Origin of the sequence: Fictibacillus sp. NPDC058756, from assembly GCF_042746035.1 — a bacterium.
Classification (GTDB): Bacteria; Bacillota; Bacilli; order Bacillales; family Fictibacillaceae; genus Fictibacillus.
In genome coordinates this window covers 749,731-865,073 of sequence record NZ_JBHYPU010000001.1, presented here as the reverse complement: position 1 = coordinate 865,073, position 115,343 = coordinate 749,731, and the positions used below count along the sequence as shown (strand labels likewise).

Sequence of the window (115,343 nt, the reverse complement as noted above, 5' to 3'; positions counted from 1 at the left end):
TTCCAATCAATACTCTACCATACGACAGCCAAAACTCCAAACATGAGTTTTTTCCAGCATTTTTCCTTCATGTTTTTTTGTAAGTTCAACAAACTAATGGTAAATGAAAGAAAGGAGTGGTTTGGGACGTATGAGGAAATTCACAGTCCTGTTCCTCACTCTGGCAGCCCTTCTAATGACCTTTCTTCCGGAAAGAAGCAGCGAGGCCGCCGAGCGATTTACTAAAGAAGATGTTGACAGGCTGAGCCTTTATAAAAAAATGGAGTCTGTAACACTTATTCCATGGCATTATTTTGCCGGTGTCGATCAGTATGAAAGAAGCGTCCGAAAAGCGAGAAGAGACCTTCCCGCAAGAAAAGGACTAGTCGGCATATACTTTTCTCCTATTCAATGGTCAGGACCTATCAATCCAATAATGGACGATACAAACCCTGAGCGAATTGCTATGTTTGGCGGAATCGGAAAAGATGGCAACAATGATGGAATTGCTGATCGACATAACGATGAAGATATTCTGATTTCATTCGCTGATATCATTCAAAAACATGGTCACGATATTGAAAATTTCAGAATCGGGCTTTGGAGTTATTATCAAAGAGACAAAGCCGTTGATATCATTATGGAAAACGCAAAGATTTATGAGGCATATGGTACTGTTTCTTTAGATAAACATAGCTTTATTGTACCGTTAAGATCCAACTACAGCTATCGTAGCACATGGGGTGACCGCCGCGGATTTGGCGGGCTTCGTATCCATGAAGGAACTGATATTTTTGCTGATTATGGTGTTCCAGTAAAAGCTGTCTCGTATGGCGTTGTAGAAGTTAAAGGATGGAACCGCTTTGGCGGATGGAGAATCGGGGTTCGTGATATCAATAACGTGTATCATTATTACGCTCATTTAGGGAGTTTTAATAAAAGCATTGAAAAAGGCTCGATCGTAGAACCGGGTACAGTGCTTGGCTATGTCGGCAGTACGGGTTACGGACCTCCTGGAACGTCCGGAAAGTTTCCGCCGCATCTTCATTTTGGTATGTACCGGGATAACGGAATTACAGAGTGGGCATTTGATCCTTATCCATACTTAAAAGCGTGGGAACGCCAGGAAAGAATTGATAGCAGGAGAAGATAAAAAGAAGCTGGAGCAACTTCTTTTTTGTTCAGATGAACGGGTATTCCGTATGGCGATCATAAATCTCGAGCTGCGCTCTGATTTATGATCTTAACATGTAAAAAAGCTGATTCCTCAAACGAGAAATCAGCTTTCTTCTTATTTTTTTCTAGAAACTCGTACCACATTTGCTATACTAGCCAGCAAGCCACCCCAAAGGATCACCATGCCGATAACCATCATTGCAATTGCACAGCCTGTCATATTAGCTGACCTCCCTTTTCTCTTGTACAGCATTTGTTTTCCATTTCACTAAGCTTAGTAAGAATCCAAGAACGATAACTCCAACAGCAACTGCTAAACCATAAGTAACTACTAATCCAGTGGGATATCCTCCATAATTTTCAGCAAGGTAATTTTGTCGTAATATAGCGAAAGAAGTCGTATAAATATAAGAAGAAGTGCCCGGTTTAAAACCGGACACTTCCAAATTAAGCTCTTATTGTATTTTCTTTAACACTATCTTTACCGGACCATTTTATTATTAGGACTATTGAAACAGCGATTAAGGAAATCTTCTTATTCAGCTGATTCTTCTGCAACCTCATCTGCAGAACTTTCCTCTAATACTTCAGCATTTTCTTCCTTCTTCTTTTTAGCATCTTCTTTATTTTTTATATTGGGGTCAATCGGAAGTGCTGGCTGAATCGGATCTCCTGATTGATTATAATAAATAGGTACTTCTCCAGGGATAAACTGCCCCATGATTTGAATCGGTCTCGTAACTGTAGCCGTTTCAGTAGCAAAAGGAATAACTACCTTCGCCTTTACGGTTACAATGATATTAATAGATATCCACGTATTATTGATACCAACCGTTTCAATTTTCTCTTCGATGTCTGTGTTTACATCTCCAACTATTGTAAACTTGATCGGAATTTTTGGTCCTAAGTTTGCGAGTAAAGAGTTTTCTGTTGCTTGCCCTAATGGTATTTCCATGATTACTCCTGGCTCATTGGAATGACTGGTTTTTAAATTAAGCCCTTCTGAGGCTGCAATGCTCTCTGGAATGCGCCCTTTTTCGATTTCTTTTAAAAACTCTTGGACAACGATTGCCGATTGGTTTTGAACGTTGTTAACTATTTTTTGGTTTACTCCTGCATATACAATATTGCCATCATTGTCTTCTTTAGATATTAGAATGTCCTGCATATCAATAGAATCAAACAATTTATTAATAATGGCTTCATTAATCGCCAAGGATGCAATCTCTTCTGTTTTTCTTTGAGCTACATGCATTAAAGTAGGTTCAATTCCCCGGTCCACCAGCCACAATCCTTGAAGTGTGATAAATACAAAAAGAGTAAAGGAAATCAGCACAACATATCGAAACGGAAGCGGCCCTTTTCGCAGTCTCATTTTTTTTCGTTTAAACAAAAGGTAACCCCCCTTTCCTACAATGTATGCAGACAAGAGGGGGGCTCATTCGAGTTTTAGGACTTAATTTTTTCGTATACTACAAATTCATGAGGATATTTGTTTTTCTCATCAACGATTCCTTCTGTTCGGGATAACTCTTTCCACTCGTTATTATTTAGTTCAGGAAAATAAGTATCGGCATCAAACGTATGATGGATCTCAGTAATATATAGACGGTCTGCAACGGGCAGGAACATTTTAAATATCTCAGTTCCTCCAATAACACAAATTTCATCAGCATTCATTTGCAGTACTTCATCTACAGAATGAACAATAGTTGTCACTTCTGCCTTATAGCTTTTATCTCTGGTAACTACGATATTTTCCCGTCCAGGGAGGGGTTTACCAATCGATTCGTATGTTTTTCTGCCCATAACGATTGGCTTACCCATCGTTGTTTTCTTGAAATGCTTTAAATCATTAGGAAGGTACCAAGGCAAATCATTATCTTTCCCAATAGCCCGGTTCTCATCCATCGCTACGACAAAAGAAATCATACACTCACCTCACCTTTAATATGAGGATGTGCTTCATAATCTACGAGTTCAAAATCATCAAAGGTAAAATCAAAAATATTTTTGACAGCTGGATTCAATTTCATCTTAGGCAATGGCTTAGGCTCGCGTGTCAGTTGCAGCTCAACTTGCTCAAGATGGTTCAGATAGATATGAGCATCACCTACTGTATGAACGAATTCTCCAGGCTTTAAACCTGTCACCTGAGCCACCATCATCGTTAACAAGGCATATGAAGCGATGTTAAAAGGAACACCCAGGAAGCTGTCCGCAGAACGCTGATATAACTGACATGAAAGCTTTCCATCTGCAACGTAAAACTGAAACAGCAAATGACATGGAGGCAAAGCCATATTTGGTACATCTGCAGGATTCCATGCTGAAACAATCAATCTTCTGGAATCCGGATTATTTTTTATATCTTCAATGACGTTTGAGATCTGATCGATTGTATCACCGTTTGGAGCGGACCATGAACGCCACTGATGGCCGTAAACAGGTCCTAAATTCCCTTCTTCATCTGCCCATTCATCCCAGATTCGAACTTTGTTTTCTTTTAGATAGGCGATATTTGTATCACCTTTTAGGAACCATAAAAGTTCATGAATGATTGATTTTAGATGAAGCTTTTTTGTTGTCACGAGAGGAAAACCTTCCTCTAAATCAAATCTCATTTGACGTCCAAATACAGAGACCGTTCCAGTGCCTGTCCGATCTTCTTTTTTCGTACCATTATGTAAAATATCTTGAAGAAAATCCAAGTATTGTTTCATCTATTATCGCCTCCTCTTTTTTTCTTTAGCTGTTTTCGTAAGCTTTGCTGCTATTGTAAGTGGTTGATTTCCGCTCCAGGATGCTCGCTTTCCGCGGGGCGTGCTGTGAGTCCCCTAGGCTAATCAAGCCTGCCGGGATCTCATATCCAAGGAGGTAAACTCGTAGCATGCCTTGCTGAGAAGTATACTCAGGTGGTTGGCACGCTGATCCCGCAGGAGTCTCGCACCTTGCGCTCCAATCAACTAGTCAACGAAGAGTCTTTAAAAATACAAGACAAAAGCAACAATCTTTTAGAAAAAGTCTTTTCTTTTTATCGTATCACAGTCAGCAGTCCTGTCCAATCTTCAGATTAAACATCTTTTTTATTCATTATTTCGCCTTAAAATTAGCGTCAACACCTAACACTTTTTCCTTTTTTACACATAAAAATAGTAAGGAGAAAGGAGTGGAAGCATGTTAGAGATGAACCCGATTTTGATAGAAGGACATCCGTTTACCGCTGTCACCCTTCGTTTGCCAAAAACAAATTTTATGGCTGTTTTTAACGAGAATGGATATATTATGTGCGGAGCTTTAGATGTAGCCTTATTGAATGAAAAGTTAGCAGACCGTAAAATTATTGCAGGGCGTGCTGTAGGAGTAAGAACGATCGATCAGCTGCTGGATGCACCTTTAGAATCTATTACACTTGAAGCAAGGGAAAAAGGTATTGAGGTTGGTATGCAAGGGAGAAAAGCACTTTTAAAGATGCTTTAAAAATAAAAAACTGCGCAGCATCGCGCAGTTTTCTTTATGCTTTAAAACGGTCTCTGGTGACTTTTAATGAGATTAAATTGATACATAACACCAGTGTCAGAAATTGAATCCGTTCAGAGTTGTTTGTAAATATGTAGATAAACAGCAAATAAACGCCACTGACGACAAAGGCAACTTGCAAGTAGTACATCATCTGAATCATTTTTTTGAAATCCAAGGTGATCCCCACTTTCTTCATCCAGCTCACGTTATTTAATTCACCTTAATAGTATATCAGGCTATTTACTAAAGTGAATCATTTATTACCTTTTGAAACTAATTTGTAATATAAGGAAATGAATACTAAAATAAATCGAGCTGACGCGGTGCCAGAAAATCGTATTCTATTTCTAATAGATCAATTATTTCTTTTGCGTTATCTGCTGCATCGCCGCCTGAATTGTTGTTAAACAAGATTGTAAGATTCTTAGTTTCGGAAGCTAACGTCTGGATACGTTCTTTCCACTCCAGCAGCTCTGCTTGATTATAACGGTATAAATAACGTACTTCTCTCCAATTTGGCTGCCCTGAACTGTTCCATCCGTATACGTTTCTGCCATGCAATCGGATCAGTGTTTTTTCTTCTGTTGTATGCATGACAACCGGTATAGATCCGCTACCAGCCTGCGGCTCATCGCAAACCGTGTGTATCCATCCTTCTTCATCTATGAACCGGAGTGTTTTCTCTTTCATTTCTTCACTAAACCATGTCTGATTCCGAAACTCTAAAGCTACTGGAATATTACCCAACATCTCTTTTGCATATCGAAGAACCTGAACATTCTCTTTTTTGCAGTCAAACCATGGCGGATACTGAAAAAGGACCATCTCCAGTTTTCCTGAAGAGATCACCGGCTGTATAGATTGTATGAACGCTTCGAACATTTGTTGAACAGAATCAAATGGTCCCTTTCCTCTGGAATGACCGGTCATTCCTTGATACGCCTTTACAACAAATGAGAAGTCTTTCGGAGTTGCAGCAACCCACTTTTCATAGTTTTTTACAGGCTGAACCGCATAAAAAGAAGAATCCACTTCTACAACAGGGAAATGACCGCTGTAAACAGCCAGTTTATCTCTTGCAGGAGTACCGTCCGGATAAAGTGAATCGTGATCTCCCCATCCCGTTACACCTATTTTAATCATTCTTTAAACTCACCTGCCTGTAAGTTTTTACGTTTTATTTAATCCCTTTTTACGAACAAATTCTTTCATATAAGCCCGCTTCGGAGACGACATTGAAGTGGTAATTTGTGTCACCCATCCTTCCGTGCGTTTCCCGCCAGTGCGCTTCGTATAATATTCAGCTGTTTCCTTTTCATATTGCTTTAAAAGGTTTTCCGTTTCCTCATTCTTCTTATACCCGTTCTTATGAAAAACAGCCGGAATAGGCAAACGAGGTTTCTTGCCTGGTTCAGCGTCTGGATATCCTATAGCCATGCCAAACAGAGGCAGCACATGTTCAGGGCAATCGAGCAATTCGGAGACTTCTTTAAGATTGTTTCGGATTCCGCCTATGTATACGATTCCCAGTCCTAGGGATTCAGCTGCAACCGCCACATTTTGTGCAGCAAGGGAAGCATCAACTGTACCTACGATGAAAGCTTCTGTTGATTGAATGGTGTCGTTAATATTCTTGTCCAGCATTTCAGCAGCTACTTTATGACGGTTATAATCTATACAAAAAACAAAGAAATAGCCGTTGTCAGCAACATAAGACTGATTGCCTGCAAGCTCTCCAAGTTTTTGTTTCTTTTCTTGATCTTCAACTCCGATAATGGTGCATACCTGCTGATAGCTTGATGTTGAGGCAGCCTGTGCACATTCAACAAGTGTCGTGATCATTTCTTCACTTATCGATTTGTCTTTAAATTTACGAATTGATTTGTGAGCTAATATGGTCTCTATCACTTCATTCATGAGGGTGGATGCTCCTTTATCTAATAGTGATTGATGATTGCATTATATACTTTTTCAAAGCAAAAAAGCGAACCCAAGGAATTGGATTATCTTTGAAATTACATATAGAATTCAAGGATGATTCAGGAACTGCTTAACATTCGTTTGTCTAGATGTTCGAGCACTAATGGCCAGGCATCTTCATGCTTGCCTCTCGATTCTCCATTTAAAAATCCTGAATGCGTAAGGCGGATTTTTGTTCCACTCTGAACCGCTTCCATTTCAACGGTTACAACCGTTTCAGCTCCCTCTGTTCCCCCAGAACCTGTTACCCATGTTATTTCAACAAGTCGGTCTTGTTCAAGCCTTAGAAATCGTCCGTAATGAGGATGACGCTGTTCCAAATTGGCAGCTTCCATTTCAGCAAAGCTTCGACTTGGCCAAACAGGTAGCAAAAAGGATAGTCTCCATCATCTTCAAATAGTAATAAGTCGCCATTCTCTCCGTGTAGTAACCACATCTGTTCATCCGTTGCACGGGAAGAGATGGGTTGATCAGTTTTTGGTATCTGTTAGTGGTTGGATTTTAAGGTCATAATCGACTTTGACCTCCATCCGCTCCCATCTGTTTGACCATTCTCTCCCATTAAGAGGTTTTGAGAAAGGTCTCATGGTATACTTTCTTAATTGTAAAGGGTCAACCTTATTCTCCTGAAGCTTTTTTAAAAACTTGGTAGTCTGTTTTTCTAAATACAATTCAATTTCCGACTCGAATCTTGAAAGTTCATCCCGGGTGAGCAATTGATGTTCCCGGGCAATCTCGTCAAGCTGTCCGTTCAATTGAACGTTGAGCTTCAGTTCAGAATATGTGTTATCCATATTCAATTGGACATTGGCTTTCACATGGCCTAGAACAATAGATAAGTCACGGATCGGAAAATATTTTAAAAAGTGATCGTTGTCGATAAGCTGGAATATTTGCTCTTCCATTTTGTTCGTGGTTTCGATCAATTTGTCATTTTTAAATATGCCAGTACCTAGGTATTGGAAATTTTCATCACTCGCTTCAAATACAGGCACTACGGGAGAATGCGCTGGTGAATGAAGTGTCTTCATGAATTGATGCAAATTAATAATTGTCAACTTCCCCTGATTATCGTAATGCTTGAACATCCGATAGAGATAATAATCTAGGTCTTCTTGCATTTTCAGTTGATTATTGATGTACTCATCGAAATTCCCTCTGACAACAGCTAGATACAAACGTTTAGAAATATCAGGATCTGTCAAAATCGTATCAATCAATGGACTGATCCCTTCTTTTGCAATTTCTTCACTGATCAGCAGCATCCGGAGTTGACCAACTTTCAATTCTCTATAATACTTTAAATTGAAACCCTTCATACCTTCTTTTAACAAGTCGACTTGAACAGTCAAAAGGCGTTTCTTTTCTTTTACAAGGGGAGGTATCAAAGTGCTCATTCGGAAGTTCTCATCCTCCCCTTTTTGAATCGACCAAAAAGTCACAGGTGCAATTTCTTCAATCAGATTTTTTTCTGCAATAGGTGAACAGCCAGATAAAACGATCATATTAACAAAAATGACGAAAAGTATTTTGGTATGTTTATGTTTCATACTAGGAACGGCCCTTTCGCTTTAAAGAGATGAAAAGAAGTAATGGTACGAATAAGTAAGTGAGTGCTCCTGCCCATATCTCTAGCTCTAACAAAATATTTTGATTAGTTGCCTTTTCCCACAACAATTCATTACTCATCATTATACAAATGAAAAATATAGCACAACATAGCAAAAACCCTAATCGAGTCGTTTGATCTTTCGATTTCTTCAAAGTGATACGAGTTGCACCATAAAAAAGTAACAGGAAGATTGATATGGCGAATACAAAGTGAAATAAATATACAGAGATTAAAATTATATCGATTCGCTCAAACGCTGGAGACTGCAAGTAACGTATCATTTCAATCACCGGTAATTTGTTTTCTCCAAGATAATGTGATCCGAAAAAAAACAAAGATGCAATAAATATAAACACATATTCAAAAATGGTAAATGCATTTCCGATTGTCATGTATTTCAGGATTTTTTCTCTCTTATTGAACCAAGGCGCAAGTAGAACCAAATATTCCGGGCCAGAAAAGGCTGACCAGATGAATAGCACACCTTTCCATGATTTCATCGTCCATTCATATGGTATTAAAGGAAATAGATCATGTATAGTAGCAAAAGGCTGAAAAGGGAATTTCAATAATAAGCATAGCATCCAAGCTGTACATAAAAAAGCGATGACGATGAAACGGATCGTATTGGCCATCCCTAGTGAAGTAACATACCAGCAAATAAGCAAAATGAACAGAAGCATCCAATTCGTATTCACTGAAGGGAAGATGAATTGTTGTGCTACTTCTATATATCCGAGTATAATTACAATTACTTTTAATAATATGAAACCGATTCCGATGAAAGCTAGTAACCGTACCATACGTTCACCGAAAAGTTCTACAAAACCTTCGTAGCCTTTAGATGCATACATGGAGTTAAACCATTTCGATAACATGAATATACTGATTTGCGATAATATTCCTACAATGATAATCATCCAAATCATATAGGGATATATAAGAAAAACGGGCATGATGATCGCAAAATATAACATTTGTATCCTATTGACCATTAAAGTCATATAAATACCCTGATACGAAGAGGTTTTCTCGAACAATGAAAAATCAGTCAAGGTATCATCTCCTACGGCTATAACGCCATTTCTGTAAAGGATGAAGAGCCTCTGGCCTTGTTTTCATCCATTGCAATGGTCCACGGATAAATAGATCAAGCCAATCTTTCCCATAAAAAGGCGAAACAGGGGTAAAATATGGTTGTTTCAAGGAAGTAAGTGCATTCAAATGGACAAAAAGTAAAATGATGCCCATAAAGATGCCCATTACTCCAAGAAATGAAGCAAGGATCAATAGCATAAACTGTATCAATGTGGTCGCTTTGGTCATCAAGTAATTCGGCACAAGAAACGAAGCAATAGCAGAAATACCAACCAAAACAATCAGAACTTGACTAGCGAATCCTGCTTCTACAGCAGCTTGTCCAACGACAATACCACCGATTACGCCTAACGTTTGGCCAGATTTCGTAGGCATTCTTAGACTTGCTTCTTTAATGACCTCAAGTGTTACCAACATAATGAGCGATTCCCAAAACGGAGTTAGTGGCAATTGACTTCTCGTTTCCACAAGGACGAATAGAATTTGCAAGGGAATCATCTGATAATGATGTGTCGTTAAAGCAACATATAGTGGAATCATCAGCAAGGAGAGCATGAAACTTAAATATCTTATGATCCGCAAGAAGCTTGCAACGATCCAGCGATTAATATAATCCTCGGGTGATTGGAATAAATGGAAAAAGTTGATTGGAGCATTCAGGGCAAACGGTGTATTATCCACTAGAATGGTAAGTTTGCCTACGCCTAGTGCGTATGCACACACATCGGGACGGTCAGTATGTTGAAATTGTGGAAATACACTATGATTATGATCTTCCATAAACGCTGCTAATTGGGATGAGTCAAGAATCAGATCAAAGTCGATACTCTTGATTTTTTCCCTAGCAATTGAAATGAAATCAGGATTCGTTAAACCCTCAATATACATTAAAACAATCTTTGTTTCAGTTAGTGATCCTACCGTGAATTTCTCTGATTTTAAGGCTGTTAGTGGTAGCCTTCTACGGATCAATGTAATATTTTGTTCTAAGTTTTCACTGAAACTGTCTTTTGCGCCATAAAGGATTGTTTCTGTTTCAGAAGTTTCTATCCCACGTCCCGTTGGATCTTTAAGATCAACGGAACACCATTGATTTTCAATGGTGTCAAAAAGAAGGATTGCTCCCAGCATCAATTTCTTTTCAGCCTCTTCCAACGTTGTAATATCAGTAATTTTAGAGACAGAGATGCAAGCTGAAATATTTTCATAATTGCAGAGCCGTAAAGGTTCAATTACAGCTTCATTTAATCTTGCTTTATCAATCAATGTTCCTATAAATATCAATACAAATATCTTATTGTTTTGGGTTTGATATTCGATTACTTCAGCGTCTTCCATATTGTCTATGCGTTCACGGAGAACCTCTAGGGTGACAGGAGTATTTGGGGCTTCCCCTGTGCTATTTTCCATTCGATTTTCTACCCCTATACTCTTCCTCTTCCTAAACATAAACATCAATCTCCTAATAAGATAATGTATATAGATCTTTGTTATTATGTTCAGATTCAGACAATTTAAACATCAGAAAATGACATAAGAACCAAAAAAACCGCCAAGTGATCTTAGCGGTATATCGTCCCTTTTTCTTTTTTAACCTAAACCTTTATCTTTAGGTTGGATGTACCCGAATACCAACCTTGGTCAGTCCTGAAGAGGTTTATTTATTCATAACGTTCTGTTGTACATTCGTAATTAAGCTGTTTTAACAATTATTGAAAAACACTCCCTTAGCTTTTGCAATCAATTGGTCCTCCTCATCATAAATTAAACAATCAGCATGCATAAGGTTTCTCCCTTCCTTGACTACATGTGCATGCGCGAGTAAACAATCCCCTTTTGCGCCTTTTAAAAAGGTTACATTAAGGTCTACTGTCACTACTTTTTGTATATTGTTTTCATCAGCATCAATTGTATTGCACATCGCGACATCAGCGAGTGATGATATGATACCCCCATGTACCACCCCTAAACTATTTAAATATAGTCGTTTAATAGGTAAAACCACTCTAACGCTTTTTTCGTCAATTCTTTCATATTGAAGACCTAAGAATTCATCAAATGGTTGTTGTATAAACACTGTCCTCACTCCAAACAATTAGGCGTTTATTTTTTGATATCCTCATATAACATAGCATAAAGTCATTTAATATGGATTCAACGTTTTGCAAGGAAAGAAGATAAACTTTTTAAGTCTTAAAGAAATGCTTCCGCCAGTAAGGAGTAAGATTGAATCTTGTCTTGAAAATCATAGACATTAGTCAGGATCATGAATTCGTCGGTTTGATAAAATTCACTTAATCTAAGGAGTTCCTCTCTTACCTTCTCAGGAGTTCCGATTACCATTCGATTCCGATTTTCGATTACTTTTGCCTGGTCTTCTTTTGATAATGATATACTCTTTGACTCACGCATAGAGGGAATATGGGTATCCCTCCCCTTCTCAACTGCTAACAGCCACAGGTCCTGGCTCAGCGCCATTTCTTCTGCTTGTTCTTGTGTTGGAGCACATACCACAAATATACACACGATTGTTTTTGGTTTAGCTAAAGATCTAGACGGTTGGAAGTTATTCCTATAGGTTTCCATCGTTCTTATCCCATTAATTGGATTGATAAAATGACCATAGGTAAAAGCTGTTCCCTTCTCAGCAGCTAATCTTGCCCCTCGATGTGTGACACCTAAAAGCCATAATTGCGGTTTTGTTTCAACAGAAGGATAAGCAATCACATCATGATAAGGGTGTGAATCGGGTAATTGATCATAAATAAAGCCTTGTAGGTCAGTTACTTGTCTTGGGAATTCATTCATACTTTTTCGCAATCCGTCTGTGAGGGCTAACCGAGTCGATGAAGAACCTCCGGGTGAACGCCCGATTCCCAAGTCAATTCTATTTGGATACAATGCATCTAGAACCTTGAAATTTTCTGCTACTTTAAAAGGACTATATTGTGGAAGCAAAACCCCACCTGAACCTACACGTATCTTATTTGTATGTGAAGCAATACTTGAGATCAGCACCTCTGGTGATGTACCCGCGATTCCATTTGAATTATGATGCTCAGCTACCCAAAATCGAGTGTATCCCAATTCCTCTGTAATTTTTGCCAATCGTACTGTATTTTGTAGGGCAATATTTGCATTTTGTGCATTACTTATGACAGATTGATCGAGTACACTCAGTTTCATTAAAATGACCTTCTTTCATAACAATTCTCATAAATAAAATTTTGCCGGCTATAGGGACTATTTCCGCATTCCTGGATTGAGTGTTCCTTTTGTAAAAAGGCTTAACACCCTATAATTATGAGCGGTTTTCCATAAGAATCAGGCGATTGATCTAAAATACTTAATCTCATATGGGATCTCTCTTTCGATACCAGTCTTTATTACAATCATCATATCTTATTATACATAACCATATTAAAGCAAAATATAAGTAAAAACAGATCACTTGAATGGACCTGAATCCAACTGTGATCTGTTTTTCGTAAAAATCATCAAGTTTGTAGAGCTTGTTTTACCACCTCTTCTAATGAAGTTGGTGTACCAATCAGTTTTTGCAAATCTCCAGAAGTTCTGGAGGTCTCCCCTTCAGAAACTGCTTGATAAATACCGGCTGACATTTCAACCACTGGTTTTGGCAAACCTACAATGATAAGATAATCTTTCATTTCATCATAGGAAACAGGGCGGTGAACAATCTTTTTACCCGAGACTTCAGTAAGAACTTGTGCAAGCTTATCGAAGCTCCAAGGCTCTGGGTTTACAAGATTATAGGTTTTATTTACATGGCCACCCTCCGTCAGAGCTGTTGCAGCTGCAAAAGCAAGGTCATTCCGAGTCACAGCATTAAGGACTCCTGTTCCAGCATTTGTTACAAGTTCTCCACTCTCTACGGCGCCACCAAGTCCTGGGTTGACGAATACCTCTGTGTAGAGAGCATTACGCAGGAAAGTAAAGGGTATGCCTGTTGTACGGATGGCAAATTCTGTAGCCATATGGACAAGTGCTAGCGGTATCTTAGACTCTTCACCAAAAGCATATCCCGTGTAAGCTATATGTTTTACACCTGCATCTCTTGCTGCTTGGACAACATTGGCATGCTGTCGTACACGAAGAGTATCATCCATGTCTGGGCTAGAGATGAATAATACCTTCGATGCTCCGTCAAAGGATTTTTTCATCGATTCAAAATCCATATAATCTCCATGACGAACTTCAACTCCAAGCTTTTCTAAATCGGAAGCTTTTTCTACATTTCGAACACTTGCCACTATCTGATTGGCAGGCACTTTTTTTAGTAAGTGTTGAATAACAAGATTTCCTAATAATCCAGTTGCACCAGTTACAACGATTGACATTCGTAAATCCTTCCCTTCTTTTTAAAAAATGGTTTCAAGAGATGGTAGTATAACCAAAATGGTTACAACGAACTCAAAAAAATTTCACTATAACCAAAGTGGTTACAACACATATGAAAAAATTAGCTCTCTAATGAGCTAGTTTTTTTGCTTATTTCCGTTACCATTTGACCAAGAGTAACGTTAGCTAGTTCCCTTTCTAAGACCATTTGGGCTTGAAGCATCTTGGATCGAAATACAGATTCGATATTAGCACCTACTGGACATTCAGGATTGGGATTCTCATGAAAATGAAAGAGTTCATCCTCCTCGACAACTTCGACTGCCCGATACACATCAAGCAACGTTATTTCATCCTTCTCTTTCGTTAAGTATGCCCCTCCAGCTCCAGGTCGTACATTGACTAATCCAGCTTTTTTCAGCTTCCCGATAATCCTACGAATGATAACTGGATTTGTCTTGACGCTTTCTGCAATAAACTCGGATGTACATGGAGATGGGCTTAATGCGAGAAGAGATAGAATGTGAACAGCGACGGAAAAACGACTGCTAATTTTTTTCATATCTTTCACCCTCTCGATGTAACCATTTTAGTTTCACCAAAAACGGATGTCAAGGCATTGAGTTTCTAGGATGAGCGTAAAGTGTTTGAAAAAATTACAATGGCATAGTTATTAAGTATACAGATGCCTATAGTGAACTTAGAAAAAATATTAACCGTAGAGCAAAAGCTTTACGGTTAAAGTATGAAGTCTGTTGGGGTCAGGAAACCCATTACGTCCATTAATTAGTTCTCCATATTCAATTGATATGAACACCTATTTCAGTAAACTAAGAAATTCCCGCATAAATCCTGGTAGATCCGGCCAAGCTTGACCCGATACAAGGTTTTGATGTATATGTATCTGTTCGTCGATGTACTTTGCTCCACAGGCCAACACATCAGGTCTACAAGAAGGGTAGGCTGTATATTCTCGCCCTTGCATCAATTCAGGAATAACAGTCAATAACTGAGCCGCATGACAAATTGCTCCAACAGGCTTATTTTCCCGAAAAAAGTGACTGATAATAGGTGTCACAGCTTCATTCATACGGATATATTCAGGTGCGCGACCTCCTGGAATAATCAGGCCATCAAATTCCTCTGGGCTAATATCAGTAAATGCGGCATGAGATTTAAGATCGTAAGCTGGTTTTTCCACAAACGTCTCCATGCCCTCTATAAAATCATGGACAACCGTATGCAGCTTCTTGACTGCAGGAGAAGCAATCGTTACATCATACCCCTCCTCTAAACAACGGTAATAAGGATAAAAAACCTCGAGTGCTTCTACCGCATCTCCTGTAACAATGAGTATTTTTTTGCTCACGAAAATAGCCTCCTGTTTAATGAAATAATAGTTAGATCTATAAGTTACAACCCAACAAGTTTATATTGCTTAAATGCTCAAAACATATACATAAATATGGAATGGACATTAAGGCATTTTTCGCAAATATGGATCGACACTACTTCAATTGATGTTTCTGAGGCTTTATACCGAAATCTCTTCAAGCATGATACCAATCGATTATTTTATTTTTATGTATAATGGTATGTTGAAGCGACCATTGAAGGAAAGAAAACACTATTGAAATCCTTTTTTTAGGTGTGATGATTACTATATCTTCAGGTTAAATTGTATTTTGGATGGGTATTCTAGGAACTGAACTTGCTTCAACGATCACACAAAAAACAGTCTTCCAATTCTTTATTATTTTTATCGATTGGATTTAGTGTTTACTTTGGATATGAAGCCAGGAAGCCTTAGGGGTATGAACGATCTACATGTAAAAAGGGTCATAGCATGGAATCAATTCCCATATACAACCCTTTTTACTTTTTACTATTTTAATACGATACAGGAATATCTCCCTCGAATGGTTGTGGAACATTTCTAAATGTTTTATATAACCTAGTCAAATATGGGCTAAGCATGACAATATCTTCTTTTGAAAATACATAGCCTTCTTTAGAAAGTTCCCACAAAATAAGTGTTATGTCACATACATTTTGGAATATTACTGCGTTGGCAACTAAATCATTATATTTAATTCGCTTTTCTTGTTATTCTGGATCATTTTCGAAAATGATGCCATCTAAACCAAAAAAGAACTCCTTGGAGCAGATCGTGCCAGAGTTTACACTTTTTCGAATCCCTAAGAGAAACTCTTTTTTTTACTGGATAGACGATTATTTTTCTGTTTCTTTTTCCAATACATTCTCAATATAATCTTTACCCCAGTCATACATAGCATCCAGAATAGGCATCAGACTTCTTCCATACTCAGTGAGTGAATATTCAACTTTTGGCGGAACGACAGGATAGACTTCACGATGAACAATCAAATGGTCTTCAAGTTCACGCAATTGATTAACAAGCATTCTTTGAGTGATACCAGGCATGAGGGCCTTTAGTTCACCAAAACGTTTGGTTCCTTCTTTTCCTAGATGCCACAATACCAGCATTTTCCACTTTCCGCCAATAATCGAAAGAGTCAATTCTTTTTCACAATTAAACACTTTATCTCCAAGATTCGGCATTTATTTCACCTCCAATTCTTATTATGTCCCATAGTATACTTTTTGTTACTATATGATAAAAAAGTGCATACTTTTAATTTAGCAACATACCCAGTATAGTGAGTTTCGTACCGTTAGTAAATAGCTATCAATTGGATACAATAACACCGTGCAAAAGAAAACTATACGGCACAATTAAATATTATATAAGGAGAGAGTAATAAATGAAATTACAATTAGCATTAGATCTTGTAGATATTCCAGGAGCCATTGAATTGGTGAAAGAAGTGGAAAACCATATAGATGTTGTAGAAATAGGCACGCCGGTTGTGATTAATGAAGGCCTTAAAGCAGTAAAGGAAGTGAAAGCTGCCTTCCCTAACTTAACTGTATTAGCTGATCTTAAAATCATGGATGCAGCTGGATATGAAGTTAGCCAAGCATCTGCAGCAGGCGCTGACATCATCACCATTCTTGGTACAGCTGAAGACGAGTCCATTAAAGGTGCTGTAGAAGAAGCAAAAAAACAAGGTAAACAAATCCTTGCTGATATGATCGCAGTTAAAGACATTAAAAGTCGTGCGAAAGAACTGGATGAACTTGGAGTAGATTATATCTGCGTTCACACAGGTTATGACCTTCAAGCTGTAGGAAAAAATTCTTTCGAAGACCTTGCAACCATTAAGAGCGTTGTAAAAAATGCGAAAACGGCTATTGCAGGCGGAATCAAATTAGAAACACTTCCAGATGTGATTAAAGTACAACCAGATCTTATCATCGTAGGTGGCGGTATCACAAGCAAAGACGATAAAAAAGCAGTTGCAGCTAAAATGCAAGAATTGATTAAAAAAGGTTAATTATAACTATGAAAACTACTCAATATTTAGCTGAAGTCGTTCAAGAATTAAGTCGGACAGTCGACTTAATCTCTGACGAAGAAGCAGAGAAGTTGGTTAATAAGATTCTGGAATCTAAAAAAATCTTTGTTGCAGGTGCGGGCAGATCTGGATTTATGGGCAAATCTTTCGTGATGAGAATGATGCACATGGGGATCGATGCTTATGTAGTCGGTGAAACTGTAACAGCAAATTTAGAAAAAGATGATTTGTTGATCATCGGTTCAGGTTCAGGTGAAACGAAAACCTTGGTTTCAATCGCTGAAAAAGCAAAAAGTTTAGGTGGGACAGTCGCAGCTGTAACGATTTTCCCTGACTCCACGATTGGAAAATTAGCTGATATTATCATTAAATTGCCTGGATCACCGAAAGATCAATCTGAAAGTGAATATAAGACCATACAACCAATGGGGTCACTTTTTGAGCAAACGATGTTATTATTTTATGATGCATTGATCTTGCGTTTCATGGAAAAAAAAGGCTTAGACTCTACTAAAATGTACGGCAAACATGCCAATCTCGAATAGTACACTTTATAAAATATGGAAACATCGTAAAGACCGCATTCATTTCTTTTATGAATTGCGGTCTTTAATGCATATTACAAATAACACAGTCCCATACAGGAAAGAAAAATAGCCTCTAATTCAGTCCCTTCTTTGGCCGGATTGAGATCAATATTGGTGGAGCACAGCCAATAATTTAGCCATCACTCACATTATGAGCTTTATTTGGGTTATCACCAATATTACTGGTAGGACCCATGTCTATATTAGTTTCTGTTATACTTTTAAAATGTTTAGATTTGGTTATATGAGTAGGATAAGTGGCATATGGCAATACTTCCGAAGATTTATCTCCTAATTTAGAAGCTTCATCTATGATCAATGACATCTGTTTGAAATCAAAACGTGTTTTTGGATGACACCGAAAAACATAACCTCTAAGCTAATTTGTGTAGTTCCTTTAAAGCCGTTTCCTAGCCATGTCTAAAGCATAAAATTTGATTTTGGGTATAAAGGAAAATAATATAGAGATATCGCAAATTATCAATATCCTTTTGTTCGATTAGTTTATACGCATTCCAAGCAAAATAGCCTTTTAATAAGTTCAGAAAGGGGCGGGTACCGTTGAATCGGGAATCAAATATGATAAATGACGAACAGGCAGTTGAAATTTTCAAGGCTCTGTCAAATCAAATAAGAGTAAATATTCTGCAAATGTTGAAAGAACCAGATAATAATTTTTCCCCGCAGGCCCATGTCATCAAAGGTAAAGGCTTTGATGGCGGGGTTTGTGTTAGTGATATTTGCAGCAAAGCAGGACTATCACAGTCCACTACCTCCCAGTATTTGTCTATCCTATTGCAAAGCGGGCTGGTGGAAATGAAACGAATCGGACAATGGACTTATTATCGACGCAATGAGGAAACCATTAAACAGTTTGAAAAGTATATAGGCTTAAAAATATAACCTTTTAAGGAGGACCAACAGTGAGTTTTCAAAATCATCGTGCTTATAGCAGCATGTACAAGAAAGACAAAATGACACTCGGATTTGTCCTCCCGACTGCCAGGATGTCTAAAAATCCGATTATGGAGAATCAGCTGGAGCTTGCCCGTAAAATTGAGGAATATGGCTTTGCTTCATTATGGCTCCGTGATATTACGATGCAAAATTTGAATATTGATGATAACGGCCAAAAGTACGATTTATGGATTTATTTGACGTATCTTGCTGCCTATACGAAGCACATTGCGTTAGTGACAGGAAGTGTAGTTCTCCCTTTGCGCCACCCCGTCAGGGTAGCCAAGGAAGCTGCATCAATCGATCAATTGTTTCCAGGTCGATTGATTATGGGAGTGGGATCCGGGGACAGGGAAAAAGACTTTACAGCTATGGGGATATCCAAGCAAGAAAGCGGTCTGTTATTTAAAGAAAATTTCGAAATTCTCGACCGGCTTTTAAAAGAGGATCAGCCGACAATCCACAGCCACACCGGGCTGATCGATGGTACAGATATGAGGTTAATCCCAAAGCCCGTATCTTCCATTCCGACCATGATGACTGGATTTGGCAATCAGTCTATCAATTGGATAGCCAGGAATGGGGATGGGTGGATTCAATACCCAAGAAGCATTATTCAACAGGAGCAGATTATCCAGGATTATCGTGCTTTAACTGAAGTTCATGCTCCAGGAGATTTTAAACCCTTCTCTCAAAGCTTGTTCATCGATTTATCGGAAAAGCCCGATGAAATGCCTGTCCCCATACCTTTAGGTTATTCCGTGGGAAGAAACCGTTTAGTTGACCTACTTCATCAATTTCAAGCGATTGGTGTCAACCATTTGGCGTTTGTTCTGTATTTTTCCAAGCGCCCTCCAGAGGAAGTAATCCAGGAACTTGGAGAATTTGTTTTACCCTGCTTTCCAACCCATAAAGGTACGGGCCAGCTTTAAAAATTCAATTGACAAAGAAAATAGATCTTTCCCTTCAAAACATGCTTGATCTACGCAAAGAAATCAGAGCATGGAGATAAAAATGTTTTGGCTTGCTGAACATCATATTTGGGCAGGAATGGCGAGTTTAGTCACCCCGATTCTAGTTGGACGAGCAGCCTCTGTCATGGAAAAAATGCGTATTGAATGGCGCAATGCTGCTTACTCATTATTCTCATCTTTTCGCGGCTTTTATGAAATTTTGGCTCAGGCTGCAGTAAATTAAACAGTGTCTAGTCTAATAAAGGATGTATTTTCTGCAGATATTAAACCAGTTACAATAATGTGATTTAGATTAAAGCAGTAAAAGAAGACAAAGAAAACAACCTGTAAATTCGTTAATAGGATTTAAATGAAATTTTTAAAGAAAGAAGATGAGCATATGCCTGAAAATGATACAAAACAAATTACGGATATTCCATTCTCGGTCCTGGACCTCTCTCCAATTGCAGAGGGAAGTACGCCGGCAGATTCTTTTGGCAATACTTTGGAGCTGGCCCGGCTTGCTGAAAAGCTGGGGTACAACCGATATTGGCTCGCTGAGCATCATAATATGCCATTTATCGCCAGCTCTGCAACATCGGTAGTCATTTCCCATGTTGCAGCAGGCACATCAAAAATCCGGGTAGGTTCAGGCGGCATTATGCTGCCGAATCATGCACCTCTTGTTATTGCTGAGCAATTCGGTACTTTGGAATCATTATATCCAGGACGTATTGATCTTGGCTTGGGCCGTGCACCAGGCACTGATCAGCTTACAGCACGTGCATTAAGACGTGACTTGAGAAGTTCAGGAGAAGATTTCCCTGAGCAGCTGGCTGAGCTCCGGAATTACTTTGACCCTTCCCTGGCACAAGGATATAGTCATGTTAAAGCAATTCCGGGTGAGGGATTAAACATACCTATTTGGCTGTTAGGTTCAAGCGGATACAGTGCCCAGCTGGCAGGAGAGCTTGGACTGCCGTTTGCATTTGCGAGCCATTTCTCGCCACATAACACACTGCCGGCTATCCAGCTGTATCGCCGTTCGTTTAAGCCTTCTAAAGTACTGGACAAGCCGCATGCAATGGTAGGGCTAAACATCATTGCGGCCGACACAGATCAAGAAGCTGAGCGGCTCGCTACAACATTGCAGCAGCAGTTCTTGAATTTGATGCGCGGGAAGGAAATCCCATTGCAGCCGCCAGTGGATAATATTAATGATATAGCGAGCGACTATGAAATAGCTGCCCTTGAGAATCAATTAGGAACTTCGATTGTCGGCAGTCCTCAAACCGTAAAAGAAAAGCTGGAAAAGTTTCAGGATGAAAGTCAAGCCGATGAAATCATGGCAATCGCCCAGGTTTACGATCATAAGGCCCGCCTCCGTTCCTTTGAAATATTGGCAGAAATTACTAAGCTAAAATAGGTCAAAACTATGAATTTCGAAGTGAACTAATCTTCCCATGTCGGTTCTACTTCAAGCTTCTTTTGAAATATTTTTTAATAAAATTCGACTAAGACTAATTCATGTTTAATTTTTTAGCTTCAGGAAATAATAAAAAAATAGTTTGAAGCAAGGAGGGTTCATATTTGTTAAAGAACTTAAATGAAAAAGATTTTGATACAACAGTTAAAAATTCAGAAAAACCCGTTGTCTTAAAATTCACAGCAGATTGGTGACCAGGCTGTAAACAACTGGGTCCAGTTGTAAGCAGTGTTTCAGAGGATTTAAATCAAATTGATTTTTACAGCGTGGATGTTGATGAATCACCTAATCTTCCGAAACAATTTGGAGTAATGAGTATTCCCACGATGATTTTATTTAAAGATGGCAACGAAGTAGACCGAGTAATAGGAGCGATTCCTGAGGAAGCTGTAAGGGAGTTTGCATTACAATAGAGTTAGAAAAGCAGACGGATTGTTTCGTCTGCTTTCTGTTATTCATCTATTCACTTTTATCGTTCAATGTTCCTGTTCCATTTTCGTAATTTTTGTACGAGCTGGAGAACTACTTCTTTTTCAACTCCTTTTCGATCTCCAAATATTTTTTTAAAGTTGATTTTCCTGTCTTAAATAGTAAGCCTCCAAATAAATTTTCTATCATTTTAATGGTTATTTCGGAAACTAGTGAGAGCTCTCAACACGAGCACTTAAAATGTCTTCTGTTGAGATTTCAAGTAATTTCTCCAGGAACCTTATTGTTCCTATTATATTTTCCTCCGTTTTAACGTTTTCCATTTTCTTGTCAGCTATCAAATCATTAAGAACTTTTCTGAAAGCATGGCTTTTTATTAGCCACTCTCCAATCAGTTCCATTGTTGCAGATCTTTCAAATTCATTTTTCACAGCAAATAAACTTTCTCTTTTTGTTTCGATTATAGTAATAGCATTTAAATCCGAATTCATACGCATCTTAAAATATCTCTTTTCACTATTATAATAATTTTCATTTCTTAACCGAAAATACTCTACACCTATAGTGATTTCATAAAAAGAAGCTGTCTCTGTAACATATTGAATGTCTTTCACTTCAACATTTTTCAATAGATCTAGATAAGTTTCTATACCATACTGTGTATTTATCATTTTTGCATCCAATACATTCATGAACTTCACATCCTTTTCTACCATCATATTCATTGTTTTCATTACCATTTCACAAATAATGAGCTATTTTTCTTCACCTATTTTTATTGACTCTTTTTCTATTAAATGTGACAGATGTAATTCTGTTAGTTTTTTTCAACAACATGTCCACCAAATTCGTTTCTTAATGCAGCTACCACTTTACCTGTAAAAGTATCGCTGTCTAATGAACGGTAACGCATCAAAAGAGACATTGCGATAACAGGAGTGGCTGCTTGTAAATCTAAAGCTGTTTCAACTGTCCATTTCCCTTCACCAGAAGAGTGCATAATTCCTTTAATTTCATCTAGCTTTGCATCTTTTGAAAATGCACGTTCAGTCAACTCCATGAGCCATGAACGAATAACTGAGCCGTTATTCCACACTCTAGCCACTTTTTCGTAGTCAAAATCGAATTTGCTTTTTTCTAATACCTCGAATCCTTCACCAATCGCTGCCATCATACCGTATTCAATTCCATTGTGAACCATTTTTAAGAAATGACCGCTCCCTGCTTTACCAGCATAGATAAATCCGTTTTCGACAGCTGTATCCTTGAAAATAGGTTCCACGATGCTCCAGGCTTCTGGGTCTCCACCAATCATATAACATGCTCCATTACGAGCACCTTCCATTCCACCAGAAGTACCGGCATCCATAAAGTGAATTCCTACTTCCTTTAGCTGGTTATATCGGCGAATGGATTCCTTATAGTGAGAATTTCCAGCTTCAATTACGATATCTCCAGTGGCTAATAATGGTGTCATTTCATCAATTACTGAATCTACCACAGCATGCGGAACCATAATCCATACAACTCTTGGTTTCTCTAATGATTCAACAAGTTCTTTTAAATAAGATGTACCTTGAGCACCGTATTTCTTCATTTCTTCAACGGCACTTCCATTTACATCGAAAGCTACTACTTCGTGCTTGTTATCAATTAAATTTTGACCTAAGTTTAATCCCATTTTTCCTAAACCAATTAATCCAACTTTCATGTTCATTTCCTCCTTAATAATCTAAAAATGTTCATCATCTTTTATTACTACCACCATTTATAGCCTTCCTCTGCCAATAATTGATGGGAATCATCTGGTCCCATTGACCCGGATGGATATAATTGAAGGGGAATTGTATTTTCCTCAAAAGCCTCTAAGATAGGCTGTACCCATTTCCAAGACAACTCCACTTCTTTCCAATGCGCAAAGAATGTTGAGTCGCCACGCATTGCATCGTAAATTAAAAGCTCATACGCTTCAGGAACATCTGCTTGCTTAGCAGAAAAATCAACATTGACTGGTTCGATTTTTCCATTGTTTAATGGGTTTTTACTATTTAATTGTAATGAAACACTTTCGTTTGGATTGATTTCAATCACTAAAAGATTTGGCGCAGTTTCTTCTTCTTGAGTCCTATACAAATCCTTTAAAGTATTTTTGAATTCAATCACAATTCGGGTGGATTTCTCTGTCATTCTTTTTCCTGTACGGATATAGAAAGGAACCCCTCTCCAAAAATCATCGTCCACACATAGACGGACAGCCACAAATGTGTTATTTAAAGAAGAAGGAGCAACTTCAGGTTCTCCTGTATACCCAACAACTGGTTTACCTTGGATTTCACCAGGACCATATTGACCTCGAATCACATGATTCACCACATCCTCTTTCTTTAATGGACGAAGTGATTCTATTACTTTTCTCTTTTCATTGCGGATCTCTTCTGCACTAATTTGTTTTGGCAGCTGCATTGCTGTCATCATCAACATTTGCAGCATATGATTTTGAAACATGTCGCGAATAGCCCCGGCTTGATCATAATAACCAGCTCTCTCTTCAACCCCAACAGTTTCGCTTGCAGTAATTTGCACATTTGCAATGTATTGGTTGTTCCATAATGCTTGAAGCACTGGATTTGCAAATCCTAACGCTTCCAGGTTTTGTACCATCGGCTTTCCAAGATAGTGGTCGATGCGAAAAATTTCTTCTTCATCAAAAGCATTACTTAGTTTATCGTTTAATTCTTGAGCTGATTTTAAGTTATGTCCAAACGGTTTTTCGATCATTAGACGTTTCCAACCTTTAGTAGAACCTAGACCACTCTCTTTAATGTTGAAAGCAATTACATTAAAAAACTCTGGAGCAACAGATAGGTAGAACATACGATTTTCTGGAATATTCAATTCTTCTTCACGTTGTTTAACGAGTTCAAGTAATCCTTTATATCCTTCAGCCTTGATAGCATCTACATGGCTATACCGAAAGGCACGGATAAACACTTCAAAGTTTGAATCGTAATTTAGTGATCGTCTAGAAAATGTTTTTAAGGAATCTTCCACCTGGTTTTGGAAATCAGTATCTGATAAATCTTCTCTGCCCACCCCAATAATTGAGATGGGCAGAGGTAATTTTTGATCCAAAAATAAATTATATAGAGCCGGGAAGATTTTTCTTTTTGCTAAGTCCCCTGTCGCCCCAAATAAGACAAATGTCATTGCCTCCATTTTACATACCTCCATAATTAAAAATTTCACTTATGCCTATCTTAAAAAACTACTATAACTCTTAATAGCCAATCCCTGGCTTAGCCATATTTTTATTTGAACCTGCTTGGACCGTAATAATGATGTCCCTAAAATGCGAATAACCACATTTTGGGCAATAACCATTATTCGATGTGAAGGTTAGGCATCTTGAACAAACTTTGTGATGCTTTGCATATAACCCGAACATACTATTCACCCTTTCAATGTAGTAGACTGAATACGGAAGATCAGATGACTGATCAAAAACCAAAGTATTTCGTGAATCCAATGTTGCAACAAGATGTAAGTATAATACCTACATTTTTCAAATGGAAGTACGCACTTTTTATTTAAATAGTGATAAAAAAATAACATAGTAACAAAATGTATACTGTAGGAAATAAACTTATCTATTTTTGTGTAAATAAATTAAAAAGCCAGGGTGAGCATCCTCTCCCTGGCCACAAAAATATATGTGATATAAATTTGTTGAGAACAATATTCATTATGTGTTGATCTTTTGGCGTAATAAGCGAGCTATCTAAACCGGATGTCTCGCAAACATAAGAAGCTTCCATAATTGCATAAGGATCAACTGACAATATAATCCTTTTTAATTTCGAATAAATAAATGGATTGGTTTATACAATAGATTATTTTCTTCTTTTTACTTAAAAATCCACCTTCACCATATAAATAGGTAATACTCATATTCAATTCTTTGACTATCCTTACACAAATTTCGTCCGGTTTTTCTGTAATGATCATGACAGATTCCCCATGATTAAATCCATCCAAATCATAATTAATCATTTTTGCAACAATATAGTACACAGCAAGTGACAGCATGGCTTTTTCTAGTGAAAAGTCAAAAGCGGCAATATTAATAATTACAACATTAACAGCTAATAAAAATGTGCCAATCGATATTCGATGATGCCGGTTATACCATATAGCCAGCATTTCAATTCCATCGATTGCATTGTTTCTTTTAAAGTTAATAGTAAGACTATATAGCGGTTTGTCTTATAGTATACTTTTTAACACTATGTAAAATAAAAGTGCGTACTTTTAATGTTGAATCATACGTTGTATACTTGCAATTGTTCAGCGAGAGGACATGATATTCCTTATTGCTCGCAGGTACAGATAAAGCTATAAGAATTTATATTACTGTAAAGTATTATTACACTTTGGAGACTTTATCACTGTACAACAATAAAAAAATTATAGGAGTGAATATAGATGGAATTACAATTAGCATTAGATTTAGTAAATATCCCAGAAGCAATTGAGTTAGTTAAAGAAGTGGAGGAGCACATTGATATCGTTGAAATCGGTACACCGGTTGTAATCAATGAAGGTCTTCATGCTGTAAAAGCAGTTAAAAAAGCATTCCCTAACTTAAAGGTATTAGCAGACCTGAAAATCATGGATGCAGCTGGTTATGAAGTAATGAAAGCTTCTGAAGCAGGTGCAGATATCGTCACAATTCTTGGAACTGCTGAAGATATGTCAATCAAAGGTGCTGTTGAAGAAGCGAAAAAACAAGGTAAAAAAATCCTTGTTGATATGATTGCTGTAAAAGACCTTGCTGGACGTGCAAAAGAAGTGGACGCTATGGGCGTTGATTATATTTGTGTTCATACTGGCTACGATCTTCAAGCAGTTGGAAAGAACTCTTTTGAAGATTTACAAACCATCAAAGGTGTTGTAAAAAATGCTAAAACTGCAATCGCAGGTGGTATTAAATTAGACACACTTCCAGAAGTCATCAAAGTACAACCAGACCTTGTCATTGTAGGTGGCGGGATTACTGGACAAGCTGATAAAAAAGCTGTTGCTGCCAAAATGCAACAAATGATTAATCAAGGGTAATTCAGATCATGAATACCACTCAATACTAGCTGAAATCATAAAAGAGTTAAATCGCTCCGTAGATTTAATTTCGAAACTCCTAACTTTGAAAAAGATGACATCTTAATCATTGGATCAGGTTCAGGAGAAAAAGGTTTGGACATCAATAAAATGTACGGCAGACACGCAAACTTAGAATAAATATATTATTCCTCGAGTTCTAAATATGAAAGACCGCAAGCTGTTTCCATGCAAGATTGTGGTCTTTCTGTTAGAATGAACTACTTCAATTTGTAATAATTTTAGGAGTGATAAAATGATTTCTTTAAATGGAAAAACTGCAATAGTTACTGGCGCAGGAAGAGGCATTGGACGTGCTACTGCTATCGCCTTAGCAAAAGAAGGCGTTCATTTAGGCCTAATCGGCTTAAATATGTCCAATCTAGAAAAGGTAACTGCTGAACTAGCACAATTTGATGTAAAGGTTTCTGCAGCAACAGCAGATGTGACCGACCTTGAATCCGTTACCCATGCTGTTGAACATATCAAATCAGACTTAGGCCCAATTGATATCCTAATCAACAATGCTGGTGTTGCTAAATTTGGTGGGTTCCTTGATCTAACACCAGAAGAATGGGAAAAAATCATCCAAGTCAATTTAATGGGTGTGTATAATGTAACAAGAGCTGTATTACCAGGAATGATCGAAAGAAAATCAGGAGATATTATCAATATCTCTTCATCTGCTGGTCAAAAAGGTGCTCCTGTTACAAGTGCTTACAGTGCTTCTAAATTCGCTGTTTTAGGGCTAACAGAATCACTTATGCTAGAAGTAAGAAAACATAATGTCCGTGTTACTGCTTTAACACCAAGTACGGTCGTTACAGATTTAGCCATTGATACAAATCTTGTTAAAGGCAATGAAGAAAACGTGATGCACCCAGAAGACCTTGCAGAATTAGTTGTGGCTAGTTTAAAATTTAATCCAAGAGTATTCGTTAAAACAGCTGGATTATGGTCAACAAATCCATCATAAAACGAAGCAGATCCAGTGGGGTCTGCTTTTTTAGTTCATACAAAATACTCTTATATGTATCAGTGATACAAGGACATTACTTTCTCTAAATCAACAATTAACTGGTTAACTTCATTCTGTGCTAAGCGTACAAGCATTTGATCGTATAAAGTAATAATTTGCCCATCCTCTTCATGCTGATGTTTTATTAAATAATGATAGATATTATTTAACTGGTTTTCATTAAGGACCGACTCTGTTTCGAAATTCTTAACTTTCTGTAAGGAAAATTCATTGATAGTCGAATCAAATTCACCTGCAATAATGTTCCCTTTCACGAACATCCTCTCACTCCTCAAAGTCAGTATAGGATAGTTTTCCCACATAATATATTAAATAAATCTTTACTCCTCAAATTTAAAGAACATGAGGGCTTTTCAAAAGTTCGATTTATACCTTAGCATCAAAGATTATTCAAATAATATCCAATGGCATTTTCCTAGTAGGTTTAGGAAATACTTGATCAATTCTACTGAGATCTTCTTCAGTAAACTCAATTGTTGCTGCTTCAGCATTTGCTAAAACATGTTCTTCTTGAACCGCTTTTGGAATAGCGATTACGTTATTCGAACGGATAGTCCAAGCAAGAGCGATTTGTAATGGTTGGACATTGTATTTGTCAGCAATATCATGAATAACTGAATCGTTTAAAAGCTGTCTTCTTAAAGAGCCACCTTGAGCAAGGGGACTGTAGGCCATTATTGGCATGTTATGTTCACGCTGCCATGGTAAGAGATCGAAGTCGATTCCTCTTGAACCTAAATGGTATAGCACTTGGTTCGTCACACAATTTTTTCCATTCGTAGTGTTACATAGCTCTTCCATATCAGCCGTGTCAAAGTTAGACACGCCCCATCTTAAAATTTTCCCTTCTTCACGTAGTTTTTCCATTCCTTCAATTGTTTCCTCTAAAGGAACACGTCCTCTCCAGTGGAGAAGATATAAGTCCAAGTGGTCTGTTCCGAGTCGTTTTAAGCTATTTTCACATGCTTTTGAAATCTTATCTAAACCTGCATGATGGGGATACACTTTTGAGACTAAAAAGACTTCATTTCTGCGTCCTTTAATGGCTTCGCCAACTAAGCGTTCAGAGTCGCCATTTCCGTACATTTCAGCAGTGTCAATAAGTTTCATACCCAATTCTAAGCCGAGCTGCAAAGCTTTTATTTCTTTGTCTCTCACTTGGGGATTTTCCCCCATGTACCATGTTCCTTGTCCTAAACTAGGTAAAGAAGTGCCGTCAGGTAGGGTTACCACGTGTTTGGCTAATGCATTTTTAATTTCCGCTCTTTTCTTTTCATCCATTAGGCTCGACCCTTTCTTTTATGTATTTGGGTATCATCGAAGTAGAATGTTAGCGTCTCTTCGTATAAAGTACGCATATATTTAGAATTTCCGCAACCAGCAAAATCCTTCTTTGTTGCATGATATGGCCATTTCTGCTTCCATCTGTGCAAAAAATCAAAGAAGTGAGGATGGCTTATAAGTGTCTGACACTTTGAGTCATCCTCATCACTTCTATTCTAAACCAATTTATCAATCGACTTTGATATCAAATGGATTAGATCAGATGAGCTCCTCCATCGATAAGAACTGATGTGCCAGTTGTAAACCCATTTTTCACTAGGTAAACATAGGTTTCAGCAATATCTTTAGGTTGAGCAACACGTCCGACAGGTAATTGCTTAGCAATCCCATGGTACATATCTTGTCTTTGATCTTCTGGCATTCCGCCGTAAAGAGGAGTGTCAACGATACCAGGTGATACCACGTTTACTCTGATAGGTGCCAGGTCTACTGAAAGTCCTCGTACTAATCCATCGATTGCTGAATTAATGGAAGCTAGCGTAGTTGCACCTTGAGGAGGACGCACACCATATACACCAGAAGTTAATGTAATAGAACTTTCATTATTCAAGTATGGAAGAGCAGCACGAACCGAAATATACTGGCCCCAGAACTTACTATCAAAAGCCTCTCTTACGGTTGCAACAGGCAGTTCGCTAAAGTGACCCATAGCGCCTTCACCTGCAGTAACCACCAGGTGATCAAATTTCCCAACCTTCTTGAAAAAGTCTGCAACCTTTTCCTCGCTGCGAAAGTCGATTTCATAGCCCTCTACGTTACCACCAAGCTTCACTTTTGCGTCAGATAATTTTGAAGCAGAACGGCTAGCAATAATGACTTGAGCGGATTCATCGAGAAACGCCTTAGCAGCCGCTAAACCAATACCAGACGTACCTCCTAAAACAACCACTCTTTTTCCTTTTAATGACAACGTCATAACCTCCTTTATTCATATATAATATACAAATTTTCTATTCTCTAGTATCAAACAGGATGCTAACTAATGTAAGCAAATATTACGATTTATTATTAGAAGGGTTGGCTTTCGGTAATATAAGCGACCTATCTATACCAGATGTTTCACAAACATAGGATGCCTCCATAATAGCTGATGGATCTGCTGCTAAAACGACACTTTGTAATTTGGAAAAAATAAACCTGTTCGTTATACAATAAATAACCTTCTTTCTTTCCCCTAAAAAACCGCCTTCTCCATATAAAAATGTGATGCTGATATTTAAATGATTGATAATACTATCTCCAACTTCATCCGGTTTTTCTGAAATGATCATGACAGATTTCCCACGATTTAATCCATCTAAAACATAATTAATCATTTTCGTCACTATATAAAAAACCGCCAGAGAAAGCATGGCCTGTTCCAATGAATAGACAAGCGCTGCAATCGTAAATATGAAAGCATTCACGACTAATAAAAATGAGGCAATCGGAAATCGATAGTGTTGGTTAAACCAAATCGCCAGCATTTCAGTGCCATCTATTGCACCGCCAAACTTTACAACGATTCCTATCCCAACTCCTAAGATTACCCCACCGTATAAAACAATTAATACTTCAGATTGAGTAATAGGAGGAATTGATTTAAATAGTACTAAACCAACGGTAGTAATGATATTTGCATATAGAGTTCTAATGACAAAGGTTTTACCCACTTCTTTAGCTGTAAAAATTAAGATAGGAATATTTAAGCCCAAAAATACAACATAAATTGGGATTCCCCATAAAGCATTGGCCATAATTGATAACGCTGTTACACCACCATCTACTAGCCCGTTTGGTGCTAACATCGTTTCTAATCCCATAGCAACGATTGACGCCCCCAAAGTTAAAAAAACATACTCAACAAATTTTTTCATCATCTCACCTTTAAATAGGTATTATTCTTGATTCCTTACTATAAAACAGTTCAGCTAAAATCCTTTACAACACAGGAATATTATTCACCTTTTTCCAGATTGTACTCCTTTATTTTCTTTATGCACTGGATCATTGCAAAAAAAAAGACCACAACTTGTGGTTTTTAATCCCCATTTTTTAGAACGATTGCAATGAGTTGCTGGACAAATAAAGCTGTATCAGATGGGCGATCATCTATTATATCGTTTACACAAGTTACAATCCATCCTAATAATTCAAAAGTTTTTATGGATTCCATAGTAGGATGTGATTCTCCAATGTTATTTCTCATATATAAAATACGCTTTAACTTTTCATGAAGTAAATCAGAAATTATCTCAAGTTTCCTACAGGTATCAATTAGCGTGAAAATGTTGACAAACTATTAGCTGGTTTTGTTGAAGAAAGTTATATTTTGTTAACTTTTGTACTATCTATTACATAGTCCACCTTTGGCATTTTATCGTAATTCGGTAGGTGGTTTTGTTTTTGGTACCATTGATATGCTTTTAATATTCCAACCTTTAGGTTAATTTTAGGTGAATACAACCCTGAATTTTTAAGTTTTTCCGTTGACATCAAAAACGTATTATCACGAAATGGGAAAAACTCCCTTGGCACAACTCCTATTTCATTCATTTTGGTCGTTGAAATTTGCACCTTAGGGACCTCTTGTTCTAATACCGATATAGCTGTTTTGATTAATTGTCCCCAAGATACCTCTTCAGAGTTTGCCAAATTATATACCTGTCCAATTGAATTCTCGTTAAAAATCGTACTTGAAAATACGTTAACAAGGTCATCAATGTGTATAAACTGTACTAAGGTGTTACCATCACCTGGATAAGGTATAGGTAGTTTATATTGAATACGTTCAAACAGAAATGCTTCACTATACAGGTTGTTCCCTTCCCCATAAATATATGGAGGACGAAAAATGATTATAAATCCTGCACGTCTGCTTAATACCAACACTTAATAAATCATTCCATAAAAAGGTACTTTCCTTTTTGCGTAAAATATATCAGAATGTTGAAATATTAATTTGCTGTTCTGCCTCGATAAACAATCAAAGTAATGACATTTAATACGATGGTGACAATGAGAAGAGCTGTTGAAACGAACGTAATGGTATACATCGTGTCCAAAAGTGCACCCCAATCCTCAACCGTTACTTTATGATAGGTATAAAAAATCTGAAAACACAGCGAAATACTACACGCACTGATGCTTATAGTGGATAGAGTTACCCAATTTTTATTTTCTTGTTTTTTATCTCGCGTTAGATTAACAATAGGAAGTATCCAAGCAATTAGTCCAAGCAAGAGGCTTCCAATATTAAGTAAACCAAACATTTTTCTAATCCTCCAATGTATTTCGTTGTTTATTTTAATTCAACAATCCTGCTACTTTTCTTGAGTAACGATAACTGCCTTATGCAGTAATCGCACCCGATATTGTATCTCTTTAAAGGAAAGTGCCTAAAATAAGTAACTGATGAAAAAAACATCAATTTTCACTATCCTATAAGTACCTCACAAGTTGATAATCTTTTTTTACGAACGAACCGTTTTTATTTAACTAAGGATGGATTGATTCAAAAAAAGAGTACTTCTCCTTCTTGAAGAAATGCAATCGTTTGTGGAAGAAAGGATTCATCACCGTATAAAAACACCCCTTATAGCAAATAATTTTGTTAGATTTCTTAATGTTGAGGGGCTATTTCATGAGAAATGTTATAAATGAGATTAAATCCGAGTTTTCCAAACATGACGACTTTTTCTTCGAAGAAGAGTTCTTAGATGAATCAGCTTTCTTTCTCCTGGGATTTAATACACTAATAGATACAACTAGGTCTAAACTATATGTTCAACAAATAGCCGTTTCGTCCCCTTCGGTAAAAGTACTTTTCAAAAACCTTAGTGACCAGATTAACGTTAATAAAGAAAAAATTATTGAAGCCGTATTAGATGGAAAATTGGTGCTCATTTCTGAAAATGGAGAACAAAATGCCATTGTTGACCCCATTTCTCAAAATCTGAAGAGGAGCATTGAAGAACCTAAGAATGAAAGTCCTATTCAAGCCTCAATGGACGCATTTGGAGATGATATAAATATTAATGTTGGAATGATTAGAAAAAGGTTGAATACTGAACGACTGTGCCATTATTCCTATCATGTTGGAGACCTTGAGAAGAGAAAGATGTCAATGCTCTTTATTAAAGGGAGTGCTCCTAATGTTCTTGTTGAAAAAGTCAATCAGCAGTTAAGACAAATTAAATCAGATATAGAATCCATCGATGACCTAAATCAACATTTTGGTAAACGTAGGTTCAGTCCTGTCAGTCATCTATTCACAACTGAACTTCCGATTTCAACCATCCATGCCTTAAAAAAGAACAGAATCGTTCTTTTTATTGATAATTGCCCCTTCGCCCTTGTTTTTCCTCATTTACTCTGGGACATGTTTAGTAGTATTAACGATAGAAATTTTACCTTTCCATTGTCAGTTATGCTTAGAGTCTTTAGAATTATTGGAGCAGTTGCAACGCTAATACTACCCGCTCTTTATGTAGCTTTGGTTTCAGTGAATCCTGAAGTTTTTAAAACTGACCTTGCGCTGTTTGTTATAAAAAGCAGGGAAGGTATTCCTTTATCTGCGTTTCTTGAAACAATTGTCATGGTCGTTCTCGTGGATTTGATTCTAGAGGCGATTGTAAGACTTCCTAAGAGCGTTGGTCCCTCTATTACCATGGTGGGAGGAATCATTTTGGGACAGGCGATGGTTGAAGCTAAGCTGGTCAGTAATTTACTAGTAATCGTTATTACCGCTGTTGTTATTGCTAGTTCGGCCGTAATCGGAATGCAAAACTCTTTATACATTCGTTTACTAAAGTATCCCATATTAATCTTAGCCTCAATTTTTGGGATTCTAGGTGTCTGTATAGGTTTAATTTTCACAATTATATATTTAGCAAGTTTAACATCGAACGACATTCCATATACAACGTTTCGTATTGATGAAAAGGAGACCTAAAGTGACTCGACGACTTCAAATAGGAATAACCTTCATTATCATACAAATGAGTTTTGGTTATTTAATTTATCCTGATCTCATATATGAGTTAACCAATACAGCCCATTGGGAGTTGGTTATGTCCCATGGGATTGTCCAATTATTTTTAATTTGGGTTTATATTAAGGGTTTAAGTTATTATCCTCAAAATGATATCGTTGATATTTTTTTAAAAATAGGTAGATGGGCGGCATTCCTTTTCTTCATCCCGTTTGTCATCAACTTGATTGTTCTTGTTGCGTTTAATACTCGCCTGCATGCCGAGGTCATTATTTCAATATTTTTGCCTCGTACCCCGTATTGGTCAATCATGATACTGTTATTTTTTATTTCGGTATATACGGCTACAAAAGGAATCGGAACCATTTTGCGCTGCTCGGTCTTTATTTGCTTCATAGTTATTCCCTTAGTGATATTTAACTTTTTTTCTTCTTTAGTAAATTTTGATTTACATAATGTTACACAAGCTTGGGATTTACCTATCCAGTCCTGGATAGATATAAAATTTTTCTATCTTCTGGGTTTGTCACCGTTTTTATTTTTGGGATTTATGACTTCTGAAACAATTCTTTCATTCCGCCAACTTTTTCTAACGTGGATATGTGTAATACTATTCATTCTTTCAGTAGTATATATACCGGTGTTTATCTTTGGACAAGAAACCGTTGTTAGGCTTACCAATCCTTTTGTGGAAGCGATGGATTCAGTTGACATTAGCTGGTTTTCGTTTAACCGACAAGCAGTGTTCTTTGGTGTATCGTTGGTCGGATTAGTGATATTTGCAAATGCAGTAATACTTTGGATGATCGGTCACGTCGCGCAAAAAATGTTTAAATGCCGTAAAGCGAAAACATCTCATTGGATCATTAGCATCGCTGTACTCTCTTTTATTTTAGCATTGGTTGTTCCGAGCAAGACGTTGAATGAAAAATACTTTTTATGGAGTATAGGGGCACAAGCCTTTTTTATGGTTATGACTCCGTTTATCATTTTTATCTATGGTTTTGTTTCGGAAAGAAGCGTGTTGGAATATGAAAAGTAAAGGATTCAAACTTTTGATCATATTCATGTCATTAAACTTACTATGTGGCTGTTGGGATATTAAAGATATTGATAAACGAGCATTTCCTTTAGTTATGGGGATTTCAAAAGAAAACGAAGAAGATTATAAAGTAACCTTGCAGATACCTATTCCTCAAGAAGATAACAAATTATCGAGAACCGTTACAGGAAGTGGTAAAACCGTTGCAAATATTCTTGGTAAATTAAGCACAAACTTCGAAGATGCCATTGATTATTCACAAATACGATTAATTGTCATTCAAAGCGATTTGGCAAAAAACCACCAAGAGTTAAAGAAACTTATAAAATTCCTGATGGCTTCAGAAGAAATTCCGTCAAGAGCGTTGGTATCCATTACAGATGATAAGGTCGAGACTGTTTTATCCAATATAAATAAAAAATTAGGTGTACACGCTTCCTCTATATACGACTTTTTTAATAAAGGAGCTGGCTGGGCACCAGAAATATTTAGTATCCCTATCTGGGAAGTATATAGAAGCCTGTTTTCGTATACTAGGGATGTAGTAGTCCCTGTTGTTCGATCGGGAAAAGATACTGTATTAACCTTTGAGGGTGCGGCTATTTTTAAGAAAGGAAAATTTATTGAAACAATCAGCCCGGATGAAAGTCAATTAGTAAATTTGTTTCGAAACAATAGTCTAAAAGGAAGAATAGAGAGTCTCGGTTTTGCCAGTATCATTGTAACAAGCAGTTCAATTCAAAATGAAACATCACTGAAGGATAATATACCATTGGTGTCAAGCAACCTGCGTTTAAAAATGTACATCCTAGAAAGAAAAGAAGGAATCACAAATACTAAGATAAAAAAAGAGATTGAAAAACTTACTGAAAAACGATTTTATCATCTTTTAAAGAGTACGCAAGAAAACCGTACTGATATTTTGGGGTTCGGCCAACAATTTCAGCAGCAGATCTCATACCAAGAATTAAAAGACTGGAGAAATGAATATTATCCTAAAATGAAAGTAGATTTTAAGGTCCAGGCTAATATGGAGTAATGGTCGTTTACTCTCCAATTCAATTCGTTCTAAATTTACCTTAAACATAACCGTAGCTTAGAAACTTTTTAATGAATAATTGAACATTGGGTTATTCCACAATCTGGCCCGTTTCTGGAATAAAACATAAAAAGTTTCATATTTAAATCTGAATCGGCACGAAATCGGCATGCGGCTAATTTAGACATAAAAAAGCCTCGGTATAATCCTTATATACCAAGGCTTTTGGTCATTTATCCAATTGAACCTTCCATCTCGAACTTGATCAGGCGGTTCATTTCTACTGCATATTCCATTGGAAGCTCTTTTGTAAATGGCTCGATGAAGCCCATTACGATCATTTCTGTTGCTTCCTGTTCAGAAACACCACGGCTCATGAGGTAGAATAACTGATCTTCTGAAACCTTAGATACAGTTGCTTCGTGCTCAAGCGTAATGTTGTTGTTTAGAATCTCGTTGTACGGAATTGTATCTGATGTGGATTGGTTATCCATGATAAGCGTGTCACACTTAATGTTGGATTTAGATCCGTCAGATTTACGTCCGAAGTGAGCAATACCACGGTAAGTTACTTTACCGCCATGCTTAGAGATCGACTTGGATACGATTGTAGACGAACAATCCGGTGCAAGGTGCAATACTTTTGCTCCTGCATCCTGATGCTGTCCTTTACCAGCGATTGCGATAGATAGAATTGTACCTTTCGCACCGCGGCCTTTCATGATAACAGCAGGATATTTCATCGTTAGACGAGACCCGATGTTTCCATCTACCCATTCCATCGTTGCGTTCTCTTCAGCTACAGCACGCTTTGTAACAAGGTTGTAAATGTTGTTCGCCCAGTTTTGAATCGTTGTGTAACGGCAATAAGCGTTCTTTTTAACGATGATTTCAACAACCGCACTATGAAGTGAGTTTGTTGAATAAACAGGCGCAGTACAACCTTCTACGTAGTGTACTGAGCTGTCTTCATCCGCAATGATAAGCGTACGCTCGAACTGCCCCATGTTCTCAGAGTTGATTCGGAAGTATGCTTGAAGCGGAGTATCACATTTTACGCCTTTTGGTACGTAAATGAATGATCCACCAGACCATACTGCTGAGTTTAGAGCTGAGAATTTATTATCTGAAGGTGGAATGATTGTTCCGAAATGCTCACGGAAGATCTCTTCATGCTCTTTTAATGCTGTATCTGTATCTGTGAAAAGAATCCCTAAATCAGAAAGGTCTTCTTTCATGTTGTGATAAACAACCTCAGATTCATATTGTGCAGATACACCTGCAAGGTATTTTTGTTCAGCTTCTGGAATTCCAAGCTTGTCAAAAGTAGCCTTGATTTCCGCAGGTACTTCATCCCAAGATTTCTCGGATTTTTCAGATGGCTTAACATAATACGTAATATCATCAAAGTTTAAGTCCTTCATGTCTCCGCCCCATTGCGGCATCGGCATTTTGTAGAACTGCTCTAATGACTTCAATCGGAATTCAAGCATCCACTCAGGTTCACTCTTCATGCGTGAAATTTCTTCAACGATCTCTTTTGTCAAACCACGCTTAGATCTGAAAATGGATACGTCTTTATCTCTAAAACCATATTTATATTCGCCGATATCCGGCATCTTCTTAGCCATTGCAGAATCCCTCCTTACTGGATTGGCACTCTAATTCTTAAACTCAAGAGGAACTTATTCTTCCTCTTGTTTGCCTACTCCCTGTTCCATAGCCTTCCACGCAAGAGTGGCACACTTAATGCGGGCAGGGAATTTTGATACTCCTTGCAGAGCTTCGATGTCACCTAAATCGTAGGATCCATCATCATAATCGTTCCCTAACATCATATCATAAAAAATCTTAGCAAGCTTAAGTGCATCTTCAACAGGAAGTCCTTTTACTGCTTGCGTCATCATTGATGCTGATGCCAGACTGATGGAACATCCTTCACCGTCAAATTTAGCAGACTCGATCTTTCCATCTTCTACTTTTAAAGTAAGCTGGATACGGTCGCCGCATGTCGGGTTATTCATATTAATATTTAAGGCACCATCTTCCAAAATCCCTTTATTGCGGGGATTTTTATAATGGTCCATAATAACTTGCCGGTAAAGCTGATCTAAATTAGAAGACATGACCGAAATACTCCTTTGCTGTTGTGAGTCCTTTTATGAAAGCATCGACGTCATCTTCAGTGTTATACAGATAAAAACTGGCTCTGGCCGTTGCCGTTACATCAAGCCATTTCATGAGCGGCTGTGCACAATGGTGGCCGGCACGAACTGCTATTCCTTCTGAATCAAGGACTGTAGCTACATCATGTGGATGTACATCATCCAGGTTAAAGGTCACAAGTCCGGCGCGATGCTTAGGTCCAAAAATCGTAACTCCATCAAGTTCAGATAATCGTTCCATCGCATAATCAGCAAGTTCATGCTCTAATTTTAAAATGTTATCTAGCCCGATGTCTTCGAGAAAATCGATTGCTGCACCTAACCCGATCGCTCCTGCGATAATAGGAGTACCGCCTTCAAACTTCCATGGAAGCTCTTTCCACGTTGATTCCTGCAAACCAACGAAATCGATCATTTCCCCGCCGAATTCTACAGGCTCCATTTTATTAAGAAGTGCTTTCTTCCCGTATAGAACACCAATGCCTGTCGGTCCACACATTTTATGAGCAGAGAAGGCAAAGAAATCACAGTCAAGATCTTCGACATCCACTTTCATATGCGGAGCACTTTGGGCACCGTCAACCACCATCACAGCACCGTTCTTATGAGCGATCGCTGCGATTTCTTTAATAGGATTAATTGTTCCCAAAACATTAGAAACCTGCATAACTGAGACAATTTTAGTATGCTCTGTTACCGTTTTTTCAACATCTTGAAGATCAATCGTCCCGTCAGGCTGTAAAGGGATGTATTTTAGCGTTGCTCCAGTCACTTTCGCAACTTGCTGCCATGGAATGATGTTGCTGTGATGCTCCATGGGAGTGATCACAATTTCATCACCTTCAGAAAGGTTTGCCATTCCATAGCTTCTTGCAACCGTATTTATTGCGGTAGTTGTTCCACGTGTGAAAATAATCTCTTGCGTTGATTTAGCACCGATAAAACGGCGAACTTTTTCACGTGCTCCTTCGTATCCATCAGTTGCACGAGTTCCAAGAGTATGCACACCGCGGTGAACATTCGAATTATATTCCTTATAGTACTTATCTAAAGCTTCTATAACTTGTATCGGTTTTTGTGAAGTGGCCGCACTGTCAAGGTAGACAAGAGGTTTGCCGTTAACTTCCTGATCGAGGATAGGAAACAGCTTTCTCCATTCCTTTGTACTCATGTTAGCGCACTTTCCTTTCAATAACCTCTACTAGACGATTTTTAACAGATTCTAAAGGCATTTGGCTAACAACTGGTGCCAAGAATCCATGAATGATAAGACGCTCTGCTTCCGCTTTCGAAATTCCGCGGCTCATTAGATAGAACATTTGCAGCGGATCGATTCGGCCTACAGATGCAGCATGCCCTGCTGTAACGTCATCTTCATCAATTAAAAGAATCGGGTTAGCGTCACCACGTGCTTTTTCACTTAACATAAGAACACGTTCTGTTTGCTCACCATGAGATTTTGTAGCGCCGTGCTCAATCTTTGTAATACCGTTAAAAATAGAGCTGGCACTATCTTTCATTACCCCGTGAGTCAGGATGTAACCTTCAGAATGTTTTCCGTGGTTAAAGATTTGTGCAACAAAGTTTTGCTTTTGATCACCGCGTCCGATCGTAACAGTCTTCGTGTCAGTAAATGATCCATCTCCAATAAGGTGGGTCGTGTTATCAGAAACTGTATTTCCGTCATTGAACTGGCCCAGAGCCCACTCGATTCGAGCATCTTTTTCAGCACGGCCTCTGCGGTTCACGTATGTTGTCATTCCTTTTGCAAGGTTATCAACAGCACCGTAAACTACTTTCGCACCGCTGCCTGCATATACTTCAGACACGATGTTTGCTACTGATTCTGTGTTTTCGTTTGTAGAAAGGTAGTTTTCTACATACGTCACTGAGCTGTTGTCTTCTGCTGCAAGGATTACATGGTTAAACAGCGCTGCTTCATCATCTTGATAATAAACAGCTTGAATCGGTGCAGACACTTCAACATTTTTAGGAACAAAAAGGAACGCACCATTCATAAATAGTGATGCATGCAATGCTGTTAAGCGGTTTTCATCCGTTGCAACAGCTTTCATGATGTACTTTTTAGCTAAGTCTTCATGTTCTTTTGCAGCTGTTAAGAGATCCGTGTAGATAACTCCCTGGTCTTTAACTTCTTGCTCCAATGCGAAATACACTGGTGTACCGTTATGGATAACAAGAACGTTTTTTGCATTTTCTTCTGAACCAATCAATGCTTTAACGTCTTCTGGAAGTTCATTGAAAGCTACTGCTTTACCCGTTGCTTCATGTTTGAAATCTGTAAAGTTCCATTTATCAATCTTTGTTTTATCCGGTTTAGGCATTGGAAGATTTTGAGCCAATTCCAATGCTTGCAAACGAAGCTCCAGCAGCCAAGCGGGTTCCTGTCTGCTGCTTGAAAAACCGTTTACGTAGTCCTTATCAAATCTTAGGCTCGTATCAACTGACATGTATAGTCCCCCTTATTGCTTACGCTTCTTGACCGACAGTTTCGTCTTTAATACCTAACTCTTCTTTAATCCAGTCATAACCTTCTGCTTCAAGGCGCTGAGCGAGTTCCGGTCCTCCAGATTTCACAATACGGCCTTGCATCATTACGTGTACTTTGTCTGGTGTGATGTAGTTCAATAAACGCTGGTAGTGAGTAATGATTAAGCATCCGAAATCAGGGCTGCGCATTTCATTAACACCTTTTGCTACTACTTTAAGAGCATCGATATCAAGTCCTGAGTCGATTTCATCAAGGATTGCTAATTTCGGCTCAAGCATCATCATTTGCAGAATTTCGTTACGCTTCTTTTCTCCGCCAGAGAATCCTTCGTTTAAGTAACGGTGAGCGAAAGCGTTATCCATTTCAAGGTGATCCATCTTCTTGTCTAACTCACGGATGAACTTCATTAGTGAAATTTCATCGCCTTCTTCACGCTTTGCATTAATTGCAGATCGAAGGAAGTCTGCGTTCGTAATACCGCTTACTTCTGATGGATATTGCATAGCTAGGAATAGACCAGCTTGTGCACGCTCATCAACTTCCATTTCTAAAAGGTCTTCACCATTGAATGTAACCTTCCCTGATGTTACTTCGTATTTCGGGTGCCCCATTAACGCTGCAGAAAGAGTAGACTTACCTGTTCCGTTCGGCCCCATGATTGCATGGATTTCTCCACCATTTATTTCGAGATCTAAACCTTTAATAATCTCTTTATCTTCAATCGATACACGAAGATCTTCAATCTTTAAATTAGGTGCTGACATAATACAACCTCCATTAAGAAATCATTCTTAAGATTTTTGAAATAAGGCATTAAATAGCCATTCTCAATTTATTCTCATTCTAATCTTATAACAAATGAAAAGTATGTTCAAGGGAACGAGCCATGAACTTTACCATTGTGTTCATATAATTCATTGTTTATTTGAGAAATTCGAAAAAAGGCTAACTCATCAGGCATTATATCACCTTTTGAGTCAGCCTTTTGTTTTTATTTCCTATCTTTACGGCGTGTGATTCCTAGTTGCATCAGCCGCTACTTCTAAACCTTTTTTATATTCCTTTTCACGGTCTTTCTCAACATCTAACCGCTTCTCCAAGTCCCTTTCATACTCTGCAAAACCGCAACCATGTGATTGGTGCATTGCTTTTTCCATTTCAGATGTATGCTTTACTTTTATGGGGTGGATAATGAATCAATCCTTTCGAGTTTAGATAGTTATAGCTTATCAGCAGCTCTTCAGATCTACAACTTGCATATGATACAATGCCAAGTTTTGTGAGAGGTTACTGCGTGCTTTCATCTATAGAAGATGAACATCCCTTTATAATCCTGCTAAATCCGCTACATTACTTCCATTACCTTTTCTAACATGAATAAAACATGTAAATGTATGGAAAAGTTAATGGCGTGGTTTATTTAACTCTTTAATACATTCTTGAACAAGGGTTACTCCCTGGCTCATAGCTGCTCCACCGCCGAATGCGGCAGACACGCCTACAGCTTCCAGGATTTCATTTTCAGAACATCCTTGATCCAGACATCCCTTTGTATGATAAATGATGCAATATTCATCTTGTGAATAGATACTGATCCCCAGCGCGATTAGCTGTTTATATTTTTCGGAAATTTCGCCTTCCTTGAAACAGTGGCGTGTAAATTCATTATATGCATGTGTTAATTCAGGCATATTTTCGTTATATTTTCCTAAACCTTCTTTATACCGGATAAGATGATATTGTGCAGAATTTGATCCTGGCATTTGTTGATCCTCTTGTTTCATGTTGTCGTTACACTCCTGTCACTTTTTAGTAAACAGGATTAGTATGGGTTATTTTTGTGGGCGATATGTAAGGAGAAAGGATTCTTTAAAGAAATACAACATCATATAAAAAGTCTGCATAATTACATAAAAAATGACTATCATCACAAAATGACTTACTATCACATAAAAATACGTTCTCATCACATATTTTTTCAATTCCATCCATTTATTGTCCACCTTAAATTAAACATAAAGGGTGCCTCATCAAGTGGAGACACCCTTCATTCATTTATTCAGTTACAGGCACTACTGCACCTTCGTATTTCTTTTCAATGAAATCTTGAATTTCTTTTGAACGCAATACTTCAACTAGAGCTTTAACAGATTTCTTATCTTTATCTCCTTCTCGTACAGTAATAATGTTTACGAATGGAGAATCTGAGCCTTCAATTGCAATAGCGTCTTTTTGAGGATTAAGACCTGCATCAATCGCATAGTTAGTGTTGATCAGTACTGCATCGCCTTCACCGTTTTTATATGCTTTTGGAAGCATTCCTGCATCAACATCTGCTTTGAACTTTAGTTTCTTTGGATTTTCTACAATATCTTTAACTTGCGCTTCAGTACCAGCGCCTTCTTTAACTTTGATTAGACCTTCTTTTTCTAAAAGACCAAGCATACGCCCGTGGTCAGCTACAGAGTTGGACATGATAATCGTAGCACCTTGTGGCAATTCATCTAGAGACTTGTATTTTTTAGAATAAACACCGATCGGCTCAATGTGAATGCCGCCTGCATTTTCAAATTTATAACCGTGGTCTTTCATTTGTGATTCTAAATAAGGAACATGCTGAAAGTAGTTTGCTCCGATTTCTTTTTCATCCAAAGATTTATTTGGAAGTACATAATCTTGGAACGTTTTGATCTCAAGCTCTACACCTTTTTCTTTTAGAAGTGGTTTTGCTTCTTCAAGAATTTCAGCATGAGGTACGTTTGATGCCCCGACGATCAGCTTTTCGTCGCTGATGCCCCCTTCTGTTTTATTGCCGCAAGCTGCAAGTGCTGCAGCAACTACAGCAAGTAAAATAATTGAAAATACTTTTTTCATGTGATTTCCTCCTTGTTGTTTGAGCTTATCTTTTATCTAAAGCTGTTGTGAATCGATCCCCTATCCATTGAATAACAAATACGATGACCAAGATCAGAACAGTTGAAACTAAAGTTACATCTGCATTATCCCGCTGGTAACCTTCCATATACGCGAGGTTACCAAGACCTCCTGCTCCAACTACACCGGCCATTGCTGTGTAGCTTACAAGAGCAATCGCAGTAACGGTAATACCAGAAACAAGTGCTGGAGTGCTTTCAGGAATAAGTACTTTGAAAATAATTTGAGTGTTTGTGGCACCCATTGATTTCGCTGCTTCGATTACTCCTTTATTAATTTCTCGCAAAGCAATCTCAACCATACGCGCATAAAATGGAGCTGCTCCAACAATCAATGCCGGCAATGCTGCTTCTGCCCCAAGCATTGTTCCTACAATAAAGCGCGTAAATGGAATCAGCAAAATAATTAATATAATAAACGGAATAGACCGGAACACGTTCACAATAATAGCAATGATACTGTTTAAGACTTTGTTTTCCCAAAGATTTCCTGGGGCAGTTAAATATAATGCAAGCCCCAAAGCTAGACCTAAAACGAATGTTACAAGAACCGATATGGCTGACATATATAACGTTTCTTTTGTTGCTTCTAAAACAACATCCCATTGAACGTTGGGGAACCAAGTACTAAGCATTATGAATCACCTCAACTTCTACCTGAACACTATTTAAAAATTCCATAGCGTTAGAAAGTGCCGCTTCAGAACCTTTTATTTGGATAAACAACGTACCGTATGGACCATTTTGCGTCTGAGTAATTTTACCTTGCAGGATATTAACATCCACTTCAAAATTCCGGATCAGCTCTGTAATTAAAGGCTGACCAGCACGGCCTCCTACAAAAGTAAGCTGAACAATTCTGCCTTCAGGAAACTCCTCTATAAATTGCTTAATGGTATCCACTGTTTCTTCTGGTTCTGTAACTTGTTTTACAAAATCCTTTGTAATGGATTCTTTAGGATTTTTAAAGACGTTCAGCACATCGCCTTCTTCTACAACTTTTCCTCTTTCCATTACCGCAACACGGTGACAGATTTTTCGTATAACATGCATTTCATGAGTGATCAACACAATCGTTAAACCTAACTTCTGGTTAATTTCTACTAGAAGATCTAAAATACTGTCGGTTGTTTTTGGATCAAGTGCTGAAGTGGCTTCATCACATAATAAAACTTTCGGTTCATTGGCAAGTGCTCTCGCAATACCGACCCGCTGTTTTTGGCCCCCGCTTAGCTGTGAAGGGTATGAACCGCCTCTGCCTTCTAGTCCGACAAGATCAATCAGCTCGTCCACACGCTGCTTGATTTTCTCTTTCGGAAACCCAGCGATTTCTAGCGGGAAAGCAATGTTCTCTCTAACGGTTCTTGACCATAAAAGGTTGAAGTGCTGGAAGATCATACTTATTTCCTGTCTAGCTTCTCTTAGTTTTTTTGAAGAGAGCTCAGACATATTTTTCCCGCCGATTGTAACCGTACCGCTTGTTGGTCTTTCCAACATGTTGAGAATCCGGATAAGAGTACTTTTCCCTGCTCCACTGTATCCAATAATGCCGTAAATTTCACCTTGTTTTATGTTTAAATCTACCGCATCTACAGCCTTTACTTCACCATCTTTGGTTTGAAAGACTTTACGGACTGAATGTAAATTAATCAATAGAACTAACCTCATTTCCATCTGTAATACTTTAAATTGCAATTAGAAGCTGTTGATTTCCGCTCCAGGATGCGGTGAGCCTCCTTTGCGCTTTGCGCCGTGAGGAGTCTCACCTGTCCCGCTAATACCGCTGGAGTCTCGCACCTTGCGCTCCAATCAACAAACCAATGATGCAACTTCATAATTCAAATAAAAAAATGCCCTCTGCTTCAATATGAGCAGAAAGGCATATAATATTCTATGCACGTTCTCCTCATCTCCCAAGACATTTGAATGCCTTGCAGGAATTGGCACCTTTCTAGTCAGTATGGATTACATACAGCTAGCGGTTGCCGGGTTTCATAGGGCCAGTCCCTCCACCTCTCGTGATAAGTTAAAGCGTTTCGTTATTAAGTTAAAGCGATGCATTTTTTGAATTACTGTGATGAATAATATCACCACTGTCGATTCGTGTCAAACATTTTTAACACTTTTAATCAAGACGCCTGCAGATATTTGTTCCCAATGGGAGCTTAAGTAGAATATGGCTTCCCATTTCAGCCGCTGTCTTAACGTCCCGTGAAACTCGATCATCTCTTGGCGAAGGAGTGTTGTAAGCTTCATTTTCCCATCTAGCATCATAGATAGATACTTTGGATTTCCTCTGAAAACAACGATACGATTACGTTCTCCTTCTCTGTAATCAATCCTCAATGTAGTTTCATCATTGAGACTAAATCTAGGTTTAACCGGAATGTTATACAATGGCAAGTATGGACTTTTTCCAATCTGTCTTTCAAAAAAGGTGACATCCAGCATATAAAATCCCCCCCGAATTGGTTGTTATTTCACCTTTTCGAGAGGAACGGAGTGTTTACCTTTATAAAGCGTTCGACAGTCAGTGAAAATCGTTTTTGTAATTACGACAGTATTAACATATTTAGTGCTAATGTTTGTTACGATATTTGTCGTGATCTTGTTTATTGCGATCCTGCTGATTTTTCTTATGATGATTATTAGCGTTTTTGTTTTGGTGTTCATTATTCTTTTGCTTATTGCTGTTAAACACACGATTTTGATGCTTATTATCGCTATTATTTAACTTTTTCTCTTTAGGCTTCACCAATTTTTCTTGTTTCTTGTTATGGTAATTATGGTGATTGTGATGATTTTCTCTGTGCTTTTTAACTTCTTTTGGTTGGCTATCTGCTTTTTTAGGCACTGCTATCTTTAAGTCATTCTTTTGTTCATTGTCGTCTGTTTTAATTTTCATCGGATGCGGTAAGCTTTTTATGTCACTAGAGGATAAAGTATTCACTTTTAGCTCTTGAAAATTAACCTCTTTTATCTTTTCTTCTTTTAAAGTCTTGTCGTTTATGTATGCAGTTTGAAATGCTTTGTATTTTCCTGAAGACACTCCAAGCTGTTTTGCTTTTTCACGAGTGTCATGATTAGACTCTGAAACAGTGATGCGGACAGGGTATTTTACAACAGTCTTTTTAACAATTGAATTTACTGCTTGATCTAGAGCTGATTCAGTCTTATCATTGCCTTCTTCACTGGAAATTGTTGTGATGAGCATAGAATGGTCTGATTCCATATACCCTTCTTCCTCATAAGCCTTAATAAGCTGATCAGCAAAGTCCTCAAACGAAAATTGATTTTCAACGTTCAGATTATATTTATTTATGATTTCTTTTGCTTCGTCATTAAATGCATCTATTTGTATAACCTGCATTTCCTCATCTACGCCTACTTCTAAGCTTGGATTGATATCAAAGCTTACATAAGCCGCTGCTGCTGACTGGCTTCCAGTTGGGATCAATTCTGATAAAAGAACAACGGCAAGTATTGCTGCTACAGATGGCAGCACAAAAAGACTTCTTTTCTTTTCCGAAAAATAAGAAGCCTGATACTCTCTGCCCACTGATGGATTTTTGCCTGCTGGTACTCTTACCGTTACAAATGTTCCATCTTTCATAAGCAAAGTAGCTTTTCTGTTGTTAACCTCTATTACAATGCCGCTGCCGCTTTTCAATTGTATCCCTCCCGCAAGTTGCAGGATCAGTAGTAATTACAGGCAAGAGGAAGTGATCCCCCTTACCATGTAATCAAATATACCTCACCTTAAGGCTGAATGTATGATTTCAGCGCTTGGAAATCGCCTAAATATATTAATGATACCGCTATTATATACTTTCGATTTCTCTCTATGGTTTTACGACTACAGGAGACCATATTTAATAAATCTTTTATCGGCAATTGCTTTTTTTCCTTTAAAAATGCGGCAAGTTCTTCATTTTCTGATAAAAGACGAGCAATTTCTTTGGCATTTTCACGTGCATCCACGTGTTTTGGACAATGTTTGCTTAAAACTTTAAAGTTTAGTCCAAATGTTTTTAAAAGCTTTTGATACTCTTCTATTTCATAAACACGGTTTTCTACTTGAATCTGATCTTCAAAATGATCCATAGCTGCTTTTTGTTCAGCATAGCTTTCTTCTAAACGGCCTTCTTCATCTTCTTCATCCGGCTGAAGAAAAATCAATCTGTTTTGACGAACTTCTTTACGGATATAGTCAATGACACGGCGTCTGATTACCATATCTGCGAACGATAAAAAACGGCTGCCTTGTCCTTCTTGATATTGATCGATCGCTTCATTAAAGGCAAAAAGACCTACACTAAACTCATCCATTGTTCGATCTATATATTGACTGCACACTTTTGATGTAACTTTTTTAATGAATGGCTGGTAATCACCAATTAGTTCATTTCTTAATTTTTCATCGTTTCTTTCCTGGATCGTTAACACTTTGTCTTCTATGCTTGTCATTTTGTTCTTTGCTATAGGAAATACTGCATTTAAATTTAATGATGCCATGATTATCAATCACCCCTGCTAAAAAAATTACTTCTGTTTTATTCGATCCTCGTTTGTTTTTGTTTTTCATAAAATCATTCTTATTTACCACTAATCGTCCGGGAGCAAACATGTAACAAGCTCTCCTATTCATTTATACCACGACTTTTGACATTTGTAGGATACAGTTCTATAACAATATTACAGACCTCGTAACAATTGTGACTTTCTTGTTAAATAACTGAATAGACGCAAATAACTGATAATTAACTCTCTAACTTAAAAACCCCTTATTCCGACAAGGATTGACTAATTTTTGCATTTTAAAAAACACACTATCTTATATTACAGATAAGTGTGCAGAAGACATTAATTTACCATATTTTTCTTAAGGAAAAACCCCCTAAAAAATAATTTTTCAAAAGAATTAGGAGGACCATAAGTAAATATGGGGCTTTTCCCACATTTTATTACAAATTATTTTTCCTTATTTAAGACATCTATCATTGTTTGATAAATATTTCCTGCAGATTGAAGGGCATAGATCTTTTTTACCGCCATCCCCCTCGATAAAACCATTAAACAAGGGACACTCGTAATTCCATATTGATCTGCAAGTTCCGGCATCTCATTAATATTGCATACTCCAGTCTGCAGATTGTTTTCCCTTTGAGTTCGAACCGTCTCTACTGCTACTTCCATCATTTTTTTCCCCATTTTACATGTACCGCATAATGGTGTTTCCAAGTAGAGAAAGAAAGGCTTATGTATGGATTGTTCGATAACATGTTTCCAATTCGTTCTTGTGATTTCTTTCATATATTACTCCGTTATTTTTCTAATGGAAGATGAAGCAGCCTGTCTTATTCATCAGAAGGCTGTTCTTTTCCATAAGTTATTTATGATTTTTATTTTGATCTCTTGTATAAGAATATCACGAATTCTTATATGATGGTTAACTGCTTTATTTTTATTGTCTTTTTCAAGAATGACTTCGCCTTTTTAGCAACGCTGATCCAGTAAAATGAGCTGTTTTCCAAGAATTTGTTGCTTCCTCGTCATTTAGTGAATCCTCTACTTTGACAAGTTGATAGGAGTGTAAGATGCGAGACTCCTGCGGGAGTAGCGGGTCAGGTGAGACACAGAAGGTGCAAAGCGACAAGGTGGCTCACCACACGCCCCGCGGAAAGCGAGTATCTGAAACGGAAATCAACCTCTTTCAAGAGCAATAATGATTGCGAAAACAGCCTAAAAAAACAAGAAAACCTCTTTTTCCTTCATCAGAAAGCACCGATGAAACGCAGCGGAATAAGAGGTTTTCTTACGACCTATTGAAACAAGCCCCCCATCTTCTCATTTATCCGAATTTCTTTTTGGGAGCAATTAACATGCAAAGGTATATTTAATTCATGTTAAGCTAGGCTAGCATCATTTTATCCTAAACAGTTTTTGTGAATATTAAAGTGAGCACCTACTAATACTTTTGCCAAGTACATAAGAGGTGTCGTCGCAACTTCTCTGTACATCTTATTAATATATAAATGCTCTGCATTCGGGAGCTCCCGCTGAAGCTGTTTTCGTAGTTTATGACCAGCTTCATCAGCATCCACCAGTATATAAACATCTCTATCTTCAATTGCTAATGCAAGCTCTTCTAATTTATCCAAACCTAATGTGCCATTCGTACAAATAATTTCAACCGGTTCATTTATGATTGCTGATAGTTTATCTTTATCGGATTTCCCTTCGACAATGATTACTTTATTCATGCTTCCATTCATTACTCATCTCTCCTATACATTGAAGAACTATTAAATGAATGCATCGCTTAAATATATATTTGCTTTATATTATTAAAATCCTGCAAGAGATGTTCTTTATTACTATTCCCCTTTTTACTATATTACTACCCCAAATTTAAAGCAGTATGCTAATTGGCCTAATTGCTTTAAATCGCGTTTTACTCTCTTCAATAAAGGTTATTCAAGGAATACATCCAGAAATTTAATATGTTAAAAAGGAGGAGATTATCAATGGCTATGACTGAAAAAATGACGAGGGAAGAAGCAGGACGACTTGGAGGAAAAAAGACTTCGAAATCACATGGCAAGGAATTTTACCAGCAGATCGGAAAAAAAGGGGGCACATCTACTGCAGAATCTCACCAGGCAGCATTTTATCAGGAGATTGGCAGAAAAGGCGGGAAATCAACTTCCCTTTCACATAACAAAGATTTTTATAAAAGAATAGGCCAAAAAGGCGGACAAGCCACTTCAAAAACCCATGACAAGAGCTTTTATCAAAACATCGGTGCCAAAGGCGGAAGTGTAGGCAAATAAATGGCTTTAAAACCTGTGTGATTTCTCAGTTGTTTAAGTTAATTTGAAAACTTTTAATGAAATATTGACGACTTTGTTTAATAATTTGACGGACTTTCCAATTAATTTCACCAATTTGTTCATTAATTTCACCAAGCCGAAATTACATTAAAAAAGATAGAGGATGATACAGTGTATCATCCTCTTTTGCTAGCACCAGCCTTTGTCACATTCATCTACATATTTTGTAGGGTTCGGAATCTCGACTGGCTTTTCACGTTTATAGATTTTGTCTGCATCAAATTCAAAACCCTCAGCCATTTCATACATATTTCCTTGATTCGTAAATCGAATCTGACCGATCTCATCTTGATCAAGGTAAAGTGACATTGAGCCGCCTTTCATTTTGCCAAATACCCTTGAAGTCACATCTCGTCTATCTTCGTTCATAAAAAAATCCCTCCAAAAAAGAAATGAGCAATATGCCTATTCTTTCCTGAAGAGATTCTTTTCATTAATCTTCTTTAATTAATTCCTCATATTGTTCAGCTGTCATTAATTTTTCAAGCTCCGAGGAATCTGAAAGTTCTACTACTACCATCCATGCTTTCTCATATGGAGATTCGTTAACTAGTTCTGGGCTGTCATCAAGGTCTGCGTTTACTTCTACAACTTTTCCAGATACAGGAGCATAAAGCTCAGAAACTGTTTTTACAGATTCTACACTGCCGAAAGGCTCGTCCGCTGTAAGCTCATCTCCAACTTCAGGAAGCTCAACAAACACGATATCTCCAAGCTCGTCTTGTGCAAATGCCGTAATACCGATACGAACTTTATTGCCGTCTTCTGTTTTAGTCCACTCGTGTTCTTCTGAATAGCGTAACTCTTTTGGAAATTCCATGTGTAATCCCTCCAGCTTTTCTTTGTTTTTATAGTAACTACAATAAATTTTTTTATCATAGTCAGCAACAATTTTACTTTTTCCAAGTGTTTTCGTACTGTTCTTCTTTAAAGCCCACTGTTACGTTTTGCCCATCTGTTGCGATTGGCCTTTTGATCAGCATGCCATCAGATGCTAATAGTTCAAGAAGTTCGTTATCTGAAGCCGTTTTCATTTTCTCTTTCATACCTAATTCACGATACTTCATGCCGCTTGTATTAAAGAATTTTTTAATCTCCAACCCGCTTTTTTGAACTAAATCTTTAAGTTCTTCCTTTGAAGGAGGGTTGTCCACGATATGTACAGGCTGAAAGGCTACTTCATTTTCTTTAAGCCATTTTTTTGCTTTTTGGCATGTTGAGCATTTTGGATATTCGTATACTGTCAGTAGCATTATATCACCCCTTTTCATAGTACCACAAACAAGTGTCACCAATAAAACAAGAAATTTTACACAGTTTTAAAATGACTCTTTTATAAGCCTTTCCCCTACCAAAAGCTAGTTGCCTTCTTAATGGTTTTTAATATATGAGGCGAGAGTATATGCAGGCACAGGATTTGTCGAGGATTGTAAACTCATGAATAAACAGCTTAAATTTTTGATTGAGGTCTAAATCTCATGGATAAACTGGACGAAATTCTCGATTTATGGTGATTTTTGGAATCGCCTCTCAGATTTACTTTAATACCCTAATAGGTATCATCTAAAAGTAGTTTCGGCAACCGAATCTGTACCGAATTTTAAGCTCTTAACGCTATGTTCAACCTGACTTGCTTAGTTTTTTGTAGAATCACCTCATTCCCATTAAAGCTTGAAGCGGAAATCAAGCACTTCTTTACCTAAAAAGCCTTAAATAAAAGGCTCTTTTCTAAAAGATTTTTGCTTTTAAGTAATTTTGTTCTTTTTCATCATTGAAAAATTGATTGAAGTGGAAGGTGCAAGACTCCTGCGGGACGAGCGGTCAGGTGAGACCCTTAAAAGCGCAAAGCGGCAAGGGGCTCACCGCACGCCCCGCGGAAAGCGAAGCAACCTGGAGCGGAAATCAACTACTTACAAGAGCAACAAAGTTTGCGAAAGCAGCCAAATAAAAAAGTCCCTCCTGCAAAGCAAGAGGGCAAAGTTTTTTTTGAAGGTTGGCGTAAATAAAAATTAATTAAACAACGTAGCGTTCTTCTTCAAGAAGCAATACAGCTATTTCCCGCTTCTTCTTGATAACATTCACAGGCGTATGGCGTGTCAGCTTCTTTAATGCAGAAAGCATCATGCGCAGCATATCCCCTTCTTCAACAGCAATAATGGATTCCTTCGCATGTGCTTCAATGCGGCTGAATGCTTCCTGGCAATACACTTCTGTGTAAAGAAGCTTTTGTTTTGCCTTTTCTGCTCCAGACTTACTGATGGCTTTTTCCGTACGTAATAGTACAGATTCCATGCTGTAGATCTCGCTGATGATATCCGCAAGATTAGCTAATACTTCTTGCTCCTGCTCAAGCTTTGGACCAAATTTTTGAACAGCAAGACCAGCAGTCATCAAGAAAATTTTCTTCGCCATAGAAACTAAGTACTTTTCTTGATCCAGTGGTTCAGTACCGACTTCTACAGGCATAAGCATCATCAGTTCTTGCTGGAGAGCTGTTGCTTTTTGAATCAATGGCAGTTCATTCTTCATCGCTTTTTTAACGAGTGTTCCTGGAACAAGCAAGCGATTGATCTCATTCGTTCCTTCAAAAATACGGTTAATACGTGAATCACGGTATGCTCCCTCGATCTCGTATTCTGACATGAAGCCGTATCCGCCATGGATTTGAACGCCTTCATCTACTACATAATCAAGTGTTTCAGAAGCAAATACTTTGTTTAAAGAACATTCAATCGCATATTCTGCAATCGCTTTTGCAAGTTCACGTCCGTCCTTTTGCTTTTCATCCGAAAGTGCCCCTAACCGGTTTTCGAATAACCCTACTGTTCTGTAAACAGAGCTTTCAGATGCGAATGTCGAAATCGCCATGTTCGCAAGCTTTTCTTGAATCAAGCTGAAAGAACTGATTTTGCGCTTAAATTGCTGGCGTTCGTTTGCATATTTTACAGAAACCTCAAATGCTCGTTTCGCAGCTCCCACACATCCTAAAGCTAGCTTGTATCGGCCGATATTCAGAATGTTAAATGCGATCAAGTGGCCTTTTCCAGCTTCCCATAAAAGATTTTCCTTTGGTACAGCTACATCTTCCAAAATCAATGTACGTGTAGATGAACTCTTGATACCCATCTTCTTTTCTTCAGGTCCAGTAGAGACACCTTGGAACCCTCTTTCAACGATAAAAGCTGAAAATTGTTCACCGTCGATTTTTGCATATACAACGAAAACATCAGCAAATGCAGAGTTGGTGATCCATTGCTTTTCACCATTTAAAATATAATGAGTACCTTCAGCATTAAGCTTCGCCGTTGTTCTCGCTCCAAGTGCATCTGATCCTGAACCTGGCTCTGTTAAGGCATAAGCAGCAATTTTTTCACCAGTTGCTAACTCTGGCAGATACTTTTTCTTCTGTTCTTCGTTTCCAAATAGGACAATTGGAAGAGACCCGATACCTACATGAGCTCCATAACTGATTGAAAAACCGCGTCCGCGCGCAAATTTTTCGGTGATCAATGATGACGAAATCTTATCTAGACCAAGTCCGCCATATTCTTCTGGAACATCTGCGCCTAAAAGACCAAGCTCACCTGCTTTTGTAAGCAATTTGCGTGATACCTCAAAATCATGGTTTTCCATCTTTTCAAGCTGCGGCACCACTTCTTTTGCAACAAAGTCTTCTGTAGTCTTTGCGATCATCAAGTGTTCTTCTGAAAAATCTTCTGGTGTGTAAATATCTGCTGCAGCGATGTCTTCAATTAAGAAACTACCGCCGATGATCTCTTTTTCCGCTGTGTTTGACATACTTATTCTCCTCCTTTTTTATCCAACAAGTTCAAATACACCTGCTGCACCCATTCCACCGCCGATACACATTGTCACAATACCGAACTGTTCGTTTCGGCGCTTCATTTCGTGAAGCAATGTAAGCGTAAGTTTCGTTCCGGAGCATCCAAGCGGATGTCCAAGCGCAATTGCTCCGCCATTCACGTTTACTTTGCTTTCATCCAGATTTAGTTCACGGATAACCTGAACTGCCTGCGAGGCAAAAGCTTCATTTAGTTCAAATAATCCGATATCTGAAAGTTCCAGACCTGCCATTTTCAATGCTTTTGGAATTGCAGCAACAGGACCGACTCCCATAATATCCGGCGCCACACCAGCCACCGCAAAGGAACGGTATTTCAACAGAGGTGTTAATCCTTCAGCGATCGCTTTTTCTCTGTTCATGACTAACACAGAGGCTGCTCCGTCGCTTGTCTGTGAAGAGTTCCCTGCTGTTACAGAACCTGTCGGAGTAAATGCCGGGCGCAGTCTGCCTAACACTTCTAAAGAAGTATCAGGGCGAACACCTTCGTCGACAGAAACCGCGATTTCTTTTTCGACAAGCTTCGATTGTTCATCAAACCAGCGCTTCATAACGGAAACCGGAACGATCTCATCATTAAACTTTCCTTCTTTAATAGCCGCTGCAGCTTTTTGGTGGCTTCTTACTGCAAATTCATCCTGATCCTGACGCGAAACGCCGAATCTTCTAGCCACTTCTTCAGCGGTGTGCCCCATTCCCATATAATATTGAGGAACCGTTTCTACCAAATATGGATTTGGTTTTACGACGTGCCCCACAACAGGTACCAGACTCATAGATTCTGCTCCGCCTGCAATGATAGCGTCAGCAGCGCCAAGCATAATCTTTTCTGCACCATAAGCAATACTTTGCAGACCAGAAGAACAGAACCGGTTGATCGTAATAGCCGGTACCGTTTCAGGCAGACCAGCACGTGCTCCAATCAAACGAGCCATGTTCATTCCTTGTTCTGCTTCAGGAACAGCGCATCCAATGATCAGGTCATCAATCGGACCATCGTAATTTCCAGCACGCTGCAGTGTTTCTTTTATCGTTACTGCCGCTAATTCATCCGGTCTCATATGTGCAAAAGATCCTTTTTTTGCTTTCCCGACAGCTGTTCGAGCACCTGCAACTATGACTGCATCTTTTAACATTCGTTTCTTCCCCCCTTAGTTTCTCAGCGGCTTGCCTTTTACAAGCATGTGCTGCATTCTTGCCTGGCTTTTTGGTTCTCCTGCAAGGCTTAGAAATGCTTCTCTTTCAAGATCTAGTAAATATTGTTCATCAACATATGTTCCTTCAGGTACTCTTCCTCCTGCTAAAACAAATGCTAGTTTCTTAGCAATTTTTAAATCATGTTCGGAAATGTATTGGCTGAAATGCATCGTTTGTGCACCTAGTGCGAGCGTTGCATATCCGGCTTCGCCAACCACTGGAATCTTCTTTTTAACAGGCGCTTTGTAACCAAGGTCTGAAAGTGCAAGAACCTGGCTTTTCGCATCATGTAAAAGATGGTCGCCATTTACTGAGATGTTGTCTTCGTTTCTTAAGAATCCTAGTTTTCGAGCTTCTTGGGCCGATGTTGAAACTTTCGCCATCGCGATCGTTTCAAATGCCTGATTCGCTACCTTTTGCAGATCGCCTTTCGCACCTTCAGGAAGCTGTTCTAATAGACGGATATAGAGCTCCTTGTTTCCGCCTCCCCCAGGAATGAGTCCTACTCCAGTTTCTACGAGACCCATGTAAGTTTCAGAAGACATCTGCAATCTTGCAGCCGGCAATGAAACTTCAACTCCGCCGCCGAGCGTCATTCCGAAGTTAGCAGCTACAACTGGCTTTGAACTGTATCTCACTCTTGCCATAGCTTGCTGGAACTGGCGGACCATCATATCGAGTTCAAAGTAGTTATCATCTTGTGCTTCCATTAAAATGAGCATGAGATTTGCTCCAACACAGAAGTTCTTACCCTGGTTTCCGATGACAAGCCCTTTGTAGTTTTTCTCTACTTCGTCGATCGCCTGATGAAGCATCATTATGATTTCAGGTCCGATCGCATTATTCGGTGATGTAAATTCAAGGCCCGCTACATCATCACCTAAATCAATCAGCGTAGCTCCGCCATTTTTCGTGATCACATTGCCTTTTTCTTTAAGACGGCTTAAGTGAATCACTTTCTTATTTTCTTCTACAGGCAAATAGGTTCCATTGTGGTAGTACGACACTTCACCTTCAGCTTTTGAATAGAATGATGTTTTCTCTGAAAGGAGCAATTCTTCCACCCATTGTGGAATCGTCTCTCCTTCAGATTTCATTCTTTCTACTGATTCGGGCAGCCCGATCGCATCCCAAATCTCAAAAGGTCCGTGTTCCCAGCCAAATCCCCACTTCATCGCTTGGTCGATCGCGACAAGATCGTCTGCGATTTCATAGCATTTCTCTGCAGAGTACAGAAGTACCGGTTTAATAATGTCCCACAGAAGCTTGCCTGCACGGTCTTCACTATATAAAAGCGCTTTCACTTTCTGGTTTGTTGTTTTCATTTGTTTAGCAGCTTCGAGTGTTGCTGTTTTCATCTTTGAACGCGGCTTGTATTCGAGTGTTTTAGGATCAAGCTCTAAAATTTCGCTGCCTGTTTTGCTTCTTTGCTTTAAATAGAAGCCCTGGCCATTTTTGCTTCCTGTCCACCCTTTATCAACCATTTCATTTAGAAAATCAGGAATTTCAAAGACTTCTTTTTCTTTCCCGTCTACTTGTTCGTACACGTTTCGGGCTACATGAAGGAATGTATCAAGGCCAACGACATCCAGCGTTCTGAACGTTGCAGATTTTGGACGGCCGATCAGAGGTCCAGTTACAGAATCCACTTCCCCGACAGTGTAGCCTTGTTTCATCATTTCCTGCATCGTTACCATAAGTCCATATGTGCCGATGCGGTTCGCGATAAAGTTCGGTGTATCTTTTGCTTCGACTACACCTTTTCCAAGAACATTCTCACCAAAATTTCTAATGAATTGTACGATCTCAGGTTTCGTGTCTTCAGTAGGAATGATCTCCAAAAGCTTTAAGTATCTTGGAGGATTAAAAAAATGCGTTCCTAGAAAGTGAGATTTAAAATCTTCTGATCTGCCTTCAGCCATCGCATGAATGGAGATCCCAGACGTATTAGAGGTAACAATGCTTCCTGGCTTACGGTATTGATCAACCTTTTCAAAAAGCTTTTGTTTTACATCGAGACGTTCTACAACAACCTCAATGATCCAGTCTACTTCTTTCAGCTTCTCTAGATCGTCCGTTAAGTTTCCAATTGTAATTAAATCAAGGTTTTCTTTCACCGCCAGCGGCGCTGGTTTTTGTTTAAGTAATTTTTGCGTTGCTGTTAAGGTAAATTTGTTTCGGAATGACGGGTGATCTTCCGTAATCCCCTTTGCTTTTTCTTCTTCACTTAAAGAAGGCGGGACAATATCCAATAACAAGGTTGGAATTCCGACGTTGGCTAGATGAGCAGCAATGCCCGATCCCATTACACCAGAACCCAGTACTGCGGCTTTTCGGATTTGACGAGACAAAATAGACTTCCCCCTTTATTGAATGAATGCTCATTCATTTTTTATCCATAAAAAATTAATAAGCCTATACTCAATATAAAATATATTCAGAATTTTAGCAATAGTTCAGAACTATTTCTTTAAATTGTTTCTAAATTGACTGGGGTCTGTCCCGGGACAGACCCCAGTCAATTGTAGTCAATTCAGTTTTTTAAATTTTCTTTTAACAAAAAAAAGAACTCCCATTGGAGAGTTCTTTTGCAATACTAAATTACTTTCCGAATACACCTTTTAGTACGAACATAACGTTCGCTGGTCTTTCAGCAAGTCTTCTCATGAAGTAGCCATACCAGTCGTTGCCGTATGGTACGTAAATACGCATCTTGTAGCCTTCTTGCATCAGCTGATCCTGGCGTTCTACACGAATGCCGTAGAGCATCTGGAATTCGAATTGATCATAAGGAATGTTGTGCTTATCAACAAGTTCCTTAGTATATTGAATGATCTCATCATCATGAGTAGCAATTGCCGTATAATTGCCATTTAACAGGTGAGTTTCAATCAATTTTTTGAAGTTGTTATCCACGTCACTTTTTTCAGGATAAGCCACTTTAGGAGATTCTTTATAGGCACCTTTAACAAGACGCAGGTTAGGCTGATATTCATTAAGATTCTGTACATCCTCTAATGAACGGTACAGATATGCCTGGATAACAGTCGAGATATTATCGTATTCTTTTTTCAGCTGTTTAAAGATCTGCAATGTTTTTTCACAGCGAGAATAATCTTCCATATCAATCGTGATAAACACATTATGCTTTACAGCTGCATCCATGATTTTTTTCATGTTGCTTAGAACTAGTTCATCGCTGATGTCTAATCCCATCGAAGTCATCTTTAATGAAAGCTGTGAATCAAGCTTTTCTTTTGCGATCGCTTTGATCGCTTGAATGCAGTGTTCTGTCATCTCAGCTGCTTCACGTTCACTATCTACAAACTCACCTAAATGATCGATCGTAACAGGCATACCTTTTTCATTTAGTTTTTTTATTGCTGAAATCGAGCTCTCAAGTGTTGCTCCTGCTACAAAACGTGCTGCGCCAAAACGCAAACCATACTTTTTAGCCAAGCTCGTCATAGACTTGTTTTTAGCTAAAAATAAGAAAAAATTACGCATTGCTTGTTCCAATCTAATTGCCCCCTATTACGCTTTCTTATATATATAAAATTTGGTTAATTCCATATTCGATGTAACCGCTTTAAATATATCATTCTTTTTGCAAAGTTTGTCGATTTTGCAAAATTCAATTTTTTTAAAAGAGAAAAGAAAAAGCAGACTAAATGACTGCTGTTTTCCTCTTATTTAATTTTTCGTTTCACGATGCTCTTCGTTCAACTTTTTAATTTCGCTGATCAGATCCTTCATCGCTTCCTTTGCATCCGGATAACTCTCGTTCCAATGCTTGGCAAGCGGCGGCATACTTTTAGCGATACTAGAATACAAAACATATGCCTTTACCATTTCAACATGTTCAGGTTCTGTCTTGCCGATCAAGAGTTCAGCATATTTTTCAAACAGCCCGTCAAGCTGAGATTGCAGTTTTTTATCCACGAATAACTCCTCACTTTCTCTTTATAGGAATAGTGATGACATCACTGCTAAATAGAGTGAGCATGCTGCCAAAATAGAACCGCCGAACACGGGCAGAAATCCTATATTTTTTTTAATACCAAAGAACACTCCTGTTAAAAGAATCATACATGCAAACAGCCATCCAAGGCTCATAAGCGATATTTCGATACTCAACATTGGATTGTCCCCTGGATTCAACCCCGTTATAAACGAAAATAATGGAGAAGGTTTCTCCATTTTCAGTGTTTCCTCTACATCATGAGGAGGAGTCTGCTGGCTCAACACAGCTGTCGCAGCAAATACAAAGAACAACAGAATTCCTTCAGCTCTGATCCATTTCTTTAAGGACAAAGAGTCGTCCCCTTCTTTAAGCTTCTTTTTTAACCATACACCATTAATTAAACTATAAAAGATTACAACAAAAAGCAAAATATGTTTTATCAATAACGCTTGTCCATAATTCAGCAAATACCCGTTTACATATTCGGGTACGATGTAAGACATCAGCCATATTCCAGCCCCGATCACGATGAAAAGACAAACAAGCGCGAAAGGTGTAAACCATTTATAAAAAGATAACCCTGGTGTCTTATCCTTGCTAAAAAAACCAACTGCAAGAAGGGTACCTGACCATGCAGTAACAGCTAAGAAATGAAGAGAATGCGCAAAAATACCTAATGAGTCTAAACTTGCTGCATGGCTTGCATAACCGATGGATAGTGCCATCCCTGTTAACAATACTATAGAAAGTCCTGCAAAGAACCGCTCTTCACCTACATCGTTAAACATGACCATGAAAAATAATAATATCGAAATGCCGGTTAAAAAAAGCAATCCTTTTCCTATTTCAAAACTAAAAACGATATTTTGAAAGGTAAGCCAATAGCCGATTCCCTCTCCTAAATGAAGAGTAAGCCTCATTAGCTCTCCGAGGCCAAAAACAGGTACTAAGGCTATAAGCATCAGCAGCCATGGTTTTTTTATACAAACTTCAGGCCGTTTTGTTTTTTGGACAGAATAAAGTATAAATGTACCAATCAGAATAGAAAAACACAAATACAGCATGGCCTTAGCAACTATGAACATACAAATAAACTCCTTCACAACAAATCTATATCTATTGTAGCAGGGATTGGAAAAAGACGAAAAAATAAGATTGACAATATCACGAATTCAGATAAAAAAAGCTGATTCACTCAAGCAAAACAGCTTTTTAGTGAATCAGCTCTTATTTATCTATTTCCTCTTTGAACGACTTTCGATAGAAACTTTACACCATCTTCATAACTAAATTTCTTTGCAGCACGTCTAAACTCTTTTAAGCCTTTGCGTGTTACATTAAAGTATGGATCGATCAATCCCTCTTCCTTTAGGTGGTTAGCGGTTTCTAACGTAATCGAATGCTGTATCTCTCTCATCTTATGGTTGAACTGCTCAAGACTTGCATTCAAAACAAATTCTTTTCCTAAAAGCTGTACTACATCTTTAGCGGTAGCCGTTTGAACAGAAGGTTCATCTTGAATATCTTCCATGTGCTGCTCATCATCTTCGTGTGCTTCTTCTTCAATCATTTCTTCTGGTTCAAGCAACGAAGTAATGCGTACAATCTCTTGTTTTGCCAGCATGATTTCTTTTTCTTTCTGTAAGAGATATTCAATATAATCTCGCTTATCATCTTCATGAAGATCTTCATCAATTAATCTGTTCGTGATTTCTTTTTGTACTTGTTTCATTCGTTTAACTTGTTCTTCTAACGTTAATAATTGGCGTTCCAGGTCTTCTCTGTCTGATTCATTTAGTGTAACTTCTGCTTCGATCATCTTTTCCGCTTCTTCTGTCACGTACTGCTTATTTTTATTAGAAACAGGCAGTAAGGATTTTCCGGCTGCTGAAAAAGCCTGGAGCGCTTCATTTATTTTCACATAAAACATACTGCAGATTCCGATTGCAAAAATGGCTAGAATAAAAGCCAGCATATCGGAAAAATGAAACGTAAATTTAGTTACAGCAATTTTAAACATTAAGACCATTGAAAAAAGACTGATTAAAATAATTTTAAACCAATGATTGCGAAGTTTAATTTTCTCATCTGTTGTTCTCAAAGTAATTGCCCCCTTTAAACTCTCGCTACTCTATAGCTCTATATAAGAATAACTTTATAACTATTCGCAAGAGATCTGATTTTTTGTCCGCGTTTTTTAAAACCTGTTTTCGTATACTTTGATGCTTTTGAAAGAGGTTAATTTCCACTTCAAGACTCGCTTTTCGCAGGGTGTGCGGTGAGCCCATTCGTAGCCTTGCGACGTTGAATGGTCTCACCTGTCCCACTCATCCTGCAGGACAAGGAAGGCTTCGACAGCGTTACATTGCACGAAGAAAATGTGAAGTTCATTTTCGAGGAGTCTCGCCCTTCCGTTCCAATTAACTTTTCAATGAAGAATTTCACAAATGCTCTTTGTAGTAACTTGCGAGAAGTATTTTCAGGTAGTTGGCATGCAGGAGTCTCGCACCTTACACTTCAATCAACTTTTCAAAGAAAAGAATAAAAAGCAACAATCTTTAAGAGACCCTTAAAAAATGAAAACCAGCAGCCACAAATAGCTGCTGACCAAATTCCATTATTCAATTACTCCCGATTCAACGATTTCAACTTCTGTTGATACGGTTATCTTCATATCAGGGTATTGTTCCTGAAATCTTTTGAAATCCCAATTTTTTTCCCGTCGTCTCACCTGGTCCCCAAATCCTAGCGGGTCAACATTTAACCTTTGAAACTTAGCGATTATTTTTTTGGCGTCTTTATTAATTTGTTTTTTAAATGTGTTTTCAACAAGGTCTATATTCGGCTTCTCTTCTAAGTTTAACCAAGGAGGATATTCGTGGATCTCCCCTAAAATTTTTAGCTTAACATCGAATTCAGGGACTCCATTTACTTTTTTTACCTTATAGGAGGTAGTTCCTTTTATATTCCGAACAACAGCATGGCCTTTTTGTTTTCCTTTTTTCAGTTCAACTTCATAGTTCCCGGTTTTTGATCCATCGACCAAAACTTTAAATACAAAAGACTCAATGTGGCTAATTTTGCCTGCATATTTATCATCCTTAAAAAGAGCGATGCCCTCTAGCCGCATTGCCTTTTTTTCTGTTTTAACGATTGGCAAAAACGGATCAATTCCTTCTCCATAATAACTGTAGAGAAAAACGTGCAAATTTGTTTTTGGGAGATTTTCACTTTCAATATTTTGCTCGATCAAATCCATAAGATAAATGGAAGGAAGAGGTGCAGCCGTATATTTTGTTGTTAATAATTCGTTGGCACTGCCTTCAACAACTGATAAATATAAACGATTCCCTACGTTAGGGTCACGGTATAGGGAGTTAACGATATCCAATATTCCTTTTTTTGCGAATTTGTGGTTAAAGAGTACGATTCTTAATTGTCCTGTAGACAGCGTTTTGGGTGATTTTGTGTTTAGCTTTGAACGAATAAACCGGCTAGTATGTGAAACAGCTGAAAGTGATTCAACTCGAACCGTACCATCAGGATCAAAGATCGGATAGGTTATCGTTCCCTTAATATTATGGTTAGGAAGCTCATCAAAGCCAATAGCATGAATCAGCTGAACTTCATCAATAATTTGTTTTGGTACGCAGCCAATCAATAAAAAAAGAATAGAAACTATGAAAAGGCTCTTCATTTTCATCATTCATCGATGTCCTTCTTTTTTCTCATTTCTTTTATCTTGTCTTTAGACGGAAGCTGAGTACCTAGGCTTATTGGCCGTTTTAACAGCCTATTGTAAGGAAGCCTGATTACAGTGTCTGTCATGTCTAAAAGCCGTGGCGGATAGAGCGGAGCCATGTATGGTCTTCCGAGTGATTCTAGTCTTAACAGGTGAACCAGTATAAAACTCATCGCAAGAACGATCCCAACCCCGCCCCATAAAGCTGCAAGAAAGATAAATGGGAAACGCAATATACGGATGGTGTTTGCCATCTTATAGATCGGTGTAGTGAATGAAGCAAGAGCTGATAACGATACAATGATTAACAAGATGTTGCTTGTCAATCCAGCCTCAACCGATGCCTGTCCGATTACAATACCTCCTACAATACCGAGTGTCTGACCAACCTTAGTCGGTAAACGTGCACCCGCCTCCCTCAGTAACTCAATGGTCAACTCGAGAAACAATACTTCTAAAATGGGAGGAAACGGAATATTAACACGGGATGAAATTAAAGGTGCAAGCAGATCTTTAGGAATCATCTGATAATGGAACGTTAACACAGCAACGTATATAGGCGTGGCGAAGGTAGAAAAAATAACAGAAATAAATCGAATGAAACGGAAAAGTGAGCCAAGCACCCAAGATAAATAATAGTCTTCAGGAGATACAAAATACTCTGTAATTCCTGTCGGACCAAGCAATGCTTGAGGTGAGCCTTCTGAAAGGATGGCTACTTGTCCATAATTCAGCATAGCAACAACCCGGTCTGGACGTTCTGTGGTAACAAGTTGCGGGAATACTGATTTTGTGTTGTCAGAGATCATTTGTTCCAAATATGAGCTGTCTGGAATCACTTCAGTCTCAATATCTTTTATCCTTTGAGTGACAGTATTGATATTTTCTTTATCTGCTATTCCTTCTAAATAAGCAATAATTACACGGGTTTTTGAAAACTTGCCAATTATTATTTCTTTAAAGCGAAGCTCGGGTACCGGCAGTCTTCTTCTAATTAAATATATGTTGCTATCCAGGTTTTCGATGAAAGCTTCTTTTGGTCCGATAACGGAAAACTCAATTTCAGAAACAGATACTGGACGGTTAGTAGAAAAATTCTCAGCTCGGATAACAGCACATTCTTCATCATATTCACCGAACTGTACGACAATAAATCCTCGCAGGAGCTTGTTTTGAATTTCTTTTATATCATTTGTGATTGTTACACTTTCAATAGGCAAAATATCTTTTAAGTCTTTAAGGGCTCTAAAATCCTTGCTGTGAATAAGGTAAGGAAGAAAATCACGATGCAGCAGTTCACCGTCAATCATAGCTTTATAATAAGAGATATACACATTGTGATGAACCGTTTTTTGAGAATAATGAATAAAGTCTGCCGAGTCTTTCGCATTATCAATAAGCTCCACGATGTTTGCATATGTATTGTTTGATAAATCGATCGTATGGCTTTGCTCTTTTGGCTTCTTTTTCAGCCATTTCATCATGATGTCTGCCACCTCTTTTCTCTTCCTTAATATGAGAAAAGGATTGAGTAAATATACAAAAAGGCATTCCAGCAGCTAGCGTTGGAATGCCTTTTTAAACACTTGTTTAAACAAGTGCTGTTTCTATGTTATTGCTGATAAATGTCCCGATATCTTCACCGCTGCATATTTTCAAGAATGAGCCCTCTTGGTTAAAATCAAAAAGGTGGATCGGCAAACCGTAGTCCCTTGCCAAAATAAGTGCGGATTGATCCATAACTTTTAAATTATTTCTTATCGCTTCATCATAGTGAAGCGTAGCATATTTCCTCGCTTCTTTAAATCGGTTTGGATCGCTGTCATACACCCCGTCAACACCTTGTTTTGCACAAAGAATGGCATCGCAGTTCATTTCCAGAGCTCTTTGAACTGCAGGATAATCGGTTGTGACGTATGGCTGGCCATTTCCTCCTGCAAATATGAGGACATATCCTTTATCTAAATGATGAACAGCTCTCAGCCTGATATAAGGTTCCGCAACTGCACTTATTGGAACAGAACTCATCACTCTTACTTCCCGGTCCATCTTGCTCTTCAAGACCCCTCTTAACATTAAACTGTTAATAACTGTTCCCAATGTCCCGATCTGATCTGCTTCTACTCTTTCAATTCCCCAATATTCCGCTAAATTCCCTCTGAATATATTGCCTCCTCCAACGACTATTGCCACTTCAATCCCTTTTTCAATGACGGATAAAACTTCTTTTGCAATGTGATTTAAAGAAAGATGATCAAACCCTGTTCCCTGATTTCCAGCAAGGGCTCCGCCGCTTAGTTTAATTAAAACCCGTCTATAACGCATCTTCTTCTCCTCCTCTATATAAAAAAAGAACAAATGACAATTAATAAGTCACCTGTTCTTTCCGGTTAAAAGACGGCGGATATTTTTGATTTTGCTGCACTATTTTTTGTACATTAACCATCATTATCCGCCTCCTCTTTTTTTCTTCTTCCATTATATACTCTCCAGCTTGTGTAAGTGAAATTTAAATATACTCCCCATAAAAATTTTCTATTAAACGTTTGACCATTTTTATGAAATATAGACAGGTTACCTATGCCTTTTCAATAGAGAGATACATATAATGCATGGACAAGAGTAGTCAAAATCATTATCAGGAGGAAACATTTTTGGATAAACATAAATCCGTACTCTCTCAAAGAGAGCTATGCAAATTATTGGGCCAAAAGATCAAAGTTAATACTGGCGGTCCAGAATCAAGAGTTGGAAGATTAGTCTGTGTAGGCCAAGACTTCCTAGCCATCGAATCATTCGATAAAGATGGTAAAGGGAAGGGCAAGGGCAAAGACGGAAAACACGATAAAGAGTTAATCTTCTATCAGCTTTTCCATGTAAAAGCAATCGTTTTAGAAGCGGATGAAATCTGCTGCAAATGGACTAACCCGAAAAAATGTACTAACGATACGTTCCACAATGTGTTAAGACATTTCATCAACCATAAGGTGAAAATTAATCGCGGAGGTCCAGATAGCGTCGAGGGAGTTCTTGTAGCTGTTAACCACAACACGATTGAAGTAATTAGATGCGACGAAGTTATTATCATTGCTATCTTCCATATTAAGAGCTTTAGCCAAATCGGCGGATGTCGTGAAGAAAGCAGCCACAAGAAAGAGTCTTCTAGCAAAAAAGAATCCTCTAACGACAAAAAGGAATCTTCTTCATCTTCATGGTGTGAATCATCTTCTCATAAGAAGGAGTCTTCTCATAAGAAAGAATCCTCTCATAAGAAAGAGTCTTCTCATAAAAAATGTGAATCTTCATCTTCATCTTCATCTTCATCTTCATCTTCATCTTCATCTTCATCCTGTCACCATTGGAAGAAAAGAAAGAAAAAAAAAGGTAAACAGCCAAGATTAGCAGGTCCAGATCAGCAGCAAGGCTGGTTCAGACTGTAATAATGAATTGTCCTGTTTTTTCATAAAAACAGGACATTTATTTGCATTATGAAAGGTTATTTATTTCCCTTTCTTTTTGAGAAATTTTATTGATAGGAGGATTGTTTTGACTATTTTCAACAAGTTCATTGGTGAGACGGTTGAGCTTTCAATCAGCGGTAACAAGCGTATTACAGGAATCGTTATCGATATTGGTTCAGATATCATAGTGGTTTATGACGGAGAGCAATTTATATATATACCTAAAATGCACATTCACCTTATCAGCAGCATGATAGATAATGAAACAGAGATCGAAAAGCCTAAAAGTTTTCCGATTAACTTTGAAGAGGAAACCATTTCTTTAAGAAAAATATTAACGAATGCAAAAGGGCTGTTTTCAGAGGTGTTTATCACAAGTAATCAATCCATTCATGGGTATATAACAAACATAATGAATGATTACTTCATTTTCTATTCACCCGTCTATAAAATGATGCTTATTCCTTTGCAGCATTTAAAGTGGCTCATACCTTATAAAGAAAGTGAACGGCCTTATACACTGTCAAACGAAGAGCTGCCATTGGTTCCTTTCAACATGACATTAGCCAGAACATTTACTGAACAATGTAAAAAATACGAAGGAAAGCTTGTTATTTTTGATTTAGGAAAAGATCCAAACAAAATTGGCAAATTAGTTAAAATGGATAATAGCCAGCTGCAGCTTACCATCGAGAGAAATAAGAACGTTTTTCTTAGTATCCAGCATATTAAGACGCTCCACCTTCCGTAATATAAAAAAAACTTCGCTTCGACGAAGTTTTTTTCATGAAAAATGGGTTAAAACTAATGAGCTTAACAGACCTAATGATGTGATCAAACCGACAGCAGCCCCTGCATCTTCATGTGCTTCAGGAAGCATCGTAGAAGCTACCATGGACATGATCGCTCCACCTGCAAATGCACCAATTAATGAAAGAGACGAAACAGATGCCCCGTCTAATAATATGAAACCCAACAAAGCGGCGATTGCAGATATAATAAACACTGATATCCACATACCTATTATTTTCTTTTTGGAAAAACCCTCTTTTAACAATCCAATCGAGCTGGACAACCCTTCAGGAAAATTACTTAGAAAAATGGCTATCACTAGCAGCCAGCTTACTTTGCTTTGTTCAATCAAACTAGCACCGATCAAAACAGATTCTGGTATGGCATCTAATAAAGTACCAAAGAATATGGCCATGCCAGCTCCTTTTGCCTTTTTGACACCGGACATTTTTCTTTCGTGACCACCCTTTTTTGAAAGAATACTATTGATAATTGTAAAAATACCAGACCCAAGAATAAAACCTATCGCTGTTACCTTTAAGTTACTTTGTTCAACAGCTTCAACCAGCAGTTCGAATGAAACAGCACCGATTAATATACCTGTTCCAAACGCCATGATCCAAGCTGTCCATTTTTTTGGAATATGAAAGGCAAGTCCCGCAAAGCTTCCCAGCAATACAGCAGAACCTGCCACTCCTCCCCAAAAGGCACTTTGCAGCATGCTTCATCCCCTCTCTTTTTTATCACCATTTCCTAATCGCATTTTTTCTATACACAAAAAAATAGTGGATGCGCAAAGTGCAGGTCCACTATTCTTAGTTTCAATTAAAAGTCGTTGCGTTTAGGATCGTTGTTTTTATTAATGCCAAATTCATCACTTGGCGTATTTAAATGGTTAAATTGACGATCACGTGCAATCGTATGAGGTTTTTCTAAATCAACGTTCCCAGACTTGTTTTCTGTCTTAGAGCTGTCCGTACGGAAATCCTTTAAACTTGTTTTATCTTTCCACTCGGCCGGGTCTGGGCTTTGAATAGTAGTCTGCTCCATTCTTCTGCTTAATTTATTCAGCGTGCGTCCTGCTGCTTCACGTCCGCCTAAGCCGAAAGCAAGTCCAAATGCAATAGTGAATCCTCCCAAGATCAGGATGAACGCAGCGTTTACGATTGTCTTCGCAACACCAAGCTGGTCAAGAGCCATGAAAAACGCAAGAGTAATGATTGTATATTTCGCAATGTTGCCAAGCAGCTTGCCCTCTGTCTGTTGTTTTACCATGCTCATAACTACACGTTTCACTAGGTCACCTGCATAGAATCCGATACCTAGAACAAGAACGGCAGTTAATACCATTGGGATATAAGCAAGAACAACTGATAAGATACTCACTAAGCTTTCAAGGTTAACAAGCTGAAGTGCTTCAATTGTAAATAACAATACAACAAGAACTTGTGCAGCGTAACCAATAATTTGTGAAATGGTAAGCGTTTGGTCGCTCTTATGAAGAGAGCCAAGACCCATCTTATGGAAGATGCCATTAAAACCAACGCGTTCCAATAATGAAGTTACAGCATTCTTCACCCATTTACCAATCCATAGCCCTGCTGCGACAAGAATGATCGCTACGATGATATTTGGAATCATATCCATGATCTGGCCAAGCATTCCGATAGCAGGTCCAGAAATTCCGTTAATATCAAGCGTCTCAAGTGCTGAGATTACGACTGGAATCAAAATAAACACATAAACAATCGTACCAATGATTTGTGATAATGATGTTTTATCTAAAGCACGTTCAGCACCTAATTTTGAAGCGAGGCGATCTGTACCGATGCTTTGTAAAAAGTTTACTAAGATCTCTTTTACAACCTTGGCTACAATCCAGCCAACAAACAGGATAATAGCAGCTCCTAGAAGTTTAGGTAAGAATGCAAAGAATCCGGAAAGCATTCCTTCTAGAGGTTCAGAAATGGCATCAATGCCTAGCGCAGCTAATACTGCAGGCAAGAATAACAGAAGCGTCAGATAGAACACTGCTTTTGATGCAGAAAGTACGGCTTTGTTAGACTGGCCCGGTTCACGAGTCAGTTTCCAGCGATTAAGAAGTCTTTCAAAAGCTGTATTCTGACCTAGTTTTTTTACTAAGATTGATAATCCAGAAGCAATCAGCCAAGCAACCGCTGCAATTAACGCTGCTTTTAATAGATTAGGAATTGCTGCTGCAATAACACCAAGTGCATTTGAAATCGGTTCAGCTACATATGGAAGACTAAGCATGTTCAAGAACATTACAATAGCCACAGCCATAAGAATCCAGAAAACCACTTTACTTATGATTTCCTCTGAGGAATATTTACTGGACCTCGTTTTTTCTGTATGTTCACCATCTGTGTCAGGTTTCATCCATCTTGCAACTTTATTATCAAAATCTGTTTTATGCAGCGCTTTTCTCACTGCTTTTGAGACTAATGAGGCGATCAGCCAGCCTATTAATAAAACAAGTATAGCTAGAAGCAAATCTGGCAATCTACCTAAATACGCCATCCACGAATCAGTTACTCCATTGTAATCGTACATTTTATTCCTCCTTTTATGCTTGATATAAATATCTCTTCATAAGCTGTACTTTCCCAATGCGATAATCAGTTAAACTACATACTTAAAAAACTGGATAGAGGATATATTTTACAATTTTTAAAGATTCAGATATAATAGGGTTATTGCCTAGTGCAAACGTTTACAAAAGGAGAGGGATTAAATGTGGACTTCATACATAGACTCAAAGTAATTTCATATCCCTTTATGACCTGACGCCTCATCGTGAGCAAAAATTTAATATGCACACATGCCCGCAGGAATTTGTCTGTGGTTTTTTTGTGCCCATTTTTAAGGAGTGACATATATGATCGTAGTTAATAATCTTGCAAAACATTATAAAATAGCAAAACGTGACCCCGGTCTCCGCGGTGCTGTTAAATCATTGTTTTATAGAAAATATGAAACGAAAGAAGCGGTTAAAGGAATTAATCTGCATATTGAAGCAGGTGAAATGGTCGGGTATATCGGTGCTAACGGAGCTGGAAAATCGACAACCATCAAGATGCTGACTGGTATCCTAACCCCTACCTCAGGTGAAGTAAAAGTAAACGGCATCATACCCTATGAAAATCGTAAACAGAATGCTTCTCACATCGGAGCTGTGTTTGGCCAGCGTACTCAATTGTTCTGGGATATTCCTGTTAGAGAAAGCTATGAGCTGTTAAAGCATATTTACGAGATTCCTCAAAAACAATATGAAGAAACACTTGCTGAATTTGTTGAAGTACTTCATCTTGAACCTTTGCTTGGAATTCCCGTCAGGCAGCTCTCATTAGGACAAAAGATGCGATGTGAGCTTGCAGCTGCCTTTTTGCACCTTCCAAAAGTTGTCTATCTCGATGAGCCGACAATCGGACTGGATGTTGCGGTAAAAGTAAGAATCCGCAGTTTTATTAAACAGATGAACGCCAGATATGGGACGACTGTACTTTTAACGACTCATGACATGCAGGACATAGAAGAGATCTGTCAGCGAATTATCATCATTGATGATGGAAGGGTTATTTATGACGGCTCTATTCAAAATATCAAATCGCAATTCGGCGATAAGCGCGTTATTCATTTTGAACTAGAAAACTCAGATGATTTTGCTTTGCCTCAAGAGCTTGCACATGTTGCTCAGGTCCTGCCTCGTGAAGAAGAAGATCTGCACAAAATTCCGATCACTTTCAGCAGCAGAGACCTATCTGGAGCAGAATTGATCAGTATTATGATGAATCATTATACAGTTGCCGACCTTACGATTGCAGATCCAAAAATCGAAACAATCGTTGAAGAAATATACGGCAAAGGGATGACAAAGGAGGTGCAGCATGAGGAAGTACATTGAGTTCGCTCGTGTTCAGATGCAAGTTCATGCGGCCTATTCTGCATGGTTTTGGGCAAATACATTTTCTGTTCTGTTAAGAATGCTTGTTATCTATTTCTTCTGGAAGGCTGTGTACAGCAACCGTTCAGAAATTGAAGGCATGTCTTTTGATGGAATGATCACCTACATCATTATCGCGATGTTTCTGCAAATGTTCGTTTCTGGTGTCGGCCGGGAACTTGCTCATACGATTAAAGATGGTAATGTAGCCATTGAACTTATGCGCCCTTACCACTTGATCACCCGCCTGATAGCTATGGATATAGGCGATAAAGTAATCTACCTTATCCGTGGTGCATTGCCTTTAGGAATACTCGCATTTGTATTTATGGATGTAACTTTGCCATCAACCTGGCAATCTGGAATCTTATTTTTACTTAGTGCACTAATGGGAATCTGGATCGGAACATTTTTTGATCTCTTAATCGCTATTCTTGCTTTTTGGACAATTAATCTATGGGGACTTGAAGTTATGAAAGAAGCAGTTGTTTCTTTTTTCTCTGGTGCACTTGTTCCTCTTATTTTGTTTCCAGACTGGTTTCAGACAATAAGTCTCTTCTTGCCGTTTCAGGCTATGGTGTATGTGCCCGTAGCGATCTACACCGGAATTTTGACTGGAAAAGAAGCTTGGCTTGCAGTGGGATCACAGTTAATATGGGCCGTTTTATTATTTGGGTTGCTTAGAGTTTTATGGTCGGTGGCGATGAAGAAAGTAACGATCTTTGGAGGATAGGAGGGGACATTCTTGATACGGTACATGAAATTGTATTACTTGTTTTGTAAACAGAATCTAAAAGTCATGATGGAATATCGAATGGATTTTCTGCTCGGCGTATTGTCCGTTATGCTTCAGCAATTTGCCGGTATATTCTTTGTAAAAATCGTTTTTGACCATATTCACGAACTGAACGGCTGGACGTTTTATGAAATTTTATTCATTTACGGTATTGCAGCTACCGGCAGATCGATACACCATATTTTCTTTGATAACCTGTGGACACTTGGCTGGCAATACATTCGCCCAGGAAAGTTTGACCGCCTTCTGATCCGGCCGATTAATCCGCTGTTTCATTTTATCGCAGATCGCCTTCAGCAAGACGGGTTCGGCCAGCTTTTTATCGGAATTATCGTTCTCGGAACGGCGATGCCGCACTTAGATATTTCATGGGGCTTCATGGAATATTTCATTCTTGTGATTATGATTATTGCATCTGGTTTTATTTTCGTAGCGGTGAATCTCTTTTTTGCGACGCTGTCTTTTTGGATGGTTGATAGCCTTCCAATCGTGTGGACGATTTTTAATTTAAGCGATTTTGCACGATATCCGCTTACGATCTACCATAAAGGAATCAGACACTTATTAACTTGGGTCATTCCTTATGGATTTACAGCTTTTTATCCTGCCGCATACTTTATAAAAGGTTCAGGATTTGAAAACCTCGCATTGCTTACACCTGTTGCTGCAATCGTATCGTGCGCTTTAGCATACTGGTTTTGGAATCGAGGGCTTAGAGCCTTTACGAGTACAGGAAGTTAAGAAAAAGTCGGCTTTTTTCGTTAGTAACAACGAGAAGCCTGCTTGTTTTTTATTTTTGGCTGTTATCGTAACCTTTGTTGCTCTTGGAAGTGTTGATTTCCGTTCCAGGATGCTCGCTTTCCGCGGGGCGTGCGGTGAGCCACCTTGGCGCTTTGCACCTACAGTGTCTCACCTGTCCCGCTTGTCCCGCAGGAGTCTCGCACCTTGCACTCCAATCAACTTGTCAAAGAAGCAATCAGTCAAAAGCAACAATCTTTTAGAAGAAAACCTTATTTTTTAATTACCCCGCACAAAACGCGGTCCCCTGAGTTTCCGGCGGGATCTGTTTTATAATCATCTGTGTCTGCGTGAATGACGAGCGCCGTCCCTCCGTTTGAAAACAGCGAGTTTGATTTTCCTTCAGCAAGTGAAACCATCGTTGAAAGAACTTCCCCGTGAACTACACCGCTTTCGTCAGCTGTAATATTATGAATATCCCCAACATGCGGTCCTTTTGGATTTAAAAAGCCATGCTTTTTATCCGTCGGGTTAAAATGGGCTCCCGCTGACTTGAAATCTGGCGGTGTGCATATTGCTTTTTCATGAAAGTGAATCCCGTGTTCACCTGGCTTTAAACCAGTGGCATTTACTTCTACATTGACCCCTTCTGCAGTCTGGGTCAACGTTGCTTCTCCCGTTTTTTTCCCTTTCGTGTCTACTAGATTCACAATGTACGATCCGCCTTTTACTTTACTGGATGCCGCTTGTGATTCTTCCATCTCATGATCTTTATGCTCGTCTTCTTTTTTGTTTCCGCACGATGCTAGTATGGCTACTAGTACCATTAGCATCATAATTTTTAGTATTTTTTTCAAAAGCATTTCCCTCCTGATGATTAGCGATATTCTATTCTCCGCCCAATCATCAGAACTTTAAACATCATTTTAAAGAAAATGGCTTTCGAGTACTGTTTCAACAACTTCCCCATTTTTTAGTTGTACATAATAGGCTTTAGCATTTTCTCGGGAACTTACAGCCTTGTTCAGTTTTCCGTTAATAAAATGCAGCGCCGCTCCATCATCTGCTGCGTATCCAGCTTTTAATCCTTCTTTTATCAGACGGTGATAAGCCGGCCTTCTTTGTTCTTCTCCATCATAATGTGGACAATGACTTCCTTGGAGAAACCCTAAACATGAAAGCCCGCGGAGCGGTCCAAAGGAATCTGTAACTCCTTCTTCAAACCAGCAAAGAGAACCTGCACTTAAACCCGCTAAGATCTTTCCTTCGTCGTATGCCTTTTTGAGCAGCTTATCCAGTCCCCATTCTCTCCATAGCGCGAGTAAATTCTTCGTATTCCCTCCGCCCACGTAAAAAATATCCTGCTTTTTAACAAACTCTTCTAAGTTTTGGGGAGGTGAAAATAAAGAAAGATGCCCTGGCACGCAATTCTCCGTTTCAAATGCTTTATAGAAACGTTCGATATAACCTTCTGAATCTCCGCTTGCTGTCGGAATGAAACAAATATGAGGTTTTTCAGCTTTTGATTGCTCAAGTATATAGTGATCGAGCTTTTTGTTCTGAGGTTCCATCGAAAATCCGCCGCCACCCATTGCGATTATCTGTTTCATGTTGTTTTCCAACTCCTTTTTATTCAAATTCGTCAACGATTCTGTAATTTCCTTTCTGTTTCATTTTCCTTTTGGGACATACATAGTTGGAATGGTTTAGTCACTAATCCATTAAATTCAGCTAAAAATTCCTGAAATTTAAGAAGTAATTCATGAAATATTGTGCTTAAATCCTTAAATATCTCAGTTAATTCTGCAAGTTCATTTTTCCTCATTAGATTTGTACACCTCAGATAAACAGCACATAAAAAACACCAGCCGCTTCAGACTGGTGCTCTCATTTAAACATCTCTTCTTAACGCTTTTAAAACATCTACAGTAGTTGCTTTTGCAGCTGGTCTCCATCCAGAAAGCAATGTAACACCCATACAAATCGTTACCGCTATTGCTGTCAGACTCCACGGAATATATGAAAGCATGAATCCTTCCGGCGGTGTTTCATTGATAAACCGCTCAATAATAATAGGAAGAGCAAAGTTCACGCCATAACTGGTAAGGTAAGCTAAAAGGGTACCCAATCCCACACCCCACAAACCGATATAAGCGCTCTCTAAAAGGAAGATTCGTTTAACTGTTTTCGGAGTAGCACCGATCGCTTTCATGATTCCGATGTCCTGCGATCTTTCCGTAACAGCCATTGTCATCGTGTTAAATATACCGATAGAAGCGATTAAAACGGCAATTGCACCGATAAAAATCAATCCTGCTTTAAATAAAGTGAAATAAACGTTCATCTGTTTTAACTCTTTGATAATGGAATACGTCATGTAATCCAGCTTTTCGATTCGATCTGTTACTTCTTTTACATCATCCGCTGATGCAGTGAATGCTTTAACTTCTCCATAATTTTTTAGTTCATCTGCTGATGCAATTTTTGGATCTTGTTTTCCTAAAGTTGAAATTACTTCATTATATAAATCCTCTGTGATAAATACGGAATTATCATGCGCCCATTCTCGGGTTGGCTTTTTTCCGATTCCGACGATTTTAACATCAACAGTTTGTTCAGGTCCCTCTATTTTTATTTCAGGATTATCTGTCTTCAAATGATAAGTTAATGTTTCGTTCAACAGGTTACCTTTATACGTAAATTCCTTCATCTTTTTTTGAGCTTCTTCTTCACTCAAACCTTCTGGCAAATCTTTTCGCAATTCCTCTGCAAAATGGTAGCCAACTACGATTTCATTTTTATTCTTGGGCATGCGGCCTTTATCAAGTTCGAATCCGGCTTTTTCTTCAGAAGGCATATGGGCACTCATTACATTGGCAAATGTATTATATTCACCAATTGATAACTGGTTTGCCGGCGTATATTTTTTTCGCGTTACCGCTTTAACTCCTTTAATCTGTTCAAGCTTCTTAACATCGTTTTCTGTCATCATGCCGCTTTCTTTATGAACTTGAATTTCGTTCACCATGCGAAAGCTCATCACATCGTCTACTGCTGTTTTATGAATCGCAAATCCGATGGATGCCAGCATGATCAAGAAAGCACATCCGATCGTTGAAGCTAAGATTGTCATCCAGACACGTGTTCTGTTTTTCTTCATATTGCTTCTTACAAACCTGTGCTTATCTTTGAACTTCATGAAGCATTCTCCCCTCTCTTAAGTACCCATCAATGATTTCAACTTTGCGATGAGCGATGGAAGCTACCTCATGGTCATGTGTAATCATTAAGAATGTGATTCCGTATTTTTCGTTAAGTTCTTTTATAAAAGATAATAGCTGTTTTTCATTTTCCGAATCTAAGCTTCCCGTTGGTTCATCCGCCAAAATAAGAGGCGGGTTCAAAATTAATGCTCTTGCAATACTTACACGCTGCTGCTGTCCGCCTGATAGCTCTCCTGGGTAATGATTTTGGAAAGATTCCAGACCTACACGTTTTAACATTTCTTCCGTTCTCTTTTTTCTTTCCGACTCGCCTACTCCTTTTAAAACAAGCGGAAGCTCCACATTTTCAAACGCGGACATGGACGGTATCAGCTGAAAACTTTGAAAGATAAAACCAAGGTGATTCAAGCGGAACTCCGCCCATTTTGATTCAGAAAACTTGCTTAGATTTGTTCCATTGATCGTGATGTTTCCTACTTCTGGCTGGATAAAACCAGAGATCAAGTTTAATAATGTTGATTTACCAGAGCCGCTTCTTCCTACAACAGCAACGATTTCACCTTCTGCAACATGAAGATTAACATCATGCAGTACAGGAACGATATTTTCTTTTCCTTTCTTTCCGATTTTAAATGCATAAGATAAATTGCTTACAGAAATCATTTTCCCACCCCTTATGTATTAAGTGTACTATTTAGTATGATACACATATACCATGTATATCGATTAATTGTCAATACATTCCAAAATATTTTATTAAAGGCTCCTTTCTAAAAATTTGTTGCATTTTGTGTTTAATTCTTCATTGGAAAGTTGATTGAGCTATAAGGTGCGAGACTTCAGGCATGCCACTTGAATATACTTTTGTATGTCATGCGACGTGGTAACGCGCTTCATATTGTATTTTCTTTCAGGCTCTACCAAACTCTTTATTTTTCTAAAAGGTTTGGGCTTCATTGTGAATGTTGATGATGATTGACTCCTTTGACAAGTTGATTGGAGTGTAAGGTGCGAGACTCCTGGGGGATCAGCGGGACAGGTGAGACTCCTAGTGCGCAAAGTGCAGAGGAGGCTCACCGCACGCCCCCCGGAAAGCGAGCATCCTGAAACGGAGATCAACAAATCTCACAAACATCCTGCACCTTAAATTTCACAGTCACCCTTTTTAAAAAAAGGATTTAAAGGGAAAGAGTAGTATAGTAAACAAAGGCATACATCAAGGAGGGACATACATGTTAAAGTGGCAGTCTAAAGAGGGTTATACGAAACTATTAAAAGATCTTGTATCTATACCGAGTATCACAAACCATGACGGAGAAATGTTTATGGCTGAGCATCTCTACCATACTCTTTCTTCTCTTGAATATTTTACGAAGAATCCAGATCATCTTCGTCATCACCCGACCCCTGATGGGCGGAAATTGATAACAGCTTTCGTTCAGAATGATCCTTCTGTAAAAGAAACTATCATTCTCTTAAGTCATTTTGACGTTGTTGCAGTTGAAGACTTTGGCGAATGGAAGCACCTAGCTTTTCGTCCTGATGAATTGACTGAAAAGATAATAGAGAACAAAGAGCTTCTTCATCCTTTTGTGCAGGATGATCTAAACTCTGGCGAGTGGCTGTTCGGCCGCGGAACAATGGACATGAAAGCAGGAGTTGCTCTTCATATATCGATGATCGAAAAAGCGGCAACTGGTCATTTCAAAGGAAATGTACTGATGATTTCTGTTCCAGATGAAGAAGTTCATTCAGCGGGAATGCTGGCAGGAGTCAGTGTTTTACGCCAGCTTCAAGAGGAATACGATGTTAAATACATCGCATGTTTAAACGGCGAACCGAGTTTCACAAAATTCCCTGGGGATACCTCTCCTTATATGTATACGGGGTCTACTGGAAAGATTCTGCCCGGCTTTCTTTGCTACGGAAAGGAAACGCATGTCGGAGAACCTCTTGCCGGCATGAACGGAAATGCGATGGCAGCTGAGATTACGAGAGAACTAGAATGGAACGTTGATTATGTTGAAACCTTCCGTGATGAAGCAACACCAGTACCTGCTAATCTCATTCAAAAAGATTTAAAAGATCACTATTCTGTGCAAATACCTCACGCAGCTGTGACGCTTTTTAATTTAATGCTGTTTAACAGACCGCTTTCTGAGATTACGAATATGCTTATTAATAGTGCACAAAAAGCAGCCTCATCGCTCGAGAACAGGCTGTATAAAAAAAGCCAGCAAGTCTCAAAGATTATTCCTTTCACGCCTAAAAAAGAGAGAATCAAAGTGATCACATTTAATGAACTTTATGAACATGCGGTTGAAAAATACGGTCAGGAAGAGCTCGATCGAAGAGAAAACATGCTTCAGACCAACAATCCTAACGCAGACGAAAGAGAATTAACCATTCAATATGTGTTCGAACTAGCCAGCCTCTGCAGGGACTTAGCGCCAATGACGGTACTATTCTATACACCGCCTTTTTATCCGGCTGTATGTTCAAGCGACCATCCATTGATTAAACACACTACCGAAAAGGTGGTACAGCACGCTCAAGAAAAGTTCAACAGCAATCTGGTGAACGTGCATTACTTCAGCGGCTTATCTGATTTGAGTTACATCGGTTTTAAAGGAGATGCTCGTGACCTGTCTTCGTTCACAAGCAATTTCCCTCTATTAGGATCCAGGTACAACATTCCGTTTGATGATATGAGAGAGATCGACATTCCGGTAATCAACATTGGCCCTCTCGGCAAGGATGCTCATCAATGGACCGAGCGGCTTGAGATTAATAGAGTGATGGATGAAACTCACCCATTGATCGTTTATGCCATGGAAACATTGTTTGAAAACAGCAGTAAAAATTAAAGAACCAGTTAAAGCACAGTAAAATTAAAAACCAGATCTGCCATAAACAGATCTGGTTTTATTATGCGGAAAAATAAATTTCCTTGATTTTATTTGCAATCTTTTCTATATTGTTTGCCACCTGCTGGACGCCATACCCCATGTATAGAGGTGAAGTAACAAAGCGCGGCATAATCTTGCAGTACGTTGTTTCGTTATTTTTATAGAAAAATAAATTGTAACTTGTACAGTTCCTATGAAAATGATTCAGCAAAAAATGCGTGCCCGCTTGTATGCAGTCAGCAAATAGCGAAAGCTCGGCATCTTTTTCCCAGATCACATTAAGCTCATAAAAACCTACACGCGGCTCATTTGAAACGGTAAATCTGACGCCTTCTTTTTCTAAGACAGGTATACCTTCAAACTGACTCTCTGAAAAGTCATGCTGACAATCAACCTCGTTCAACCCAATGATCTGCATATGAGGATGCCTAATTGTTCCCCCTGATAATGGACCATGGTTTTTAAAAAACATGACGGAACGGTATTTTCCGCTTTGAATCATCCGCTCCCAATGTTCGATTCCAAAATTCAAGACTTTATAGAGGTGTTCCTTTGTGTACTCAGATAATTCCCCTTCGCACTCGTCTGTTTCGATCAGGACGGTTTGAAAGGCTTGATCGAGCACTGTATATTTATTTTTTACTAAAATAATTGAACCGCTATGATCGAGGACTTCTTCCAGCTCATCGATCCGGCAAAAAGGACAAGGAGTTTCTCTGTTCTTAATGCTGTTAGGTTTTTGAGCTCCTATATCAGTAAAGAAAGTAATATGTGTATTTTTCATGCTTTTCACCGCTTTTGTTTGTTTCCTTAGTATCTTCTATTCTTAATGAATATTTCCTGTTCCCGTGTATGGTTGTTTATCAGAAATTTGTTCCCACTTCAGTATACCTTCTTTTTTGTCAATTGAACCAAGCCAGTCAAAACCGAATTCAATCTGAAGTCTTTCAGCAAGCATGTCATCATCAGTTTCTCCTGCTGTATACACTTTTACATTAACATAATTCCAAAGCTCTCCCAAGTATTCTTGTGCTTCGTATGGTTCATTCAATGTTAGATGGGACACTTCTTTCAAGTAGGATTTCGTCAAGTTGATCTGTTCTTCTCGCGTCAAATTGTCGGGAAAAATAATGTGTACCGATAGTGTATCACCTTTTTGGTAAGCATCTATACCTGTTACATCATGATGATTCCTCATATCGTGCCTTGCTTTTGTCAAGATCGCCTGATTCGCATAGGGAGTCTTAACCATCTGTTCAGCTTCCTTTTGTTCCACTTTTGATGGTGTGCTCTGGGCGAACTGAATAAATATAAAGATGAAAGCTACTCCAAGTGCCAAACCCAGACTTTGGTGAAACCAATGATATAGCCAGCTTTTAGGAGCAGGAGGTCTGTTTAGATCACGGGTCTTCTGCAAAACCTTCTGCCTATGTTCTTCTTTAAACGTAATATTTTTCATTCGGCCATTGTTTAATATTTCAGGCAGCTGCTTTAGAGGATCTTCCATGATTTCATCTCCCCTTCTCCAATTTTCGCCGCAGCATTTCTCGTCCGCGCTGAAGCAATGTTCGGATCGTCGGCTCTTTTTTATGTAAAATCTGGCTTATTTCACTGACGGATAGTTCTTTATAATAGAAGAGAAGTATGACTTCCCTATATTTGAGAGGAAGCTTTAATACCTCATCTGCCAAAGCTTCGTGTTCACTTTTTTGTACAATTGTAAGTTCTGGCGTTAAAGAAGAGCACTGTTTGGATTTTCCTAACCGGTCTATGAGATGAATGTACTTTTTCCAGCCGCTTCTAAGGTAGTCTTTACAGATGTTAACGGTAATTGCATAGACCCACGTTTTAACAGATGAATCACTCCGGAAATTATCTTTATGGACAAAGCATTTCACAAAAACTTCTTGAGCTAAATCTTCTGCTAGTTTTCTGTCTTTAACATAGGTATAAGCAAGTCTGATCACTTTGTCTTCATACAGTTCCATGATCTGGATCAGCCATTCTTCTTGACTTAGCCCTTGTGAAAAAAGCTCTTGTTCGCTACTAGTGCGTATCATTTTCAAGTCCTCTCCCCCTTTCCATCCTTACGTAATACTAGACGATTGTACTTATGGTTTTTATTCATTTTTTTAAAGACTCTTCTGTAAGCTTGATGCTCTTAAAGAAATAAGAGGAGCATTGATTTCCACTCCAGGATGCTCGCTTTCCGCGGGGCGTGCGGTGAGCCCGCAGGACAAGGAAGGCTTCGGCAGCGATATATCGCACGAAGAAAATGTGATTTTACATTTTCGAGGAGTCTCGCACCTTCCGCTCCAATCAACTCGTCAAAGAAGCGTAACCAACAAAAAATATTCAAAAGCATCATTTTTTTAGAAAACAGCCTTTCAAAAAGATGCAGTAATTGGAAAAGCGATGGGATGACCGGCAATCGGAAGCTTCCCTTTCACCATAAGCGTTCCATCCTTTTTTAACGTTTGCAGGTCCTTCATTTGTGTCATTTGATCAGGTGTAAAATGCATTTCTACCTTCTTAAACACCTCAGGAACCACACTGCAGATTTCACATAGATTCACAGAATTTTTTGCGACCACATCATAAAGCTTTAATACTTGATCCCTTATCTCGTAAACTAGCAGCAAATCCAAAGATTCGCTATAGAACATCTTCTCAGAAAAAAATGGATTGTATAAATTCAAGTACAATGAATGTTCATAGTTTAATGGTGAAAAAACATAGGAGTTGGAATGCTGGCGGGTAAAACAAGACTGTATGATCTCCGCATCTCTCTTCTTTAAAAAATCCAGTTTCTTAAGGGAGCTGTTTCTTATACTTCGATTTTGAAACGCTTCAGTAACAAATATATGTTCCTCTACTTTCTTAAATCCATACTTTTCATAAAGAGCTGGGATCTCTGTCTGCAAAAATATAAAAGAGTAATGGTTAGTTAGGTCCTCTAATACTAGATTCATCAATTTCTTCATATACCCTTTACCTCTTTCAGAAGGCAAAGTCATGACGGATTGTATCCCAGCTGCCGTAACGGGCTCACCGTCTATTATCCAACTCATTGGAATTACTGAAACATTAGCTATTGCACGGTTTTCTTTAAAAATGGTATAGGGACCATAACGAGGATCCCAAAAACCCCTGTCATAGTAGTCTTGCAGCATATGAGATGGAATGCCGAAGACCTGTTCAAAAAGAGGATAAAGAGATTCACGGTGAACCTTATTTAAAGTTTGACTTTTTTGTAATGTAACTTCCATAGTTATACCTACTTTTTATATTAATCTATCAATCTAAATATACCATTTTAATCCCATTAAAATACAAATCATTACATAGTTAAGTCGAATTATGTTTCAATGTGTAACATTTTGAAATATAAATGTAATATTATTTCGCGATAATTGACCCCCGAAGAATGTTATAATCACTTTTGTAAAGAAATTGGCAACATTTGCACTTACAAGGAGGAGTACCCATTTTGAAACGCAAGCTTGTGATGGCTACATTGTCTCTCAGTCTAGCTTTTAGTACATATACGGTATCGGCAGAAACCCTGTCTTCTATAAAGGAAAAGAAAGAACAAAACCGCTCTGAACAGAATCAAACAAAGGGCGATTTAAAAGAAAATCAAAACCAGCAAGATTATATGCTTAAACAAATAGAAGATTTAGAGTCTTCCATTGATAAAACTCTAAGTCAGATCGGTAACAAAAAAGAATCTATTAAAGATACAAAAGCTTCTATTGAAAAGCTGAAGGAAGAAATCCAAGTTCTCGAAAAAAGAATCAAGGAGCGTGACGAGCTTTTAAAAGAACGCGTAAGTTCTATGTATGAAAGCGGTGGAGCAGTAAATTACCTTGATGTTTTATTAGGTGCAAAGGATTTCGGTGATTTCCTGGATCGAGTATTTGCTCTTAACGTGATCGCCGAGCAAGATAAAGCGATTTTAGAAGAGCACAAACAAGATAAGATGGCTGTTGAAAATAAAAAAGGGGAAGTTGAAAGTGAACTTACATCCCTTAATAAAGATTTAAAAGAGCTTGAAGGACTTAATCAGAAACTGACTGCTCAGAAAAAACAAAAAAACGCCCTTCTTGCACAGTTGGAAAAAGAAGAAGAACATTTACATGACCACATCATGAAACTAGATGAAAAGAACGACTTGCTCTCTGCTCAAGAAGCTGCGATTAAGGCAGAAATTGCACGTGCGAAGAAAGAAGAAGAAGAGCGCAAAAAGAGAGAAGCAGCTGCAAGAGCGGCGGCAGAAGCAGCGGCAGCTAAAGCAAAAGCGGAAGCAGCTGCAAGAGCGAAGAGCTCTTCAAACTCTGGTTCTTCAAGACCAGTGTCACCACCGCCTGCACCAACACCAGCTCCTGCTCCTGTATACCGTGACTTCATTTTCCCATCACAAGGGATAATCACGTCTAACTTTGGTTACAGAAGCTCTGGCATGCACTATGGAATGGATATCGCTAAAGGCGGAAGCACTGTACCGATTGTAGCAGCAGCTTCAGGAACAGTATCAAAGGCTTATTATTCCAGCAGTTACGGAAATGTTGTTTATATTACTCACTATATTAACGGGCAATTATATACAACAATTTACGCCCATATGAGATCAACTCCTGCTGTAAGATCAGGACAATCTGTTTCTCAAGGTACGTTCTTAGGCTATCAAGGAAACACTGGAGCTTCACGCGGTCAGCATCTGCACTTTGAGCTTCATAAAGGGCCATGGAATGATGCAAAATCAAACGCGGTTGACCCAAGACCGTATATTCAATAATAAAACATAAAAAGACGCAGAGATCTTTGACTCTCTGCGTCTTTTTCATATGACTCCTCCGAGAAGGCGGCGGACCGGATGGCGCGTGTACTCGGACATTAAGCGGTAGTTCGGCCGGATAATTTCAGCTGTAAGGAATGCCGGTATTGTTGCACCAGGCATTCTTTTTTTGTTAAGTACATCAATAATCTCACCGATCGTCCCTGTTCCAATTCCATGTCCGAACACTTGGCCGTTCCCAAGGTCAATCACATTTTCACCTTGCCATTGCGGCGTATTTGGATGATGTTCAGGGTTCTTAATGTACCTTACATCACCTGGCATTGAATCTCCGGACGGCACGGCAATAATCTGCAGATCCGCATCATGTTCTGTACTGTATAGAAGCAATCCATTAAACAATTGATTAAACATTTTCGTTCCAATTGTCTCAAGCACTGCCTTATACAGCATAATCATGATAGCAGTTGTACATTCGAAGCCATACCTTTTTCCATTAATGAAAATATCCGTTATGGCATCAGACGGATTGACATCCGGCCGAAGTAAAAATCCGCCATATGCTGTACGTCTCCAATATCGAGGATTACAGCGTGCATTTACAAAAGTGGAAAAACTAGCACCGCTGTCACGCATGGCATAAGCGGCAGCAACAATATTCGAACGCATAATCACTTCAAACAGGAATTGGTGAGGACTTCTGTAATAAAACGATTCTCCAGAATTTTTAAGCTTTTGGCCGATCTGTTTCTGGGTAGCTGTAAGCTTGTTGAAACCAGAGATTTGAGCAGTTTCTACTGAATAGCCATTAACAAATATCAATTCTCTCCCCCCTGTCTGCACAGGATATTACATACTATGGCAAGGGAAGAAAGTTGGTGTTTATTAAGTGCCTCTATTTTGTCTGTTACACGTTTTCCGATAAAAGTGGAGTTTACGCCTATAGATTGTTTGTTCTGCCGGTAGTCGACAAACTTTCGCCGATAGAATCCTCATTCCCGCCTGTTCATGTTCGTACTTTCAATAAAATTTTTTATCAATATAATCACCTCTTTTAGAGAGGAATTCAAATTTCATATTTATTCGGGCTCGCTCGGCAAAATCATCTTGTTTAATCTTACTTCTCGTCATTCCCATAACATTTCTTGTATCAAGATGATGCTGAAACCCTTCTGCCATTAGTTGGAAGGCATAGATACATATCCCAAACATGAATATAGGTCCAAGTGCGATAGCTGGATTCGCATGCAGCAGATTATAATAATCACCAATCAAGCCAGACCATTCGTTTGTTGTTGATAATGGAGGGTCAGCCTCATAAGGGTTGTAATCAACATCAGTCCCTCCAAAGAACAGTTTGAAGTAACCAAGATGAATAAAAATAACGAGCACCTGAACACATTGCTGGCAGAATACAATTACCAGTTTGGGCAGTACATGCGGCATAATATGTTTCGAAAATACTCTCCATTTACTTGCTCCGAGCACTTTAGCCCCTTCGATAAAATCTTCCTTTAAAGAAGAAACAATCAAATTTGCAATTAAAGATCCGAGCAGCGGGACAACCAGCAATGTCAACACAAGGATCTCGATTCCGATCCTTGCTTTATAAGAATAAAGAAAATACTCTTCCCAGCCAGGCATCCTAAATTGTTCCCAAAGAACAGGAGTAAGTATGAAAACAGCTACGATTGTCAAAGGTACAAAATAAAATGAGCTCAGCAGCTGTTCTAAACTTTTTCTTAGCCGATCCGGTGTATACATTGCCAGCGGTATAGCGAATAAGAAGGCGGTACATACGCGCAGCAGCCCGATTGCAATTACACTGATTAGCGTAAACTTTGCTCCCTGCAGCACTTTCATCGCTGTATCATACCCTAGAGCATCCGTGCCCATCGGAAACATAAGTGAGGGATTGAATGGTGCCGCACCAATCATATTCATATCATCGTCATAAAGAATCTGCACTTGCCGGATTGTGCTGTCGAAGAAGAAAGCGAAAATAAGACTTGCCACTATTAAGCATGCGATCATAAAAAACCCAACCCAAAATTTATAACTTTTAATTATAGTACCTCACTCCTTTTCGAATATCTCATAATGGTCCACTCGAAAAATGCGAAGATAAGAAAAAAGGGAATGACTAAAAGAATCAAGCAGGCTGCAAGCATTTCTGGTCTAAAATCATGATACATATAGTGCGTGATGCCGTGAATATTGAAGATGATTTCTACGAGCAGAAGATTTGAAATCATAAACCAAAGCACTGATTTAGAAAAATGGAATATTCCCTCGCTCGTGTTTCTCGTTACGTGGAAAATAAGGACATACAGCCTCTTCATGCCTTTAGCTAAACTGGTTTCAACATATTGCTTTCCCATTTCCTCTTCTGTCATCAGAATCATCATTTTGTAAAAGTATACGAAAGGCAATAACATGAGACAGGTTATAGGAACGATATAAATTCTGTCTTCTGCACCTAATGAAGCTACATTTGATACCAATACACCTGTCTTCTTATAGATCAGAACAATGCCCATTTGTACAAGTGCAAATACTAGCAGATCGGGTAGAGACTCCAAAAAAGTAAGGATATTTTTTATTATTTTTCTTAAGAAGTTTGGCAGCATCAAAGTGCCCCATGTTAGAACCTGAGCGAAGCAAAATGCAATGAATAATGCACCAAAAAGAATAGTAAGTGAATAGAAGTAAGGTTCCCATATATCTTCTAGGAATGGACGTTTTATGCCTTGATTAAGATAGGTCATTTCATGCAAGCTAAGCATTTCTATGAATACAGCCTTAACTTTTTCAAAATAAGCTGATGCGTTTTTATTCATGATAAGTTCAGGTAAACCGCTTATCAAAATGATGGATAAAAAAGTTAACAAAAGCTGTAATAGCAATTTTTTTGCTATTTTCATTACACTCCTCCTCTCTGTTACTTTTATTGACGATTAGCCAGCTTAAAATCATTCATCTCTTTTCTAATAAAGATTATGGATTATGATTTTTTTCTGTAAAATACTTCGTTGACAGTTGATTGAAGCGCAAGGTGCGAGACTCCAGTGGGACGAGCGGGACAGGTGAGACTCCTAAAAGCGCAAAGCGCGGGGAGGCTCACCGCACGCCCCACGGAAAGCGAGCATCCTGGAGCGGAAATCAACCTCTTCATAGCAACCTTTCCAATAGAAGGATAAAAACGAAAAAATAACCCATATTAAGGAAGAGAAAAAACGGAATCGAGGATTCGATATGTGGAAGAAAACTGTTATAGGAGTTTTACTTACCAGCAGTCTATTTATGTACCCTGAACCCTACTTTGCTAAAGAACCGTTAACTTATTTTCCCATCGTAAAAAAGGGTGAGGTCCTGCAATGGAACAAAGTAAGCGAACTAATTCCAAAAGGTTCAACTTTTAAAGTAATTGATCTGGAAACTGGTTTTTATTTTCGAGTACAGCGAAGAGCCGGAAATCAGCATGCAGATGTTCAACCGTTAACACATGATGATACTGCAGTATTAAAGCATCTATATAACGGAAAATGGAGCTGGAACCGCAGGGCTGTATTGATACCTGTGAAGGGGAGAATGATTGCGGGAAGCATGCACGGTATGCCTCATGGAGCTGGTGCGCTAGAAAATGGCTTTCCAGGACACTTTTGCATCCATTTTTCAGGAAGTTCAACACATCGCTCAAGAAATATTGATCCCTCTCATCAACTGATGATTTTAAAAGCTGGTGACCAGCTGAATCAATATGCTTCAGGTGCAAGTGCAAAGCAAGCTGTATCAATGTTCCTTGTCGGCATGAAACAGCAGGATATTAAAATCGCCAAGCCAATATTGAGTTCAGCTTTGTTAAACAATGCCCAGATTAAGGACCTATTTAAAGGCATAACAAGTATGCAATACGAAATCAAGAAGAAGAGTACAAGATACCCGCCTATCGTTCGTACTGAGATCGCTGCAAAAGTTATACAGTATGATGAGGATGGCAAGCATAATAATGTCTATAAATTCTCTTTAGAGCGAAAGTCCATGACCGATGGATGGAAAATTATAAAAATTATGTACTAATGGGACACTGTCCAAAAGTAAGGTGAACTTGCTTTTGGCAGTTCCTTTTTTCATTAATACGAATAATTTATAAATTTTATCGTTAATTGTTCGGTTTTTAGTTGAAATACAATCGGATAATTGTTATATTTACCAAGGGATAAAACAATTTAAAGAATTCATCTATTTTTCCAAGGGGGATATTATGAATACCCATTATGATGTGATCGTTGTTGGAGCAGGTCCAGCAGGGATATTTACGAGTTATGAACTAACAAGACAACTGCCAGAAGCCAAAATTTTATTGATTGATAAAGGTCACGATATTTATGCAAGATCATGTCCTATCTTAGAAAAGAAAATTAAAAAATGTCCGCCTGCAGCTGGAAGAAAAGAATTCGCTGGCTGTCTGCCTGCTTGCTCTATTACGAATGGTTTCGGCGGTGCCGGTGCTTATTCAGATGGGAAGTTCAACATCACTTCCGAGTTCGGCGGCTGGATGACAGATTATCTTTCAGAAGATAAAGTAGTGGAACTGATTAAATATGTTGATGAAATTAATCTAGATCACGGTGCAACGGATTCCATTACAGACCCTCTTACGCCCGAAGTAAAAGATATTGAAAAACGCGGCTATGCTGCAGGCTTAAAGCTGCTGCGTGCACAAGTCCGTCATTTAGGAACTGAACAAAACTTAGAGATTTTAAAAAGTATATATGAGTATTTAAAAACAAGAATTGATATGAGATACAAAGCAGAAGTTGAAGATATCCTTACCGAGCGAACAGAGTCGGGATATACCTCAAAAGGAATTCTTTTAAAAGATGGGACTTCGCTGACTGCTGAAAAAACAGTAATTGTACCAGGACGTGATGGATCTTCATGGCTGACAAAGATTTTAAAGAAGCGCCGTATTAAAATGACTGCTAACCAAGTGGATATTGGTGTACGTGTAGAAACATCAAACCTTGTGATGGAAGAGATCAATGAGCATTTATACGAAGGAAAGTTTGTTTTCAATACTTCTGTGGGAACAAAAGTCCGAACATTTTGCTCCAACCCTTCTGGACATGTTGTTGTTGAAAACCATTCAGGGGTCATGCTTGCAAACGGCCATGCATATAAAGACCCTAAGCTTGGAAGCGAGAATACAAACTTTGCTTTGCTTGTATCGCATCAGTTTGCTGAACCTTTTGACCAGCCAACAGAATATGCGCATGAGGTATCAAAATTAGCCAATAAGCTTTCAATGGGCGGTCTCGTTGTGCAAAAGTATGGAGATATTCTAAAAGGGCGCCGATCTACTGAAAAACGAATCAAAGAAGGTTTTCTGCGTCCTACTTTAAATGAAGCAGTGCCTGGAGACCTCGGTCTTGTACTTCCTTACAACACAATGAAAAGCCTGATTGAGATGACGGAAGCTCTAGACAAAGTAACGCCCGGAATTGCATCGGAACATACGCTTTTTTATGGTGTAGAAGCTAAATTCTATTCAGCACGTCCAAAGCTTGATGATAAGTTTGAATCTGAAATCGGTGGATTATATGTTGGCGGAGACGGAGCAGGAATCACACGCGGTCTTGCCCAAGCAAGTGCATGCGGTGTATGGATTGCTCAAAATGTTGCTGCCAAGTTAAAAGAAAAAATGCCGGCTATGGTGTAAACAAAAAACACGATGCAAGAAGGATCACTCCCTCTGCATCGTGTTTGTTTATTTATGTTGAAAATATGACGATTCTTCCTCTGATCAAAGCAATGATAAAACCAACAACTGCTCCGATTATAGCTGGTATCAGCCATCCGATCCCATCGGCATACAAAGGAATATGGTAGTAAATCTGATCGATCGCCCCTAAGTTCATACCAAACGCTTTTAATCCATCTGCAATCGATACTAATGCCGTTGCGATGATTGAACCGAGATATACTTCCTGGCGCCCTGAGAATGCGTCATGGAAGAATGATAAGATGATAAGCACAATAGCTACAGGATAAATGGCTGTTAGGACTGGAACAGATATGGTGATCAACTGGCTAAGACCAACATTCGCTACTCCTGTACTAAAAATACTTAATACAAGAATGACAAGTTGATAAGGCAGCTTCGGAAACATTTTATGAGCAAATTCGCCCGTAGCTGTTACAAGTCCAACAGATGTTGTTAAACAAGCAAGTGCCACTGCTAACCCTAGTAAGAGGTTCCCCGGCTCTCCAAACAGCTGAAAAACTACATTCGTTAAGATCTGTCCACCATTCTCCGATTTACCAAGAGTCTGGCTTGTTGCGCCAAGATATGCAAGGATGCCATAAACGCCTGCTAAACATACAGCGGCAATGACACCAGCTTTTATAACCATCTTCGTTACAGTTTCTTTTTTCATGCCTGGTTTTTTTACGGCAGAGATTACTACGATTCCGAAAGCCAGAGCACCAAGCGTATCCATCGTTAAATATCCATCCATGAATCCTTTAACCAGCGGGCCGTTCTCGTATTCTGGTGTAGCCTGTCCAAGTTTTCCGACAGGTGTAATTAGCGCTTTTACAAGTACGGAACCAATAATGAATAGCAATAACGGCGTTAAAATATTCCCGATTCGATCCACTAACTTAGAGGGATTTAACGCAAGCCAATACGTAATCGCAAAAAATATAACTGTAAAAATAAACAATGCCAATTTTGTATTTATTCCTTCAGGAAGGAAAGGCAATGCAGCCATTTCAAATGCTACTGTCCCTGTTCTTGGAATACCAAAAAACGGTCCAATCGCTAAATATAATATAATTGCAAAAACTGCTCCGAATAAGGGATTAACGCGCTCAGTAAGAGTATGCAGCCCCCCGCCCGCTCGTGCTAGTGCGATAACACCTAAAAGCGGCAGACCCACTCCAGTTATGAAAAAACCAGCCATTGACTGCCAGACCATTTCCCCTGCTGCCTGCCCCAATGCTGGCGGAAAAATTAAATTCCCTGCTCCAAAAAACAATGCAAATAACATTAACCCCACCGAGAGTGTTCGTTTCTCCATGTTTGTGTTCCTCCTCTGTGGTCAATCAACTAATCTATATTTATCGAATTATGTCGAATTTTTTTAAATACCATATGTATTTGTAACATGATTAGCGATTGGAGTCAATATTCAGATATAATGAATTTTCTAACAAATTATTACAAGAGTGAAGGACTGAGATATTCTCAGCCCTCTTTTATTATTATTAACGGTTTGTAGGGAATATACGGCGGATCGTATCATTGAACTCTTTAACGAATCCTGAAACCGGATTACCTTTGTTTATGTCATCTGCCCAGCCATTCATACGGTCGATGAAATCAGGGTTTGTTGAGACAAATACATCATTGATGTCTGGGTCCGTGTTACGGACTGCATCCCCGATTTTTTCTTCTGTCTCTTTTGTAAGCTTCATGTTTTCGCCGCCTTCAAGCTTAGCAGCTACATATGCATTATCATCAGTTACGATAACAGTAGCATCCTCAACTTCTTTAAGATCGGTTACTTTATTTGCAGCTTCATCTGCCACATCCATACGAGCGTTTTCGTCGTATTGGTTGTCCGTACCCATGTTCATATCCATGTCCATGTCACGGTCTGCACGATTGTCGTAGTTTACTTCTGTCATGTTATTGCGTGCTTCTTCACCCACGTCTTTATCGTTATTATTCATACCGCAAGCTCCAAGGAAAGAAGACAGCATAACGGCCATAGAAGTAACCAAAATTGTCTTTTTCATTTTACGATGACACTCCTTTGATATTTTTTTGACTGTCATCTTATAAAATTTGTAGGGATGAGAGAAAATATACATGGCGAAAAGTTTTAACAGTACATAAAATCGAATAAAAAAAACGCTACCATTAAGGAAGCGTATTATTTAAACCATTCATTTGAGTATGTGCTTTTATTTTTCGGCTTGAAGATCAGCCAAGCAATTAAACATAGTGCAAGCAAAGAGAATGCGTAAATACTGATTTTATGAATGACATCCATCACAATGTACCAGCGTCCTGCAAGCTGATATCCGATTAAAATAAAGAATGAACACCAAAAAACAGCTCCGCAATATGCGTAGATAGCAAACTGTCTAAATTTTAAAGAATACATGCCTGCGAAATAAGCAGTGAGATGCCTGACGCCAGGAACGAAATAGCCAAAAAACAAAGCTGTTTTTCCGTATTTCGTAAAGAAACGCTGCGTTTTATTTATTTTTTCATCAGAGATTCCGATTTTAGGACCTAATTTATATAATAAGGGCTTTCCGCATACCGTTCCAAAATAATAGCTTCCCGTTATACCTGTTAGCGCTCCCAAAAATGCACTTAATACAGCGGGCACCATAGGCAGGTCACCAGCAAATATAAAATAACCGATCGTAGCTAACAGAATCTCATCGGGAATCGGCAATCCAATTATGCCTAAAGCTAATAATAGAAAAATACCGAAATAGCTATATTGATAAATAATATTTATTAAGTCAAATTCCATGACGTCACCAACTTCTTTTATTACACCTTCTACCATTGTACCGATAATATGGGGTATTTGGAAAGAGGAAAACAAAAATTGTTAAGAAAATGTGTCTATCATAACATATGCTAACTTGGACGAGATGGATACTAATCTAAAATTAACGACATATCTCGCCACGCATAACACTCCTCAGAAAGTTTCTGATTTCCAATTGTAATCAATTCTTCATCTATCTTTTTCCCGCCAAGTGAAATATATGCTTTTTTTGCAGGATTATCTCTTAAAACCCACACAACCATACTTTTTTTACCTTGATTTACAAGATGATGACTGAATTTTTTTATCAGTTTTGTTCCAAAACCTTTTCTCTGAACTTCCTTAAGAAGGTAGAAAGCATAAATTTCACTATCATAAGGATGATCAGAACGAATACGGCCTCCAGATATAAACCCGCATATCTCTTTTGGATCATACTCCAAGACTAAAACGGTATGAGACGGACCTTGTAAAAGCCATTCCTTCCATCTAAGAGTCCTTTCGTTAATTGACATTTCTGCAAGATAATTAGAATTTACTAATTCCTTATAGGATGCCTGCCAGCTTTTCACCTGAACTTCCGCTATTTGCGCTGCATCTTTTACTTCAGCATGACGAATATTCATTTCTAAACCCACCACTTATCTTGAGGAATCAAGGTAACTGACAACTTAAAATGTTCCTCAAACCATGTTTTCAGCTGTGTGGCATGAACTAAATATTCTGATGCAGCATGTGAAACACCTATTAAACTCATCGTCGTGGATTGGCAGTATTCTTTCATTTCATCAAATTTTTTCTTGCCGTATTCATTATCTATATGGCAATGCACTTCACCAGTTATGTACGCCAGGGCTCCGAGCTTTTCTGCTTCTTGCATCGCATAAACTTTGTCTCCGCAGCCTGCAACAATTGCAACTTTCGTGATTGCAGAATGAGATGGTCCCTCAACATCTGTGTATGGGATTTGGAAGATGCTTTTTGATTTTTCAATGAGATCCTCAGTTGTTGCAGATGGGATTTCACAAATTACTCCGCAAGCTCCTTTTTCATCTTTAAAAAACTCACCCACAACCTTGCAACCATATGCTTCTACCATCGCGTCACTTGTACTGATCGTTCTCGAATAATCCAGTGGAACGTGAAGTGTAAAAACAGATAATCGTTTTTCTTTCATTTTTGAGATTAAATCTGGATTGATAGGCAGAAATCCTCTCCCCCATTTCCCTTGAGGATCCCCACATTCCATCACAAGCGGATGGTGCATAAAGAGAAGATCTCCTGGATTGCTTTCTTCAATAAACCGTTTGAGTACTTCGTCAGTTGGAAATACAGCTAAGAATATGCGCCCCACTTCCTCTTCACCTTTTAACATAAATCCATTAAACAACTGATTAAATTCCGGTTCGAATTCTTCACGCCAGTTGAATTTAATAGGATCATAGACCATTGGAATAAAGCGGCTGAACGCTGGGTCTGTTCCTATTTCTCTGTACCGGAAAAGTTCATCTATTGCTTCATCTATTTTTTGTAATTGTGCCATTTAATTCGCTCTCCTCTTTTCGATAAAATAAACAATCTCTGGATCCCCTTCATCCAGATTGTCTATTAAACCGCTTTTGGTAAAGCCGTTAGCTTCAAAGACCTTATGCATTTCAGTCATATGTGACATCAGCGCACTCGCAGCCCCCCATCTACGCTGGTCGACCACTTCTCCTATTTCTTATTTTCTTCGGTCTGTTCCTATCATTTCTTTATCTAATACAACTATATTTTCCAAATCTGTGTTTTTCGCCTTTAGTATTTTCACTGTTTTTCCTCTTTCATTTTTTGTTCTTTCCCTCACATTTGCTACAATATGAAAAAAGAACAGGAGTTGAGAAAATGCCTATCGCAGATATAACAATCATTCCAATCGGCACTGAAACCCCAAGTGTAAGTGCCTATGTAGCAGAAATACAAAAGGTACTTCAGCAAAATGAAGGTAAAGTAAAATATCAACTCACACCGATGAGCACATTGATTGAAGGTGAGCTTTCCGACCTCTTCGACGTGATCCAGCAGCTTCACGAAGTTCCATTTACAAATGGCATTCAACGCGTTGCTACAAACATCCGCATCGATGACCGCCGAGATAAAAAATCGACGATGGAAGGTAAACTGCAAGCGGTTGAAGAGCAGCTGAGACGCTCGTAAATCTCGGGAACCGCTCGTAAATCTCGAGAACCGCTCGTAAATCTCGAGAACCGCTCGTTCAGCGATGATAAACTCCGCTGAACGAGCATAAAACCTACGCGAGCGCGCATAAAACCTTCACGACCGCGCATAAAACCTTCACGACCGCGCATAACAACGTCATATTCAGAAAAAAGCTTACTCTCGACTGGCATTTCAGCCCGCTAGAGTAAGCTTTTCTTCTATTATTCTCCTTTAGTAGAACTTACTTCTGCTTTTTCTTTTGTTCCTGCAGCGCTTGGTTCTTTTTTAGCAAATTCGATGCGAAGGTCGTCAATGCTTTGACGAACGTTCCCTTTACCTGAGAAGTTTTCTAGCATTTCTTTTACATCAATCCCAGAGGAGGCTTTCAAGGATTCTTGCAATGTGGACATCAAGTTTGTTGCATAGCCCGTAATGCGGTTGGCTCCGCCGTTTTCACCGCCGCCTGTATCTACGACAGTGATCTTATCAATATTAGATAGCGGTGCTGCAACCTGTTTCGCATATTCCGGAAGCATCTTGATCATCATATCCATCATGGCTGCCTGACCGTATAGCTCGAATGCTTCGGCGATCTTCTGTTTCGCCTCTGCTTCTGCAAGACCTTTTAGGCGGATAACTTCAGCTTCAGTTTCCCCTTTAGCACGTTCTGCTTCTGCTCTGGAAAGACCGTCGAGTCGAACCTTTTCTGCTTCCGCTTTTGCCATTGCTTCTACACGGTACTTATGTGCATCAGCTTCAGCGACCTGCTTGCGCTTTTCCGCTTCTGCTGATTGTTCAACTGCGTATCTGTCTGCGTCCGCTTTCTTTTTCACTTCTGAATCGTACTGTTTTTCACGGCGCAGAATTTCTTTTTCTTCAAGCTCGATCTGCTTTTGACGTTCGATGATCTTAATCTGCATCTGTTCTTCTGTAACTTGTTGTTTAGCGATGGCTTCTTCTAAATGATAAGCCTGGTCAGCACGCGCCTTCGCAACATCTTGTTCACGACGGAATTCGGCTACCTTCAGCTGGTTCATCTTTTCAGCTTCCGCTACTTCTGTTGCACGTCCTAACTCGGATTGTTTAGCTTCTTTATCTGCTTCTGCGCGTTTGATGCGAGTTTCTTTTTCGGCCTCTGCCATTGCCATATCAGCATCACGCTTGATTTGTGCAATACGCGGCTTACCGAGTGCATCGAGATAGCCGTTTTTGTCACGCAGGTCTTTAATGGTAAATGAAACGATGATTAATCCCATTTTTGCTAGATCCTGTGAAGCCACACGCTGAACTTCTTGAGAAAATTTTTCTCGGTTTTTATAGATTTCTTCAACAGTCATGGAACCTAGAATCGAACGTAAATGTCCTTCTAATACTTCACGTGCTTCGTTTTCACGATCTTCTTTTAACTTTCCTAAAAACTGTTCCGCAGCTGTTGCGATTTCACCGATCGAACTTCCGACTTTAATGATTGCTGTTCCATCAGCCATAACTGGAACACCTTGTTCTGTATACACTTCTGGCGTTTGAACATCCAGTTTGCTCGTTAATAGGCTAAGAGGTTTCGCTTGCTGGAATACCGGCAGAACGAACGTACCGCCTCCGCGAACAATTTTGATTCTGTTGCCCGACTCATCGATATTTACATTTTTGCTTCCTAAGAAGCTTCCTGTAACGATTAATGCTTCATCAGGACTTGCAGTTCGGTACTTTGTAATAAAAACACTAATAAGTGCTGCTAGCAGAAAAACCGCAATCCCAATCACAATAAATAATGGTGAAAAAGTCATGAAATCCCCTCCAGATTAATGAAAATATGTTTGTTCTACTTGCTCATACCGCATAACCGAAACGACACCTTTTTGGATATCAATAATTAAGATTTTTTCCCCTTGCTGAATCGGTTTGTTATCCATACTTATTGCGGTTTTTGAGATTCTACCGCTTATTCCCTCTATTAATATTTCTCCAAAACCATCAGCCGGAACTGACGTAATGACTGTTCCCACTCTTCCTTTTAAATCCTCATCCCGATAAGCCAATGATTCTTCTGCCGATCGAATAGGTGTTAAAACAAAAACATTTAAAAGGGTTACGAGTAAAATGGAAAGCAGACAGCTGAACACAAGGTTGAACCAGCTATTGATGCCGGTCATAACCTCCAGCAGATAACCAGAAGCGCTGCCGATTGTAAAGAAGGAAAGAATAAGTGCCGGGTGCAAGAATTCCATTGCTGCATCAAGCATGTCACCAAAAAGAATATAAACAAACGTGATACATCCAAAAACGATGAAACTTCCTAAGTATATGGTTGATAACGGATACCCGAACAGTTCCATGGTCATCTCTCCTTATCCTTTATTGAACTATTATTTTTAAATAACAAGCCCCCCATGTCGAATTTCTTTAACCATATCAAAAAGAATAAGAAAAAAATGTAAAATTTTGTCGACAGTAATACAAATTCCAATATTGGTTGTATATGTAAATTTACGGACAACAAAATAAAAAGTTTCAGTTTGTTAAGAATTTTTTGTATAATTTTGTTAATGAGAGGATGGGATGTATGTATACAGAAGATTTGTGGATACATTTGAAAAGACATGAGAACAAAGAAGATGCCATTCATATGAAAAAATACATGAGGGATCAGTTTGAATTCTTTGGTTTGCGTTCACCAGTTCTGAAAGAAAGCTTTAGAGCTTTTATTGAAGAAAAAGGACTTCCTCATGCCGAAGAACTGCCTTCATTTTTAAAAGAAACCTGGGCTAAACCTGAACGTGAAATGCAATATGCAGGGCTAACGATTGCTGACAAGCTAAAAAAGCATACGACTAAGAGCGACATTGAGTGGATTGAATATATCATTATAAATAAAAGCTGGTGGGATACCATCGATCACATAGCTAAAAACATTGCGGGCTATTATTTTATAAAGTTTCCTGAAGAAATAGTTCCTGTAACAGAGCGATGGGTCGCATCAGAAAATATCTGGCTGATGAGGTCAGCAATTCTGTTTCAATTGGGGTATAAGGAAAAGACCGATAAAGAACTGCTGGCACATATTATTAAAGAGACGAAATATCAACAAGACTTTTTTATTCGTAAAGGTATCGGGTGGGCATTGCGGGAATACGCAAAGGTCAATCCAGATTGGGTGTGGGAGTTCGTACATACAGAAGAATTAAGCCCTCTTTCTTATAAAGAAGCAATCAAAAATATTAAAAAAACTAAGCAGCCGTTATGATTAACGGCTGCTTTTTCATGTTTATTTATGAAGGCTTTCCTAATTTAGAGACAACGTATCGTATCGCATTACGGAATGACACAAAGGTTTTCTGATTTGTATCAATTCCAAGTGTCACCATGTTCTTAACCATGTCTTGTTTAAATCCGCAATATAGGACTTCAGCCCCCATTAGTTCAACCGTAGTTGTCAGTTTCTGAATTTCCTGGCCTAAGTCAGGATCTTCTACCGTAGTAATTCCTGAAAAGTCTATAATGACATATTCAGCATGATAATTTAAACATTCGTTTAACAATTTAGTTGTTAGGTTTTCCATTCTCTCTAATGTCAGCTCACCGATAAGCGGTACGAGAAGTGTATTTTCGGCGATTGTCGGCAATATGGGAGTAGATAATTCATTAATGATCGCTTTTGTTTTTTCCTTTTCTTTTTCACGCTCGGTAATGTCTCTCCATGTCAGGATAAAGCCCAGTTTTTCTTCTTTGACAATGAGTTCTTTTACGACCAGTCGGGCAATAAATTTATTAAATAATACAAGCTGCATGTCGATTGGAAAATCACCTTTTTGAAGCATTTCTTCTTGATAAGATGGATTTTGATGAAAACGGGCAATCGGAGTACCAATCAGATCTTCTGCTTTATCCAGCCTAAAATAGGTCTTTAGAGATTCAATAAATCCTTTTGCTGAATCATTCATCCAGGCAACCTTATAATCTAAATCTATAATAAAAATATTTTCTTCTAAACAATTAAGTGTATCTATAATGGTATCCTCTAAATGGTAAACCATAAAAGCTATCCCCTTCTCTCATTTCCTGTATATATCATATCCGAGTTCGACAAAATCTTCTATAGAATTCATCTATATTCTCAAGTTTTCCAGCACATTCCGCTCATAATGAAAGCGCTGTCTTAATCTTTACAAAGATATTTGTTGTAACCTCCCTAAACTCCATGTAAAATGTCCCTATCAAACATACAAATGTATTTCTCAGAAAAACATAAGGGGTGTAGCAAATGGTAAATCATGTTTCTGTAGGACTTTTAGGATTAGGTACAGTGGGCAGCGGTGTCGTTAGAATGATTGAAGGAAACCGTGAAGAACTTCAGCATCGTGTTGGCTGTCCGGTTTATATTGAAAAAATCTTAGTTCAAAACACCGAAAAAGAACGTTTGGTTGCAATCAAAAATGATTGGCTGACACAGCAGCCGCAGGAAGTACTTGAAAACCCCGATATTCATGTTGTTATTGAAGTAATGGGAGGCATCGAACTTGCCCGTGAATATATCACGCTTTCTCTGCAAAACAAAAAACATGTCATTACAGCAAATAAGGATCTCATGGCACTTCATGGGGCTGAACTTCTGCAAGTTGCTCAAGAAAATGGATGCGATCTTTTCTATGAAGCAAGTGTTGCAGGTGGTATTCCGATTATCCGTTCACTCGTCGACGGTCTTGCATCTGACCGCATCACAAAAATGATGGGGATCGTGAACGGAACAACGAATTACATCCTCACTAAAATGGATAAACAGCAGCGGAATTATGAAGAAGTTTTAAAAGAAGCACAATCACTCGGTTATGCAGAAGCCGATCCGACTTCCGATGTTGAAGGGATTGATGCGGCAAGGAAAATGGCGATTTTATCAACGCTCGGATTTTCAATGCATATCCATCTTGATGATGTAGATGTAACGGGTATATCAAGAGTGACACAAGAAGATCTCGAATACGCAAGGCAATTCGGTTATACCCTTAAGCTAATCGGAAATGCAAAAAAAGATAACGGAAAAGTGGAGATCAGTGTAGAACCTACTTTGCTGCCGGATTCGCATCCATTAGCAAGTGTGCAGAATGAATATAATGCTGTTTATGTATACGGAGAATCTGTCGGTGAGACGATGTTTTTCGGACCCGGTGCCGGTCAGCTTCCTACAGCTACATCCGTCGTGTCAGATCTAGTTGCTGTAGTCAAAAATATGCGTTTAGGTGTTAACGGTAAAAGCGCGGTTGCTCCGCAATTTGATAAACAATTAAAGCTGCCTGAAGAGATCGATGGAAAGTTCTTTTACAGACTGCACATAAAAGATGAGGCTGGCGCTTTCTCAGCGATCACTTCCCTCTTCGCCCTTCATGATATCTCATTGGAAAAATTGATTCAGAGTCCCGTTGATGAAAAGGGTTTAGCGGAAGTCGTAATCGTTACTCATGGCACAAACAAGCTGCAAGATAGCCACGTATACAACTTGCTGCGTGATTCAGATGTTGTTCAGGAAATCAAAAGTCATTACAGAGTGGAGGGTGCTTAATATGAACTGGAATGGATTGCTGCAGCAATATAAAGAATACTTGCCTGTAAATGACGCCACTCCCCTGCTTTCTTTAAACGAAGGTCATACTCCCCTCATTCCATTAGATCAACTATCAAAGGAATGGGGCATCAACCTATACGCGAAATATGAAGGTGCCAATCCAACGGGTTCTTTTAAAGATCGCGGTATGGTACTTGCTGTTGCCAAAGCGAAAGAAGCTGGCAGCAAAGCGATTATCTGCGCATCAACAGGCAACACTTCAGCAGCTGCCGCCGCATATGGAGCCCGCGCAGGTTTGCGCTGTATCGTCGTGATCCCAGATGGAAAAATCGCGCAAGGCAAGCTTGCACAAGCCAAAATGTACGGAGCTGAAATTTTTGCTATTCAAGGTAATTTTGATGAAGCGCTTGAAATGGTAAAACAAATGAGCGAAGAAGAAGGCTATACACTTGTTAATTCGGTAAATCCATTTCGGTTAGAAGGTCAAAAAACAGCCGCCTTTGAACTTGTAGATTCACTAGGAAAAGCGCCAGACATTCTCGCAATCCCTGTCGGAAACGCCGGCAACATAAGTGCTTACTGGAAAGGGTTTAAAGAATACGATTCGGTTAAAGCTTCAGGTCTGCCAAGGATACATGGCTTTCAAGCAGCCGGTGCTGCACCCATTGTAAATGGCAGCGCCGTTAAGAATCCAGATACGATCGCTACAGCTATCCGAATCGGCAACCCGGCAAGCTGGCACCTAGCTACTGCGGCTCTAGAGGAGTCAGGCGGTATCATCGACAGTGTAACAGATGAAGAAATTTTAGAAGCGTATCAGATGCTCGCTTCAAAAGAAGGTGTGTTTGCAGAACCCGCTTCCTGCAGTACAATCGCAGGATTATATAAACAGCATAAGCAAGGACTCTTGCCAAAAGGAGCTTCTATCGTTGCAGTATTAACAGGCAATGGATTGAAAGATCCTGACATCGCATTAAAAACTGTTGCACAAGAACCTGTTGTAATTCCGAATGATCTTGATCAATTACGTCAGCAGCTGAAAGGATGTGCAGTATAAATGAAGCTTGATGCTTTTTCCATTCATGTACCCGCCAGCACTGCAAATCTTGGTCCGGGTTTTGACTCTGTAGGGCTCGCACTCAATCGTTACTTATCTGTTCATGTCCAGCCTGCATCAGAATGGAAAACGGTTTTTTACGGCGAAGAACTGCAACCTTTAAATGGTGAAGAAAAGAATTTAATCGTTCAAGCAGCTCACTATACAGCGAAGTCTTATGATAAAGATCTACCTCCTTGCAGATTGGAAGTTGAGAGCGAGTTCCCGCTTTCAAAGGGAATGGGAAGTTCCGCATCAGCAATCGTTGCAGGTATAGAACTGGCTGATACCCTTTTAAATCTGCAGCTTTCAAATAAAGAAAAAGCACTTTTGGCATGCTCGTTAGAAAAGCATCCTGACAACGTGATACCCGCTATTTATGGCGGGCTGACAATCAGCTTTTATAATGGAAAAGATGTCGAAACGGTCCATGTTCCTGATGTTGCTGTTGAAATGATTGTCGCGATACCTGATGAGGTTCTGCATACGAAAGAGTCACGAAAGTCGTTGCCAAATCTTCTTCCTTTTAATAAAGCGGTTGAAGCAAGCGCAATCAGCAATGTACTTGTTGGAGCTTTAATTAAAAACGATTGGAAAAAGGCTGCAGATATGATGAACCGTGATCTGTTTCATGAACCATTCAGGATAAAGAACATCCCGTTTTATTGTGAACTAAAAGAAAAGGCTGTCTCGCTCGGAGCATATGGTGCAGCGATCAGCGGGTCTGGTCCTGCGATCGTATTCTTTACACCTCATCAAAAAGCAGCTTCTATAACAGAACAGCTTTCATATATGTATCCAGACTACCTTTTCGAAACGGTTTTCCCTGACAGAAAAGGTGCAGTGGTAAATAAGTCTTTATCTGCAGCTGCCTTATAGGACTTACGATACTTTTCCTTCAGATCGCGTTTCGTTTCACAACAGCGTGGTAAAGGACTATATCAAATCCTTTAGGAGGGATAAAAGTGACGGAAGAAAAGAATGAAGCGGTTAAAGAAAGTTTCAAAGAGCAGGAAAAAAAGAGGCAGGAAAAAGAACAGGCAAAGTATGATCAGACGAAACGGATTCCAAATGAACAGAACCGAATGATTGATACTCAGAAAAGATGAGGATTCTCAAATGGTCATGCAGGAGAAGAAATGTGGATTGATGGGTAAATCTCGTAGATTCCAGACCAATATATTTGGATTCGAGCCCGAAATTTTTGGATTCAAAGTCAAAACTTTTGGATTCCCGCCTAAATGACCTCATCATATAGAATAAGGCCGACTAAAAAACTTTAGTCGGCCCTTTTCGTTATTGGTTTTTTGCGATCTGGAATTCGTCTCGCAGTAGTGTCCAGTTTTCCGGGAATGGTTCCCCAAGTACCCAATACGCAAGACCTCTAAGCTTATATTGTTTTACGAGCTTATTTTTCGCCTCGGCACTTTGTTCATTTTCAAACCAGACAACGTGTTCTTTTCCATTGTCGTCTTTATAGTTGAAGAACGGAGCATGTGCTTCGTTATCATATTTTACTGTGGCTTTTTCTTTTAATGCTAGGTCGTGTGCCTCTGCAGGAGCAATACGCTTCGCAAATTTATTACCTTTTTTATAAGGGAGTGTCCAATCATAGCCATAAAGCGGTGCACCCATTATAATTTTTTCAGGCGGTATAACAGAAACCGCGTAATCAACAACTTTCTTTACTTGCGGAACAGGTGCTACAGCCATTGGAGGTCCGCCAGACCAGCCCCACTCGTAAGTCATAAGTACAACAAAATCAGCCAGTTCTCCATGACGCTTGTAATCATGTGCACCATGCCAAGGTCCTTTTTGTTCATCACTTGTTTTTGGAGCAAGTGCTGTTGAAACCTTGAAACCTTCTTTCTGCACCTGAGGGATGATCGTTTCTAAAAATCCGTTATATAGTTCGCGGTCTTTTTCTTTAATATGTTCAAAATCGATATTCAGCGCTTTGTAGCCTTTTTGTTTCATCGTGCTGATTACACTGCCAATAAGTGTTTTAGAAGCTTGTTTATCAGTAAAAATGTTATGTGCGATCTCTGGAGAAAAGTTGCCTTCTGCGAAGTTCGTTAAGACCATCATAGGCATCGCACGTGTCTTTTTAATCTCATTAAGTGCAGCCCAGTCCTTGATAGGTATTAATGTACCGTTCTTGTTGACTTGATAGCTGAAAAAAGCGATATAAGTAAGGTCGTTTTCTGCTTCTTTAACATCTTTAACCGATTGTTTCGCTTCAAGCGGCTCTAAAAAACCAAGTGTTTCAATCTTTGTTTTTCCGTGTTTGATCTCAGCTTTTGAAGTATCCTGCTGTGTCTTTTTAGGTGAATTAATCTGTTCAAGCCGAGGGCTTTCTCGTGTTTCATTGTTCATATTCTTCGGTGCAGCTTCACTCTCTTTCATTTCATTAGAGCCTCCGCCGCAGCCGGCAAGTACAATCGTGAACGCCGCAAAGAGCGCGACTAATTTTTTCATACATAAACCTCCTCTGTTTTCGTTATTTTTCCATGAGGAGGTCAGTAATATTCTTAATTATTTTAAAAGATACGATGGTTCAAAGCTGATAAATTTATTTCCAGATAAAATAGGCACAATAGAACTGACATTCAATTTCAGGCAATAATCTACATCCTTCCCAAAACCGCGTTCTACTAATTCTCTGCCGCTTCCGCAATTTCTTATCAAATTAGATAGTATATGCTTTGATCCTTGAAATGCTTGTTTGCAAACGAAAGCTTCTGGAGATAATGAGCCTTCGAGTGATGAGATAATGGCTCCTGCGCCTAAATAGTCTTCGATAGCGGGTCTTAGTTCATTTTCATCGGCAGAAGAATTTTCCCAGCGTTCGCCGCAAGCAATAATCGTGATTGGCTTTCCAGTCTTTTTTTTCACTTCTGAAGCCGCTTCTGCAACGGCTTGTGCGTTTCGTAGAGAACCCATTAAAAGCCCGGGAACTTTTTTAGCTGCATCTACACACGCAGCACCATTTAGAGAACAAAGTACATATGATTTCCCCCGATCATCTGCCGTGAAAGAGTTCGGTGAGAGTGAATGCTTCCCCGTTTTAATCGCCTCTGCTCTGCCGACAACAAGCTCAGCAACGAGCTGATCTGCATATTTTTTCGCCTTTTCGTTAATGGGCGGAGGAAATGGATAGATAACCGCTTGATTTTCCATAGCGGCTATTACAGTTGAAGAAAAACTCAAAACATCAACGATGATTAAGATTTCCTCTCTTTTTGCCGCTTCCTTTGCTCCTTTTATTCCCCACTCTACCTTAATCTCATAAGGCGATTGATCAAAAAATGTATTCATTATATGTCCTCCTTCATTTCTAGCTATAAAAAGCATATCGAGAAAATAAAAAAAGAAATAGACTGTTTTTCTAAAATTTGGTATCCTGTTGATTGAGGTCTGCCTAGCACATTCGTAAATTGTCCGTAAAAAAAGACTCCAGTCATTGGAGTCTTTTCGTATTTAGATGGCCCAGTTACCGTTTTTGAATAGCGGAATGCGTTTGCCATCTTCATATTCTGCTTCAATTTCAAGGTCAGCAGAACCAATCATGAAATCAGTATGGCCGCGGCTGTGGTTAATTTCTTTTTCTTCCATCTGTTCAGGTGTAAGGTTTCCTGCATCTTTTACAGACATCGTGATCGAAGTACCAATTGCCAAGTGACAAGATGCATTCTCATCGTACAGTGTATTATTAAAAATGATGCCTGAGTTTGAGATTGGTGAGTCATAAGGCACTAAAGCTACTTCTCCTAAATACCCCATACCATCATCTATGCTAAGCAGCTGTTTCAGTGTGTCGTAACCCTCTTCAGCTGTAAATTCTACTACTTTTCCATCTTTAAACGTTAAGCTGAAATTGTCGATAAGGTTCCCCATGGCTGACAGCGGTTTCGAACTTGATACTTTTCCATTTACACCATATTTTCTAGGTGTAGTGAACACTTCTTCTGTCGGCAGGTTCGGAATGTAGTAAGTACCGAATGTAGAATTATGTCCTCCCCCAATCCACGTATGGTCAGGATGCAAATCAATGCTTAAATCTGTTCCTTCTGATTTATAATGAAGTGTTTTAAATCTCTGCTCGTTTAAGTAATCCACTTTTTCTGAAAGTGTTTTAACATGCTCATCCCATGCTGCAACTGGATCCGACTGATCTACACGAACCGTTTTGAAAATCGCTTCCCATAAATCATCAACTGCTTCTTCTTCACTTTTTTCAGGGAATACGGATTTTGCCCAGCCTGCTGTCGGTGCACCAGCAATCGCCCAGTGCATATCCCCTCTAAGCTGCCCAGCAGAAAAGGCCTGCAGCTTTTCGCCTCTGTTCTTTTGAACAAACATCATACGCTCTGAAGGAACACCTTTGTAAGCGTTCGGGTCATTTCCTGTTACCATCAAGAAACAATCGTGATTTTCTATCAGACTGTTATATTTTTCGATCTCCCAAGATTGAAGGTCATCTTTCAGTACTTCTTCTTTCGCGCTCGTATAATGAATGCGGTTGGTTTGGGTATCAACCCAGTCCACCATCACTCTTTTACAACCATTCTCATAGGCGTGTTTTGTTACTTTACGGGTAAATTCTGCAGCTTCGATCGGAGAACTAATTAATAGCTTCTGTCCCTCTTGCATGCTTAATCCAACTTTTACAACGAGTTCAGCGTATTGATCTAATTTTTCCTCAAATGACTTCATTTCTTCCCCTCCAGTTGGTTCAAATAAAAACGACTGATAAGTTTATAATATACATTATAAAGTAAAATGAAAATTTAGACTAATTAAAACTAAAAAAAGGACCACTTTTTTATTCACGGCCCCAGCTTTACATCTCTATTATTTTTTGTTTAATACAAAACCTATATGAGAAAGCGCGCTCTCTAAGTTACTCGTAATAATAATATCGTGAAAATCTACATCTACCTTCATCGTTTTTATAGCCAGATCAGGTCTAAACCCAGTAAGAATCGGCGTTACACCAATTAGTTTTAAAAGCTTTACGATGTTAAGAAGATAGCTGCTAACCGAATTATTTATCTGGCTAATCCCAGATAAATCAATAATCATGTACTCTAAATCTAAATCCATACTGCTGTTTAATGTATTTTGTATGATGATATCAGCTCGGTATTCGCTTATATGTCCAATGATCGGCAAAATGGCAATACCCTTTGTAAGAGGAACAATAGGCACTGATAAATCTTTAATTTCTTTGTTGGCTTTGTCCAGTTCTAAAACATAAGTTAAGAGTGAAGACATCGTCTCGAAGAGCTCCACATGCTGTTCAGTAAACTCAAACCGATTTGTATCAAGCCCGCAAATTGTACCGTAATTTTCTCCGTCCTCGTAATAAATAGGGATCGCTATAAAACTCCCGCTTCCTAAACTAGCTGTAACATTCAAATGTTTCGTACGCTCATTCTCCATGATATCTTCAATAAGCAGAATTTCCTTGCCTTGATCTACACTAACTTTACAAAAGGTTTCATGAAAAGGCAGAGTGGACCCTTCTTCTAATAATGTTAGTTCTTTGTTGATTACTTTTTTAATTTCGTTCACTTTTTGATCGTTTTTTGCAATAAACAACGTGTTGATATTAATCAGCTTACTCATAAAATTAAGGATATTTCCCGTTGCTTCCTCAAAATTCTTCACTGATTTAGGGTGAAAAGAAATTGACAATGTCTTGACCGACCTTTCATGAATAAGCTCTAATTATATATTTCAAAACTCTAACTAACTATTTTCCCTAATTTGCAGAAATAAAACATTAATTTAAATTATTTTAGCCTCACAACCGTGATTCTAAAGACTTATCATAAAATAGCATTAAATAAGGTTTTTATATATTTTTCCCCAATTTTCGACTATAAAAAAATAGTCCATTTAATAGTAAAAATTCCCCATTACAGAAAGAAAACAAGGGATATATCTCCTATTCTAGTATTCGACATGACGTGGTAACATTTTGAATATGCGGAATTATTCGACAATAATTATTGTTGATTTCCAGCCGTGAAATTACTTCTAGGGGGGATTTTAGTGAAAAAGGGAAAATGGGTTTCAGCAGCCCTTGCAGCGATGTTAAGCTGCAGCACTTTTGCGAGCGTAAGCGCCGCACCTGTCAATGTTCTGTCAGATGTCAAGGCATCATCAGTCGAGGAAAAAAGCCATAAACACACAGGTGGTCCATTCGATTTAGCAGTGGCCAACGATGAAAGATTAATAGAAATGCTCAAGAAGAACGGACAAATTTCAAAGAATGCCAGTGAAGCACAGGCACAAGCAAAGCTTCAGCAGTTTTTGAAGAACAAACAAGAGCATGCTGAATCTCTTCCAAAAGGAGAGCTTGAAGACGAGCATGCTAAAAAGGATGAAAAAGGACACAAGAAGCATAAAAAAGATGGATTAAAGCATGGCAAGAAAGGTAAAGGCAAAGACATCAAGCCGGTTGAAGAAGAAAAATGGACGGGCGGACAGCGAGTTGATAACGTACTTGTACTTCTAATAGAGTATCCTGACTTTAAGGCAAAAGATATTGCACCTGAAGAAACAGATATGCATTATGATGAATACTTAAAAGAACACTATGAAGATATGATTTTCGGTGAAGATGGATATGAAGGTCCAAATGGCGAAGATCTGGTTTCAGTAAAAGAGTATTATGAACAGCAATCAGGCGGCAGCTATTCGATCACAGGTAAAGTTGGCGGTTGGTACCAGGCACAACATCCTGCAGCTTACTATGGCGGAAACGTTCCTGATCCAGACGGAAGTGACGCTAAGCCGCGTGATCTGGTTAAAGAGGCATTAACTGCTGCAGCTAATGACCCAGAGATTGATTTAAGTGAGTTCGACCAAGAAGACCGCTATGACTTAGACGAAGATGGAGATCTTCGTGAACCAGATGGATTAGTGGATCACCTAATGATCGTACATTCTAGTGTTGGTGAAGAAGCTGGCGGAGGTTCTCTAGGTGGAGATGCGGTATGGAGCCACCGATGGAATCTAGGTGGTATCTTCTCTATTCCAGAATCTCCATCTCCGGAAGTTGACTACTGGGGAGCAGATACAATGTATGCTTACGACTATACAATCGAACCTGCTGACGGAGCAGCTGGCGTATTCGCACATGAATATGGCCACGACTTAGGGCTTCCTGATGAATATGACACACAATACACTGGATCTGGCGAGCCTGTAGCATATTGGTCGATCATGTCTAGCGGAAGCTGGGCTGGGGATATTCCTGGAACTGAGCCTACTGGATTCAGTGCATGGTCGAAAGAATTTTTACAATCTAGTATGACTGAGTCAAACTGGTTAACAGGTGAAACGTATCATCTTGATGAATTAAATCCTAAAGGTACTGAAATCCTTTTAGATCAAGCCAATACAAAAGGAACGAATAATGACGCTGTTCGAGTAGACCTTCCTCAAAAGGAAACGGTCGTTAATACTCCTTTCAGCGGTGATTATGAGTACCATAGTGGAAAAGGCAACAACCTGAATAACTCAATGGTAACTTCTCTAGATTTAACAAATGCAACATCTGCAGAGCTTACTTTTAAAACTTGGTATCAAATTGAACAAGATTGGGATTATGCATCCGTTCAAGTACAAGAAGAAGGCACTGACACTTGGGTTTCAATCCCTGGTAATTTAACAACAGAAACTGATCCGCATGACCAGAATCCAGGACATGGTATTACGGGTAACTCTGATGGATGGGTTGACGGAACATTTGATCTTTCATCTTATAAAGGCAAAAAGATCAATGTAAAACTGAACTACTGGACAGATGTTGCTGCTGTTGAATCTGGTTTTTATGTAGATGACGTAGCAGTTAATGTTGATGGCACTCAAACACTGTTTGATAACGCTGAAGGTAAGCCTGTGTTTACTTTAGAAGGTTTTAAGAAAGACCAAGGTAAATTCTATTCTGATCACTACTATCTATTAGAGTGGAGAAACCATGAAGGCGTTGACGAAGGTTTAGCACATATCCGCCGTGGCGACAGCTTGATGCAGTACGATGGCGGATTGGTAGTTTGGTATGTTGATGATAGCTACAGCGATAACTGGACAGGCATCCACCCTGGTGATGGATTCTTAGGAGTCGTTGATGCAAACCAGGAAACACTAAAATGGAGTGATAACTCTGTAGCATCCGCTCGTTACCTCGTCCATGATGCAGCGTTCAGCAAGGAAAAGAGCGAAAAAATGTTCCTTGATTATCGTGAATTGCTTGGGTTAACGATGACAGATAAGAACGTTAGTCCAAACCCTAAGTTTAACGATAAACAAGATTACAGCAACCCTGGCAATCCACATGCTGGCCGTAATGTACCGACTTACGGACTTCAATTTGAAGTAGTTGGTTCCAGCAAGGACGATACAGTAGGAAAAATTAAGATCTCTCGCAGATAAATAGTACTTCAGCAAAACCCAATTGCTCCTACGCAATTGGGTTTTGTGTCATAATAAGTAATAAACAAGCGTATAGGGGTGGTCCTATGAAACAATGGCTGACGCTGCTAGTAGCTGTTTTATTAACAGTTGCAATTACAGCTTGTTCGAACACAAAAGACTCTAAAAGTGAACAACCCGTTGACAAAGAACCAACAAACGAGGCGGTTAATATGATAGCTAACGATGAAAAGATTATAGAGATGTTAAAGAAAAAAGGAGAAATACCTGAAGATGCTTCACAAGAGGAGATTACAAAAGCTCTCCAAAAATACTTAAAAAACAAAGCACCTGGACCTGGCACTTTAAAAGACGAAAAGGAAAAGCAGAATTATATTAATAAGCTGAAAGAAGAAATTCAAAAGAACAATAAGGAATAATTGGACAAATCCGAACTGGATTTGTCCTTTTCAATCTTTGTTGCAATTGGAAGTGGTTGATTTCCGCTCCAGAATGCTCGCTTTCCGGGGGGGCGTGCGGTGAGCCTCCTCTGCGCTTTGCGCCGATAGGAGGCTCACCTGTCCCGCTGATCCCCCAGGAGTCTCGCACCTTGCGCTCCAATCAACTTTCAACGATGCACTTTACAAAACAATCCGACAAAACCTTTTAAAAAAACCTTATTTATCTTTCCACCGATATAATGTAATTTCATCATACACCGGATCAAAGAGTTCATTTGATCTAAACGTTTTAACTTCCTCAAGATGATCTGATACATCTATCCCTTGTTCCTTAAATCCTTCAATTAGATGATTCGTAACATATATCTTCTTATTTTCATTGTACTTCTTGTCCAGTAAGAACAAATCATACGTGTAAAACCGCTTATGTTCAAATGGAACATCCAAGTACTGAAAGACACGGGTTTCTTCCCACGTGTATACAACGGTCTCTTCATCTTTTTGAGCGAGATAGTTTGCAGTCTGGTAGACAGCCGGAATTTTTTCCGTCTGTTCTTTTAGGATCGGGATACCGATGACTAGCTGCATAACAGCAAGACTCATACACGCCCACTTTAAAAGTGTGTGTTTCCTTGCAATTGACACGAGCCATAAGAAAAGAAGCATAAGTGTTATCGGGTAAGAATGTCTTGGTTTCTCTACATTTTGTGCAAACAGATTCCATAAAAAATAAATCAATAGAAGCGTCAGCATCACATAGTGTTTTCTTAGGAAGACGCCTGCATCTTTTGTTTTATTTTTCAGCAATGCAATAATAGAGATACCCGCAAAACCTATAAGAAGAATTGTTGACTTCGCAAACATTCCTACGTAAATGATATTATTAATGACAAGCTCGTACAGCCTCGTAAAAAAAGGCTCTTGAGTGTCAACTACTGTTCCTCCCCAAGATGTGAAATGACCCGAAACGAAAGCCATGGAGAGTTTAATAAACCCGGTCAAGCTCCCTTCCGTCATGATGAGAGCAACAAGCCAAATCATCTGAAATAAAACAGCTAAGAAAATAAAGCCCGTTAAACGTATTGAATCTCTGTTTCTTTTATAATCAAACCACCATAAGAAAAGCAGCCCAACTCCAAAGGGAAGATACGACAGCCTGATTCCCATCAGGATTGAAAATAGGACTAAGGGCAAAAGCTGATAACGAATTTCATTATTGTGAAGACCTATATTTACGCTCCAAAGGAACCACCATAAGACCCCAATAGCAGAACCTTCAGACATCGGCTGGCTGACAAGTATCATGAAATAAACACTGGACTGAAGAACAAGTGTAACTATAAGAGCTGAGACCCGATCAACATACTTTCTAGCTAATAAATACATCGGTACCGCAGCTGAAACCGTTATAATGCCATTAAAAACAGATAGCGATAATGAGGGGTTATCTAAGAATAAATGAAAGACCATCCCTCCAAAAATGAAAATCGGATAGCCAGGAAAATGCGGCTGCATGGCTAGTAAATCATAACGGTCCAGCGCTAATACAAAATCCACCTGATCCCAAGTGCTCGGAAACGAAACGCTATACATAAACCGAATGAAAAAGGTATAGAAGATTAATATTATGACAGTTGCTGATAAAAGTTTTTTTGTATTAAACATTCTCTTTCCCTTTCTCCGATTTTCTCCTTTTATTCCTATGTAAAGAAAAAGCACAAGGCATCCGCCTTGTACTTTTTATTCATTAGCTGAAGCGACTGTTTGCTTCCACGGTTGTTTTTGACTTTGTTTCGGCTTTTCCACTTTTTCTATTTTCCGAGCTGGTTTCTTTAAAAAGATCAGCATGTAGATTACAGCAAAATAACCAAGGTAAACGAGAACTTCTTCAATAGACGGCATTGATGAGTAGCCTAAGAATGCTTTCAGGAAGATTCCGATATCCCCTGAAAGAAGCGGTGCTACTCCATGATCACGCAGGTAATGTGCATAATCGATTGGATGCTCTGGCAGGAACCAAGTGATATCATAAAGATGCGGAACAACGCTTCCTAAGATCTTCAAGTCCTGCATCATCGATACACCTTGAACCATTAAACCAGCTGCGATAAGAACGATAAACGCTCCAGTTGTTCTAAAGAATGCTTTAAGTGAAATACGCATTGTTCCCTTAAAGAACAAGTAGCTTACAACAGAGGCTGCGAGCAATCCGGAAATTGCCCCCCATCCTGTTAATGCAGCTCCAATGTTTCCGCCAGTAATCGCTGCAAAGAAAAATACTGTTTCGATTCCCTCTCTCATAACGACAAGGAAAGAGTGGATAATCATTCCGATGATGCTTCCTGTTGAGATATATTTGCTGATTTTACCTTCAACGTTCGATTTAATGTTCTTGCTGTGTTCTGCCATCCAGAACACCATTTGCGTTAATAGAAGTGAAGAGATAAAGATGATTGAGATCTTCAAGTACATTTCAGTTCCCATAGCTGAGAAGCCTGTGAAAACAACCTGAAACAATAAAGCTACCAGGTAACTTGCTGCAACTGCCATTCCGGCACCAAGCCAGACAAACTTAACAAATTTTTTGTTATCCGTACGTTTTAAATATGTCGTAATGATTCCTACTATTAGCAATGCTTCCAACACTTCACGAAACGTAATAAGAAAAGCTTGTAACTGCACTTCGTTCCCTCCCCTATACCTTATCTATCTTCTTTTTCTAATAACGTAAATGACTACTCCGGCAATAATCGCGATAATAACGATAAGCGGCAGCCAGTTTTTTATGTTTGAAAGATCGGTCCATTCCGTTTTTTCAGAAGCTGTGCTCTCTTCCTCTTGATCAACGTTGAAATGGCCCAATTCAAAGTTTTGTGTTTGAAACTCTTTTTGCAGATCATCAATAATGATCTTTTTGCTTTGTTTAAAAGCTTCTTTGTCTGCTGCTTTTTTGCCGACACCAAAAAGTCCCGGATTTCCTAAAGCTTCTAATGCTTTATCAAACTCTGCTTTAATCTGCTTATCCATTTCTGGATCTTTTTCAGCTATGACCGGAGATAAGGCTTGGTATGTGGCATGACCCTTTGCAAGCAAACGCTTACTTGTTTCATAGTCTTCAAAATTCTTATCTACGCCAGATAAACGGCGGTCAATATTTAATGCTAATATCTTTTGCATATTTTCGATCAGTTCTTCTTTTTCTTCCTTCTCAAGATTTTCCTTGATCAGTTTAGAAGGTTCTGGACCCATATGCTGGTCAATTTCTTCTTTTACGGTGTCATAAATCTTTTCAGTCTCGGTAAAGTTAGGAGGGTTTTTATCAAGCTGAACCACCATCTTCTTATAAGCTTCAGCGATCTTTTCTTCATTCGGATCACCGTAAGAATAGGCGTTAGCTGTGTTATGTAACGAAAAGAATGTTAACAGTGTTAGTGTCATTATGGTTATGATCTTCTTCATCAGTATAAATTCCTCCTTACCCATTGATAATGATAATGATTATCAGTGTCGTTGTCAATACGAACTTCGCCTTCATGTTTAATCTTGACTTAAAAAACACAAAAAATTCATAAAACAAAAAGAACCTCGTCCCAAAGGATAAGGTTCATTCGTTAAACTTATTTTGCTTGTTCTACTACTTTATTAAGTGTTTCTTCTAGTTTCGGAAGAATTTTATCTGCTTCTTCTTTATTATTTGCTTTTGCTGCTTCTAAGTAGCTTTGAGCTGCAGCAGCAAGATCAGCTGCTTCTCTTTCACCTAAAATTTCTTTTAGATCACTTTCGATCATGTTGATGAAAAGCGCACCTTCAATTGCATAAATAGGACCTTTTTCTTTACCAAAGTTCTCCGTGCTTTCTTCATATTCATGAAGTGCAATCTTCGCAAAACCGCGAACGAATGCTTTGTTAACAACTTCAGGATCTACTGATTTCACATCTGTTTCAAGATCGAATTGCTTTAAAATATCGTCAGCGTCTTCTGGAGCATTCTTTTTCAAGTATGGGTATACAGATTGATAGAATGCCCATCCTTCAGCTTGTTCCACTTTTGCTTCTTCTGCATCTGTTTTAGCAGCTTCAGATAGCTTTGTCGCATAACCATGCGGTTTCGCTCCAGCAGCTAAATAGAATGTTTTCATTAACGTTTTATCAACAACTTGCTTGCCTAATCCAAATGCAAGTTTATCTTCTTTTTCAATCGCAGCTTTCATTTCACTGAAGCCGCCTGCAATCGCGTCTTCCATTTTTGTTCCGTATGCAGCGTCACGCTTTTGAACTGTTCCTTGTACAGCGGTATAAAAAGCTTGAGCTTCCTCATATTCTTCCATTACTTCTTCTTTGTCGCCCCAGTGCTCGTCAATTTCAGCGAACTCATGGCGCATCGTTTGGAAGAATTCCTTTTGCATCAATTTATCAAACAATTGTTTAACAATAACTGCGTCCATCTCTTTGTTCTTTCCAGCAGCTAATGCAGTTGTAATCGCAGGATCGATCTGCTCATCAAACTCAGCATCACGCTGTTTTACAAGTTCTTGAAGCTGTTCTTCATAAATTTTTGTTACTTTATCGAAATCTACTTCTTTGCCTTCTTTTGCTTTTTCAAGTTCAGCAACAGCATCTTTGTATGCTTGTACAGACGCCTCTGGAGAAGCTGCTTCTTTTTCAGCTGATTCGTTCTCTACTTTTTTTTCTGTTGATTCTTTCTTGCTAGTTTCCTCTTTATTTGTATCTGCAGAATTTGAACATCCTGCAAAAATTAGTGCTGTTGAAAGCGATAATGCTAAAGCAGTCCATTTAACTGACATTTCTTATATCCCCCTGTGATATGTAATGATAATCATTTTCATTTGCCAAAGTCATTATAATAGAGAACGATTCTCATTGTCAATGAATGATTTGAGAA

The 115,343-nt window shown here is 38.7% G+C and carries 118 protein-coding genes, 3 pseudogenes and 1 riboswitch; of the genes and pseudogenes, 33 read left to right on the top strand and 88 right to left on the bottom strand.

What is annotated here, in order from left to right:
- Positions 1–130 precede the first annotated feature (130 nt).
- Positions 131–1,132, top strand: coding sequence for a M23 family metallopeptidase (locus tag ACFW35_RS04255; RefSeq protein WP_379844015.1), 1,002 nt, complete (start codon positions 131–133; stop codon positions 1,130–1,132).
- A gap of 138 nt (positions 1,133–1,270) precedes the next feature.
- On the opposite strand, the gene ACFW35_RS04250 is transcribed toward ACFW35_RS04255, so the two are convergent.
- The 5 genes from ACFW35_RS04250 to ACFW35_RS04230 form a co-directional block, all read right to left on the bottom strand.
- A complete protein-coding gene (locus tag ACFW35_RS04250) occupies positions 1,271–1,375 on the bottom strand; it encodes a methionine/alanine import family NSS transporter small subunit (protein ID WP_379844013.1) in 105 nt (34 codons plus the stop codon).
- A 1-nt stretch (position 1,376) separates the two neighbouring features.
- The gene (locus ACFW35_RS04245; RefSeq protein ID WP_379844012.1) at positions 1,377–1,595 is read right to left on the bottom strand and encodes a hypothetical protein; all 219 of its coding nucleotides are present in this window, start codon (positions 1,593–1,595) and stop codon (positions 1,377–1,379) included.
- Positions 1,596–1,690: 95 nt separating this feature from the next.
- Positions 1,691–2,548, bottom strand: coding sequence for a sporulation protein YunB (gene yunB / locus ACFW35_RS04240; protein ID WP_379844010.1), 858 nt, complete (start codon positions 2,546–2,548; stop codon positions 1,691–1,693).
- Between the two features lie 56 nt (positions 2,549–2,604).
- Positions 2,605–3,087, bottom strand: a complete 483-nt coding sequence (locus ACFW35_RS04235) for a dihydrofolate reductase (RefSeq protein WP_379844008.1) — start codon at positions 3,085–3,087, stop codon at positions 2,605–2,607.
- Positions 3,084–3,878: a thymidylate synthase gene (locus ACFW35_RS04230; protein ID WP_379844007.1), complete on the bottom strand. Its 795-nt coding sequence runs from the start codon at positions 3,876–3,878 to the stop codon at positions 3,084–3,086. Before ACFW35_RS04230 ends, ACFW35_RS04235 begins: the two co-directional genes overlap by 4 nt.
- 228 nt (positions 3,879–4,106) lie before the next feature.
- On the opposite strand from ACFW35_RS04230, the gene ACFW35_RS04225 reads away from it, so the two are divergent.
- Together ACFW35_RS04225 and ACFW35_RS04220 are read left to right on the top strand one after the other, a co-directional pair.
- On the top strand, positions 4,107–4,232 hold the full coding sequence (locus ACFW35_RS04225) for a hypothetical protein (protein WP_379844005.1): 126 nt from the start codon (positions 4,107–4,109) through the stop codon (positions 4,230–4,232).
- A 100-nt stretch (positions 4,233–4,332) separates the two neighbouring features.
- Positions 4,333–4,635 (top strand): YunC family protein, encoded by a 303-nt coding sequence (locus ACFW35_RS04220; protein WP_379844004.1) that lies wholly within the window; start codon positions 4,333–4,335, stop codon positions 4,633–4,635.
- 34 nt (positions 4,636–4,669) lie between these two features.
- On the opposite strand, the gene ACFW35_RS04215 is transcribed toward ACFW35_RS04220, so the two are convergent.
- The 14 genes and pseudogenes from ACFW35_RS04215 to ACFW35_RS04150 all read right to left on the bottom strand — a co-directional run bounded on the left by ACFW35_RS04215 (position 4,670) and on the right by ACFW35_RS04150 (position 16,312).
- Entirely contained in the window at positions 4,670–4,882 is a 213-nt protein-coding gene (locus tag ACFW35_RS04215; protein WP_379844002.1) for a hypothetical protein, read from the bottom strand.
- 95 nt (positions 4,883–4,977) lie between these two features.
- Complete coding sequence (locus ACFW35_RS04210) at positions 4,978–5,820, bottom strand: DUF72 domain-containing protein (RefSeq protein ID WP_379844001.1); 843 nt, start codon at positions 5,818–5,820, stop codon at positions 4,978–4,980.
- A 27-nt stretch (positions 5,821–5,847) separates the two neighbouring features.
- Positions 5,848–6,594: an oxygen-insensitive NADPH nitroreductase gene (nfsA, locus tag ACFW35_RS04205; RefSeq protein WP_379843999.1), complete on the bottom strand. Its 747-nt coding sequence runs from the start codon at positions 6,592–6,594 to the stop codon at positions 5,848–5,850.
- 122 nt (positions 6,595–6,716) lie between these two features.
- Positions 6,717–7,028 carry an SRPBCC domain-containing protein gene (locus ACFW35_RS04200; RefSeq protein ID WP_379843997.1) on the bottom strand — a complete coding sequence of 104 codons (312 nt, stop codon included), beginning with the start codon at positions 7,026–7,028 and terminating at the stop codon, positions 6,717–6,719.
- A gap of 99 nt (positions 7,029–7,127) precedes the next feature.
- Entirely contained in the window at positions 7,128–8,207 is a 1,080-nt protein-coding gene (locus ACFW35_RS04195; RefSeq protein WP_379843996.1) for a Ger(x)C family spore germination protein, read from the bottom strand.
- A gap of 1 nt (position 8,208) precedes the next feature.
- On the bottom strand, positions 8,209–9,324 hold the full coding sequence (locus ACFW35_RS04190) for a GerAB/ArcD/ProY family transporter (RefSeq protein ID WP_379843994.1): 1,116 nt from the start codon (positions 9,322–9,324) through the stop codon (positions 8,209–8,211).
- Between the two features lie 4 nt (positions 9,325–9,328).
- Positions 9,329–10,816 (bottom strand): spore germination protein, encoded by a 1,488-nt coding sequence (locus tag ACFW35_RS04185; protein WP_379843993.1) that lies wholly within the window; start codon positions 10,814–10,816, stop codon positions 9,329–9,331.
- A gap of 253 nt (positions 10,817–11,069) precedes the next feature.
- Positions 11,070–11,444: a PaaI family thioesterase gene (locus ACFW35_RS04180; RefSeq protein WP_379843991.1), complete on the bottom strand. Its 375-nt coding sequence runs from the start codon at positions 11,442–11,444 to the stop codon at positions 11,070–11,072.
- 116 nt (positions 11,445–11,560) lie between these two features.
- Positions 11,561–12,553, bottom strand: coding sequence for an LLM class flavin-dependent oxidoreductase (locus ACFW35_RS04175; RefSeq protein WP_379843990.1), 993 nt, complete (start codon positions 12,551–12,553; stop codon positions 11,561–11,563).
- Positions 12,554–12,864: 311 nt separating this feature from the next.
- Complete coding sequence (locus ACFW35_RS04170) at positions 12,865–13,728, bottom strand: SDR family oxidoreductase (protein WP_379843988.1); 864 nt, start codon at positions 13,726–13,728, stop codon at positions 12,865–12,867.
- 122 nt (positions 13,729–13,850) lie between these two features.
- Positions 13,851–14,291: an Rrf2 family transcriptional regulator gene (locus ACFW35_RS04165; protein ID WP_066238972.1), complete on the bottom strand. Its 441-nt coding sequence runs from the start codon at positions 14,289–14,291 to the stop codon at positions 13,851–13,853.
- Positions 14,292–14,546: 255 nt separating this feature from the next.
- Positions 14,547–15,098, bottom strand: a complete 552-nt coding sequence (locus ACFW35_RS04160) for a DJ-1/PfpI family protein (protein WP_379843986.1) — start codon at positions 15,096–15,098, stop codon at positions 14,547–14,549.
- Between the two features lie 521 nt (positions 15,099–15,619).
- A pseudogene (locus tag ACFW35_RS04155) lies at positions 15,620–15,892 on the bottom strand (Tn3 family transposase); the annotation flags it as partial.
- Between the two features lie 69 nt (positions 15,893–15,961).
- The gene (locus ACFW35_RS04150; protein WP_379843985.1) at positions 15,962–16,312 is read right to left on the bottom strand and encodes a winged helix-turn-helix transcriptional regulator; all 351 of its coding nucleotides are present in this window, start codon (positions 16,310–16,312) and stop codon (positions 15,962–15,964) included.
- Positions 16,313–16,515: 203 nt separating this feature from the next.
- Here ACFW35_RS04150 and hxlA (ACFW35_RS04145) point away from each other — a divergent pair, with 203 nt between their 5' ends.
- The 7 genes from hxlA (ACFW35_RS04145) (at position 16,516) to ACFW35_RS04115 (ending at position 21,565) form a co-directional block, all read left to right on the top strand.
- Positions 16,516–17,148: a 3-hexulose-6-phosphate synthase gene (gene hxlA / locus ACFW35_RS04145; RefSeq protein WP_379843983.1), complete on the top strand. Its 633-nt coding sequence runs from the start codon at positions 16,516–16,518 to the stop codon at positions 17,146–17,148.
- 8 nt (positions 17,149–17,156) lie between these two features.
- Complete coding sequence (gene hxlB, locus ACFW35_RS04140) at positions 17,157–17,714, top strand: 6-phospho-3-hexuloisomerase (protein ID WP_379843982.1); 558 nt, start codon at positions 17,157–17,159, stop codon at positions 17,712–17,714.
- A gap of 621 nt (positions 17,715–18,335) precedes the next feature.
- On the top strand, positions 18,336–18,659 hold the full coding sequence (locus tag ACFW35_RS04135; protein ID WP_379847381.1) for an ArsR/SmtB family transcription factor: 324 nt from the start codon (positions 18,336–18,338) through the stop codon (positions 18,657–18,659).
- Positions 18,660–18,679: 20 nt separating this feature from the next.
- Positions 18,680–19,645: a TIGR03571 family LLM class oxidoreductase gene (locus tag ACFW35_RS04130; protein WP_379843980.1), complete on the top strand. Its 966-nt coding sequence runs from the start codon at positions 18,680–18,682 to the stop codon at positions 19,643–19,645.
- Positions 19,646–19,727: 82 nt separating this feature from the next.
- Positions 19,728–19,910 carry a hypothetical protein gene (locus ACFW35_RS04125; protein WP_379843979.1) on the top strand — a complete coding sequence of 61 codons (183 nt, stop codon included), beginning with the start codon at positions 19,728–19,730 and terminating at the stop codon, positions 19,908–19,910.
- Positions 19,911–20,066: 156 nt separating this feature from the next.
- Positions 20,067–21,092: an LLM class flavin-dependent oxidoreductase gene (locus ACFW35_RS04120; protein ID WP_379847380.1), complete on the top strand. Its 1,026-nt coding sequence runs from the start codon at positions 20,067–20,069 to the stop codon at positions 21,090–21,092.
- A 269-nt stretch (positions 21,093–21,361) separates the two neighbouring features.
- Entirely contained in the window at positions 21,362–21,565 is a 204-nt protein-coding gene (locus tag ACFW35_RS04115; RefSeq protein WP_379847378.1) for a thioredoxin family protein, read from the top strand.
- A 225-nt stretch (positions 21,566–21,790) separates the two neighbouring features.
- Here ACFW35_RS04115 and ACFW35_RS04110 read toward each other — a convergent pair whose 3' ends face one another.
- The 4 genes from ACFW35_RS04110 to ACFW35_RS04095 form a co-directional block, all read right to left on the bottom strand.
- Positions 21,791–22,273, bottom strand: a complete 483-nt coding sequence (locus ACFW35_RS04110) for a hypothetical protein (RefSeq protein ID WP_379843977.1) — start codon at positions 22,271–22,273, stop codon at positions 21,791–21,793.
- A 125-nt stretch (positions 22,274–22,398) separates the two neighbouring features.
- Positions 22,399–23,292 carry a phosphogluconate dehydrogenase (NAD(+)-dependent, decarboxylating) gene (gnd, locus tag ACFW35_RS04105; RefSeq protein ID WP_379843976.1) on the bottom strand — a complete coding sequence of 298 codons (894 nt, stop codon included), beginning with the start codon at positions 23,290–23,292 and terminating at the stop codon, positions 22,399–22,401.
- Positions 23,293–23,339: 47 nt separating this feature from the next.
- Positions 23,340–24,797: a glucose-6-phosphate dehydrogenase gene (zwf, locus tag ACFW35_RS04100; RefSeq protein ID WP_379847376.1), complete on the bottom strand. Its 1,458-nt coding sequence runs from the start codon at positions 24,795–24,797 to the stop codon at positions 23,340–23,342.
- Between the two features lie 612 nt (positions 24,798–25,409).
- Complete coding sequence (locus ACFW35_RS04095) at positions 25,410–25,781, bottom strand: YitT family protein (RefSeq protein ID WP_379843974.1); 372 nt, start codon at positions 25,779–25,781, stop codon at positions 25,410–25,412.
- Between the two features lie 282 nt (positions 25,782–26,063).
- On the opposite strand from ACFW35_RS04095, the gene hxlA (ACFW35_RS04090) reads away from it, so the two are divergent.
- Both hxlA (ACFW35_RS04090) and ACFW35_RS04085 read left to right on the top strand, forming a co-directional pair.
- Entirely contained in the window at positions 26,064–26,696 is a 633-nt protein-coding gene (hxlA, locus tag ACFW35_RS04090; protein WP_379843972.1) for a 3-hexulose-6-phosphate synthase, read from the top strand.
- 295 nt (positions 26,697–26,991) lie between these two features.
- Positions 26,992–27,711 (top strand): 3-ketoacyl-ACP reductase, encoded by a 720-nt coding sequence (locus ACFW35_RS04085; RefSeq protein ID WP_379843971.1) that lies wholly within the window; start codon positions 26,992–26,994, stop codon positions 27,709–27,711.
- Positions 27,712–27,770: 59 nt separating this feature from the next.
- On the opposite strand, the gene ACFW35_RS04080 is transcribed toward ACFW35_RS04085, so the two are convergent.
- The 6 genes from ACFW35_RS04080 to ACFW35_RS04055 form a co-directional block, all read right to left on the bottom strand.
- Positions 27,771–28,034 carry a hypothetical protein gene (locus tag ACFW35_RS04080; RefSeq protein ID WP_077359592.1) on the bottom strand — a complete coding sequence of 88 codons (264 nt, stop codon included), beginning with the start codon at positions 28,032–28,034 and terminating at the stop codon, positions 27,771–27,773.
- 130 nt (positions 28,035–28,164) lie between these two features.
- The gene (locus ACFW35_RS04075) at positions 28,165–29,055 is read right to left on the bottom strand and encodes an aldo/keto reductase (RefSeq protein ID WP_379843969.1); all 891 of its coding nucleotides are present in this window, start codon (positions 29,053–29,055) and stop codon (positions 28,165–28,167) included.
- Between the two features lie 256 nt (positions 29,056–29,311).
- Entirely contained in the window at positions 29,312–30,034 is a 723-nt protein-coding gene (locus ACFW35_RS04070) for an SDR family oxidoreductase (protein ID WP_379843967.1), read from the bottom strand.
- Positions 30,035–30,113: 79 nt separating this feature from the next.
- A complete protein-coding gene (locus ACFW35_RS04065; protein WP_379843965.1) occupies positions 30,114–30,974 on the bottom strand; it encodes a YitT family protein in 861 nt (286 codons plus the stop codon).
- Positions 30,975–31,422: 448 nt separating this feature from the next.
- Entirely contained in the window at positions 31,423–31,989 is a 567-nt protein-coding gene (locus ACFW35_RS04060) for an NAD-dependent epimerase/dehydratase family protein (protein WP_379843964.1), read from the bottom strand.
- A 65-nt stretch (positions 31,990–32,054) separates the two neighbouring features.
- Complete coding sequence (locus ACFW35_RS04055) at positions 32,055–32,369, bottom strand: hypothetical protein (protein WP_379843962.1); 315 nt, start codon at positions 32,367–32,369, stop codon at positions 32,055–32,057.
- 371 nt (positions 32,370–32,740) lie between these two features.
- Here ACFW35_RS04055 and ACFW35_RS04050 point away from each other — a divergent pair, with 371 nt between their 5' ends.
- Genes ACFW35_RS04050 through ACFW35_RS04040 form a run of 3 tightly spaced genes read left to right on the top strand, consistent with a single transcriptional unit; the run spans position 32,741 to position 36,171 of the window.
- On the top strand, positions 32,741–34,051 hold the full coding sequence (locus ACFW35_RS04050) for a spore germination protein (RefSeq protein WP_379843961.1): 1,311 nt from the start codon (positions 32,741–32,743) through the stop codon (positions 34,049–34,051).
- 1 nt (position 34,052) lies between these two features.
- Positions 34,053–35,132, top strand: coding sequence for a GerAB/ArcD/ProY family transporter (locus ACFW35_RS04045; RefSeq protein ID WP_379843959.1), 1,080 nt, complete (start codon positions 34,053–34,055; stop codon positions 35,130–35,132).
- On the top strand, positions 35,122–36,171 hold the full coding sequence (locus tag ACFW35_RS04040; protein WP_379843957.1) for a Ger(x)C family spore germination protein: 1,050 nt from the start codon (positions 35,122–35,124) through the stop codon (positions 36,169–36,171). The genes ACFW35_RS04045 and ACFW35_RS04040 overlap by 11 nt, the downstream gene beginning before the upstream one ends.
- Before the next feature lie 233 nt (positions 36,172–36,404).
- Here ACFW35_RS04040 and sufB read toward each other — a convergent pair whose 3' ends face one another.
- The 16 genes from sufB to ACFW35_RS03960 form a co-directional block, all read right to left on the bottom strand.
- Entirely contained in the window at positions 36,405–37,802 is a 1,398-nt protein-coding gene (gene sufB / locus ACFW35_RS04035; protein ID WP_130294096.1) for a Fe-S cluster assembly protein SufB, read from the bottom strand.
- Between the two features lie 54 nt (positions 37,803–37,856).
- On the bottom strand, positions 37,857–38,297 hold the full coding sequence (sufU, locus tag ACFW35_RS04030) for a Fe-S cluster assembly sulfur transfer protein SufU (RefSeq protein WP_066292297.1): 441 nt from the start codon (positions 38,295–38,297) through the stop codon (positions 37,857–37,859).
- Positions 38,287–39,507 carry a cysteine desulfurase gene (locus ACFW35_RS04025; RefSeq protein ID WP_379843955.1) on the bottom strand — a complete coding sequence of 407 codons (1,221 nt, stop codon included), beginning with the start codon at positions 39,505–39,507 and terminating at the stop codon, positions 38,287–38,289. Before ACFW35_RS04025 ends, sufU begins: the two co-directional genes overlap by 11 nt.
- 1 nt (position 39,508) lies before the next feature.
- Positions 39,509–40,807 (bottom strand): Fe-S cluster assembly protein SufD, encoded by a 1,299-nt coding sequence (gene sufD, locus ACFW35_RS04020; protein ID WP_379843954.1) that lies wholly within the window; start codon positions 40,805–40,807, stop codon positions 39,509–39,511.
- Between the two features lie 19 nt (positions 40,808–40,826).
- Complete coding sequence (gene sufC, locus ACFW35_RS04015) at positions 40,827–41,612, bottom strand: Fe-S cluster assembly ATPase SufC (protein ID WP_077359600.1); 786 nt, start codon at positions 41,610–41,612, stop codon at positions 40,827–40,829.
- A 240-nt stretch (positions 41,613–41,852) separates the two neighbouring features.
- Positions 41,853–42,005 (bottom strand): hypothetical protein, encoded by a 153-nt coding sequence (locus ACFW35_RS04010; protein ID WP_165389351.1) that lies wholly within the window; start codon positions 42,003–42,005, stop codon positions 41,853–41,855.
- 246 nt (positions 42,006–42,251) lie between these two features.
- Positions 42,252–42,632: a carboxymuconolactone decarboxylase family protein gene (locus ACFW35_RS04005; RefSeq protein WP_077359601.1), complete on the bottom strand. Its 381-nt coding sequence runs from the start codon at positions 42,630–42,632 to the stop codon at positions 42,252–42,254.
- Between the two features lie 85 nt (positions 42,633–42,717).
- Positions 42,718–42,840: a hypothetical protein gene (locus tag ACFW35_RS04000; protein ID WP_379843952.1), complete on the bottom strand. Its 123-nt coding sequence runs from the start codon at positions 42,838–42,840 to the stop codon at positions 42,718–42,720.
- Between the two features lie 63 nt (positions 42,841–42,903).
- Positions 42,904–43,722, bottom strand: a complete 819-nt coding sequence (locus ACFW35_RS03995; protein WP_379843950.1) for a MetQ/NlpA family ABC transporter substrate-binding protein — start codon at positions 43,720–43,722, stop codon at positions 42,904–42,906.
- Between the two features lie 25 nt (positions 43,723–43,747).
- On the bottom strand, positions 43,748–44,416 hold the full coding sequence (locus ACFW35_RS03990) for a methionine ABC transporter permease (protein ID WP_379843949.1): 669 nt from the start codon (positions 44,414–44,416) through the stop codon (positions 43,748–43,750).
- Positions 44,409–45,434, bottom strand: a complete 1,026-nt coding sequence (locus ACFW35_RS03985) for a methionine ABC transporter ATP-binding protein (protein ID WP_379843947.1) — start codon at positions 45,432–45,434, stop codon at positions 44,409–44,411. The genes ACFW35_RS03990 and ACFW35_RS03985 overlap by 8 nt, the downstream gene beginning before the upstream one ends.
- A gap of 250 nt (positions 45,435–45,684) precedes the next feature.
- Positions 45,685–45,809: riboswitch (SAM riboswitch) on the bottom strand.
- 78 nt (positions 45,810–45,887) lie between these two features.
- The gene (locus ACFW35_RS03980; protein WP_066292319.1) at positions 45,888–46,232 is read right to left on the bottom strand and encodes a hypothetical protein; all 345 of its coding nucleotides are present in this window, start codon (positions 46,230–46,232) and stop codon (positions 45,888–45,890) included.
- 127 nt (positions 46,233–46,359) lie between these two features.
- The gene (locus ACFW35_RS03975) at positions 46,360–47,451 is read right to left on the bottom strand and encodes an anti-sigma-I factor RsgI family protein (protein ID WP_379843945.1); all 1,092 of its coding nucleotides are present in this window, start codon (positions 47,449–47,451) and stop codon (positions 46,360–46,362) included.
- Positions 47,452–47,540: 89 nt separating this feature from the next.
- Positions 47,541–48,296: an RNA polymerase sigma-I factor gene (gene sigI / locus ACFW35_RS03970; protein ID WP_379843944.1), complete on the bottom strand. Its 756-nt coding sequence runs from the start codon at positions 48,294–48,296 to the stop codon at positions 47,541–47,543.
- Between the two features lie 456 nt (positions 48,297–48,752).
- A complete protein-coding gene (locus tag ACFW35_RS03965; protein ID WP_379843942.1) occupies positions 48,753–49,094 on the bottom strand; it encodes a thioredoxin family protein in 342 nt (113 codons plus the stop codon).
- A gap of 614 nt (positions 49,095–49,708) precedes the next feature.
- On the bottom strand, positions 49,709–50,056 hold the full coding sequence (locus ACFW35_RS03960) for a toprim domain-containing protein (protein WP_379843941.1): 348 nt from the start codon (positions 50,054–50,056) through the stop codon (positions 49,709–49,711).
- A gap of 252 nt (positions 50,057–50,308) precedes the next feature.
- Between ACFW35_RS03960 and ACFW35_RS03955 the strand changes: the two are divergent.
- Positions 50,309–50,599: pseudogene (locus ACFW35_RS03955) on the top strand (KGG domain-containing protein); the annotation flags it as partial.
- Positions 50,600–50,803: 204 nt separating this feature from the next.
- On the opposite strand, the gene ACFW35_RS03950 reads toward ACFW35_RS03955, so the two are convergent.
- From ACFW35_RS03950 to pyrH, 13 genes are all read right to left on the bottom strand, one after another.
- A complete protein-coding gene (locus ACFW35_RS03950) occupies positions 50,804–51,043 on the bottom strand; it encodes a YusG family protein (RefSeq protein ID WP_379843939.1) in 240 nt (79 codons plus the stop codon).
- A 64-nt stretch (positions 51,044–51,107) separates the two neighbouring features.
- Entirely contained in the window at positions 51,108–51,494 is a 387-nt protein-coding gene (gene gcvH, locus ACFW35_RS03945; protein ID WP_077359609.1) for a glycine cleavage system protein GcvH, read from the bottom strand.
- 73 nt (positions 51,495–51,567) lie between these two features.
- Positions 51,568–51,927 carry an arsenate reductase family protein gene (locus tag ACFW35_RS03940; protein ID WP_379843937.1) on the bottom strand — a complete coding sequence of 120 codons (360 nt, stop codon included), beginning with the start codon at positions 51,925–51,927 and terminating at the stop codon, positions 51,568–51,570.
- Between the two features lie 760 nt (positions 51,928–52,687).
- Positions 52,688–54,472 (bottom strand): acyl-CoA dehydrogenase family protein, encoded by a 1,785-nt coding sequence (locus tag ACFW35_RS03935; RefSeq protein ID WP_379843936.1) that lies wholly within the window; start codon positions 54,470–54,472, stop codon positions 52,688–52,690.
- An 18-nt stretch (positions 54,473–54,490) separates the two neighbouring features.
- Entirely contained in the window at positions 54,491–55,672 is a 1,182-nt protein-coding gene (locus ACFW35_RS03930; RefSeq protein ID WP_379843934.1) for an acetyl-CoA C-acetyltransferase, read from the bottom strand.
- A 15-nt stretch (positions 55,673–55,687) separates the two neighbouring features.
- On the bottom strand, positions 55,688–58,084 hold the full coding sequence (locus ACFW35_RS03925; protein WP_379843933.1) for a 3-hydroxyacyl-CoA dehydrogenase/enoyl-CoA hydratase family protein: 2,397 nt from the start codon (positions 58,082–58,084) through the stop codon (positions 55,688–55,690).
- Positions 58,085–58,334: 250 nt separating this feature from the next.
- The gene (locus tag ACFW35_RS03920) at positions 58,335–59,252 is read right to left on the bottom strand and encodes a proline dehydrogenase family protein (protein ID WP_066292354.1); all 918 of its coding nucleotides are present in this window, start codon (positions 59,250–59,252) and stop codon (positions 58,335–58,337) included.
- Positions 59,253–59,426: 174 nt separating this feature from the next.
- Positions 59,427–59,675, bottom strand: coding sequence for a DUF2573 family protein (locus tag ACFW35_RS03915; protein ID WP_379843931.1), 249 nt, complete (start codon positions 59,673–59,675; stop codon positions 59,427–59,429).
- Between the two features lie 21 nt (positions 59,676–59,696).
- Positions 59,697–60,782: a copper resistance D family protein gene (locus ACFW35_RS03910; RefSeq protein WP_379843930.1), complete on the bottom strand. Its 1,086-nt coding sequence runs from the start codon at positions 60,780–60,782 to the stop codon at positions 59,697–59,699.
- Positions 60,783–60,928: 146 nt separating this feature from the next.
- Positions 60,929–61,798: a hypothetical protein gene (locus ACFW35_RS03905; protein ID WP_379843928.1), complete on the bottom strand. Its 870-nt coding sequence runs from the start codon at positions 61,796–61,798 to the stop codon at positions 60,929–60,931.
- Positions 61,799–62,314: 516 nt separating this feature from the next.
- Positions 62,315–63,403: a Ger(x)C family spore germination protein gene (locus tag ACFW35_RS03900; RefSeq protein ID WP_379843927.1), complete on the bottom strand. Its 1,089-nt coding sequence runs from the start codon at positions 63,401–63,403 to the stop codon at positions 62,315–62,317.
- The gene (locus ACFW35_RS03895) at positions 63,400–64,923 is read right to left on the bottom strand and encodes a spore germination protein (RefSeq protein ID WP_379843925.1); all 1,524 of its coding nucleotides are present in this window, start codon (positions 64,921–64,923) and stop codon (positions 63,400–63,402) included. The genes ACFW35_RS03900 and ACFW35_RS03895 overlap by 4 nt, the downstream gene beginning before the upstream one ends.
- A 106-nt stretch (positions 64,924–65,029) precedes the next feature.
- Positions 65,030–65,764, bottom strand: coding sequence for a UMP kinase (pyrH, locus tag ACFW35_RS03890; protein WP_077359621.1), 735 nt, complete (start codon positions 65,762–65,764; stop codon positions 65,030–65,032).
- A gap of 329 nt (positions 65,765–66,093) precedes the next feature.
- On the opposite strand from pyrH, the gene ACFW35_RS03885 reads away from it, so the two are divergent.
- Positions 66,094–66,879: a hypothetical protein gene (locus ACFW35_RS03885; RefSeq protein ID WP_379843924.1), complete on the top strand. Its 786-nt coding sequence runs from the start codon at positions 66,094–66,096 to the stop codon at positions 66,877–66,879.
- 106 nt (positions 66,880–66,985) lie between these two features.
- Complete coding sequence (locus ACFW35_RS03880; protein ID WP_379843922.1) at positions 66,986–67,651, top strand: DUF2642 domain-containing protein; 666 nt, start codon at positions 66,986–66,988, stop codon at positions 67,649–67,651.
- Positions 67,652–67,684: 33 nt separating this feature from the next.
- On the opposite strand, the gene ACFW35_RS03875 is transcribed toward ACFW35_RS03880, so the two are convergent.
- Positions 67,685–68,413 carry a ZIP family metal transporter gene (locus tag ACFW35_RS03875; RefSeq protein ID WP_379843920.1) on the bottom strand — a complete coding sequence of 243 codons (729 nt, stop codon included), beginning with the start codon at positions 68,411–68,413 and terminating at the stop codon, positions 67,685–67,687.
- Positions 68,414–68,517: 104 nt separating this feature from the next.
- Positions 68,518–70,266: a mechanosensitive ion channel gene (locus ACFW35_RS03870; RefSeq protein WP_379843918.1), complete on the bottom strand. Its 1,749-nt coding sequence runs from the start codon at positions 70,264–70,266 to the stop codon at positions 68,518–68,520.
- Positions 70,267–70,591: 325 nt separating this feature from the next.
- Between ACFW35_RS03870 and ACFW35_RS03865 the strand changes: the two genes are divergently transcribed.
- From ACFW35_RS03865 to ACFW35_RS03855, 3 genes are read left to right on the top strand one after another with little or no spacing between them, the layout of a single operon-like run.
- Complete coding sequence (locus ACFW35_RS03865) at positions 70,592–71,617, top strand: ABC transporter ATP-binding protein (RefSeq protein ID WP_379843917.1); 1,026 nt, start codon at positions 70,592–70,594, stop codon at positions 71,615–71,617.
- Positions 71,601–72,389 (top strand): ABC transporter permease, encoded by a 789-nt coding sequence (locus ACFW35_RS03860; protein ID WP_379843915.1) that lies wholly within the window; start codon positions 71,601–71,603, stop codon positions 72,387–72,389. Before ACFW35_RS03865 ends, ACFW35_RS03860 begins: the two co-directional genes overlap by 17 nt.
- 12 nt (positions 72,390–72,401) lie before the next feature.
- The gene (locus tag ACFW35_RS03855) at positions 72,402–73,193 is read left to right on the top strand and encodes an ABC transporter permease (protein ID WP_379843914.1); all 792 of its coding nucleotides are present in this window, start codon (positions 72,402–72,404) and stop codon (positions 73,191–73,193) included.
- 269 nt (positions 73,194–73,462) lie between these two features.
- Here ACFW35_RS03855 and ACFW35_RS03850 read toward each other — a convergent pair whose 3' ends face one another.
- The 4 genes from ACFW35_RS03850 to ACFW35_RS03835 all read right to left on the bottom strand — a co-directional run bounded on the left by ACFW35_RS03850 (position 73,463) and on the right by ACFW35_RS03835 (position 77,077).
- Positions 73,463–74,047: a superoxide dismutase family protein gene (locus ACFW35_RS03850; RefSeq protein ID WP_379843912.1), complete on the bottom strand. Its 585-nt coding sequence runs from the start codon at positions 74,045–74,047 to the stop codon at positions 73,463–73,465.
- Between the two features lie 69 nt (positions 74,048–74,116).
- Positions 74,117–74,800 (bottom strand): Type 1 glutamine amidotransferase-like domain-containing protein, encoded by a 684-nt coding sequence (locus ACFW35_RS03845; protein WP_379843910.1) that lies wholly within the window; start codon positions 74,798–74,800, stop codon positions 74,117–74,119.
- Between the two features lie 281 nt (positions 74,801–75,081).
- Positions 75,082–76,389, bottom strand: coding sequence for an ABC transporter permease (locus ACFW35_RS03840; protein ID WP_379843909.1), 1,308 nt, complete (start codon positions 76,387–76,389; stop codon positions 75,082–75,084).
- Positions 76,373–77,077 (bottom strand): ABC transporter ATP-binding protein, encoded by a 705-nt coding sequence (locus ACFW35_RS03835; protein ID WP_379843907.1) that lies wholly within the window; start codon positions 77,075–77,077, stop codon positions 76,373–76,375. The genes ACFW35_RS03840 and ACFW35_RS03835 overlap by 17 nt, the downstream gene beginning before the upstream one ends.
- Positions 77,078–77,646: 569 nt before the next feature.
- Between ACFW35_RS03835 and ACFW35_RS03830 the strand changes: the two genes are divergently transcribed.
- Complete coding sequence (locus ACFW35_RS03830) at positions 77,647–79,281, top strand: M20/M25/M40 family metallo-hydrolase (RefSeq protein ID WP_379843906.1); 1,635 nt, start codon at positions 77,647–77,649, stop codon at positions 79,279–79,281.
- A gap of 61 nt (positions 79,282–79,342) precedes the next feature.
- On the opposite strand, the gene ACFW35_RS03825 is transcribed toward ACFW35_RS03830, so the two are convergent.
- The 4 genes from ACFW35_RS03825 to ACFW35_RS03810 all read right to left on the bottom strand — a co-directional run bounded on the left by ACFW35_RS03825 (position 79,343) and on the right by ACFW35_RS03810 (position 82,592).
- Positions 79,343–80,107, bottom strand: a complete 765-nt coding sequence (locus tag ACFW35_RS03825) for a DUF4931 domain-containing protein (RefSeq protein WP_379843904.1) — start codon at positions 80,105–80,107, stop codon at positions 79,343–79,345.
- Between the two features lie 42 nt (positions 80,108–80,149).
- Positions 80,150–80,830 carry a hypothetical protein gene (locus tag ACFW35_RS03820; protein ID WP_379843903.1) on the bottom strand — a complete coding sequence of 227 codons (681 nt, stop codon included), beginning with the start codon at positions 80,828–80,830 and terminating at the stop codon, positions 80,150–80,152.
- Between the two features lie 4 nt (positions 80,831–80,834).
- Positions 80,835–81,383, bottom strand: a complete 549-nt coding sequence (locus ACFW35_RS03815) for a sigma-70 family RNA polymerase sigma factor (RefSeq protein ID WP_379847375.1) — start codon at positions 81,381–81,383, stop codon at positions 80,835–80,837.
- A gap of 327 nt (positions 81,384–81,710) precedes the next feature.
- On the bottom strand, positions 81,711–82,592 hold the full coding sequence (locus tag ACFW35_RS03810; protein ID WP_379843901.1) for a GNAT family N-acetyltransferase: 882 nt from the start codon (positions 82,590–82,592) through the stop codon (positions 81,711–81,713).
- Between the two features lie 221 nt (positions 82,593–82,813).
- Between ACFW35_RS03810 and ACFW35_RS03805 the strand changes: the two genes are divergently transcribed.
- A complete protein-coding gene (locus ACFW35_RS03805) occupies positions 82,814–84,121 on the top strand; it encodes a murein hydrolase activator EnvC family protein (protein WP_379843900.1) in 1,308 nt (435 codons plus the stop codon).
- Between the two features lie 45 nt (positions 84,122–84,166).
- Here the strand turns inward: ACFW35_RS03805 and ACFW35_RS03800 are convergent, their stop codons facing one another.
- From ACFW35_RS03800 to ACFW35_RS03790, 3 genes are all read right to left on the bottom strand, one after another.
- A complete protein-coding gene (locus ACFW35_RS03800; protein ID WP_379843898.1) occupies positions 84,167–84,943 on the bottom strand; it encodes a protein-glutamine gamma-glutamyltransferase in 777 nt (258 codons plus the stop codon).
- 198 nt (positions 84,944–85,141) lie between these two features.
- Positions 85,142–86,155, bottom strand: a complete 1,014-nt coding sequence (locus tag ACFW35_RS03795) for an ABC transporter permease subunit (protein WP_379843896.1) — start codon at positions 86,153–86,155, stop codon at positions 85,142–85,144.
- Positions 86,156–86,187: 32 nt separating this feature from the next.
- Positions 86,188–87,045, bottom strand: coding sequence for an ABC transporter permease subunit (locus ACFW35_RS03790; protein ID WP_379843895.1), 858 nt, complete (start codon positions 87,043–87,045; stop codon positions 86,188–86,190).
- Between the two features lie 331 nt (positions 87,046–87,376).
- Here ACFW35_RS03790 and ACFW35_RS03785 point away from each other — a divergent pair, with 331 nt between their 5' ends.
- Together ACFW35_RS03785 and ACFW35_RS03780 are read left to right on the top strand one after the other, a co-directional pair.
- Positions 87,377–88,201 carry a hypothetical protein gene (locus ACFW35_RS03785; RefSeq protein WP_379843893.1) on the top strand — a complete coding sequence of 275 codons (825 nt, stop codon included), beginning with the start codon at positions 87,377–87,379 and terminating at the stop codon, positions 88,199–88,201.
- 184 nt (positions 88,202–88,385) lie between these two features.
- On the top strand, positions 88,386–89,843 hold the full coding sequence (locus ACFW35_RS03780; protein WP_379843892.1) for an NAD(P)/FAD-dependent oxidoreductase: 1,458 nt from the start codon (positions 88,386–88,388) through the stop codon (positions 89,841–89,843).
- Positions 89,844–89,895: 52 nt separating this feature from the next.
- On the opposite strand, the gene brnQ is transcribed toward ACFW35_RS03780, so the two are convergent.
- From brnQ to ACFW35_RS03750, 6 genes and pseudogenes are all read right to left on the bottom strand, one after another.
- Entirely contained in the window at positions 89,896–91,206 is a 1,311-nt protein-coding gene (gene brnQ, locus ACFW35_RS03775) for a branched-chain amino acid transport system II carrier protein (RefSeq protein ID WP_379843890.1), read from the bottom strand.
- 187 nt (positions 91,207–91,393) lie between these two features.
- Positions 91,394–91,927 (bottom strand): YhcN/YlaJ family sporulation lipoprotein, encoded by a 534-nt coding sequence (locus tag ACFW35_RS03770; RefSeq protein WP_379843889.1) that lies wholly within the window; start codon positions 91,925–91,927, stop codon positions 91,394–91,396.
- Positions 91,928–92,064: 137 nt separating this feature from the next.
- Positions 92,065–92,679, bottom strand: coding sequence for a DedA family protein (locus ACFW35_RS03765; RefSeq protein ID WP_379843887.1), 615 nt, complete (start codon positions 92,677–92,679; stop codon positions 92,065–92,067).
- Between the two features lie 131 nt (positions 92,680–92,810).
- Positions 92,811–93,326, bottom strand: a complete 516-nt coding sequence (locus ACFW35_RS03760; protein WP_379843885.1) for a GNAT family N-acetyltransferase — start codon at positions 93,324–93,326, stop codon at positions 92,811–92,813.
- A 2-nt stretch (positions 93,327–93,328) separates the two neighbouring features.
- Positions 93,329–94,243: a Nif3-like dinuclear metal center hexameric protein gene (locus ACFW35_RS03755; RefSeq protein ID WP_379843883.1), complete on the bottom strand. Its 915-nt coding sequence runs from the start codon at positions 94,241–94,243 to the stop codon at positions 93,329–93,331.
- Positions 94,244–94,402, bottom strand: a pseudogene (locus tag ACFW35_RS03750) (GNAT family N-acetyltransferase); the annotation flags it as partial.
- A 182-nt stretch (positions 94,403–94,584) separates the two neighbouring features.
- Between ACFW35_RS03750 and ACFW35_RS03745 the strand changes: the two are divergent.
- Positions 94,585–94,896, top strand: coding sequence for an MTH1187 family thiamine-binding protein (locus tag ACFW35_RS03745; RefSeq protein ID WP_379843882.1), 312 nt, complete (start codon positions 94,585–94,587; stop codon positions 94,894–94,896).
- A gap of 224 nt (positions 94,897–95,120) precedes the next feature.
- Here the strand turns inward: ACFW35_RS03745 and ACFW35_RS03740 are convergent, their stop codons facing one another.
- Both ACFW35_RS03740 and ACFW35_RS03735 read right to left on the bottom strand, forming a co-directional pair.
- On the bottom strand, positions 95,121–96,686 hold the full coding sequence (locus ACFW35_RS03740; RefSeq protein WP_379843880.1) for an SPFH domain-containing protein: 1,566 nt from the start codon (positions 96,684–96,686) through the stop codon (positions 95,121–95,123).
- 15 nt (positions 96,687–96,701) lie between these two features.
- On the bottom strand, positions 96,702–97,235 hold the full coding sequence (locus ACFW35_RS03735) for an NfeD family protein (protein WP_379843879.1): 534 nt from the start codon (positions 97,233–97,235) through the stop codon (positions 96,702–96,704).
- Positions 97,236–97,462: 227 nt separating this feature from the next.
- Between ACFW35_RS03735 and ACFW35_RS03730 the strand changes: the two genes are divergently transcribed.
- Positions 97,463–98,143: a DNA alkylation repair protein gene (locus ACFW35_RS03730; protein ID WP_379843877.1), complete on the top strand. Its 681-nt coding sequence runs from the start codon at positions 97,463–97,465 to the stop codon at positions 98,141–98,143.
- Positions 98,144–98,168: 25 nt separating this feature from the next.
- On the opposite strand, the gene ACFW35_RS03725 is transcribed toward ACFW35_RS03730, so the two are convergent.
- Positions 98,169–98,933 carry an STAS domain-containing protein gene (locus ACFW35_RS03725; protein WP_379843876.1) on the bottom strand — a complete coding sequence of 255 codons (765 nt, stop codon included), beginning with the start codon at positions 98,931–98,933 and terminating at the stop codon, positions 98,169–98,171.
- 227 nt (positions 98,934–99,160) lie between these two features.
- Between ACFW35_RS03725 and ACFW35_RS03720 the strand changes: the two genes are divergently transcribed.
- The 4 genes from ACFW35_RS03720 (at position 99,161) to ACFW35_RS03705 (ending at position 102,661) form a co-directional block, all read left to right on the top strand.
- Positions 99,161–100,453: a homoserine dehydrogenase gene (locus ACFW35_RS03720; protein WP_379843874.1), complete on the top strand. Its 1,293-nt coding sequence runs from the start codon at positions 99,161–99,163 to the stop codon at positions 100,451–100,453.
- A 1-nt stretch (position 100,454) separates the two neighbouring features.
- The gene (thrC, locus tag ACFW35_RS03715; protein WP_379843873.1) at positions 100,455–101,513 is read left to right on the top strand and encodes a threonine synthase; all 1,059 of its coding nucleotides are present in this window, start codon (positions 100,455–100,457) and stop codon (positions 101,511–101,513) included.
- The gene (gene thrB / locus ACFW35_RS03710) at positions 101,514–102,431 is read left to right on the top strand and encodes a homoserine kinase (protein WP_379843871.1); all 918 of its coding nucleotides are present in this window, start codon (positions 101,514–101,516) and stop codon (positions 102,429–102,431) included. It begins immediately after the preceding gene.
- 86 nt (positions 102,432–102,517) lie between these two features.
- Positions 102,518–102,661, top strand: a complete 144-nt coding sequence (locus tag ACFW35_RS03705; RefSeq protein WP_379843870.1) for a hypothetical protein — start codon at positions 102,518–102,520, stop codon at positions 102,659–102,661.
- 187 nt (positions 102,662–102,848) lie between these two features.
- Here the strand turns inward: ACFW35_RS03705 and ACFW35_RS03700 are convergent, their stop codons facing one another.
- The 4 genes from ACFW35_RS03700 to ACFW35_RS03685 form a co-directional block, all read right to left on the bottom strand.
- Positions 102,849–104,030 carry a glycosyl hydrolase family 18 protein gene (locus ACFW35_RS03700; RefSeq protein ID WP_379843868.1) on the bottom strand — a complete coding sequence of 394 codons (1,182 nt, stop codon included), beginning with the start codon at positions 104,028–104,030 and terminating at the stop codon, positions 102,849–102,851.
- A gap of 57 nt (positions 104,031–104,087) precedes the next feature.
- Complete coding sequence (locus ACFW35_RS03695; RefSeq protein ID WP_379843867.1) at positions 104,088–104,870, bottom strand: 2-phosphosulfolactate phosphatase; 783 nt, start codon at positions 104,868–104,870, stop codon at positions 104,088–104,090.
- A gap of 162 nt (positions 104,871–105,032) precedes the next feature.
- Positions 105,033–106,268 carry an aminopeptidase gene (locus ACFW35_RS03690; RefSeq protein ID WP_379843865.1) on the bottom strand — a complete coding sequence of 412 codons (1,236 nt, stop codon included), beginning with the start codon at positions 106,266–106,268 and terminating at the stop codon, positions 105,033–105,035.
- Positions 106,269–106,406: 138 nt separating this feature from the next.
- Positions 106,407–107,225: a GAF domain-containing protein gene (locus ACFW35_RS03685; RefSeq protein WP_379847373.1), complete on the bottom strand. Its 819-nt coding sequence runs from the start codon at positions 107,223–107,225 to the stop codon at positions 106,407–106,409.
- 387 nt (positions 107,226–107,612) lie between these two features.
- On the opposite strand from ACFW35_RS03685, the gene ACFW35_RS03680 reads away from it, so the two are divergent.
- Positions 107,613–110,000, top strand: coding sequence for an immune inhibitor A domain-containing protein (locus ACFW35_RS03680; protein WP_379843864.1), 2,388 nt, complete (start codon positions 107,613–107,615; stop codon positions 109,998–110,000).
- 86 nt (positions 110,001–110,086) lie between these two features.
- A complete protein-coding gene (locus ACFW35_RS03675) occupies positions 110,087–110,419 on the top strand; it encodes a hypothetical protein (protein ID WP_379843862.1) in 333 nt (110 codons plus the stop codon).
- 237 nt (positions 110,420–110,656) lie between these two features.
- On the opposite strand, the gene ACFW35_RS03670 is transcribed toward ACFW35_RS03675, so the two are convergent.
- The 4 genes from ACFW35_RS03670 to ACFW35_RS03655 form a co-directional block, all read right to left on the bottom strand.
- A complete protein-coding gene (locus ACFW35_RS03670) occupies positions 110,657–112,105 on the bottom strand; it encodes a hypothetical protein (protein ID WP_379843860.1) in 1,449 nt (482 codons plus the stop codon).
- Positions 112,106–112,180: 75 nt separating this feature from the next.
- Entirely contained in the window at positions 112,181–113,122 is a 942-nt protein-coding gene (locus ACFW35_RS03665) for an FTR1 family iron permease (RefSeq protein WP_379843859.1), read from the bottom strand.
- Between the two features lie 24 nt (positions 113,123–113,146).
- Positions 113,147–113,899, bottom strand: a complete 753-nt coding sequence (locus ACFW35_RS03660; protein ID WP_379843857.1) for a hypothetical protein — start codon at positions 113,897–113,899, stop codon at positions 113,147–113,149.
- A 158-nt stretch (positions 113,900–114,057) separates the two neighbouring features.
- Entirely contained in the window at positions 114,058–115,245 is a 1,188-nt protein-coding gene (locus tag ACFW35_RS03655) for a hypothetical protein (RefSeq protein ID WP_379843855.1), read from the bottom strand.
- Between the last annotated feature and the right edge of the window lie 98 nt (positions 115,246–115,343).

Coding starts and splice junctions, on each gene's coding strand:
- hxlA (WP_379843972.1), top strand. CDS start 26,064: ATGGAATTACAATTAGCATTAGATTTAGTAAATATCCCAGAAGCAATT.
- ACFW35_RS04025 (WP_379843955.1), bottom strand. CDS start 39,507: ATGAGTACAAAGGAATGGAGAAAGCTGTTTCCTATCCTCGATCAGGAA.
- ACFW35_RS04235 (WP_379844008.1), bottom strand. CDS start 3,087: ATGATTTCTTTTGTCGTAGCGATGGATGAGAACCGGGCTATTGGGAAA.
- zwf (WP_379847376.1), bottom strand. CDS start 24,797: ATGGAGGCAATGACATTTGTCTTATTTGGGGCGACAGGGGACTTAGCA.
- ACFW35_RS03725 (WP_379843876.1), bottom strand. CDS start 98,933: ATGGTTTACCATTTAGAGGATACCATTATAGATACACTTAATTGTTTA.
- brnQ (WP_379843890.1), bottom strand. CDS start 91,206: ATGGAGAAACGAACACTCTCGGTGGGGTTAATGTTATTTGCATTGTTT.
- ACFW35_RS03790 (WP_379843895.1), bottom strand. CDS start 87,045: ATGAAAATAGCAAAAAAATTGCTATTACAGCTTTTGTTAACTTTTTTA.
- ACFW35_RS04195 (WP_379843996.1), bottom strand. CDS start 8,207: ATGAAACATAAACATACCAAAATACTTTTCGTCATTTTTGTTAATATG.
- ACFW35_RS03755 (WP_379843883.1), bottom strand. CDS start 94,243: ATGGCACAATTACAAAAAATAGATGAAGCAATAGATGAACTTTTCCGG.
- nfsA (WP_379843999.1), bottom strand. CDS start 6,594: ATGAATGAAGTGATAGAGACCATATTAGCTCACAAATCAATTCGTAAA.
- ACFW35_RS03930 (WP_379843934.1), bottom strand. CDS start 55,672: ATGTTAAAAGATGCAGTCATAGTTGCAGGTGCTCGAACAGCTGTCGGG.
- ACFW35_RS04150 (WP_379843985.1), bottom strand. CDS start 16,312: ATGCCGAATCTTGGAGATAAAGTGTTTAATTGTGAAAAAGAATTGACT.
- ACFW35_RS03820 (WP_379843903.1), bottom strand. CDS start 80,830: ATGGAAGATCCTCTAAAGCAGCTGCCTGAAATATTAAACAATGGCCGA.
- ACFW35_RS03895 (WP_379843925.1), bottom strand. CDS start 64,923: ATGATGAAATGGCTGAAAAAGAAGCCAAAAGAGCAAAGCCATACGATC.
- ACFW35_RS03670 (WP_379843860.1), bottom strand. CDS start 112,105: ATGTTTAATACAAAAAAACTTTTATCAGCAACTGTCATAATATTAATC.
- ACFW35_RS03745 (WP_379843882.1), top strand. CDS start 94,585: ATGCCTATCGCAGATATAACAATCATTCCAATCGGCACTGAAACCCCA.
- ACFW35_RS04085 (WP_379843971.1), top strand. CDS start 26,992: ATGATTTCTTTAAATGGAAAAACTGCAATAGTTACTGGCGCAGGAAGA.
- sufD (WP_379843954.1), bottom strand. CDS start 40,807: ATGTCAGTTGATACGAGCCTAAGATTTGATAAGGACTACGTAAACGGT.
- ACFW35_RS03845 (WP_379843910.1), bottom strand. CDS start 74,800: ATGAAACAGATAATCGCAATGGGTGGCGGCGGATTTTCGATGGAACCT.
- ACFW35_RS03730 (WP_379843877.1), top strand. CDS start 97,463: ATGTATACAGAAGATTTGTGGATACATTTGAAAAGACATGAGAACAAA.
- ACFW35_RS03785 (WP_379843893.1), top strand. CDS start 87,377: ATGTGGAAGAAAACTGTTATAGGAGTTTTACTTACCAGCAGTCTATTT.
- ACFW35_RS03940 (WP_379843937.1), bottom strand. CDS start 51,927: ATGCTACTGACAGTATACGAATATCCAAAATGCTCAACATGCCAAAAA.
- sufU (WP_066292297.1), bottom strand. CDS start 38,297: ATGTCTTCTAATTTAGATCAGCTTTACCGGCAAGTTATTATGGACCAT.
- ACFW35_RS03990 (WP_379843949.1), bottom strand. CDS start 44,416: ATGCTTAGTACTTGGTTCCCCAACGTTCAATGGGATGTTGTTTTAGAA.
- ACFW35_RS04065 (WP_379843965.1), bottom strand. CDS start 30,974: ATGAAAAAATTTGTTGAGTATGTTTTTTTAACTTTGGGGGCGTCAATC.
- ACFW35_RS04005 (WP_077359601.1), bottom strand. CDS start 42,632: ATGAAACAAGAGGATCAACAAATGCCAGGATCAAATTCTGCACAATAT.
- ACFW35_RS03700 (WP_379843868.1), bottom strand. CDS start 104,030: ATGAAAAAATTAGTCGCGCTCTTTGCGGCGTTCACGATTGTACTTGCC.
- ACFW35_RS04110 (WP_379843977.1), bottom strand. CDS start 22,273: ATGAATGTATTGGATGCAAAAATGATAAATACACAGTATGGTATAGAA.
- ACFW35_RS03765 (WP_379843887.1), bottom strand. CDS start 92,679: ATGGAATTTGACTTAATAAATATTATTTATCAATATAGCTATTTCGGT.
- ACFW35_RS04095 (WP_379843974.1), bottom strand. CDS start 25,781: ATGCTGGCTATATGGTATAACCGGCATCATCGAATATCGATTGGCACA.
- pyrH (WP_077359621.1), bottom strand. CDS start 65,764: ATGCGTTATAGACGGGTTTTAATTAAACTAAGCGGCGGAGCCCTTGCT.
- ACFW35_RS04185 (WP_379843993.1), bottom strand. CDS start 10,816: ATGTTTAGGAAGAGGAAGAGTATAGGGGTAGAAAATCGAATGGAAAAT.
- ACFW35_RS03780 (WP_379843892.1), top strand. CDS start 88,386: ATGAATACCCATTATGATGTGATCGTTGTTGGAGCAGGTCCAGCAGGG.
- ACFW35_RS03815 (WP_379847375.1), bottom strand. CDS start 81,383: ATGATACGCACTAGTAGCGAACAAGAGCTTTTTTCACAAGGGCTAAGT.
- ACFW35_RS03980 (WP_066292319.1), bottom strand. CDS start 46,232: ATGCTGGATGTCACCTTTTTTGAAAGACAGATTGGAAAAAGTCCATAC.
- ACFW35_RS04230 (WP_379844007.1), bottom strand. CDS start 3,878: ATGAAACAATACTTGGATTTTCTTCAAGATATTTTACATAATGGTACG.
- ACFW35_RS04080 (WP_077359592.1), bottom strand. CDS start 28,034: ATGTTCGTGAAAGGGAACATTATTGCAGGTGAATTTGATTCGACTATC.
- ACFW35_RS03830 (WP_379843906.1), top strand. CDS start 77,647: ATGTTAAAGTGGCAGTCTAAAGAGGGTTATACGAAACTATTAAAAGAT.
- ACFW35_RS03720 (WP_379843874.1), top strand. CDS start 99,161: ATGGTAAATCATGTTTCTGTAGGACTTTTAGGATTAGGTACAGTGGGC.
- ACFW35_RS03935 (WP_379843936.1), bottom strand. CDS start 54,472: ATGTCAAACACAGCGGAAAAAGAGATCATCGGCGGTAGTTTCTTAATT.
- ACFW35_RS03870 (WP_379843918.1), bottom strand. CDS start 70,266: ATGTACGATTACAATGGAGTAACTGATTCGTGGATGGCGTATTTAGGT.
- ACFW35_RS03760 (WP_379843885.1), bottom strand. CDS start 93,326: ATGAATATTCGTCATGCTGAAGTAAAAGATGCAGCGCAAATAGCGGAA.
- ACFW35_RS03865 (WP_379843917.1), top strand. CDS start 70,592: ATGATCGTAGTTAATAATCTTGCAAAACATTATAAAATAGCAAAACGT.
- ACFW35_RS03900 (WP_379843927.1), bottom strand. CDS start 63,403: ATGATGAAAATGAAGAGCCTTTTCATAGTTTCTATTCTTTTTTTATTG.
- ACFW35_RS03795 (WP_379843896.1), bottom strand. CDS start 86,155: ATGATCGCATGCTTAATAGTGGCAAGTCTTATTTTCGCTTTCTTCTTC.
- ACFW35_RS03675 (WP_379843862.1), top strand. CDS start 110,087: ATGAAACAATGGCTGACGCTGCTAGTAGCTGTTTTATTAACAGTTGCA.
- ACFW35_RS04170 (WP_379843988.1), bottom strand. CDS start 13,728: ATGTCAATCGTTGTAACTGGTGCAACTGGATTATTAGGAAATCTTGTT.
- sufC (WP_077359600.1), bottom strand. CDS start 41,612: ATGTCAGCACCTAATTTAAAGATTGAAGATCTTCGTGTATCGATTGAA.
- ACFW35_RS03740 (WP_379843880.1), bottom strand. CDS start 96,686: ATGACTTTTTCACCATTATTTATTGTGATTGGGATTGCGGTTTTTCTG.
- ACFW35_RS04010 (WP_165389351.1), bottom strand. CDS start 42,005: ATGGAAAAAGCAATGCACCAATCACATGGTTGCGGTTTTGCAGAGTAT.
- ACFW35_RS03810 (WP_379843901.1), bottom strand. CDS start 82,592: ATGGAAGTTACATTACAAAAAAGTCAAACTTTAAATAAGGTTCACCGT.
- ACFW35_RS03695 (WP_379843867.1), bottom strand. CDS start 104,870: ATGAATACATTTTTTGATCAATCGCCTTATGAGATTAAGGTAGAGTGG.
- ACFW35_RS03965 (WP_379843942.1), bottom strand. CDS start 49,094: ATGAAAGAAATCACAAGAACGAATTGGAAACATGTTATCGAACAATCC.
- hxlB (WP_379843982.1), top strand. CDS start 17,157: ATGAAAACTACTCAATATTTAGCTGAAGTCGTTCAAGAATTAAGTCGG.
- ACFW35_RS04050 (WP_379843961.1), top strand. CDS start 32,741: ATGAGAAATGTTATAAATGAGATTAAATCCGAGTTTTCCAAACATGAC.
- ACFW35_RS04120 (WP_379847380.1), top strand. CDS start 20,067: ATGCCTGAAAATGATACAAAACAAATTACGGATATTCCATTCTCGGTC.
- ACFW35_RS04125 (WP_379843979.1), top strand. CDS start 19,728: ATGTTTTGGCTTGCTGAACATCATATTTGGGCAGGAATGGCGAGTTTA.
- ACFW35_RS04250 (WP_379844013.1), bottom strand. CDS start 1,375: ATGACAGGCTGTGCAATTGCAATGATGGTTATCGGCATGGTGATCCTT.
- ACFW35_RS03860 (WP_379843915.1), top strand. CDS start 71,601: ATGAGGAAGTACATTGAGTTCGCTCGTGTTCAGATGCAAGTTCATGCG.
- ACFW35_RS04220 (WP_379844004.1), top strand. CDS start 4,333: ATGTTAGAGATGAACCCGATTTTGATAGAAGGACATCCGTTTACCGCT.
- ACFW35_RS04255 (WP_379844015.1), top strand. CDS start 131: ATGAGGAAATTCACAGTCCTGTTCCTCACTCTGGCAGCCCTTCTAATG.
- gcvH (WP_077359609.1), bottom strand. CDS start 51,494: ATGGAATTTCCAAAAGAGTTACGCTATTCAGAAGAACACGAGTGGACT.
- ACFW35_RS03690 (WP_379843865.1), bottom strand. CDS start 106,268: ATGAAGTCATTTGAGGAAAAATTAGATCAATACGCTGAACTCGTTGTA.
- ACFW35_RS03950 (WP_379843939.1), bottom strand. CDS start 51,043: ATGAACGAAGATAGACGAGATGTGACTTCAAGGGTATTTGGCAAAATG.
- ACFW35_RS04055 (WP_379843962.1), bottom strand. CDS start 32,369: ATGTTTGGTTTACTTAATATTGGAAGCCTCTTGCTTGGACTAATTGCT.
- ACFW35_RS04165 (WP_066238972.1), bottom strand. CDS start 14,291: ATGAAAAAAATTAGCAGTCGTTTTTCCGTCGCTGTTCACATTCTATCT.
- ACFW35_RS03825 (WP_379843904.1), bottom strand. CDS start 80,107: ATGAAAAATACACATATTACTTTCTTTACTGATATAGGAGCTCAAAAA.
- sufB (WP_130294096.1), bottom strand. CDS start 37,802: ATGGCTAAGAAGATGCCGGATATCGGCGAATATAAATATGGTTTTAGA.
- ACFW35_RS03910 (WP_379843930.1), bottom strand. CDS start 60,782: ATGTTCATAGTTGCTAAGGCCATGCTGTATTTGTGTTTTTCTATTCTG.
- ACFW35_RS03960 (WP_379843941.1), bottom strand. CDS start 50,056: ATGAATGGAAGCATGAATAAAGTAATCATTGTCGAAGGGAAATCCGAT.
- ACFW35_RS03835 (WP_379843907.1), bottom strand. CDS start 77,077: ATGATTTCTGTAAGCAATTTATCTTATGCATTTAAAATCGGAAAGAAA.
- ACFW35_RS04070 (WP_379843967.1), bottom strand. CDS start 30,034: ATGACGTTGTCATTAAAAGGAAAAAGAGTGGTTGTTTTAGGAGGTACG.
- ACFW35_RS04000 (WP_379843952.1), bottom strand. CDS start 42,840: ATGGATGGAATTGAAAAAATATGTGATGAGAACGTATTTTTATGTGAT.
- thrC (WP_379843873.1), top strand. CDS start 100,455: ATGAACTGGAATGGATTGCTGCAGCAATATAAAGAATACTTGCCTGTA.
- ACFW35_RS03995 (WP_379843950.1), bottom strand. CDS start 43,722: ATGAAAAAAGTATTTTCAATTATTTTACTTGCTGTAGTTGCTGCAGCA.
- sigI (WP_379843944.1), bottom strand. CDS start 48,296: ATGGCATCATTAAATTTAAATGCAGTATTTCCTATAGCAAAGAACAAA.
- ACFW35_RS04175 (WP_379843990.1), bottom strand. CDS start 12,553: ATGAAACTGAGTGTACTCGATCAATCTGTCATAAGTAATGCACAAAAT.
- ACFW35_RS04040 (WP_379843957.1), top strand. CDS start 35,122: ATGAAAAGTAAAGGATTCAAACTTTTGATCATATTCATGTCATTAAAC.
- gnd (WP_379843976.1), bottom strand. CDS start 23,292: ATGAAAGTTGGATTAATTGGTTTAGGAAAAATGGGATTAAACTTAGGT.
- hxlA (WP_379843983.1), top strand. CDS start 16,516: ATGAAATTACAATTAGCATTAGATCTTGTAGATATTCCAGGAGCCATT.
- ACFW35_RS03660 (WP_379843857.1), bottom strand. CDS start 113,899: ATGAAGAAGATCATAACCATAATGACACTAACACTGTTAACATTCTTT.
- ACFW35_RS04075 (WP_379843969.1), bottom strand. CDS start 29,055: ATGGATGAAAAGAAAAGAGCGGAAATTAAAAATGCATTAGCCAAACAC.
- thrB (WP_379843871.1), top strand. CDS start 101,514: ATGAAGCTTGATGCTTTTTCCATTCATGTACCCGCCAGCACTGCAAAT.
- ACFW35_RS04135 (WP_379847381.1), top strand. CDS start 18,336: ATGATAAATGACGAACAGGCAGTTGAAATTTTCAAGGCTCTGTCAAAT.
- ACFW35_RS03840 (WP_379843909.1), bottom strand. CDS start 76,389: ATGAAGTTCAAAGATAAGCACAGGTTTGTAAGAAGCAATATGAAGAAA.
- ACFW35_RS04210 (WP_379844001.1), bottom strand. CDS start 5,820: ATGATTAAAATAGGTGTAACGGGATGGGGAGATCACGATTCACTTTAT.
- ACFW35_RS03770 (WP_379843889.1), bottom strand. CDS start 91,927: ATGAAAAAGACAATTTTGGTTACTTCTATGGCCGTTATGCTGTCTTCT.
- ACFW35_RS03875 (WP_379843920.1), bottom strand. CDS start 68,413: ATGCTGCAAAGTGCCTTTTGGGGAGGAGTGGCAGGTTCTGCTGTATTG.
- ACFW35_RS03655 (WP_379843855.1), bottom strand. CDS start 115,245: ATGTCAGTTAAATGGACTGCTTTAGCATTATCGCTTTCAACAGCACTA.
- ACFW35_RS03735 (WP_379843879.1), bottom strand. CDS start 97,235: ATGGAACTGTTCGGGTATCCGTTATCAACCATATACTTAGGAAGTTTC.